The 112667-nt window shown below is 72.9% G+C and carries 108 protein-coding genes, 2 tRNA genes and 1 pseudogene (2 of these 111 running past the window's edge); 49 read left to right on the top strand and 62 right to left on the bottom strand.

Going from position 1 to position 112667, the window contains the following annotated elements:
* The 3 genes from ACIBR0_RS07450 to ACIBR0_RS07440 all read left to right on the top strand — a co-directional run.
* Window positions 1–1122, top strand: partial view of a 3-oxoacyl-ACP reductase gene (locus ACIBR0_RS07450; protein ID WP_396713180.1) — the 3' portion only. The gene continues 237 nt to the left of window position 1, outside the view; 1122 of the gene's 1359 nt are visible here — the last part of the coding sequence; the start codon falls outside the window, past its left edge; its stop codon occupies window positions 1120–1122.
* A 263-nt stretch (window positions 1123–1385) separates the two neighbouring features.
* A complete protein-coding gene (locus ACIBR0_RS07445; RefSeq protein WP_357030947.1) occupies window positions 1386–2213 on the top strand; it encodes a MaoC/PaaZ C-terminal domain-containing protein in 828 nt (275 codons plus the stop codon).
* A 74-nt stretch (window positions 2214–2287) separates the two neighbouring features.
* Window positions 2288–2905: a DedA family protein gene (locus ACIBR0_RS07440; RefSeq protein ID WP_396713178.1), complete on the top strand. Its 618-nt coding sequence runs from the start codon at window positions 2288–2290 to the stop codon at window positions 2903–2905.
* A gap of 47 nt (window positions 2906–2952) precedes the next feature.
* Here ACIBR0_RS07440 and ACIBR0_RS07435 read toward each other — a convergent pair whose 3' ends face one another.
* Window positions 2953–3591, bottom strand: coding sequence for a TetR/AcrR family transcriptional regulator (locus ACIBR0_RS07435; RefSeq protein WP_357030929.1), 639 nt, complete (start codon window positions 3589–3591; stop codon window positions 2953–2955).
* A 70-nt stretch (window positions 3592–3661) separates the two neighbouring features.
* Between ACIBR0_RS07435 and ACIBR0_RS07430 the strand changes: the two genes are divergently transcribed.
* The 4 genes from ACIBR0_RS07430 to ACIBR0_RS07415 all read left to right on the top strand — a co-directional run bounded on the left by ACIBR0_RS07430 (window position 3662) and on the right by ACIBR0_RS07415 (window position 8460).
* Window positions 3662–4114, top strand: coding sequence for an SCP2 sterol-binding domain-containing protein (locus tag ACIBR0_RS07430; RefSeq protein ID WP_396713176.1), 453 nt, complete (start codon window positions 3662–3664; stop codon window positions 4112–4114).
* Between the two features lies 1 nt (window position 4115).
* Window positions 4116–5330, top strand: a complete 1215-nt coding sequence (locus ACIBR0_RS07425) for an acyl-CoA dehydrogenase family protein (RefSeq protein WP_357030935.1) — start codon at window positions 4116–4118, stop codon at window positions 5328–5330.
* Between the two features lie 199 nt (window positions 5331–5529).
* Complete coding sequence (locus ACIBR0_RS07420; protein WP_357030938.1) at window positions 5530–7092, top strand: AMP-binding protein; 1563 nt, start codon at window positions 5530–5532, stop codon at window positions 7090–7092.
* 42 nt (window positions 7093–7134) lie between these two features.
* A complete protein-coding gene (locus ACIBR0_RS07415) occupies window positions 7135–8460 on the top strand; it encodes an MFS transporter (RefSeq protein ID WP_396713173.1) in 1326 nt (441 codons plus the stop codon).
* A 21-nt stretch (window positions 8461–8481) separates the two neighbouring features.
* Here ACIBR0_RS07415 and purD read toward each other — a convergent pair whose 3' ends face one another.
* The 4 genes and pseudogenes from purD to ACIBR0_RS07395 all read right to left on the bottom strand — a co-directional run bounded on the left by purD (window position 8482) and on the right by ACIBR0_RS07395 (window position 12256).
* Complete coding sequence (gene purD / locus ACIBR0_RS07410; protein ID WP_396713171.1) at window positions 8482–9732, bottom strand: phosphoribosylamine--glycine ligase; 1251 nt, start codon at window positions 9730–9732, stop codon at window positions 8482–8484.
* 100 nt (window positions 9733–9832) lie between these two features.
* Complete coding sequence (locus ACIBR0_RS07405) at window positions 9833–10558, bottom strand: hypothetical protein (RefSeq protein WP_396713279.1); 726 nt, start codon at window positions 10556–10558, stop codon at window positions 9833–9835.
* A 69-nt stretch (window positions 10559–10627) separates the two neighbouring features.
* Window positions 10628–10768, bottom strand: a pseudogene (locus tag ACIBR0_RS07400) (type IV toxin-antitoxin system AbiEi family antitoxin domain-containing protein); the annotation flags it as partial.
* Window positions 10769–10966: 198 nt separating this feature from the next.
* Entirely contained in the window at window positions 10967–12256 is a 1290-nt protein-coding gene (locus ACIBR0_RS07395; protein ID WP_357040463.1) for an adenylosuccinate synthase, read from the bottom strand.
* Window positions 12257–12378: 122 nt separating this feature from the next.
* Here ACIBR0_RS07395 and ACIBR0_RS07390 point away from each other — a divergent pair, with 122 nt between their 5' ends.
* Window positions 12379–13389 carry a hypothetical protein gene (locus ACIBR0_RS07390; RefSeq protein ID WP_396713169.1) on the top strand — a complete coding sequence of 337 codons (1011 nt, stop codon included), beginning with the start codon at window positions 12379–12381 and terminating at the stop codon, window positions 13387–13389.
* Between the two features lie 291 nt (window positions 13390–13680).
* Window positions 13681–15462 carry a chromosome partitioning protein gene (locus ACIBR0_RS07385; protein WP_396713278.1) on the top strand — a complete coding sequence of 594 codons (1782 nt, stop codon included), beginning with the start codon at window positions 13681–13683 and terminating at the stop codon, window positions 15460–15462.
* Between the two features lie 56 nt (window positions 15463–15518).
* On the opposite strand, the gene ACIBR0_RS07380 is transcribed toward ACIBR0_RS07385, so the two are convergent.
* The gene (locus ACIBR0_RS07380) at window positions 15519–15947 is read right to left on the bottom strand and encodes a DUF3151 domain-containing protein (RefSeq protein ID WP_357028934.1); all 429 of its coding nucleotides are present in this window, start codon (window positions 15945–15947) and stop codon (window positions 15519–15521) included.
* 262 nt (window positions 15948–16209) lie between these two features.
* Here ACIBR0_RS07380 and ACIBR0_RS07375 point away from each other — a divergent pair, with 262 nt between their 5' ends.
* Window positions 16210–17457, top strand: a complete 1248-nt coding sequence (locus tag ACIBR0_RS07375; protein WP_396713167.1) for an LOG family protein — start codon at window positions 16210–16212, stop codon at window positions 17455–17457.
* 61 nt (window positions 17458–17518) lie between these two features.
* Here ACIBR0_RS07375 and fbaA read toward each other — a convergent pair whose 3' ends face one another.
* Window positions 17519–18541 (bottom strand): class II fructose-bisphosphate aldolase, encoded by a 1023-nt coding sequence (fbaA, locus tag ACIBR0_RS07370; RefSeq protein WP_357028928.1) that lies wholly within the window; start codon window positions 18539–18541, stop codon window positions 17519–17521.
* Window positions 18542–18921: 380 nt separating this feature from the next.
* Here fbaA and ACIBR0_RS07365 point away from each other — a divergent pair, with 380 nt between their 5' ends.
* Complete coding sequence (locus ACIBR0_RS07365) at window positions 18922–19134, top strand: hypothetical protein (RefSeq protein WP_396713164.1); 213 nt, start codon at window positions 18922–18924, stop codon at window positions 19132–19134.
* Between the two features lie 10 nt (window positions 19135–19144).
* Here ACIBR0_RS07365 and ACIBR0_RS07360 read toward each other — a convergent pair whose 3' ends face one another.
* The gene (locus ACIBR0_RS07360; protein ID WP_396713162.1) at window positions 19145–20200 is read right to left on the bottom strand and encodes an LCP family protein; all 1056 of its coding nucleotides are present in this window, start codon (window positions 20198–20200) and stop codon (window positions 19145–19147) included.
* Complete coding sequence (locus ACIBR0_RS07355) at window positions 20197–20682, bottom strand: SigE family RNA polymerase sigma factor (RefSeq protein WP_396713161.1); 486 nt, start codon at window positions 20680–20682, stop codon at window positions 20197–20199. The genes ACIBR0_RS07360 and ACIBR0_RS07355 overlap by 4 nt, the downstream gene beginning before the upstream one ends.
* 236 nt (window positions 20683–20918) lie before the next feature.
* Here ACIBR0_RS07355 and ACIBR0_RS07350 point away from each other — a divergent pair, with 236 nt between their 5' ends.
* The 4 genes from ACIBR0_RS07350 to ACIBR0_RS07335 all read left to right on the top strand — a co-directional run bounded on the left by ACIBR0_RS07350 (window position 20919) and on the right by ACIBR0_RS07335 (window position 27379).
* Window positions 20919–22487, top strand: coding sequence for an LPXTG cell wall anchor domain-containing protein (locus ACIBR0_RS07350; RefSeq protein WP_396713159.1), 1569 nt, complete (start codon window positions 20919–20921; stop codon window positions 22485–22487).
* A 112-nt stretch (window positions 22488–22599) separates the two neighbouring features.
* The gene (locus tag ACIBR0_RS07345; protein WP_396713157.1) at window positions 22600–24045 is read left to right on the top strand and encodes a 3' terminal RNA ribose 2'-O-methyltransferase Hen1; all 1446 of its coding nucleotides are present in this window, start codon (window positions 22600–22602) and stop codon (window positions 24043–24045) included.
* Window positions 24042–26558 (top strand): polynucleotide kinase-phosphatase, encoded by a 2517-nt coding sequence (locus ACIBR0_RS07340; protein WP_396713155.1) that lies wholly within the window; start codon window positions 24042–24044, stop codon window positions 26556–26558. The genes ACIBR0_RS07345 and ACIBR0_RS07340 overlap by 4 nt, the downstream gene beginning before the upstream one ends.
* A 107-nt stretch (window positions 26559–26665) precedes the next feature.
* Window positions 26666–27379, top strand: a complete 714-nt coding sequence (locus ACIBR0_RS07335) for a VTT domain-containing protein (RefSeq protein ID WP_357028906.1) — start codon at window positions 26666–26668, stop codon at window positions 27377–27379.
* Between the two features lie 88 nt (window positions 27380–27467).
* Here ACIBR0_RS07335 and ACIBR0_RS07330 read toward each other — a convergent pair whose 3' ends face one another.
* The 15 genes from ACIBR0_RS07330 to ACIBR0_RS07260 all read right to left on the bottom strand — a co-directional run bounded on the left by ACIBR0_RS07330 (window position 27468) and on the right by ACIBR0_RS07260 (window position 39914).
* Entirely contained in the window at window positions 27468–27845 is a 378-nt protein-coding gene (locus ACIBR0_RS07330; RefSeq protein WP_357028903.1) for a metalloregulator ArsR/SmtB family transcription factor, read from the bottom strand.
* 57 nt (window positions 27846–27902) lie between these two features.
* The gene (pyrE, locus tag ACIBR0_RS07325; RefSeq protein ID WP_357028900.1) at window positions 27903–28442 is read right to left on the bottom strand and encodes an orotate phosphoribosyltransferase; all 540 of its coding nucleotides are present in this window, start codon (window positions 28440–28442) and stop codon (window positions 27903–27905) included.
* A gap of 167 nt (window positions 28443–28609) precedes the next feature.
* Entirely contained in the window at window positions 28610–29419 is an 810-nt protein-coding gene (locus tag ACIBR0_RS07320) for an SDR family NAD(P)-dependent oxidoreductase (protein ID WP_396713152.1), read from the bottom strand.
* Between the two features lie 9 nt (window positions 29420–29428).
* A complete protein-coding gene (locus ACIBR0_RS07315; RefSeq protein ID WP_396713151.1) occupies window positions 29429–30088 on the bottom strand; it encodes a hypothetical protein in 660 nt (219 codons plus the stop codon).
* A gap of 72 nt (window positions 30089–30160) precedes the next feature.
* Window positions 30161–30952, bottom strand: a complete 792-nt coding sequence (locus ACIBR0_RS07310) for a hypothetical protein (RefSeq protein WP_396713149.1) — start codon at window positions 30950–30952, stop codon at window positions 30161–30163.
* Between the two features lie 86 nt (window positions 30953–31038).
* Entirely contained in the window at window positions 31039–32604 is a 1566-nt protein-coding gene (locus tag ACIBR0_RS07305; protein WP_396713147.1) for a polyamine aminopropyltransferase, read from the bottom strand.
* The gene (locus ACIBR0_RS07300; protein WP_396713145.1) at window positions 32601–33401 is read right to left on the bottom strand and encodes a hypothetical protein; all 801 of its coding nucleotides are present in this window, start codon (window positions 33399–33401) and stop codon (window positions 32601–32603) included. The genes ACIBR0_RS07305 and ACIBR0_RS07300 overlap by 4 nt, the downstream gene beginning before the upstream one ends.
* A complete protein-coding gene (locus ACIBR0_RS07295; protein WP_396713143.1) occupies window positions 33401–33823 on the bottom strand; it encodes a DUF350 domain-containing protein in 423 nt (140 codons plus the stop codon). Before ACIBR0_RS07295 ends, ACIBR0_RS07300 begins: the two co-directional genes overlap by 1 nt.
* Before the next feature lie 42 nt (window positions 33824–33865).
* Entirely contained in the window at window positions 33866–34291 is a 426-nt protein-coding gene (locus tag ACIBR0_RS07290; protein ID WP_357028882.1) for a DUF4247 domain-containing protein, read from the bottom strand.
* Window positions 34288–34794: a DUF2617 family protein gene (locus tag ACIBR0_RS07285; protein WP_357028879.1), complete on the bottom strand. Its 507-nt coding sequence runs from the start codon at window positions 34792–34794 to the stop codon at window positions 34288–34290. The genes ACIBR0_RS07290 and ACIBR0_RS07285 overlap by 4 nt, the downstream gene beginning before the upstream one ends.
* Window positions 34795–35424 carry a DUF4178 domain-containing protein gene (locus ACIBR0_RS07280; protein ID WP_396713141.1) on the bottom strand — a complete coding sequence of 210 codons (630 nt, stop codon included), beginning with the start codon at window positions 35422–35424 and terminating at the stop codon, window positions 34795–34797.
* An 80-nt stretch (window positions 35425–35504) separates the two neighbouring features.
* On the bottom strand, window positions 35505–36377 hold the full coding sequence (locus ACIBR0_RS07275; RefSeq protein WP_396713139.1) for a hypothetical protein: 873 nt from the start codon (window positions 36375–36377) through the stop codon (window positions 35505–35507).
* Between the two features lie 68 nt (window positions 36378–36445).
* Complete coding sequence (locus ACIBR0_RS07270) at window positions 36446–36829, bottom strand: hypothetical protein (protein ID WP_396713137.1); 384 nt, start codon at window positions 36827–36829, stop codon at window positions 36446–36448.
* Window positions 36830–36966: 137 nt separating this feature from the next.
* Window positions 36967–39558 carry an ATP-dependent chaperone ClpB gene (gene clpB, locus ACIBR0_RS07265; protein WP_396713135.1) on the bottom strand — a complete coding sequence of 864 codons (2592 nt, stop codon included), beginning with the start codon at window positions 39556–39558 and terminating at the stop codon, window positions 36967–36969.
* 86 nt (window positions 39559–39644) lie between these two features.
* Window positions 39645–39914 carry a hypothetical protein gene (locus tag ACIBR0_RS07260; RefSeq protein ID WP_396713133.1) on the bottom strand — a complete coding sequence of 90 codons (270 nt, stop codon included), beginning with the start codon at window positions 39912–39914 and terminating at the stop codon, window positions 39645–39647.
* Window positions 39915–39993: 79 nt separating this feature from the next.
* On the opposite strand from ACIBR0_RS07260, the gene ACIBR0_RS07255 reads away from it, so the two are divergent.
* From ACIBR0_RS07255 to ACIBR0_RS07245, 3 genes are all read left to right on the top strand, one after another.
* Window positions 39994–40494, top strand: a complete 501-nt coding sequence (locus tag ACIBR0_RS07255; protein ID WP_396713132.1) for a cation:proton antiporter regulatory subunit — start codon at window positions 39994–39996, stop codon at window positions 40492–40494.
* A gap of 5 nt (window positions 40495–40499) precedes the next feature.
* Window positions 40500–41708, top strand: coding sequence for a cation:proton antiporter (locus ACIBR0_RS07250; RefSeq protein ID WP_396713130.1), 1209 nt, complete (start codon window positions 40500–40502; stop codon window positions 41706–41708).
* A 175-nt stretch (window positions 41709–41883) separates the two neighbouring features.
* Entirely contained in the window at window positions 41884–42315 is a 432-nt protein-coding gene (locus ACIBR0_RS07245) for a hypothetical protein (RefSeq protein WP_396713128.1), read from the top strand.
* A gap of 74 nt (window positions 42316–42389) precedes the next feature.
* Here the strand turns inward: ACIBR0_RS07245 and ACIBR0_RS07240 are convergent, their stop codons facing one another.
* The 5 genes from ACIBR0_RS07240 to dnaK form a co-directional block, all read right to left on the bottom strand.
* Window positions 42390–42584 carry a hypothetical protein gene (locus tag ACIBR0_RS07240; protein ID WP_357028851.1) on the bottom strand — a complete coding sequence of 65 codons (195 nt, stop codon included), beginning with the start codon at window positions 42582–42584 and terminating at the stop codon, window positions 42390–42392.
* 133 nt (window positions 42585–42717) lie between these two features.
* Window positions 42718–43158, bottom strand: a complete 441-nt coding sequence (locus tag ACIBR0_RS07235) for a heat shock protein transcriptional repressor HspR (protein WP_357028848.1) — start codon at window positions 43156–43158, stop codon at window positions 42718–42720.
* Window positions 43159–43205: 47 nt separating this feature from the next.
* Window positions 43206–44390, bottom strand: coding sequence for a molecular chaperone DnaJ (dnaJ, locus tag ACIBR0_RS07230; protein WP_357028846.1), 1185 nt, complete (start codon window positions 44388–44390; stop codon window positions 43206–43208).
* A 79-nt stretch (window positions 44391–44469) separates the two neighbouring features.
* A complete protein-coding gene (gene grpE, locus ACIBR0_RS07225) occupies window positions 44470–45219 on the bottom strand; it encodes a nucleotide exchange factor GrpE (protein ID WP_396713125.1) in 750 nt (249 codons plus the stop codon).
* A 47-nt stretch (window positions 45220–45266) separates the two neighbouring features.
* Entirely contained in the window at window positions 45267–47123 is a 1857-nt protein-coding gene (gene dnaK / locus ACIBR0_RS07220; RefSeq protein ID WP_357039753.1) for a molecular chaperone DnaK, read from the bottom strand.
* Between the two features lie 196 nt (window positions 47124–47319).
* On the opposite strand from dnaK, the gene ACIBR0_RS07215 reads away from it, so the two are divergent.
* Genes ACIBR0_RS07215 through ACIBR0_RS07205 form a run of 3 tightly spaced genes read left to right on the top strand, consistent with a single transcriptional unit; the run spans window position 47320 to window position 52125 of the window.
* A complete protein-coding gene (locus ACIBR0_RS07215; protein ID WP_396713123.1) occupies window positions 47320–49167 on the top strand; it encodes an ABC transporter in 1848 nt (615 codons plus the stop codon).
* A 17-nt stretch (window positions 49168–49184) separates the two neighbouring features.
* The gene (locus ACIBR0_RS07210; RefSeq protein WP_396713276.1) at window positions 49185–50849 is read left to right on the top strand and encodes a GTPase; all 1665 of its coding nucleotides are present in this window, start codon (window positions 49185–49187) and stop codon (window positions 50847–50849) included.
* Window positions 50850–50904: 55 nt separating this feature from the next.
* Window positions 50905–52125, top strand: a complete 1221-nt coding sequence (locus ACIBR0_RS07205) for a hypothetical protein (protein WP_396713121.1) — start codon at window positions 50905–50907, stop codon at window positions 52123–52125.
* Between the two features lie 68 nt (window positions 52126–52193).
* On the opposite strand, the gene ACIBR0_RS07200 is transcribed toward ACIBR0_RS07205, so the two are convergent.
* A complete protein-coding gene (locus ACIBR0_RS07200; protein WP_396713119.1) occupies window positions 52194–53102 on the bottom strand; it encodes a hypothetical protein in 909 nt (302 codons plus the stop codon).
* Window positions 53099–54160: an SPFH domain-containing protein gene (locus ACIBR0_RS07195; RefSeq protein WP_357036482.1), complete on the bottom strand. Its 1062-nt coding sequence runs from the start codon at window positions 54158–54160 to the stop codon at window positions 53099–53101. The genes ACIBR0_RS07200 and ACIBR0_RS07195 overlap by 4 nt, the downstream gene beginning before the upstream one ends.
* Before the next feature lie 73 nt (window positions 54161–54233).
* Between ACIBR0_RS07195 and ACIBR0_RS07190 the strand changes: the two genes are divergently transcribed.
* The gene (locus ACIBR0_RS07190; RefSeq protein WP_396713117.1) at window positions 54234–54920 is read left to right on the top strand and encodes an NUDIX domain-containing protein; all 687 of its coding nucleotides are present in this window, start codon (window positions 54234–54236) and stop codon (window positions 54918–54920) included.
* Between the two features lie 16 nt (window positions 54921–54936).
* On the opposite strand, the gene ACIBR0_RS07185 is transcribed toward ACIBR0_RS07190, so the two are convergent.
* Both ACIBR0_RS07185 and ACIBR0_RS07180 read right to left on the bottom strand, forming a co-directional pair.
* Window positions 54937–55440 (bottom strand): phosphatase PAP2 family protein, encoded by a 504-nt coding sequence (locus ACIBR0_RS07185; RefSeq protein WP_396713115.1) that lies wholly within the window; start codon window positions 55438–55440, stop codon window positions 54937–54939.
* A gap of 203 nt (window positions 55441–55643) precedes the next feature.
* A complete protein-coding gene (locus ACIBR0_RS07180; protein WP_396713113.1) occupies window positions 55644–56450 on the bottom strand; it encodes a hypothetical protein in 807 nt (268 codons plus the stop codon).
* A gap of 512 nt (window positions 56451–56962) precedes the next feature.
* Here ACIBR0_RS07180 and pdhA point away from each other — a divergent pair.
* The 6 genes from pdhA (at window position 56963) to ACIBR0_RS07150 (ending at window position 66142) form a co-directional block, all read left to right on the top strand.
* Window positions 56963–58138 (top strand): pyruvate dehydrogenase (acetyl-transferring) E1 component subunit alpha, encoded by a 1176-nt coding sequence (gene pdhA / locus ACIBR0_RS07175; protein WP_396713111.1) that lies wholly within the window; start codon window positions 56963–56965, stop codon window positions 58136–58138.
* Window positions 58138–59127 carry an alpha-ketoacid dehydrogenase subunit beta gene (locus tag ACIBR0_RS07170; protein ID WP_357038090.1) on the top strand — a complete coding sequence of 330 codons (990 nt, stop codon included), beginning with the start codon at window positions 58138–58140 and terminating at the stop codon, window positions 59125–59127. Before pdhA ends, ACIBR0_RS07170 begins: the two co-directional genes overlap by 1 nt.
* Window positions 59128–59132: 5 nt before the next feature.
* Complete coding sequence (locus ACIBR0_RS07165; protein ID WP_396713109.1) at window positions 59133–60620, top strand: dihydrolipoamide acetyltransferase family protein; 1488 nt, start codon at window positions 59133–59135, stop codon at window positions 60618–60620.
* A 238-nt stretch (window positions 60621–60858) separates the two neighbouring features.
* Window positions 60859–60996: a hypothetical protein gene (locus ACIBR0_RS07160; protein WP_357038084.1), complete on the top strand. Its 138-nt coding sequence runs from the start codon at window positions 60859–60861 to the stop codon at window positions 60994–60996.
* Between the two features lie 337 nt (window positions 60997–61333).
* Window positions 61334–64183: a hypothetical protein gene (locus tag ACIBR0_RS07155; protein WP_396713107.1), complete on the top strand. Its 2850-nt coding sequence runs from the start codon at window positions 61334–61336 to the stop codon at window positions 64181–64183.
* Window positions 64184–64309: 126 nt separating this feature from the next.
* On the top strand, window positions 64310–66142 hold the full coding sequence (locus ACIBR0_RS07150; protein ID WP_396713105.1) for an NHL domain-containing thioredoxin family protein: 1833 nt from the start codon (window positions 64310–64312) through the stop codon (window positions 66140–66142).
* Window positions 66143–66265: 123 nt separating this feature from the next.
* Here the strand turns inward: ACIBR0_RS07150 and ACIBR0_RS07145 are convergent, their stop codons facing one another.
* Genes ACIBR0_RS07145 through ACIBR0_RS07135 form a run of 3 tightly spaced genes read right to left on the bottom strand, consistent with a single transcriptional unit; the run spans window position 66266 to window position 68503 of the window.
* The gene (locus ACIBR0_RS07145; RefSeq protein ID WP_396713103.1) at window positions 66266–67015 is read right to left on the bottom strand and encodes a LamB/YcsF family protein; all 750 of its coding nucleotides are present in this window, start codon (window positions 67013–67015) and stop codon (window positions 66266–66268) included.
* Window positions 66999–67847: a biotin-dependent carboxyltransferase family protein gene (locus tag ACIBR0_RS07140; protein ID WP_396713101.1), complete on the bottom strand. Its 849-nt coding sequence runs from the start codon at window positions 67845–67847 to the stop codon at window positions 66999–67001. Before ACIBR0_RS07140 ends, ACIBR0_RS07145 begins: the two co-directional genes overlap by 17 nt.
* Window positions 67844–68503 (bottom strand): allophanate hydrolase subunit 1, encoded by a 660-nt coding sequence (locus ACIBR0_RS07135; RefSeq protein ID WP_396713099.1) that lies wholly within the window; start codon window positions 68501–68503, stop codon window positions 67844–67846. Before ACIBR0_RS07135 ends, ACIBR0_RS07140 begins: the two co-directional genes overlap by 4 nt.
* A 109-nt stretch (window positions 68504–68612) precedes the next feature.
* On the opposite strand from ACIBR0_RS07135, the gene ACIBR0_RS07130 reads away from it, so the two are divergent.
* Window positions 68613–69290 carry a hemolysin III family protein gene (locus ACIBR0_RS07130; protein ID WP_357033561.1) on the top strand — a complete coding sequence of 226 codons (678 nt, stop codon included), beginning with the start codon at window positions 68613–68615 and terminating at the stop codon, window positions 69288–69290.
* Between the two features lie 63 nt (window positions 69291–69353).
* Here the strand turns inward: ACIBR0_RS07130 and ACIBR0_RS07125 are convergent, their stop codons facing one another.
* A complete protein-coding gene (locus tag ACIBR0_RS07125) occupies window positions 69354–69647 on the bottom strand; it encodes a DUF6458 family protein (protein WP_396713097.1) in 294 nt (97 codons plus the stop codon).
* Between the two features lie 114 nt (window positions 69648–69761).
* Between ACIBR0_RS07125 and ACIBR0_RS07120 the strand changes: the two genes are divergently transcribed.
* Window positions 69762–70298, top strand: a complete 537-nt coding sequence (locus ACIBR0_RS07120) for a SixA phosphatase family protein (protein ID WP_396713095.1) — start codon at window positions 69762–69764, stop codon at window positions 70296–70298.
* Window positions 70299–70358: 60 nt separating this feature from the next.
* On the opposite strand, the gene ACIBR0_RS07115 is transcribed toward ACIBR0_RS07120, so the two are convergent.
* The 4 genes from ACIBR0_RS07115 to ACIBR0_RS07100 all read right to left on the bottom strand — a co-directional run bounded on the left by ACIBR0_RS07115 (window position 70359) and on the right by ACIBR0_RS07100 (window position 74673).
* The gene (locus ACIBR0_RS07115; RefSeq protein ID WP_013730795.1) at window positions 70359–70628 is read right to left on the bottom strand and encodes a DUF6458 family protein; all 270 of its coding nucleotides are present in this window, start codon (window positions 70626–70628) and stop codon (window positions 70359–70361) included.
* Between the two features lie 212 nt (window positions 70629–70840).
* Complete coding sequence (locus ACIBR0_RS07110) at window positions 70841–72697, bottom strand: acyl-CoA dehydrogenase (protein WP_396713094.1); 1857 nt, start codon at window positions 72695–72697, stop codon at window positions 70841–70843.
* A 115-nt stretch (window positions 72698–72812) separates the two neighbouring features.
* Window positions 72813–73940, bottom strand: a complete 1128-nt coding sequence (locus ACIBR0_RS07105; RefSeq protein WP_396713093.1) for a PP2C family protein-serine/threonine phosphatase — start codon at window positions 73938–73940, stop codon at window positions 72813–72815.
* Window positions 73941–74040: 100 nt separating this feature from the next.
* Window positions 74041–74673 (bottom strand): septal ring lytic transglycosylase RlpA family protein, encoded by a 633-nt coding sequence (locus ACIBR0_RS07100; protein WP_357033572.1) that lies wholly within the window; start codon window positions 74671–74673, stop codon window positions 74041–74043.
* Window positions 74674–74858: 185 nt separating this feature from the next.
* Here ACIBR0_RS07100 and ACIBR0_RS07095 point away from each other — a divergent pair, with 185 nt between their 5' ends.
* Complete coding sequence (locus ACIBR0_RS07095; RefSeq protein WP_396713092.1) at window positions 74859–75410, top strand: phosphoribosyltransferase; 552 nt, start codon at window positions 74859–74861, stop codon at window positions 75408–75410.
* 41 nt (window positions 75411–75451) lie between these two features.
* Here ACIBR0_RS07095 and ACIBR0_RS07090 read toward each other — a convergent pair whose 3' ends face one another.
* Entirely contained in the window at window positions 75452–75973 is a 522-nt protein-coding gene (locus ACIBR0_RS07090) for an alpha/beta hydrolase (RefSeq protein ID WP_396713091.1), read from the bottom strand.
* A 107-nt stretch (window positions 75974–76080) separates the two neighbouring features.
* On the opposite strand from ACIBR0_RS07090, the gene ACIBR0_RS07085 reads away from it, so the two are divergent.
* Window positions 76081–76512, top strand: a complete 432-nt coding sequence (locus tag ACIBR0_RS07085; protein WP_396713090.1) for an ASCH domain-containing protein — start codon at window positions 76081–76083, stop codon at window positions 76510–76512.
* Window positions 76513–76516: 4 nt separating this feature from the next.
* On the opposite strand, the gene ACIBR0_RS07080 is transcribed toward ACIBR0_RS07085, so the two are convergent.
* Entirely contained in the window at window positions 76517–77395 is an 879-nt protein-coding gene (locus ACIBR0_RS07080) for an LLM class flavin-dependent oxidoreductase (protein WP_396713089.1), read from the bottom strand.
* Window positions 77396–77448: 53 nt separating this feature from the next.
* Between ACIBR0_RS07080 and ACIBR0_RS07075 the strand changes: the two genes are divergently transcribed.
* A complete protein-coding gene (locus tag ACIBR0_RS07075; protein ID WP_396713088.1) occupies window positions 77449–77736 on the top strand; it encodes a DUF1905 domain-containing protein in 288 nt (95 codons plus the stop codon).
* 11 nt (window positions 77737–77747) lie between these two features.
* On the opposite strand, the gene ACIBR0_RS07070 is transcribed toward ACIBR0_RS07075, so the two are convergent.
* Window positions 77748–78824, bottom strand: a complete 1077-nt coding sequence (locus ACIBR0_RS07070) for a MerR family transcriptional regulator (protein WP_396713087.1) — start codon at window positions 78822–78824, stop codon at window positions 77748–77750.
* A 131-nt stretch (window positions 78825–78955) separates the two neighbouring features.
* Between ACIBR0_RS07070 and ACIBR0_RS07065 the strand changes: the two genes are divergently transcribed.
* The 4 genes from ACIBR0_RS07065 (at window position 78956) to ACIBR0_RS07050 (ending at window position 82558) form a co-directional block, all read left to right on the top strand.
* Window positions 78956–79459 (top strand): SigE family RNA polymerase sigma factor, encoded by a 504-nt coding sequence (locus ACIBR0_RS07065; RefSeq protein WP_396713086.1) that lies wholly within the window; start codon window positions 78956–78958, stop codon window positions 79457–79459.
* Window positions 79456–80817 carry a TolB family protein gene (locus ACIBR0_RS07060; protein WP_396713085.1) on the top strand — a complete coding sequence of 454 codons (1362 nt, stop codon included), beginning with the start codon at window positions 79456–79458 and terminating at the stop codon, window positions 80815–80817. The genes ACIBR0_RS07065 and ACIBR0_RS07060 overlap by 4 nt, the downstream gene beginning before the upstream one ends.
* Before the next feature lie 86 nt (window positions 80818–80903).
* Window positions 80904–82031, top strand: coding sequence for a hypothetical protein (locus tag ACIBR0_RS07055; RefSeq protein ID WP_396713084.1), 1128 nt, complete (start codon window positions 80904–80906; stop codon window positions 82029–82031).
* Window positions 82028–82558, top strand: coding sequence for a SigE family RNA polymerase sigma factor (locus ACIBR0_RS07050; protein WP_396713083.1), 531 nt, complete (start codon window positions 82028–82030; stop codon window positions 82556–82558). The genes ACIBR0_RS07055 and ACIBR0_RS07050 overlap by 4 nt, the downstream gene beginning before the upstream one ends.
* Window positions 82559–82760: 202 nt before the next feature.
* Here the strand turns inward: ACIBR0_RS07050 and ACIBR0_RS07045 are convergent.
* A tRNA-Gly gene (locus ACIBR0_RS07045) sits at window positions 82761–82834 on the bottom strand.
* 233 nt (window positions 82835–83067) lie between these two features.
* On the opposite strand from ACIBR0_RS07045, the gene ACIBR0_RS07040 reads away from it, so the two are divergent.
* Window positions 83068–84078, top strand: a complete 1011-nt coding sequence (locus ACIBR0_RS07040) for a zinc metalloprotease (protein ID WP_396713082.1) — start codon at window positions 83068–83070, stop codon at window positions 84076–84078.
* A gap of 75 nt (window positions 84079–84153) precedes the next feature.
* Here the strand turns inward: ACIBR0_RS07040 and ACIBR0_RS07035 are convergent, their stop codons facing one another.
* Window positions 84154–84675, bottom strand: coding sequence for a pyridoxamine 5'-phosphate oxidase family protein (locus ACIBR0_RS07035; protein WP_396713081.1), 522 nt, complete (start codon window positions 84673–84675; stop codon window positions 84154–84156).
* Between the two features lie 78 nt (window positions 84676–84753).
* On the opposite strand from ACIBR0_RS07035, the gene dcd reads away from it, so the two are divergent.
* On the top strand, window positions 84754–85332 hold the full coding sequence (dcd, locus tag ACIBR0_RS07030) for a dCTP deaminase (protein WP_357032494.1): 579 nt from the start codon (window positions 84754–84756) through the stop codon (window positions 85330–85332).
* Between the two features lie 106 nt (window positions 85333–85438).
* Here the strand turns inward: dcd and ACIBR0_RS07025 are convergent, their stop codons facing one another.
* The 5 genes from ACIBR0_RS07025 to ACIBR0_RS07005 form a co-directional block, all read right to left on the bottom strand.
* Complete coding sequence (locus tag ACIBR0_RS07025; protein ID WP_396713080.1) at window positions 85439–86452, bottom strand: NlpC/P60 family protein; 1014 nt, start codon at window positions 86450–86452, stop codon at window positions 85439–85441.
* A 171-nt stretch (window positions 86453–86623) separates the two neighbouring features.
* The gene (locus tag ACIBR0_RS07020) at window positions 86624–87625 is read right to left on the bottom strand and encodes a hemolysin family protein (protein ID WP_396713079.1); all 1002 of its coding nucleotides are present in this window, start codon (window positions 87623–87625) and stop codon (window positions 86624–86626) included.
* Entirely contained in the window at window positions 87618–88958 is a 1341-nt protein-coding gene (locus ACIBR0_RS07015) for a hemolysin family protein (RefSeq protein ID WP_396713274.1), read from the bottom strand. Before ACIBR0_RS07015 ends, ACIBR0_RS07020 begins: the two co-directional genes overlap by 8 nt.
* A gap of 205 nt (window positions 88959–89163) precedes the next feature.
* Complete coding sequence (locus ACIBR0_RS07010) at window positions 89164–91353, bottom strand: heterodisulfide reductase-related iron-sulfur binding cluster (RefSeq protein WP_396713078.1); 2190 nt, start codon at window positions 91351–91353, stop codon at window positions 89164–89166.
* A 346-nt stretch (window positions 91354–91699) separates the two neighbouring features.
* Window positions 91700–91963 carry a cell division protein CrgA gene (locus ACIBR0_RS07005; RefSeq protein WP_396713077.1) on the bottom strand — a complete coding sequence of 88 codons (264 nt, stop codon included), beginning with the start codon at window positions 91961–91963 and terminating at the stop codon, window positions 91700–91702.
* Window positions 91964–92191: 228 nt separating this feature from the next.
* Here ACIBR0_RS07005 and ACIBR0_RS07000 point away from each other — a divergent pair, with 228 nt between their 5' ends.
* From ACIBR0_RS07000 to ACIBR0_RS06985, 4 genes are read left to right on the top strand one after another with little or no spacing between them, the layout of a single operon-like run.
* Window positions 92192–92998, top strand: coding sequence for a DUF881 domain-containing protein (locus ACIBR0_RS07000; RefSeq protein WP_396713076.1), 807 nt, complete (start codon window positions 92192–92194; stop codon window positions 92996–92998).
* Complete coding sequence (locus ACIBR0_RS06995; protein WP_396713075.1) at window positions 92995–94782, top strand: class E sortase; 1788 nt, start codon at window positions 92995–92997, stop codon at window positions 94780–94782. Before ACIBR0_RS07000 ends, ACIBR0_RS06995 begins: the two co-directional genes overlap by 4 nt.
* Before the next feature lie 6 nt (window positions 94783–94788).
* Complete coding sequence (locus ACIBR0_RS06990; protein WP_396713074.1) at window positions 94789–95073, top strand: hypothetical protein; 285 nt, start codon at window positions 94789–94791, stop codon at window positions 95071–95073.
* Window positions 95074–95077: 4 nt separating this feature from the next.
* Entirely contained in the window at window positions 95078–95728 is a 651-nt protein-coding gene (locus ACIBR0_RS06985; RefSeq protein WP_396713073.1) for an aminodeoxychorismate/anthranilate synthase component II, read from the top strand.
* Between the two features lie 218 nt (window positions 95729–95946).
* Here the strand turns inward: ACIBR0_RS06985 and pknB are convergent, their stop codons facing one another.
* Genes pknB through ACIBR0_RS06950 form a run of 7 tightly spaced genes read right to left on the bottom strand, consistent with a single transcriptional unit; the run spans window position 95947 to window position 104894 of the window.
* Window positions 95947–97761, bottom strand: coding sequence for a Stk1 family PASTA domain-containing Ser/Thr kinase (pknB, locus tag ACIBR0_RS06980; protein WP_396713072.1), 1815 nt, complete (start codon window positions 97759–97761; stop codon window positions 95947–95949).
* Entirely contained in the window at window positions 97758–99161 is a 1404-nt protein-coding gene (locus tag ACIBR0_RS06975; protein WP_396713071.1) for a protein kinase, read from the bottom strand. Before ACIBR0_RS06975 ends, pknB begins: the two co-directional genes overlap by 4 nt.
* Window position 99162: 1 nt before the next feature.
* Window positions 99163–100668 carry a peptidoglycan D,D-transpeptidase FtsI family protein gene (locus ACIBR0_RS06970; RefSeq protein WP_396713070.1) on the bottom strand — a complete coding sequence of 502 codons (1506 nt, stop codon included), beginning with the start codon at window positions 100666–100668 and terminating at the stop codon, window positions 99163–99165.
* A complete protein-coding gene (locus ACIBR0_RS06965) occupies window positions 100665–102152 on the bottom strand; it encodes an FtsW/RodA/SpoVE family cell cycle protein (RefSeq protein ID WP_396713069.1) in 1488 nt (495 codons plus the stop codon). Before ACIBR0_RS06965 ends, ACIBR0_RS06970 begins: the two co-directional genes overlap by 4 nt.
* A gap of 28 nt (window positions 102153–102180) precedes the next feature.
* Window positions 102181–103623, bottom strand: coding sequence for a protein phosphatase 2C domain-containing protein (locus ACIBR0_RS06960; protein ID WP_396713068.1), 1443 nt, complete (start codon window positions 103621–103623; stop codon window positions 102181–102183).
* The gene (locus ACIBR0_RS06955) at window positions 103620–104105 is read right to left on the bottom strand and encodes an FHA domain-containing protein (protein ID WP_357034261.1); all 486 of its coding nucleotides are present in this window, start codon (window positions 104103–104105) and stop codon (window positions 103620–103622) included. The genes ACIBR0_RS06960 and ACIBR0_RS06955 overlap by 4 nt, the downstream gene beginning before the upstream one ends.
* 6 nt (window positions 104106–104111) lie before the next feature.
* The gene (locus tag ACIBR0_RS06950) at window positions 104112–104894 is read right to left on the bottom strand and encodes a DUF3662 and FHA domain-containing protein (RefSeq protein ID WP_120729181.1); all 783 of its coding nucleotides are present in this window, start codon (window positions 104892–104894) and stop codon (window positions 104112–104114) included.
* Window positions 104895–105102: 208 nt separating this feature from the next.
* Here ACIBR0_RS06950 and ACIBR0_RS06945 point away from each other — a divergent pair.
* The 3 genes from ACIBR0_RS06945 (at window position 105103) to ACIBR0_RS06935 (ending at window position 107170) form a co-directional block, all read left to right on the top strand.
* A tRNA-Leu gene (locus tag ACIBR0_RS06945) sits at window positions 105103–105188 on the top strand.
* Between the two features lie 108 nt (window positions 105189–105296).
* Window positions 105297–106370 (top strand): NAD-dependent epimerase/dehydratase family protein, encoded by a 1074-nt coding sequence (locus ACIBR0_RS06940; RefSeq protein WP_396713067.1) that lies wholly within the window; start codon window positions 105297–105299, stop codon window positions 106368–106370.
* A complete protein-coding gene (locus ACIBR0_RS06935; protein ID WP_396713272.1) occupies window positions 106367–107170 on the top strand; it encodes a WecB/TagA/CpsF family glycosyltransferase in 804 nt (267 codons plus the stop codon). The genes ACIBR0_RS06940 and ACIBR0_RS06935 overlap by 4 nt, the downstream gene beginning before the upstream one ends.
* Window positions 107171–107244: 74 nt before the next feature.
* Here ACIBR0_RS06935 and ACIBR0_RS06930 read toward each other — a convergent pair whose 3' ends face one another.
* Window positions 107245–108807 (bottom strand): S8 family peptidase, encoded by a 1563-nt coding sequence (locus ACIBR0_RS06930; RefSeq protein WP_396713066.1) that lies wholly within the window; start codon window positions 108805–108807, stop codon window positions 107245–107247.
* A 220-nt stretch (window positions 108808–109027) separates the two neighbouring features.
* Here ACIBR0_RS06930 and ACIBR0_RS06925 point away from each other — a divergent pair, with 220 nt between their 5' ends.
* The gene (locus tag ACIBR0_RS06925; RefSeq protein WP_396713065.1) at window positions 109028–109627 is read left to right on the top strand and encodes a hypothetical protein; all 600 of its coding nucleotides are present in this window, start codon (window positions 109028–109030) and stop codon (window positions 109625–109627) included.
* Here ACIBR0_RS06925 and ACIBR0_RS06920 read toward each other — a convergent pair.
* The 3 genes from ACIBR0_RS06920 to ACIBR0_RS06910 form a co-directional block, all read right to left on the bottom strand.
* Window positions 109592–110002: a hypothetical protein gene (locus ACIBR0_RS06920; RefSeq protein WP_357039488.1), complete on the bottom strand. Its 411-nt coding sequence runs from the start codon at window positions 110000–110002 to the stop codon at window positions 109592–109594. The genes ACIBR0_RS06925 and ACIBR0_RS06920 overlap by 36 nt on opposite strands.
* A 196-nt stretch (window positions 110003–110198) precedes the next feature.
* Window positions 110199–110420: a DUF397 domain-containing protein gene (locus tag ACIBR0_RS06915; protein WP_396713064.1), complete on the bottom strand. Its 222-nt coding sequence runs from the start codon at window positions 110418–110420 to the stop codon at window positions 110199–110201.
* Window positions 110396–111271: a helix-turn-helix domain-containing protein gene (locus ACIBR0_RS06910; RefSeq protein ID WP_396713063.1), complete on the bottom strand. Its 876-nt coding sequence runs from the start codon at window positions 111269–111271 to the stop codon at window positions 110396–110398. The genes ACIBR0_RS06915 and ACIBR0_RS06910 overlap by 25 nt, the downstream gene beginning before the upstream one ends.
* Window positions 111272–111895: 624 nt before the next feature.
* Here ACIBR0_RS06910 and ACIBR0_RS06905 point away from each other — a divergent pair.
* Both ACIBR0_RS06905 and ACIBR0_RS06900 read left to right on the top strand, forming a co-directional pair.
* A complete protein-coding gene (locus ACIBR0_RS06905) occupies window positions 111896–112183 on the top strand; it encodes a hypothetical protein (protein ID WP_396713062.1) in 288 nt (95 codons plus the stop codon).
* A gap of 98 nt (window positions 112184–112281) precedes the next feature.
* Window positions 112282–112667: the 5' portion of a hypothetical protein gene (locus ACIBR0_RS06900; protein WP_396713061.1), read on the top strand. The gene runs 52 nt beyond the window's last position; 386 of the gene's 438 nt are visible here — the first part of the coding sequence; it begins with the start codon at window positions 112282–112284; its stop codon lies beyond the right edge, outside the window.

Here is a 112667-nt window from a genome sequence, read left to right as displayed (position 1 = left end):
CGCTTCGGAGCCCTGGTGTACGACGCCACCGGCATCACCGACTCCGCACAGCTCCGCCAGCTGTACGACTTCTTCCACCCGCGCGCCCGTTCGGTGCTGCCCAGCGGCCGGGTCGTCGTGCTGGGCACCGCCCCCGCCGACTGCGGCTCCCCGCGGGAGGCGACCGCCCAGCGGGCCCTGGAGGGGCTGACCCGCAGCATCGGCAAGGAGTTCGGCCGGGGCGTCACGGCCCAGCTGGTCTACGTCACCCCGAACGGGGACGCGGGCACCCTCACCAGCGTGGAGGCCACCCTGCGCTTCCTGCTGTCCGGCCGCTCCGCGTACGTCTCGGGGCAGGTGGTCCGGGTCGGCACCGGCCGGGCGGAGCCGCCGGCCGACTGGGACCGCCCGCTGGACGGGCAGGTCGTGCTCGTCACCGGCGCGGCCCGCGGGATCGGCGCCGCCCTGGCCCGGGTGCTCGCCCGCGACGGCGCCCAGGTGATCGCGCTGGACGTGCCGAACGCCGGGGACGAGCTGGCCCGGGTGGTCAACGAGATCGGCGCCTCGGCCGTGCAGCTCGACCTGACCGCGCCGGACGCGCCGACCCGGCTCGCCGAGCACGTGGCGGCCCGGCACGGCCGCGTCGACGTGGTCGTGCACAACGCCGGCATCACCCGCGACAAGACGCTCGGCCGGATGGACGTCGACCGCTGGGACTCGGTGCTCGACATCAACCTCTCCAGCCAGGAGCGGATCAACGACGTGCTGCTGGAGCGGGACCTGATCCCGGCCGGCGGGCGGATCGTGTCGGTGTCCTCGATCGCCGGGATCGCCGGCAACCGGGGCCAGACCAACTACGCCACCAGCAAGGCGGGCGTGATCGGGCTGGTCGAGTCGCTCGCCCCGGTGCTGCGCGACCGGCAGATCAGCGTCAACGCGGTCGCCCCCGGCTTCATCGAGACCCGGCTGACCGCACGCGTGCCCCTGGCCCTGCGCGAGGCGGGCCGCCGGATGAACAGCATGTCCCAGGGCGGCCTGCCGGTGGACGTGGCGGAGGCGATCGGCTGGCTCTCCTGGCCGGCGTCCGGCGCGGTCAGCGGCAACGTCGTACGGGTCTGCGGCCAGAGCCTGCTGGGGGCGTGATGGCGGGCAGCAACGATCCGGCGAAGCGGCGGGCCGACGACCTCTCCGTACACGAGCTGATCGAGGGTCCGACCGAGATCATCTCGACCCACGACCTCGCCGCGTTCCGCCGTGCCCAGGCGGAGCACGACGCGGTCGGCGCGGCGGGTCACGACCTGAGCGTCGAGGCCACCCACGACCTCTCCGCGTACGACGAGGAGGCCACGCACGACCTGGCGGGCCGGCGCGGGCACGGGCTCCGGACCCGCCTCGACCTGCCCGGGATGCCGGCGTCCGGACCGCTGTACCGGCGCGCGCTGCTCGGCGCGGTGCCCGGCTTCGGGGGGCAGCGGGCAGCCGAGCCCCCCTCGGTGGAGCTGGCGACCTCCGGAGTCACCGTCGACCGGGCGCACCTGGCCGACTACGACCGGGTCTGCGGGTTCCGCCTCTCCGACCGGCTGCCGGCGACCTACCCACACATCATGGGCTTCCCGCTGTCGCTGCGGCTGATGACCGCACCGGAGTTCCCGATCGCCCTGACCGCCGTGGTGCACGTGGGCAACAGGATCACCGTGCACCGCCCGATCGGGGCCGACGAGACGATCGACTTCCGCACGTACGCGGAGAACCTGCGCCCGCACGACCGGGGCCGGCAGATCGACGTGGTGCTGGTCGGCTCGGTCGCCGGGGAGGAGGTGTGGCGCGGCGTGTCGACGTACCTCGGCAAGGAGCGCTCACCGGGCGGCGGCGAGCGGCGCGAGAAGAGTGACCGGCCCGCACCGCCGGCCGCCTCGGCCCGGTGGCGGGTCGAGCCCCGCGTCGGCACCGACTACGCCCGCGTCTCCGGCGACCACAACCCCATCCACACCTCCCGGCTGGGGGCCCGACTGCTCGGCTTCCCCCGACCCATCGCACACGGGATGTGGAGCAAGGCCCGCTGCCTGGCGGCGCTGGAGAACCGGCTGCCCGACGCGTACACGGTCGACGTGGCGTTCAAGTTGCCGGTGCCGCTGCCGAGCACGGTGGCGTTCAGCGCGACCCCCGCCTGGGACTTCGCCCTGCACGACTCCCGGGGCCGCCCGCACCTGTCCGGCACGGTGCGCGAGGTGTAAGGAAGGGCCCCCCGCTAACGCCTTTTGTCGAGGAAGGGCCCCTTCTTAACATCGCGGACCGGAGCATGAGGAGCATGGAGTCCACGCTCGACCTGCTCCGACAGACGGTCGCCTCACCGTGGGTGTACCTGCTGATCTTCGGGCTCACCGCGGTCGACGCGTTCTTCCCGATGGTGCCGGGCGAGGCGGCGGTGATCACGGCCTCCGTCCTCGCCACCGGCGGAAACCCCGACCTGGCGGTGGTGATCGCCGCCGCGGCGTTCGGCGCGCTCGCCGGGGACCACGTCTCGTACGCGATCGGTCGCGGCGGTGGCGCGCACCGGCTGGCCCGCCTGCCCGCGGAGAGCCGGCGGCGGGCCGGCTCGGAGTGGGCCCGCCGGGCGGTGGACCGGCGCGGCGGGCTGATCCTGACCACCGCCCGGTACGTCCCCGGCGGCCGGACGGCGGTCACCCTGACCATGGGCGCCGTTCGATATCCCCGGCGGGCCTTCCTGCTCTTCGACACGATCGCGGCCGTGAGCTGGGCGCTCTACTGCGGGCTGCTCGGGTACTTCGGGGGGCTGGCCTTCGAGCGTGACCCGCTGCGGGGCATCCTGGCCGGGGTGGGCCTGTCGGTGGCGTTCACGCTCCTGATCGAGGCGGCCCGCTGGCTGCGCGTCCGCGCGAAGCGCCGGGCCGCCGCCTCGCGTTAAGAGGGGACCCTTCCTCTACCGGAGGCGTTAACAGGGGGCCCTTCCTTTCACGCCGAGGGCGGGCGCCAGGTGGCGCCGTGCAGGAGCTGTCCGGCGCCGAGCCAGGCGGCGTTCATCATCCGGGTGGCCGTCTTCTCCGGGTCGGCCTCCGGGTGGTCGGCAAGCCAGTCGGCCAGCGACTCGGTCGCGCCCACCAACGCGTACGCGACGACCTCCAGGTCGGTCTCGCCCACCTCGCGCCCCTCGGCGCGCAGGGCGTGGTCGAGCATCCCGGCGACCACCTCGACGAGGCGGGCGCGCATCGTGGCGATCTCCCCGGCGAACGGCTGCTCGCCCCGGGCCTGCCGGTAGAGGACCGCCCAGCCGTCCCGGTGTGCCCCGACGACACCGAAGAACGCCCGCAGGCCACGCCAGAGGCGTTCGTCGGCGGGCAGCTCGGGGGCCGCCGCCCCGGCGATGGCCTGCATCATCCGGGTGCCCTCGCGGTGCAGGCACGCGACGAACAGCTCCTCCTTCGTGCCCAGGTACGCGTAGACCATCGGCTTGGAGATGCCGGCATCGTCGGCGATCTCGTCCATGCTGGCCGCGTGGTAGCCGCGTCGGGAGAAGACCTTGACCGCCGCGTCGAGCATCTGCTGCTCGCGGACGGCCCTCGGGAGGCGGCGGAAGGTGGGTGCGCTGGACACCCTTGCGAGCATACCTACTCGTGCGTAAGGTTACGCACGAGTAGCCAAATCCCCCGGAAGGTGCACCACCATGACTGACTTCGACCCGGCCAACTTCGCCAACGTCGGCCCCAAGGAGTTCGCGCAGCTGGTCAAGTCCACCCCCGACGACAAGATCGCCGAGGTGATGTCCGGTGAGCAGCGCGGCAAGATCCTCAGCGAGGTCTTCGGCCGGATGCCGCAGCTGTTCCGCGCCGACCGGGCCGGCTCGACCAACGCCGTCATTCACTGGAACATCACCGGTCGCCCCGACGGTGGCACCGACACCTACGAGGTCGTCATCGAGAACGGCGCCTGCACGGTGAACGAGGGCGCCACCCGCGACCCGAAGCTCAGCCTCACCATGGGCCCGGTCGAGTTCCTGAAGATCGTCTCCGGTGGCGCCAACCCGGTGATGATGTTCATGACCGGCAAGCTCAAGGCCAAGGGCGACCTGGGCCTGGCCGCCAACATCGCCAACCTGTTCGACATCCCCAAGGCCTGACATGGCCGAGTTCTCGCTCGACCTGAACGAGGAACAGCGGGATCTGCGCGACTGGGTGCACGGCTTCGCCGCCGAGGTCGTGCGCCCGGCCGCGGCCGAGTGGGACGCGCGGGAGGAGACTCCGTGGCCGGTGATCCAGGAGGCGGCCAAGGTCGGCCTCTACGGCTTCGAGTTCCTCGCCACCTGCTGGGCCGACCCCACCGGGCTCTCCCTGCCGATCGCCAGCGAGGAGCTCTTCTGGGGTGACGCGGGCATCGGCCTGTCCATCTTCGGCACCTCGCTCGCCGTCGCCGCCATCTACGGTGCGGGCACGCCGGACCAGATGGTCGAATGGGTGCCGCAGTGCTTCGGTGACGTCGACAAGCCCGCCGTCGCCGCCTTCTGCACCAGCGAACCCGAGGCCGGCTCCGACGTGGGCGCCATGCGCACCCGGGCCGTCCACGACGAGGCCACCGACGAGTGGGTGCTGAGCGGCCAGAAGGCGTACGCCACCAACGGCGGCATCGCCGGCGTGCACGTGGTCACCGCCTCCGTCGACCCGTCGCTGGGCTCACGCGGACAGGCGGCCTTCGTCGTACCGCCGGGGACCGCCGGGTTGACCGCGACCCGCAAGCTGCGCAAGCTCGGCCTACGCGCGTCGCACACCGCCGACGTGTTCCTCGACGACGTACGCGTACCCGGGCGCTGCCTGCTCGGCGGCAAGGAGGCACTGGACGAGCGACTGGCCCGGGCCCGCTCCGGGCAGCGCGCCTCCGGCCAGGCCGCGATGCGCACCTTCGAGCTGTCCCGCCCGACCGTCGGGGCGCAGGCACTCGGGGTGGCCCGGGCCGCCTACGAGTACGCCCTGGACTACGCGAAGGACCGCGTCCAGTTCGGACGGCCCATCATCGCCAACCAGGCGGTCGCCTTCGCGCTGGCCGACATGAAGACGGAGATCGACGCCGCACGGCTGCTGGTGTGGCGGGCCTCATGGATGGGCCGCAACAACCGGCCGTTCACCGCCGGCGAGGGCTCCATGTCGAAGCTGAAGGCCGGCGAGGTGGCGGTCTCCGTCACCGAGAAGGCCGTGCAGCTGCTCGGCGGAGCCGGCTTCCTCCGCGACCACCCGGTCGAGCGGTGGTACCGGGACGCGAAGATCTACACCATCTTCGAGGGCACCTCGGAGATCCAGCGCCTGGTCATCTCCCGCGCCATCTCGGGCGTCCAGATCCGCTGACGCGCCCGCCGGTCCTCCGGCGGGCGCGCCGGATCGCCTCTCTCATGGCGGCCGCGTTTCCCGTACGTGTCCGACAGGTGGACTCGGGCCGAACGGCTGCTGGGCGGCACGCCTCCGCGAGGTGCATGATCGAGAAGAAGTCTCACGAAGGGCCCCTCGATCGGCCCTCTCCGGTACCGCGCGGAAGGAGGCCCGCGACATGGACCTGCCGTTCGTCGTCGCCACCCTCACCCGGCGCGGCCTGCTCGCACCGGGCCGTCCCGTCCGCATCGCCTCCCAGCTCGGCGCGCTCCGCCGGTGGGGATGGAGCCTCGCGGGCGAGCTGCGGCAGGCCGCCGCCCGCGACCCCGACCGGGTGGCGATCGTCGACGAGCAGGGGCACGAGCTCACGTACGCCCAGCTGCTGGACCGGGCCGAACGGCTCGCCCGGTCACTGCGGACCGCGCTCGGTGTCCGGGTCGGCGACCGGATCGGTGTGCTCTGCCGCAACCACCACGGCCTGGTCGAGACGGTGGTCGCCGGTACCCTGCTCGGCGCGGACGCGGTGCTGGTCAACACCGGTCTGTCCGCCGCGCAACTGGCCACGGTGGCCGAGGAGCAGCGCCTCCGGGTGCTCGTGCACGACACCGAGTTCGCCGACCGGGTCACCGGCCTGCCCGCCGACCTGCACCGCCTCGACGAGCAGGCCCGCGAGGAGCTGGTCGCCGGAGCCCTGCCGGGCGAACTGCGCCCGCCGGAACGCGACGGCCGGATCATCGTGCTGACCTCCGGCACCACCGGCACACCCAAGGGCGCCCGCCGGCCCACCCCCAACGGGTTCGGCCCGCTGGTGTCCATCATCGACCGCATCCCCCTGCACGCCCGGGACCGGGTGATGATCGCCGCGCCGCTCTTCCACACCTGGGGCTACGCCGCTCTCCAGGTGTGCTTCGCGCTGCGCGCCACGATCGTGCTGCACCGCCGTTTCGACCCGGCCGCCACCGTCGCCGCCCTCGTGACGCAGGGCTGCGACGCGCTGTTCGCCGTACCCGTGATGCTGCAACGACTGCTGGAGGAGCCGGCACCCGACCCACGACCGCCGCTGAAGGTGGTCGCGGTGAGCGGCTCCGCGCTGCCCGGCGGCCTGGCACCGGCCTTCATGGACACGTACGGTGACGTGCTCTACAACCTGTACGGCTCCACGGAGGTCTCCTGGGCCTCCATCGCCTCCCCGGCCGACCTGCGGACCGCGCCCACCACCGCCGGCCGACCGCCGCACGGGACCCGCCTGGCGATCCTCGACGACGACGGCCGGCCGGTGGCCGCCGGGCGGGTCGGGCGGATCTTCGTCGGCAACGAGATGCTCTTCGAGGGCTACACCTCCGGCGACGGCCGGGAACGCCGCGACGGCCTGCTGGACACCGGCGACCTGGGCCGGATGAACCCGGACGGACTGCTCTTCGTCGACGGCCGCGCCGACGACATGATCGTCTCCGGTGGAGAGAACGTCTTCCCGTCCGAGGTGGAGAACCTGCTCGCCGGGCTGCCCCAGGTACGCGAGGCGGCCGTGATCGGTGTGCCGGACCCCGAGTACGGGCAGCGCCTGGCCGCCTTCCTCGCCCTGCGCCCCGGCGAGACCCTCGACGAGGAGGCGGTCCGCGAGTACGTCCGGCACTACCTGGCCCGGTTCTCCGTGCCCCGGGACGTCGTCTTCGTGAAGTACCTGCCCCGCAACGCCACCGGCAAGGTCCTCACCCGCGAGCTGCGCCGCTACTACGGCTGACCGGCACACGTCCCGACCGGACCACCTAAGCTGATCTTCGCCATGGTCGACACCGGACACCGCCGCCGTACCCCGTTGTTGTTGGTGGAGGCGGCGACGCTGCTCTCGGCCACCGGCAACGGCGTGGCCGTCGTGGCCCTGCCGTGGCTGGTGCTGGAGCGGACCGGCAGCGCCACCGCGGCGGGCGTCGTCGCGGCGGCCGGCGGGTTGCCGCTGCTGCTGTCCAGCCTCGTCTCCGGCACGGTGGTCGACCTGCTCGGCCGACGTCGGACGGCGATGGTCTCCGACGCCCTGTCGGCGGCCTCGGTCGCCGCGATCCCCCTGGTCGACGCCACGCTCGGGCTGAACCTCGGCTGGATCGTGGCGCTCGCCGTCCTCGGCGCGGTCTTCGACCCGGCCGGCCTGACCGCCCGCGAGACGCTGCTCCCCGCCGCCGCACACGCCGCCGGCTGGCGCATCGAACGCGCCAACGGGGTGCACGAGGCGATCTTCGGCCTCGCCTTCCTGATCGGGCCGGGCGTCGGCGGCCTGCTCATCGCCACCGTGGGGCCCGGTCCGACGTTCTGGGTCACCGCCGCCGGCTTCGCGGTCTCGGTACTGCTGATAGCGGCCGTCCGCCTACCCGGCGCCGGCCGACCGGAGCGCCCGCCGAGCGGCCTGTGGCGGGGCACGCTGGAAGGGCTGCGCTTCGTCTGGCGGGACCGACTGCTCCGCACGATCGCCCTGATCACGATGGTGCTGGTCGCGCTCTACCTGCCGGTCGAGGGAGTGCTGCTGCCCGCCTGGTTCGTCGCGCAGGGAGAGCCCGCCCGGCTCGGCGCCGTCCTGATGGCCATGAGCGCCGGTGCGGTGCTGGGCGCGCTCGGCTCGTCCGCCGCCGGCCGGCTGGTCCGCCGCCGCACCCTGATGGCGGTCGCCCTGGTGGTCACCGGCGTGGCGCTGCTCGGCCTGGCGTTCCTGCCGCCGTACCCGGTCCTGCTCGGCTTCGCCGTCCTGGTCGGGCTCGCGTACGGGCCGGTGAACCCGCTGTCCAACTACGCGATGCAGACCCGCACGCCGGAACACCTCCGTGGGCGGGTCGTCGGGGTGATGACGTCCTTCGCGTACGCCGCCGGCCCGGCGGGCTACCTGCTCGCCGGGCCGTTGGTCGAGGGGCTGGGCCTGCGGACGGCCTTCCTGGTGCTGGCCGGGGCGTTGCTGGTCGCCGCCGTGGTGGCCGCGCCGCTGCCCGTCCTGCGGGCCCTGGACGAGCCACCCCGGCACCCGCCCGCCCCGCCGGGCGGGACCTCGGGACGAACCGAAGGGCCGGTGCCGCTCGGTGAGCAGTGGGCGCCGTCTGCGCACCGGGACCCGCCGGGTCAGGGGTAGAGCGTCAGCCCGGGCGTGCGGTCAGCCCGGAATCGTGATCCGGTCGCCGATCGCGGCGGCGGCGATGTCGGTGCGGTGGTGGGAGCCGGCCAGCCCGATGCCGCGTACCACCTCGTAGGCGGCGTCCCGCGCGGCGGCCAGGTCCGCGCCGGTGGCCGTACCGCAGAGGACGCGGCCCCCGGCGGAGAGCAACGCGCCGTCGGCGGCCCGGCGGACGGTGCCCGCGTGGATGACGCCGGGAGCGTCCGCGCCGGTGATGACGTCGCCGGTACGCGGAGCCGCCGGGTAGCCCTCCGCGGCGACCACGACGGTGACGGCGGCGCCGTCCCGCCAGCGCAGCGGCGGGTGCTCGGCCAGCGTGCCGGTGGCCGCGGCGTGCAGCAGACCGGCCAGCGGTGTCTCCAGCAACGCCAGCACGACCTGCGTCTCCGGGTCGCCGAAGCGGGCGTTGAACTCGATCACGCGGGGGCCGGCGGCGGTGATCGCCAGACCGACGTAGAGCAGGCCGGCGAACGGGGTGCCCCGGCGGCGCATCTCGGCCAGGGTCGGGTGGACGACGTCACGCATGACCTCGTCGACGAGGCCGGGCGGCGCCCACGGCAGCGGCGCGTACGCCCCCATGCCGCCGGTGTTCGGGCCGCTGTCGCCGTCGCCGACCCGCTTGAAGTCCTGCGCGGGCAGCAGCGGCACCGCCGCCTCGCCGTCGGTGACCACGAAGAGCGACACCTCGGGGCCGGCCAGGTACTCCTCGACGACGACCCGGCCGCACTCCTGCGCGTGCTCCAACGCCGCCGCCCGGTCGTCGGTGACGACGACACCCTTTCCGGCGGCGAGGCCGTCGTTCTTCACCACGTACGGCGTGCCGAACTCGTCGAGCGCCCGTGCGGTGCTCTCCGGGGCGGTGCAGGTGTACGCCCGCGCGGTCGGCACACCGGCGGCCGTCATCACGTCCTTCGCGAACGTCTTCGACCCCTCGAGCCGGGCGGCCTCGGCGGACGGCCCGAACACCGGGACACCCTTGGCGCGTACCGCGTCGGCGGCCCCCGCCACGAGCGGCGCCTCCGGCCCGATCACGACCAGGTCGGCCTGGACGTCCACGGCCAGCGCGGCGACAGCCGAAGGATCGACCGCGTCGAGGGCCCGCACCTCGGCCACCGCGGCGATCCCGGGATTCCCCGGCGCCGCAACCACTGCGGTCACCGACGGATCGGCCGCAAGCCCGAGCGCGAGCGCATGCTCCCGCCCCCCACCACCCACAAGAAGTACCCGCACGCCGGCATCCTACCGACCCCCACCCCGACCCCACCCCCCTCCCTGTTGATCAAGGGATTTGCGCCAGGTGCGGGGCTGACTACTGACGCATACCCCTTGATCAACGCAAGTGTCGGGGTCGGTTGAGCGCCTGCCGGACCGTCCACGGGATGTAGTGCGGGTCGAGGGTGTCCTGCCAGGTGAAGCGGAGGACGGTCCAGCCGGCGTTGACCAGGCGGTTCTGTCTGCGGCGGTCGGCGTACGCCGCCTCCGGCGTGCCGTGCGGGCCGCGGCCGTCCGCTTCGGCGATGACACTGGGCGCACGCCAGCCCAGGTCGCCGATGCCGAGCAGGTAGCCGTCGTCGTCCCGCACCTCCAGTTGCAGCACGTCCGGCGGGACCCGGCCGTCCACGCAGCGCAGCCGGGTGCGGGTCTCCAGCGGGGACTGCGCACGCCCGTCCGCCTCGGCCAGGTAGCCACGCGCCGCCACCGCGCCCCGCCGTCCCCTGATCAGTGCGGGTATGGCCGCCAACTCCGTCACGGTGATCAACTCACGGTTGAGCGCCGAGTCCAGCAGCGAGACGGCCGGATAGCGATGAGCGCGCAGCATCAGGTCGGCCAGCGTTCGCAACGGCGTCGTCGCGGCGATCCCGGCGACCCGGCAGGTGTCGCCGACCGGCACGGTCAACTGATGGACGACGAGGTGCGGATCGGTCGAACGCTGCGCGCGGGGTGCGGCAACCGGCACCGAGATGTGGATCTCGGACGTCGGCGCCAGGCCCGCGAGGCCGTACAGCTCCGCGGCCGTCCCCAGAACGGCGAACGCATCCGCGCCCAGGCTGGTCACCGCTGCCCTGATCCGCGCACGCCTCAGGTCGGCCGCGCGCTCCTCGGACGGCCAGGGCCGGAAACAGCCACGCGCCAGCCGCACCCAGCGGCCGGCACGGCAGTGATGACGGATGTCGTCTCGCGTGAAGCCGACACGAAGTGCCTGCTCCGTCGTGACCATCCCGTCCTGTGCCGACGCGACGCGCCGAAGCAACTCGATCCGTTCCACTGCGCCACGATCGCCACCCCCGCGCCCACCTCGCAGCCCCTGTGGACAAACCTGTGGACAACCGGCTGTCGCCCCACTCGACCGCCGTGTTGATCAAGGGGTTTAGGTCAGGAACAGCTCCGATCCTTGACGCAAACCCCTTGATCAACGGGAAGCGGGCGGGGGGGGGGGGGGGGGGGGGGGGGGGGGTGGGGGGGGTTAGGGGAGGAGGGGGTGGCGGATTACGTTTTCTTCTCGGCCTGGGCCTACTCCTACGATGCTGATTCGGGTGCCGCAGAGTTCTTCCAGGCGGGCTATGTAGCGCCTTGCGTTCTCCGGGAGGTCGTCCTCGGTTCTCGCCTTGGAGATGTCCTCCCACCAGCCGTCCAGCTCTTCGTAGATCGGCGTGGCGTGGTGGAAGTCGGTCTGCGTCATCGGCATGTCGTCGACCCGCTCGCCGTTGATCTCGTACCCGACGCAGATCGGCACCTTCGCCAGACCGGTGAGCACGTCGAGCTTGGTGACCACCAGGTCGGTGACGCCGTTGAGGCGGCAGGCGTACCGGGCGACGACGGCGTCGAACCAGCCGCAGCGCCGCTCCCGGCCGGTGGTGGTGCCGTACTCGTGACCGATCTTGCGCAGGTGCTGCCCGTTGTCGTCGAACAGCTCCGTCGGGAACGGCCCGGAGCCGACCCGCGTGGTGTACGCCTTGCTCACCGCGATGACCTTGGTGATGGCGGTCGGCGGGATGCCCGCGCCCACACACGCCCCACCGGCGGTCGGGTTGGACGAGGTCACGAAGGGATACGTGCCGTGGTCCATGTCGAGCATGGTGGCCTGGGCGCCCTCCAGCAGCACGGTCTCGCCGCGGTCCAGTGCGTCCCAGAGCATGACCCGCGTCTCCGCGATGTACGGCCGGAGCCGTTCCGCGTACGCCAGGTACTCCTCGATCGTCGCGTCGACGTCGATCGCCTTGCGGTTGTAGATCTTGAACAGGAGCTGGTTCTTCTCGCGCAGCGCGAGCTCCAGCTTCTTGCGCAGGATGCCCGGGTCCAGCAGGTCCTGCAGGCGGATGCCCATGCGGGCGACCTTGTCGCCGTACGCGGGGCCGATGCCCCGGCCGGTGGTGCCGATCCGGGACGAGCCGAGGTAGCGCTCGACCACCCGGTCCAGCGCCCGGTGGTGCGGCATGATCAGGTGCGCGTCACCCGAGATCCGCAGCCGGGAGACGTCCACGCCCCGCTCGGCGAGACCGTCGATCTCGGTGAGCAGCACCTTCGGGTCCACGACCACGCCGTTGCCGATGACGATCATCGCGCTCGGCGAGAGGGCACCCGACGGCATCAGGTGCAGCGCGTACTTCTGGCCGTCCGGCGTGATCACCGTGTGGCCGGCGTTGTTCCCGCCCGAGTAGCGCACGACGTAGTCGACCCGCTCACCCAGCAGGTCGGTAACCTTGCCCTTGCCCTCGTCGCCCCACTGAGCGCCGAGGAGCACGATCGCTGGCATCTTTTCCGCCTCCAGAAGGCTCGGGTGCCAGGTGGCGACCGGTCGGCGAGCCCGGGGTGTCAGGCTAACAAGTAGTGAGGGCGGGGCCGGCAGCGGTCACGCGAGAAGTAGGAGGCTCCCTCGTGTTCGACGTGGTGCTGCTCACCCTGGGCTCGGAGCGGGACGCTCCCGGTGGGGGCTGCGGCAGCGGCGGTGCCTGCTGCGGAGGCGCCGACGACCGGGCCGGCGACGCCAGCGGCGCGAAGACGGAGGACCGCTGCGAGACCCCCCGCGTACCGGTGCTGGCCTGCGCGGACGCGCTCACCGCCCGGGGTGCGCGGGTCGAGACGGTGACCGCCCGCTCGGACGCGGAGATCGACGAGGTGCTGGCCCGACTGGACGGTCCGCCGCGCCCCGACGGCCTCACCTGGCCGGATCCGGACTCCAAGACCCGCCTGGTCGTCGCCACGGCCAGTGACGCCCAGTTGCGCGCCGTCGTGCGCCGGCTCGTCCGCCGGTACGCCCCGCCGCCCAGCCGCCGCCCGGACGACCTGGCCGGCAACCGGACGGTGCCGGACCTGCCGGCGATCGGCGTACTCCCGCTGGATCCGGCCCGGTCCACCACGCAGCGCGACCTGGCCGCGCAGCTCGGCCTGCCGCGCGACCCGGCGGCGGTGGCCACCGCCGTGCTGGACGGCACGGCCCGGCGGCTCGATCTGCTACGCAACGACGGCGGCTCGGTGACCCTGGACGGCGCGCTGCTCGGCGCGGCCGACGACGGCGGCCGGCCGCTGCACTGGCGCGGCCGGGTGGAGGTGGACGACGCCGTGCTCACCGACGGCCACGACCTCCTGGTGGCGTGCGCGATCGGCAACGCCGGCGGGTACGCACACCTCGACGACGTGGCGCTGCTCGGCACGCCGGACCCGACGGACGGGCTGGTCGACGTCGCCGTGGCCGTCCCCGTGACGACCCGTTCGAGGTGGGGCCGACGGCGGGTAGGCCTGGAGGTGCGCCGGGCCCGGGGCCGCGCGGTGTCCGTGCTGCCACGTGAGGGAAAGGTGCCGTTCCTGGACGACGGGGCGGAGGGCGAGCTGGGCCGCAAGCGGTCCTGGTGGACCGAGCCGGGCGCCTGGGCGGTCTGGACGGCCTGAGCCGGCGCCCTGTCGCGGCGTCGAACCCCGGCTCGGCCGGGGGCCTATCCTCGGCAGGAGGACTGGGGAGGATCCGTGGTGGACGAGAACGCCGACCGGACGCACGTGCCCGGCCAGCAGCCGGTGCCCGAGCGGGACATCGAACCACTCTGGCCGACGGAGCAGGCCGGCGCGCACCCCTGGGCGCCGGCGGCCGGACCACCGCCGGTCCCACCACAGCCCGGTCGACCGCCGTCCCCCGCCGATTACCCGTCGCTCGGCACCGGGGCGGCCGCACCCGGCGGGTGGGCGATGATCGGCCCGCCGGCCGGAACAAGCTGGTCGCCGACGCCGGAGGCGGGTCACGGCCACCCGCCGGCGCAGACCGGTCCCCAGTGGGGTGCCGGCAGCGGTTTCCCACCGGCCACCGGGACGTACGGAGCTCCCACGGTGCCGGCTCCCCGGTCGACCGCCCCGGTCGACCTCGACATGCCGTTCAGCCTCGACCAGCCGGCCGCGTCGGGCGCCGACCCGACCGCCGTCCACCATCCGGGCCCGCAGGCCGGTGATCCGCACAGCCCCCGCCACGCCGACGGGTCGTCCGCCTCGGGGGTCGGGCCCGTACACGAGGCCACCACGGCCGTGCCGGTGCACCAGACGGACGGCGACGGCATCCCCGACCCGCACGCCACGGTCGATCCCGCGACCGGAGAGCCGGTGGCCGGCGCCGACGCGCCGGGGGACCCGGTCGACGGTCCGCCGGCGCACGGGGGCCGGGTGCCGACGGAGTCGCCGTGGGCCCAACCGCCGCAGCGTCCCGCCACCGGCGAGCCGGCGCCGCCCTGGGCGACGTCGCAGGCCGGGGCGCTGCCGGTGGTGACGCCGCCGGCCGTCCCCGAGGCCGGGGGCGAGACGCCGACGCCGCACGCCACGGAGATCCCCCCGCCGCCGCAGGTCGCGCCGCAGCAGTACGAGCCGGTGGCGGTGACGCCGCCCGTCCCGGCGCCGCCGGGCCCCTTCCCGCCGCAGCCCGCCTGGTACCCGCCGCCGTGGCAGCAGGGGGCCGTCCCGCAGTCCGGCCCGGTCCCGCCGCAGTACCCGCCGATGGAGGGCGCGCCGCCCGTGCAGCCCCCGTACCCGGAACCGGCCTGGAGCCCGGAGGTCGGCGCGCCGCCCACCGCCGAGGACTTCGCGCGCCGCCGCCAGGTCCGGCCCGCCGACCCGGTCGCCACCATGGGCGTACGCGCCATGGTGAACAAGACCGGGCTGCTGCGTCTGGCGCCGGGCCGGCACGAGCAGGAACTCCGGCGGGACATCGAGATGGTGCGCCGCAACTTCGGCGGGCTGCGGCAGGTGACCGTGGTCAACCCGAAGGGCGGCGCCGGCAAGACCGTGGCGATCCTGCTGCTGGCCATGACGTTCGGCCAGAAGCGCGGCGGTTACGTGCTCGCCTGGGACAACAACGAGACCCAGGGCACCCTCGGCATGCGCGCCCAGCAGGACTTCCACTCCCGCACGGTGCGGGACATGCTGCGCGACCTCGGCCAGTTCCACGGCGCGCACGGGCGCGTCGGCGACCTGTCGCAGTACGTCCGCTCCCAGGGCGAGGGGATGTTCGACGTCCTCGCCTCCGACGAGTCGGCGACCGGTGGCGAGATGCTCACCGCCGCCGCGTTCGCGGAGATCCGCGAGGTGGTCAGCCGCTTCTACAAGCTGATCTTCGTGGACACCGGCAACAACGTCCGGGCGCAGAACTGGCAGGCCGCGATGGACGCCACCGACCAGTTGCTGGTGACCATGTCGGCCCGGAACGACTCGGCCGAGACGGCTGCCCGGATGCTCGACCACCTGGAGCAGAGCGGCCGGCAGCGGCTGGTCCGGCAGGCGGTCACCGTGGTCTCCATGCCGCCGTCGCGCAAGGAGATCGACCTTCCCGCGATCCAGGAGCACTTCGCGGCGCGGACCCGGGCGGTGCTGCTGGCGCCGTACGAGAGGCTCATCGACAGCGGCGAGCCGATTCGCTACGGGGCGCTCTCGTCGGCCACCCGGGACGCCTGGTTGAAGATCGCCGCCGCGGTGGCCGAGGGACTGTGAGGCGGTGACGGCGTGACGGCCGGCCCGGATCTGCCGGACCGGCCGTCACGACGGGGTCAGTTGCTGGCCAGGGCGTCGGCCGCCGCCGGGTCGCAGTCGCGGAGGAACTGGGCGCAGCGGGCCGCCTCGTCCGCCTCGCCGATCTCGTCGGCGGCCCGGGACAGCACGTAGAGGCAGCGCAGGAAGCCCCGGTTCGGCTCGTGCGACCACGGCACCGGGCCGTGCCCCTTCCAGCCGCTGCGACGCAGCTGGTCCAGGCCCCGGTGGTAGCCGGTGCGGGCGTACGCGTAGGCCGGAACGACCTGGCCCGCGGCGAACGCCCGGGCCGCCAGCGCGGCCCAGCCGGCGCTGTAGGTCGGATGGTGGGCCGCCACCTCGGCGAACGCCTCGTCGCTGCCGCTCTCCTCGGCGGCGGCCAGGGCGGCGTCCGCCTCGTCGTGCGCGGGCAGGAGGGTGGCCGGTGGCTCCGGCAACAGGTTCTGCATCGTCCCATTCAACCCGCTTCGCGGTGCGACACGCGAGGGGGTTGGCGGAGTCGCTTGGCTGAAAGGCTGAGGAACTGGTCACGCCTGCGGCCCATGCCGCCGCCACGTGATTTCCATTACAACTATGGGTCCGGAGCCTCCCCAGGACCCGGTCAAGCAGGAGCCCGGCGGCCTCGGCCGCCGGGCTCCTGTCTGTCTCCGGGTTCCACGGGCCGGGCGGGGGCAGGTTTGGCGGGTTGACCCGGCCGGGCAGGATGACCGCGTGCCCAGCCCACCACCCATCGACGTCATCGAGCCGCACGTCTGCACGGACGAGGTCGAGACGCGCGCCGACTTCGACCGGCGCCTCGCCACCGGCGACCTGGCCGGGCTGACCGTGCAGGGCCTCCGGCTCGACCTCGACCCGCCCGACCTCACCGGCGTCACGGTCACCGGGACGCTCTTCGTCGGGTGCCGGTTCGCCTCCCGGGACGTGGGGGCCGACCTGGTGCGGCGCGGCGCGAACGTGGTGCCGCCCTTCTCCGGGCTGCCGTACCCGACCCAGCCGTCCCACCTGTACACGCCCGAGGACCTCGCCGACGGGTTCGCCGGTGGGGGCTTCGCCGGCATGTACGACACCCGGGTCTACGAGCACTTCCGGGCGCACGGCGGGGCGCTGCCGGACGTCCGCGAGGCGCTCGGTCAACGGCTGCACGACCACGGCGTGGACAACGCCCTCGCCGACGCCACCCGCACCTGGCTGGCCACCCACGGTCCGCAGTCGGTGGTGGGCATCATGGGCGGGCACGCGGTGCCGCGGGGCAGCGCGCCGTACCGGATGGCCGCCGTGCTGGGCTGGGAACTGGCCCGGGCCGACCGGCTGGTGGTGACCGGTGGCGGGCCGGGGGTGATGGAGGCGGCGAACCTCGGCGCGTACCTGTCGCTGCGGCCGGCCGCGGACCTGACCGCCGCGATCGACCTGCTCGCCGAGGCACCGGACTTCACCGACCACGACCGTTACACCGCGGCGGCGCTGCGGGTACGGGAGGTCTACGGCCGCTCGGTGACGCCGCCGCCCAACGGCGGCGACCCGGCGTCCCGGCACCACGCCGACTCGGCCGCCCTCGCCACGGGCGGGCGGGACTGGGCGCACGCCGGCGGGTTGGCCATCCCCACCTGGTTGTACGGGCACGAGCCGGCGAACCTCTTCGCCGGCCGGATCGCCAAGTACTTCTCGAACGCCATCCGCGAGGACACCATCCTGCGGCTGGCCCGGGGCGGGATCGTCTTCGCCCCCGGCCGGGCCGGCACGGTGCAGGAGGTGTTCCAGGCGACCACGAAGACGTACTACGGCACCGACGGCGCCAGCGGGGCGTACGTCTTCCTGGACCGCGCGTACTGGACCCGGGAGTTGCCGGTGGAGGCGCTGCTGCGCCCGCTGCTGGCCGCGTCGCCGTTCGGCGACCTCTCCTCGACCGTGCACCTCACCGACGACGTCCGGGAGGCCGTCCGCGTCCTGACCGGGGTGTGAGAGGAACCGCGACGGCCGGCCCCCCGTGCGGGGAGCCGGCCGTCGGACCGTCAGGCGGTCGTCACTTCATGGTGGTGCCGGTGGAGCGCAGGTGCTCGCAGGCCTCGGCGACCCGCGCGGCCATGCCGGCCTCGGCGGCCTTGCCCCAGACGCGGGGGTCGTACATCTTCTTGTTGCCGACCTCGCCGTCGACCTTCAGCACGCCGTCGTAGTTGCGGAACATGTGGTCCGCCACCGGCCGGGTGAAGGTGTACTGGGTGTCGGTGTCGATGTTCATCTTCACCACGCCGTAGTCCAGTGCCTCGCGGATCTCCGACAGCAGCGAGCCGGAGCCGCCGTGGAAGACCAGGCTCAGCGGCTTGTCCTTGCCGTACTTGGCGCCCACCGCCTCCTGGATCTGGTTGAGGATCTCCGGGCGCAGCTTGACGTTGCCCGGCTTGTAGACGCCGTGCACGTTGCCGAAGGTCAGCGCCGCCATGTAGCGGCCCTTCTCGCCCAGGCCGAGGGCCTCGACCATGGCCAGGCCGTCCTCGACGGTGGTGTAGAGCTTGTCGTTGATGGCGTTCTCGACGCCGTCCTCCTCGCCACCGACGACGCCGACCTCGATCTCAAGGACGATCTTGGCCTCGGCGGCACGGTCGAGCAGCTCGGCCGCGATCTGCAGGTTCTCCGCCACCGGCACGGCCGAGCCGTCCCACATGTGCGACTGGAACAGCGGCTCCTGGCCGGCGGCCACCCGCTCCTTGGAGATCTGCAGGAGCGGCCGGACGAACTTGTCCAGCTTGTCCTTCGGGCAGTGGTCGGTGTGCAGCGCGATGTTGACCGGGTACTTCTTGGCCACCTCGTGCGCGTACGCGGCGAACGCCACCGCGCCGGTGACCATGTCCTTCACCGAGGGGCCGGACAGGTACTCGGCACCACCGGTGGAGACCTGGATGATGCCGTCGCTCTCCGCGTCAGCGAAGCCCTTCAGCGCGGCGTTGAGGGTCTGCGAGGACGTCACGTTGATCGCGGGGTACGCGTACCGGCCGGCCTTGGCGCGGTCCAGCATCTCCGCGTAGGCCTCGGGGGATGCGATGGGCATAGTCGAGTGCTCCTTACTTGCCGCTCTCGGCCGTCACCGGCCGCTGTTGTCCATGGGTGCGCCGGACCGCGCTGTCCACCGTCGGCAGTATCCCGTAGAAGGTGGCGCCGGGCACAACCACCCCGGCGGGCGTCCACCGGTCGGCCGCACCGACGCTCCGGACTGTCCGGTACGACGACGCTGATCAGCCAGGTCGCGACGGTCATCACGATGGCGCCCCACAGGGCGGCTCACCGCCCCATCCTGGCACCGGGGACGGCACCCGGAGGGGCAATTCGGTCGACTCGGCCACCGCGGGGGCGTGCGTGGTCGACCAGCGCTGCGGGAGCGCAGACCGTACGGTGGGTGGGAACCGTCCGCCGAGATCACGGGAGGGACCGATGGGTCAGCCCGACGAGGACTTCGCTCCCAGCCACCACCTCAGCCCCGAGGAGCGCGACATGGAGGCGGAGCCGGCCGACGCGGTCGAGCAGGCCGCCTCCATCGACCCCGGCGACGCCGACGCCGAGCCGCACCGCGGCCTGGAGGTCGGCGACTGGGACGCGATGGAACAGGCCCGGGTGGTCGCCGCCGACGAGGACGACTACCGCTGAGGCGGCCGACTCAGCGCAGGCGGGTGACCCGCGCAGGGTTGGCCGCGACCCAGCCGTCCAGCCGGTCCTCGCGCAGTGCCGCGAGGAACGGCGTGGCCGCCGGATCGAGGGTGAGGTAGCGGCCGGTCCCTCCGGCCGGGAGGTCGAGCCCGACCGGCTCGGTCGACTCCAGGGCGGGCACCACCCGCAGCAGGTCCGGGAGGCCGGCCCTCCCGGACCACGACACGGTCAGCTCCGGCCCGACCAGTCCGAGGAGGCGGGACATCCGGACCGGATCGGTCAGCACACCCTGCTCACCCGCCCGCCGGACCAGCCCGGCCGCGTACCGGTGGGCGTTGCGGTCCCGATTTAGGGCGTCGTCGGGCAGCCCGCGACGCTGCCGCAGCAGGTCCACGGACTCCGCGCCGTCCAGCCGGTGGCAGCCGGCGGGGAAGATCCGTCGGGTGTGGACCGACCGCACCCGTTCCGGCAGGCAGACCTCCACGCCGTCCACCGCGTCGGTCAGCTTCCGCAGCACCGGGTAGGTCAGGACCACGCCGGCGTCGATCCGTACGCCGGTCAGGTCGGCGACGGTCCGGCGGACCAGGTCGTACCCGTTCGCCAGGTCGGGCCGGCCGTCGCCGGCGCCGAATGCGAAGGCGGCGTTGAGCTTGTCGGTGCCGTGTCCCGGAATCGGCACCGCCAGGTCGCGGGGCAGCGAAATCAGGTACGGGCGGCTGCGGTCGGCCGGCACGTGCAGGAGAAGCACCGAGTCGGCCAGTGGCGGCCGGGAGCCGGACGCGGAGTCCACCCCGACCAGCAGCACGTTCAGCGTACCGACCGGTGCACCACTCGGGTCGGCCATCAGGGTGGTGCCGTCGTCGACCGCGGTCTGGCCGGACCGGAACTGCGGTGCGCCGACACCCAGCACACCGACCAGCGCGACCGCCGCCGCGCCGACCCGCAGCCGCTGGCGCCGGCGGCGACGACGGGCCGCCAGGCGGTCGATCGCCGCACGCACGGGGCCGGTCGGCGGGGTCAGGGGCTCGTGCCGCGCGAAGGCGGCACGCAGGTCGTCCTCGGTCATGGGCGGGCCTCCGCGTACTCGGTGCGCAAGGTGGTCAGGGCGCGGGAGATGCAGGAGCGGACGGTGCCGACGGCGCAGCCGAGGATCTCGGCGATCTCCGCGTCCGGCAGGTCCTCGTAGTAGCGCAGCACCAGGGTGGCGCGTTGCCGGCGAGGCAACCCGGCCAGCCAGGACCACACCTGGTCCCGGTCCACCGCGTGCTGAGCGTGGTCGGCCGGCGCCGCCACGGCCTCGTCCGGCGCACCGCGCAGCAGCACCCGCCGCACCCACGAGCCGCGCCGCCAGTCGACGAACTGGTTCGTCAACATGCGGCGGACGTACCGCTCGGGCGAGTCGGCCCGGGCCACCCGCCGCCAGTTGAGCTGGACGCGCACCATGGTCTCCTGCACCAGGTCCTGCGCCTGGTGTGGATCGCCGGTCAGCATCACCGCGTACCGCAGCAACGCGGCCAACCGAGCGTCGACGAACTCCTCGTACGTCACCGCACCTCCTGGGCTCCTGCCACCCATGACGGGTACGGGCGTCCGGATCGTTGCACTCCTGATCGAGATCGAAGATCCTGACCGAGCGCGACCGCACGGTCATGCCGTGTCGCCGCGGGTCAACCTTTCGGCTGGTCTTTTCCCCGGCGAGGCGGCGCGGGGCGGCGCGGAACCTTTGGTCTTTCTTAAGATCCGCTGGCCATCCCTGGCATCCCCCTACCGGAGGACCCCCCAACATGCTCACGCACTCCACCCGGCGTTGGCTCGCCGGGCTCGGCGTCGTAGGCGCGCTCGTCGCCGCCTCCGCCGGTCCCGCCGCCGCCGAGGAAAACGACGTCGAACTCGCCGTCTACCTCCGCGACGTGACCATCGCGGCCGATACGACGGGCAAGGTCGAGTACCCCACCGTGTACAGCTCCGGCCCGGTCGTCCTACAGGACCTGACCATCCGGTACGACTTCACCGCGCTCGCCGGCAAGGTGACGGTCAAGGAGGAGGACTCCTCCGAGTGCACCACCCCGGAGGAGAACGTCCTGCTCTGCACCCTGCCGTTCGAGGCGGGCATCGAGGACGAGTGGGGCCTGAACGGCCTCTTCCAGGTGGTCATCGCACCGACGGCGGACGCTGTGGACGGTGACGAGGGCGCGCTGAAGGTCAGCGCCAGCGCCAAGGGCTTCGACCCGGTCAGCTACGAGTCGCGGGTCCGCGTCGGCGAGGGCGTCGACCTGGCCGCGGGCCCGGAGACCGTCCGCTCCGCCGCCCCCGGTGCCACGTTCACCGCGCCTCTGGCCGTGCGGAACGTCGGTGAGACGACCGCCAAGGGCGCTGCGGTCGTCTTCTACAACGACCACGGCATCCGGGCGACCAAGAAGCACAGCAACTGCACCTACGTCGGCGACGAGCTGCGCACGTGCCGCTTCGACGAGGCCCTCGCCCCGGGTACCGGCGGCGCCGCGACGCTCGCGTACGCGCTGGGCAAGGACACCTTCGCGCCCGGCACCGAGTGGGGCGAGATCATCTGGATGACGCCGGCCGAGTTCGAGGACTTCCAGGCGTACCTGGACACGCTCGACATCACGATCGGCACGCCGGGCACCGGCGACGAGCTGAACCTGGCCGCCAGCGCCGCCAGCGCCCGGATCAGCGCCCAGGGGTCCCAGGCCGACACGCAGCCGGAGAACAACCACTCGCACCTCGAGGTCAAGGTCACCGGCAAGAACAGCACCGACCTGGAGGCGGTCGGCGCCAAGCTGGCCGGCGGCAAGGGTGCCGAGGTCGACGCGACGATCGGCTTCCGCAACAACGGTCCGGCCACGCTGGACGCCACCCGCAGCGGTTCCTCGGTCACCCACATGGTGGTGGAGGTGCCCAAGGGCACGACCGCGATCGCGGTTCCGGAGTCCTGCTTCCCCGTCAAGGGTGAGGAGTGGGGCGAGCCGGGCGAGCCGGGTGCCCGCCAGTACCGCTGCTACACCACCTCCTTCCTGAAGGCCGGTGACCAGGAGACCTTCGAGTTCGGCTTCCGGATCGACGAGGTCATCGCCAATTCGGCCGGCACCGTGAAGATCAACGTGCCGTGCCAGTGCGACGGCGGCTTCTACCAGGACCTGAAGCCGGCCAACGACATCGCCAAGATCCTGGTCAACGCGACCGGCAACGGCGACGGTGGTCAGGGTGGCGGCGGTTCGCTGCCCATCACCGGCGCCAACAGCGCCCTGGTCGCCGGCCTCGGTGCCGTCCTCCTCGCCGCCGGTGGCGCCGGCTTCGTGGTGGCCCGCCGCCGCCGGACCCGCTTCGTGGCCTGATCCACCCGCACCACCGGATGCCCCGCCGACCCCTCCGGTCGGCGGGGCATCGCCCTGTCCTGAGGCGAAAACGGGACGACACAAGATCGGAAGCGCTGGGACCATGGGCGGCGTGCTGCTCACCCTCACCACCACGTACCGACCGGCGACCGACCTCGGTCACCTGCTGGTCAAGCACCCCGACCGCGCGCACTCCTTCGACGTGCCGGTCGGCACCGCGCACGTGTTCTACCCCGAGGCGGACGAGCAGCGCTGCACCGCCGCCCTGCTGCTGGACGTGGACCCGCTGCGGCTGGCCGGCGCGCGGGGCCGGGGCCGCGGCCGGCAGCCGGCGACGGCTCCGGAGAACTTCACCCTCGGGCGGTACGTCAACGACCGGCCGTACGCGGCGTCCAGCCTGCTCTCCTCGGCCCTGTCCAAGGTGTACCGGTCGGCGCTGCGCGGGGAGTCCCGGGACCGTCCGGAGCTGGCCGCCACGCCGATCCCGCTGGAGGTACGCGTACCGGTGCTGCGGTGCCGGGGCGGTGCGGACGTCGCGGTCCGGCTGTTCACGCCCCTCGGCTGGACGGTGGTCGCCACCCCGCTCCCGCTCGACGAGCGGCACCCGGAGTGGGGCGACAGCCGGTACGTCGACCTGACGCTGACCGGCACCGTCCGCGTCGCCGAGGCCCTCAACCACCTGTACCTGCTGCTGCCGGTGCTGGACGACGCCAAGCACTACTGGGTGGCGCCGGACGAGGTGGACAAGCTGCTCCGGGCCGGTGCGGGCTGGCTCGCCGGCCACCCGGAGCGGGGCCTGATCAGCCGCCGGTACCTGGCGCACCGGCGTGCCCTCGCCGGGCAGGCGCTGGCCCGCCTGGCGGAGCAGCGGCTGGCCGACGAGCCGACCGCGGCCGAGCCGGACGTGGTGGACGACACGACGGGACCGGACGCCGTCCGGGTGCCGTCGCTCGCCGTACGCCGCCGGGAGGCGGTGCTCGCCGCGCTGGTGGAGGCCGGGGCGAGCCGGGTGCTGGACCTGGGCTGCGGTGGCGGTGCCCTGCTCACCGCGCTGGCCGGCGACCGCCGGTTCACCGAGGTCGTGGGGACGGACGTGTCCACCCACGCGCTGACGCTGGCGGCGCGACGGCTGCGCCTGGACCGGCTGCCGGAGCGGCAGCGGGACCGGATCCGGCTGTGGCAGTCCGCGCTGACCTACCGGGACGACCGGCTGCGCGGCTACGACGCGGCGGTGCTGATGGAGGTCGTCGAGCACGTCGACCCGCCTCGCCTGCCCGCCCTGGAGGACGCCGTCCTCGGTCACGCCCGGCCGGCGACGGTCGTGGTGACCACGCCGAACGTGGAGTACAACGTGCGCTACGAGGGGCTGCCCGCCGGGCGGTTCCGCCACGCGGACCACCGCTTCGAGTGGACCCGCGCCGAGTTCGCCGACTGGGTCGCCCGCGTCACCACGACGTACGGCTACACGGCCGTGATCCGTGGGGTCGGCGACGACGACCCCGAGGTCGGCGCACCGACCCAGCTGGCCGTGCTGACCCGGACGGAGGAGAGCCGATGACCACCCTCGACATCCCCGAGCTGGCCCTGGTGGCGTTGGTCGGCGTCTCCGGCTCCGGGAAGTCCACGTTCGCCGGCCGGCACTTCGCGCCGACCCAGGTGCTGTCCTCCGACGCCTTCCGCGCGATGGTGGCCGACGACGAGAACGACCAGTCCGCCTCCGCCGAGGCGTTCGACGTGCTGCACTACGTGGCCGGCAAGCGCCTGCGCGCCGGGCGGCTGACCGTCGTGGACGCGACGAACCTCCAGCCGCACGCCCGGGCCGGGCTGGTGCGGGTGGCCCGGGAGCACGACGTGCTGCCGGTCGCGATCGTGCTCGACGTGCCGGAGGCGCTGGCGTGGGAGCGGACCGAGGGGCGCGCCGACCGCATGTTCGGCCGTCCGGTGCTGGCCCGGATGCAGCGCGACCTGCGCCGGACGTACGGGCAGCTGGCCCGGGAGGGTTTCCGGAAGGTGCACGTGCTGCGCGGGGTCGACGAGATCGACGCCGCGGAGATCCGCTACGAGAAGCTGTTCAACGACCGGAAGGAGCTGACCGGGCCGTTCGACATCGTCGGTGACGTGCACGGCTGCCGCGCCGAGTTGGAGGCGCTGCTGATCCGTCTCGGCTGGGAGCCGCGCCGCGACGCGGAGGGCCGGCCGGTCGACGCGACGCACCCGTCGGGGCGTACCGCCGTGTTCGTCGGTGACCTGGTGGACCGCGGCCCGGACTCCCCCGGCGTGCTGCGCCTGGTGATGGGCATGGTCGCGGCCGGGCACGCGCTCTGCGTGCCCGGCAACCACGAGCAGAAGCTGCTGCGCAAGCTGCGCGGCCGGGACGTGCGGCTCACCCACGGCCTGGCCGAGACGATGGCCCAGCTGGCCGACGAGCCGGACGGCTTCGTCGCCGAGGTGGCGACGTTCGTCGACGGCCTGACCAGCCACTTCGTGTTGGACGGCGGCCGGCTCGTGGTCGCGCACGCCGGGCTGAAGGAGGCGTACCAGGGCCGCGCGTCCGGCCGGGTCCGCTCGTTCGCGCTGTACGGGGAGACCACCGGCGAGACCGACGAGTACGGGCTGCCGGTGCGCTACCCGTGGGCGCGGGAGTACCGGGGTTCGGCGATGGTGGTCTACGGGCACACGCCCACGCCGGAGCCGGAGTGGGTCAACAACACCATCTGCGTCGACACCGGCTGCGTCTTCGGTGGCCGGCTCACCGCGCTGCGGTACCCGGAGCGGGAGCTGGTGTCGGTGCCCGCCGAGCGTGAGTGGTACGCGCCGGCGCGTCCGCTGGCCGCCGCGCCGGCCCGCCCCGACGAGGTGCTGGAGCTCGCCGACGTGACCGGCCGGCGGCACGTCGAGCACCCGTACGGGTCACTGACCGTGCCGGCGGAGAACGCCGCCGCGGCGCTGGAGGTGATGAGCCGATTCGCCGTCGATCCGGCGCGGCTGGTGTGGCTGCCGCCGACGATGGCGCCGTGCTCCACCTCGACGGTGGACGGCTTCCTGGAGCACCCGGCGCAGGCGTTCGCCGACTACCGGGCGGCGGGAGTGGACCGGGTCGTCTGCGAGGAGAAGCACATGGGCTCCCGCGCCGTCGTGCTGGTCGCCCGCGATCCGGCCGGACCGTTTGGCGGCGGGGTGGTGCACACCCGCACCGGCCGGCCGTTCTTCGGCGAGCCACTGGACACCGCACTGCTCGACCGGGTACGGGCGGCGGTCGGCGCGGCCGGGCTGTGGGAGGAGCTGGACACCGACTGGCTGCTGCTCGACACCGAGCTGCTGCCCTGGTCGGCGAAGGCGGGCGGCCTGATCCGCGAGCAGTACGCGGGCGTCGGCGCCGCCGGTCGGGCCGCGCTGCCGGCGGCTCTGGCGGCATTGGACGCCGCCGTGGGCCGGGGCCTGGACCTGGGCGACCTGCGGGACTCCACGGCCCGCCGCCGGGACGAGATCGTCGCCTACACGGAGGCGTACCGGGCGTACGTGGGGCCGACCGAGGGGCTGCGCGGGGTGACTCTCGCGCCGTTCGCGGTGCTGGCCGGCGCGAAGGCGACCTACGCCGACCGGGACCACGGCTGGCACCTCGACCTGGCCGACCGGCTGTGCGTGGCGGCCCCGGAGTTCTTCACGCCGACCCGGCGACAGGTGGTCGACCTGTCCGAAGCGGCTGCCGAGGCGGAGGCCACCCGTTGGTGGCTGGCGCTCACCGCGGCCGGCGGGGAGGGGATGGTGGTCAAGCCGTACGCCGGGCCGGCCGCCCGGAGCGAGCGCGGTTCCCTGCTCCAGCCGGGGATCAAGTGCCGGGGACGGGAGTACCTGCGGATCATCTACGGGCCGGGTTACACCGAGCCGGAGCAGCTCGCCCTGCTCCGCCGCCGGTCCCTCGGACGCAAGCGGGGGATGGCGCTGCGCGAGCACGGCCTGGGGCTGGCGGCCCTGGACGCGCTGGTCGCCGGTGCACCACTGTGGCGCCGGCACGAGTTGGTCTTCGCGATCCTGGCGTGCGAGTCCGAGCCGGTCGACCCCCGCCTGTAGGTCGCGGGTCGGGTGGGGGCGGTGTGACGTCGAGCACCGGGGCCCGCGGGCGGCACCTAGACTACGGGGCGTTCCGTTCCTGACCGGCAGCTATCGGAGGTCACCTCGTGTCGACGCCCACCACCACGCTGGCCCTGGGGCCGGACTGGCTCGATCCAGAGGTGTTGATCTCCACCTTCGGGCTGCTCGGCATCCTGGTGATCGTGTTCGCCGAGTCCGGCCTGCTGATCGGGTTCTTCCTGCCGGGTGACTCGCTGCTCTTCACGGCGGGCCTGCTCACCGCCGACGGCAAGTACATCACCTACCCGCTGTGGCTGGTCTGCCTGCTCATCACCATCGCGGCGATCGCGGGAGACCAGGTCGGGTACGCGTTCGGCCGCAAAGTCGGCCCGGCGCTGTTCCGGCGGCCGAACTCGCGTCTGTTCAAGCAGGAGAACGTGCTGAAGGCGCACGACTTCTTCGAGAAGTACGGGGCGCGCTCCATCGTGCTGGCCCGCTTCGTGCCGATCGTGCGGACCTTCACGCCGATCGTGGCCGGGGTCAGCCGGATGAACTACCGCACGTTCGTCATCTACAACGTGATCGGCGGCGTCCTCTGGGGCACCGGCGTGACCGTGCTCGGCTATTTCCTCGGCCAGATCCCGTTCGTCAAGGCGAACATCGAGTTCATCCTCATCGCGATCGTCGGGATCTCGGTCATCCCGATCGCGGTCGAGCTGCTCCGGGCGTGGATGGCCGCACGACGCGGCACCACGCCGCAGGAGATGGCCGCCGCCGAGGAGGCGATCCGGGAGACCCGGGAGCACTACGGCAAGCACTGACCGCGCGACACGGGTGGCGCGGAATCAGCGGCCCGGCCGGCCGTCCGGTGCTCTCCCCACGGGGAGTGCACCGGACGATCGGTGAAGGTCAGCGCGCCTTCTTGGTGGCACGCTTGCGCGGCGGGGTGAGCAGATCGGCGATCGTGGCGATCGCCGACGGCACCAGCCGGTAGTACGCCCAGACACCGCGCTTCTCCCGCTCCAGCAAGCCGGCCTCGGTGAGGATACGCAGGTGGTGGCTGACCGTCGGCTGGGAGAGGCCGAGCGGCGCGGTCAGGTCACAGACACACGCCTCGCCCTCGGGGGCCGACTGGATCAGACTGAGCAGCCGCAGGCGAGCGGGATCCGCGAGGGCCTTGAGGACCCCCGCGAGACGCTCGGCATCGGCACGTTCGATCGGCTCGCCGGCAAGCGGCGAGATCTGAGGCATGGTCATATCAGCCAACGCAGTTCCCACGTATTCCATCCTTCCACCAGGAGCATCGATCCGCCTGCATATCAGCAGATCCGAATCGGTAAACTTTTACGCCACAAGGCCGAGGTCAGCCAACGTATAGGCCGCCCGATACGGCAGTCCGGCGGCTCGCACCGCGTCGCCGGCGCCTCGATCAACAATAACCGCCACACCCACCACGTCGGCCCCGGCCTCACGAAGCGCCTCGACCGCGGTCAACACACTTCCACCGGTGGTGGAGGTGTCCTCCACCGCCAGCACCCGCCGCCCGGCCACATCCGGGCCCTCGATCCGGCGTTGCAGGCCGTGCGCCTTGCCCGTCTTCCGGACCACGAAGGCGTCCAGCGGACGGTCCGTCCCGGACGCCGCGTGCAGCATCGAGACGGCCACCGGGTCGGCGCCCAGGGTCAGGCCACCCACCGCGTCGTAGGACCAGTCGGCGGTCAGGTCACGCATCACCCGACCCACCAACGGAGCCGCCCGGTGATGGAGCGTGACGCGCCGCAGATCGACGTACCAGTCCGCTTCGCGCCCCGAGGAGAGCACCACGCGTCCATGGACCACGGCCAGGTCGCTAATGAATTTACGCAGGTCGTCGTGGGCCCCCATGGCGATAGAGGGTACTGCTCCACCCTGGGAGCCGTGTGTGGGGCCCGACCGGATCACCCTACGGGCGATGAGATGGGTGGCGATGGACGGCTACGCTCAGCGACTGTTGGCCGGGCCGTTGAACCGGATTCGAGCAGGGGAACGGCGCGGCAGGCCGCGCCGACGGGTCAGCGCTCGTCCCGGCCGATCCGGCCCCGGGTGTCCCGGGACACCACCTCCAGCAGCCGCCGGGGCGCGTGCCGAAGCCCCGCGACGGCGAGCTTGTACTTCCACGCCGGCACGCTGACCAGCTTGCCTTTCCGCAGGTCACGAAGGGCTTCGTCGACCACGTCCTCGGCCCGCAGCCACATCCACTCCGGCGTCTTCGACATGTTGATGCCGGCCCGTGCGTGGAACTCGGTGCGCGTGTAGCCGGGACACAGCGCCATCACCCGTACGCCGAAGGGGCGTGCGGACTGGCCGACGGACTCGCTGAAGTTGGTGACCCACGCCTTGCTGGCGGAGTACGTCGATCCGGGCATGAGCGCCCCGAAACCCGCAACCGAAGAGACATTTATCACTGCCCCGTCACGCCGCTCAGTCATCGTACGCAGGGCCGCGAGGGTCAGGCGCATCACCGCGTGCACGTTCAGGCGCAGCAGCCGGGCCTCGTCCTCGACCGTCGACCTCAGGAACGGCTTGTTCAGGCTGATGCCCGCGTTGTTGACCAGCAGCCCGACCGGCGACCCCTCAACCAGCCGCCGCTCCACCGTCGCGCAGCCGTCGTCGGTGGACAGATCGGCGGGGAGGATCTCCACGTCGTGGCCGTGCCGGCCGGTCAGCTCGGTCGCCATGTCGGCCAGCCGGGAGGCGTCCCGGGCGACCAGCACCAGATGCCAGCCGTCGGCGGCCAGCCGTCGGGCGAACGCCGCGCCGATGCCGGCGGTCGCCCCGGTGATCAACGCCCGTCGCTCGGTGGTCGACTGGTCGAGCGTCACGGGCGGTCCTCACCTCGGCGGGTACGGGGACGCGGGCGTCCCGGGGGGCGGGTACGGATACGGCGCGGGACCGTACGGGTGGTGCGGGCCGGGCACCGCCGCCGGAGGCCGGCGGAACCACGCGTTCGCGGCCGGCAGCGCCAGCAGCGCGGCCACCACAAGGTAGCCGAGCACCTGGCCCACCGAAAGTGCCGCGCCCAACGGGATCCACCAGCCCGGGTACGCGTCTCCGACGAGGGCGAGCAGCTCGGCGGTGCCCCGCTCGCTCTCGCCCAGCCGCAGCGGTACGGCCCACTGGCCGGCCAGCGCGGCGAGGCCGCAACAGCCGAGGAACAGCCCGAGCCCGGAGACCACCCAGGTCCCCACCCGGGCGCCCGGACGGCCGGCACGCAGCCCCAGGGCAAGGGCGACGAGCAGCACCGCCGCCAGCACGCTCACCACCGCCGAGACCACACCGGACGCCCACAGCAGCGCCACCACCCCGTCGGTGTCCTCGGGGCGGGCGGACGTGCCGGCAGCGGCCCTCCGGAGGTCGTCGGCGGTGCCGCCGAGGGTGAGCAGGCCGGCGACGGCGTACGCGAGAGCGGCCAGTGCCATCACCACGAGCAGGGCGACGGCCAGGGTCACCACCGCCGGTCGGCGGGCCGGTGCCTGTTCGGGGTGTGACACGACGGGTCCCTCCGGTAGGCGTCGGGTTGCAACCTACTCGGAGGGACCGTCGTCGTCGTCGTTATCGGAGCGTCAACTCACCGGCGGCGGGGTCGGGCCGGGACGGTCCGACCCCGGCTGGGCGTCGCCACCCGGCTGCCCGGGGCCGCCCGACGTGGAGCCGCTGCCCGGCTGACCCGGCGCCGGCGGGTAACCCGGGGCCTGCGGGTAGCCCGGCTGGCCGGGCGTCTGCGGGTAACCGGGGTCGCCCGAGGTCTGCGGGTAGCCGGGGTAGGTGGCGCCGGGGACCGGCGGCTCCCACGCCTGCTGCGGCTTGCGGAAGAACTCGTTGGCCTTGGGCAGCGCCAGCAGGATCAGCGCCGCCAGCAGGGAGAGGATGCCGAGCACGGCCAGCAGCGTGGTGACCGGCTCGTACCAGGACGGCAGGGCCTCGTCGAGACGGCGGTTGATCTCGTCCTGGCTCGGCACGTTGCCGGTGTTCTGGCCGCCCAGCGAGTTGCCGACCGCGCTGCCCGCCAGGCCCACGCCGGTGCAGCAGACCGCGATGCCGCCGACCACCCAGGTGGTGATCCGGGCGGCGTTCTTGCCCCGCATGTTGAGCAGGGCCAGGACGACCAGGCCGACCGCGAAGAGCAGGCTGATGACGCCGCCGCCGATGCCCGCGATCGTGGCGACGCTCTCCGCGCCCTCCGCGTCGGTGCCGGCGAAGGCGTCCCGGTAGACGTCCTGGATCTTGCTCAGGGTGCTGAGCGCGACGATGAGGCTGAGCACCGAGAGGACGGCGTAGAAGATGAGCAGATAGCTGGAAATCGTGACGACAGCGGGGCGTACCCGAGCCGGCGCGTTGTGGTGGGGATCGACCACGATTCTCCTTCCCTAGATCGCGCCCACACCGTATCGACTCCGGGCGAACACGGCAGGACACGGCGAGCGGACCCGCCGGGGCGGCGTCAGTATCCGCGCCACTCCGCGCGCGCGTACTCCAGCACCCGGGGCCGCAGCAGCGTCGAGGCCGGCACGTCCACGCGGCGCCGGTCGGCGGGGAACGCGCCGGCTGCGGCCAGCGTGTCGGCGTCGAGGAAGCGCAGCGCGGGCGCGCCGGACGGCAGCGCCAGGGTGGGCGGGGTGGTACCGGCCGCGGCGAGCAGGAAGCCCCAGTCACCGAAGGAGGGCACGTCCACGTGGTACGGCGTGACGGCGAAGCCGGCCTCCCGCAGCGACGCCTCGATCGACCAGTACGACCGGGGCGCGAAGTACGGGGAGCCGGCCTGCACGACCAGCCGCCCGCCCTCGGCGAGGACGCCCTCGACCAGCGCGTAGAACTCGACGGTGTAGAGCTTGGCGGTGGCCGTCTCGTCCGGGTCCGGCAGGTCCACCACGACGGCGTCGAAGCGGTCCGTGGCGGTCCGCAGCCAGCCGAAGGCGTCGGCGTGCACCACCCGCACCCGGGGGTCGTCGAAGGCCCCGGCGTTGAGCCGCCGCAGCTGCGGCTCGGCACGGGCCAGCGCCACCACGGCCGGGTCGAGGTCCACCACGGTGATCCGCCGGACGTCGGGGTAGCGCAGCAGTTCCCGGACGGCGAGCCCGTCACCGGCGCCGAGCACCAGCACCTCGCCGCGCGGCCCGTTCAGCGCCGGATGCACCAGCGCCTCGTGGTAGCGGTACTCGTCGACCGAGGAGAACTGGAGGTCGCCGTTGAGGAACAACCGCAGGTCCGTGGTGCCGGTGCGGCCCGGCTCGGCGACCGACCGGGTCAGCACGATCTCCTGGTACCGGCTGCGTTCGGCGTGCACGACCGGGTCCCGGTAGAGCTGCTGCCGCGCGGTCACCTCGAAGTCCTGGGCGGTCAGCCACGCGTACCCCAGGCAGAGCGCCACCGCGATGGAGCCGGCGGTGAGCCCGACGCGCGCGCGTCGGCTCAGCTCGCGCCGGAAGACCGTGAAGACCAGGACGACCCCGGCGGCGGCGTTCACCGCGCCGACCACCAGTGCGCCCTTGAGCTGACCGAAGATCGGCAGCAGCAGGAAGGGAAAGGCCAGCCCACCCAGCAGCGCACCGACGTAGTCGGCGGCGAACAGGTCCGCCACGGCGCTGCCGGCGGCCTGCTCCCGGATCCGTTGCAGCAGCACCATCAGCAGCGGGATCTCCGCGCCGATGAGCAGGCCGAGCACGAACGCCGTCGCCACCAGCGCGGGCCCGTAGAGGTCCAGCCAGGCGAAGGCGGCGTAGAGACCGAGCACGGACAGGCCGCCGAGCAGGGCAAGCAGCAGCTCGACGGCCGCGAACGCGGCGGCGGCCCGGGACTGCAACGGCTTCGCGGCGAGTGCGCCGACGCCCATCGCGAAGACCATCACGCCGAGCACGATCGACGCCTGACCGACGGTGTCGCCGATCAGGTAGCTGCCGAGTGCGACCAGGGCGAGCTCGTAGACCAGCCCGCAGGCCGCGCACACGAAGACCGCGGCCAGCACGGCGGCGCGGGCCAGCCGCCACCGTGCCGGCGCGTCGACGGTCACGCCTTCTCCGGCGTACGTGTCGTGCTCTCCTGGCGTTGCGCCGGCACCGTGGCCGCCGCGCCGCGCTGCCGGCGGCGCTGCACCAGGCCGATGGTGACGAACAGGACGGTGATCAGCAGCAGTCCGGCGGCACCGACCAGCCAGCCCCAGCGGTCCCGCCACAGGTCCTCGCCCGGGTCGGCGAGCGGCGGCGGGCTGGCGGCAGCCGCCGTCGGGGTGGCGGCCGGCTCGACGACGCCCGCCTCGACGGCAAGCAGCGGCAGCGACACCGCGGCACGGGTGATCGCCCAGCCGGGATCGTCGATGAAGGCGCCCTCGGTGACTCCGAGCCGTTCCAGGCCGGCGCCGATACGCAGCAGCTCGATGGAGGAGAAGTCGGCGGAGCCGTCGACATCCACGTAGGCGTTGTCGTCGCTGTCGCTGCTGTTGGACGGGTAGTAGATCCGCGCGCTCACCCGTACCCAGCGCGGGCAGGCCGGGTTGTTCTCGACCGACACCCCGTCACCCAGGTTCGACCCGACGCTGACCGGGTCACCGTAGCCGAGGTAATCCTTCAGCTCCCAGCCGTAGCAGACGCCCTGGCTGGCGCTGGTGCGCGCCAGGATCGCCACGGTGTCGCCGCGCTCCTGCGCGGTCGGCGGCGGCACCCGGTCGGAATCGTCGTCGCCGAAGACGGCGCCCCAACTCGGGTAGACGATCGCCCCTCCGCAGCACAGGACCGTCAGGACGACGATCCAGATCAGCGCGGCCCGATTGGTCTTCGCCGGCTGCCCTCCGGGCTGCTTGCCGGTCGACATCAGCTGATCGCGGCAGCGATGACCGCGCCGGAGGCGAGGTGGACCACGGCGGAGACCCAGACCGCCGGGTGCGGCTCGGGGTCGACGAGGATCTCGCCGAGCTTGCCGGGGGTGGCGACGTCCAGCAGCAGAAACGCCGCCGCCATGACGACCAGGCCGAGGATCCCGTACGACGCCGCGCCGACCAGGCCGAGGACGAAGTCGTCCTCACTGGCGGCGATCGCGGCGACCACGATGACGCCGACGCCGGCCAGGTTCGAGGCGAGCAGCAGCGCGGCGTTGCGGTTGCGCTCGTTCCAGATCAGCTCGTGGAGCTTGCCGGGCGTGGCCACGTCCACCAGGACGTAGCCGATGCCCATGAGGACGATGCCGACCACCCCGTAGGCGAGGGTGACCAGCAGGTCGGTGACGAGGGTCTGCAAGGGGTGCTCCAGGGATGTGGTCGGTCTTCAGGGGTGTCGTAGCTACTTGCCGCTGCCGGGGCCGCCGCCCCGGACGGTGTTCCCCCGGCCCCAACCCCAGTGGTTGCCGACCGTGGAGTGGTAGCGCGGGTAGGCGGTGGTCAGTCCTTCCAGGAGGATCAGCGAACCGGCGGCGACCGGCAGGATCACCACCGAGTCGTCGTCGTACCGCAGGTAGACGCCACTGCCGTCGACGTACTGGTCGGCCGGCTTCCAGGCGTCGGTGATCTCCCTGGCCACCTGGCTCGGCCGGCGCGACGACGTGTAGGCCACCGCCTGGCTGCCGATGTCCCGGGCCGCCGCCCGGGTGTACCGGTCCTCGACGAAGCCGCGCGGCGAGAAGTTGCCGTAGAAGATGGCGAACGCGGCGACCAGCGCGCCGATGACCGCGAACACCACCCCCACCACGAACCAGCGTCGGTACGTCATCGAAGTGCCACCACCGTTTCGGTCAGGACGAGCTCGTTGGTCTGCGGGTACGCGTGCCAGGTACGCCAGCGGAGGGCGCCGTCGGGCGGGTCGGGGCGCACCGAGAGCGCGGTCACCGCGTCGACGTCGCCGGGAAAGACCCCGACCAGCGCGTACGGGTCATCGGCCAGGTCGGCGCGGAGCGCGGCCACCCGGTCCCGCAGCCCGTGGCCCGCGGGCCGCAGGACGGTGGCGGTGAACCGGTAGCCGGCGTGCTCGTCGTGCAGCGTCTCCGGGAGCGTGGGGTTGCGGCCGGGCAGGCAGGCCACCGTCTCGGTCAGCCTGCTGCCGGCCGCGCGCACCACGACCTGGTGCGAGGCGCCGAGCAGACGCAGCCGCAGCCGCACGGCGCCGGGCAGGTCGAGGTCGAGGACGTGCAGCGCGGGACGCTCGACGTCGTCGAGGGCGAGACTCAGCTCGGCGGCGCTGGTGTCGACGTACGGGGTGTGCAGGGTGACGAGCACTCAGCCCACCTCGGCCTGCGGGTAGATCATGACCTCGGCCCGGAGCAGCTTCTCGCCCCGCGCCACCTCCCAGCCCGCCTCGCCGTACGCCTCGAAGGACAGCCGGGCGCCGCCGGGCGCCTGGTAGTCGTGGTAGCGCATCGTGCCGCTCGGGTCGAGGCCGGTGGTGCCGGTCGACGTGTACCGGGCCTGGCCGGTCTCGTCCCAGTTGTAGCGGCGGCCGTCGAAGTCGATGGTGGGCGCGCCCGGGGTCACCGTCGCGCCCGGCTCGGCCGCCCAGAGCACCAGTTCCAGTTCCGGGTCCTCCTCGACGGACAGCCAACGGCGGACACCCCCGGTGTCGTCGAGGAGGTGCTCGGCCCAGCTCCACCCGCCCTCGACCAGGCGGATGGTGCCGCGCACCGCGTACGACACACCCCGGATCTCGACGATGTCGCCGGGCTTCAGTCGGCGCGGGTCGCCGCGCAGCGCGTCGGAGTCCCGGTCCCGCAAGGGGTCCCCCGGCCCCTTGGCGGCGGTCGCTCGGGACCGGGACCGGGACCGGCTCACGGCTACCACGGCGACCGCCACACCCGCCACCGCGACCAGGCAGCCCATCGCCGCCAACAGGTACGCCACCGACTCACTCACCGACAACCTCCCCAGGTACGTCGGCGGAGACGGTAACAACTACGCGCACCTCGGGAAATCGGCCGTCGAATGGTCATCGGTCAGCTACCCTGCGTCACCGGACCGGAGGGCTCCTCCCCGCCCGGCGTCCCGGCGGGCCGGCCACCGTCCGCGGGGGGCGGCCGGTGCGCGGCCGGATCGGGGCAGATCAGGAAGGCGGGTGCGGCCGATACGTAACCGGGCGGGACGGGGGCGTAGCCGGGCGGTATCGCCGGCGGGTGGTAGCCGTAGCCGGGCGGCGGGACCGGGGCGAAGGCGACCGCCGGGTTCGGTGCCGTGGTGACCGGAACGAACCAGCGGTGGGCGGGTGGCAGCGCCAGCAGGAGCACCACCGCGGCCGTGAGCATCAGCACGGTCAGGATCCCGAACCCGGCCAGGGGGAACAACACCTGGTCGAACGGGCTGGGGCTGTCGTAGAGCGTCTCGATGAAGCGGGACTCCTGCCAGAAATCGTCGCCCGGATCCGCCGGCGTGCCGCCCACCTCCGGATACGGCTCCTCCGCGAAGCCGGTGGCGAAGATCAGCGGTGCGACCGCCATCCCCGAGCAGCCCTGGGCCAGACAGATCAGCAGTTCGGCGCCGCCGGCCACGAAGACCATGATGCGAGCGATGTTGCCACCCCGGCGTACGGGCAGGGCCGTCGCGGCCATCCAGGCGGCGAGCAGCAGAGCCGGCAGGCCGAACAGCACCGACATCACGACGTTGCCGACGCGCTCCCCGCGGACCTCGTCCGGGTCGGCGTCGGGAACGGCGCGCGCTGCCTGGTCGATCTGCGCGTTCCAGTCGACCGCCTGGGCGACCAGCAGGGCCACGAGCCCGAGCAGGACGGCGACGACGGTGAGCTGCAACCAGAAGGCGATCGTGACGGTACGGGGTCGGGGTGGGCGTACCGGCGCGTCGGCAGGGGGCGTCATGCCGGCAAGCTACGGGTCGCAGGCACCGTCCGGCAGGCCCGGTCGGGCAGACCGCACGGACGAAAGGATCATGCCTCCGAGTGGCGGTCGGTGGCGTACTCGCGGAGTGTCGTGCGGCCCATGACGCAGCCGGTGAAGGTGCCGAACTCGGCCGTGTCCTCGCGCAGCGTCTCCCAGGCGCGGCGACCGGCGGCCGGGTCCAGGCGATCGAGCAGCGTGGCCGCGTACACCTTTCCCGCCGGGGTGCCCTCGTCGAGCACCCGGTCGATCCGCTCGCGCACCTCCTCGGGGTGGTCGGCGAGCGCCGCCTCCACCCGCCGGTACGCCTCGGTCACCGGCAGCAGCGTGCCGGCGATCCCCACCCCGCCGAACGCCAGCGTCTCCGCCCGCGCAAGCTCGTCGAGGTCCGCGTCCAACTGCCGGTCCTTCTTCTTCCCACCGATCCCGAACATGCCCTGTCTCCTTCCCCGTCACCCCGCCTCCCACCCTGTCGATCAAGAGGTTTGCGTCATCGCACGCGGTTTCCCTGACGCAAACCTCTTGATCAACGCGGGCTGGGCCGGGCCGGGGTTCGGGGCCGGGGGTCGGGTCAGGCGGGGCGGACGACCAGGGCGTCCTTGGAGTCGGCCAGGTCGACGTGGACGGTGTCGCCGTCGCGGATCGTGCCGGACAGGAGGGCCCTCGCGAGCTGGTCACCGATGGCGGACTGGACCAGGCGGCGCAGCGGTCGGGCACCGTAGATCGGGTCGTACCCGTGCTCGGCCAGCCAGGTGCGGGCGGAGTCGGTGATCTCCAGGCCCAGGCGCCGGTCGGCGAGCCGTCGGCGCAGGCGCTCCAGCTGGATGTCCACGATGGCCCGCAGGTCGTCACCGCGCAGTGCGGCGAAGACCACGATGTCGTCGAGGCGGTTGAGGAACTCCGGCTTGAAGTGCGACCGGACCACCGCCAGGACGCCCTCCCGGCGCTGTTCCTCGGCCAGCGTCAGGTCGCTGATCACCGACGACCCGAGGTTGGAGGTGAGGATCAGGATCGCGTTGCGGAAGTCGACCGTACGACCCTGACCGTCGGTGAGCCGGCCGTCGTCGAGCACCTGGAGCAGCACGTCGAAGACGTCCGGGTGGGCCTTCTCCACCTCGTCCAGCAGGATCACCGAGTACGGCCGGCGGCGCACCGCCTCGGTGAGCTGGCCGCCCTCCTCGTACCCGATGTACCCGGGCGGGGCACCGACCAGACGGGCAACGGAGTGCTTCTCGCCGTACTCGCTCATGTCGATGCGGACCATGGCCCGCTCGTCGTCGAAGAGGAACTCGGCGAGGGCCTTGGCCAGCTCGGTCTTGCCCACACCGGTCGGGCCGAGGAAGAGGAAGCTGCCGGTCGGACGGTCCGGGTCGGCGACGCCGGCCCGCGCCCGGCGGACCGCGTCGGAGACCGCGCCCACCGCCTCGGACTGGCCGACCACGCGGCCCCGCAGCGACTCCTCCATCCGGAGCAGCTTGGCGGTCTCGCCCTCCAGCAGCCGACCGGCGGGGATGCCGGTCCAGGAGGCGACGACGGCGGCGATGTCGTCCGCGCCGACCTCCTCCTTGAGCATCGCGCCGTCGGCCTGGAGCCGGGCCAGCTCCTCCTCCGCCGTCGCCAGGTCGCCCTTCAGGGCGGGGATGCGGCCGTACCGCAGCTCGGCGGCACGCTCCAGCTCGCCGTCGCGCTCGGCCCGCTCGGCCTCGCCGCCCAGGCGCTCCAGCTCCTCCTTGGCGGTGGAGAGCCTGGTGATGTGGCTCTTCTCCAGCTGCCAGCGCTCGGACAGCGCGGTGAGCTGCTCGCGCTTGTCGGCCAGTTCCTTGCGCAGCCGTTCGAGGCGCTCGGCGGAGGCGGCGTCCGGCTCCTTGGCCAGCGCCATCTCCTCGATCTCCAGCCGGCGCACCGCCCGCTCGATCTCGTCCACCTCGACCGGCCGAGAGTCGATCTCCATGCGGAGCCGGGACGCGGACTCGTCGACCAGGTCGATCGCCTTGTCCGGCAGGAACCGGTCGGTGATGTACCGGTCGGACAGGGAGGCGGCGGCGACCAGGGCGGCGTCGGTGATGCGGACGCCGTGGTGCACTTCGTAGCGCTCCTTGAGGCCCCGCAGGATGCCGATGGTGTCCTCGATGGTCGGCTCACCGACCAGCACCGGCTGGAAGCGCCGCTCCAGGGCCGGGTCCTTCTCGATGTGCTCGCGGTACTCGTCCAGCGTGGTCGCGCCGACCATCCGCAGCTCACCGCGGGCCAGCATCGGCTTCAACATGTTGCCGGCGTCCATCGAGCCCTCGCCCTTGCCTGCGCCGACCACGGTGTGCAGCTCGTCGAGGAAGGTGATGACCTGCCCGTCGGAGTTCTTGATCTCCTCCAGGACGGACTTCAGCCGCTCCTCGAACTGACCTCGGTACGACGCGCCCGCGACCATCGCGCCCAGGTCGAGCGAGACCAGCTTTTTGTCCCGGAGCGACTCGGGCACGTCGCCGGCCACGATCCGCTGGGCGAGGCCCTCGACGATGGCGGTCTTGCCGACGCCGGGCTCACCGATGAGCACCGGGTTGTTCTTCGTCCGCCGGGACAGCACCTGGATCACCCGGCGGATCTCCGAGTCCCGGCCGATGACCGGGTCGATCTTGCCGTCGCGCGCGCTGGCGGTCAGGTCGACGCCGTACTTCGAGAGGGCCTGGTAGGTCTGCTCCGGGTCGGCGGTGGTGACCCGGCGGTCGCCGCCCCGGACGGTCGGGAAGGCGGCGACCAGGTTCTCCTCGGTCGCGCCCGCGTTCTTCAGCGCGCCGGAGACCGCACCGCCCACCCGGGCCAGGCCGGCCAGCAGGTGCTCGGTGGAGGTGTACTCGTCACCCAGCGGCCGGGCGATCTGCTCGGCGGCGCCGATGGCGTTGACGAACTCGCGGGCGAGGGTGGGCTCGGCGATGCTGGAGCCCCGCGCGGCGGGCAGGGCGTCGACCGAGCGCTGGGCCACCCGGCGCAGGTCGGCGGGGTCGGCCCCGACGGCGCGCAGCAGGGCGGCGGCGGTCGATCCCTCGGTGTCCAGCAGTGCCAGCAGCAGGTGCCAGGGTTCCACGGTGGCGTGTCCGCGCTGGTTCGCCTGCGCGACGGCACCGGTGATGGTCTCGCGGCTCTTGGTGGTGAGGCGTTCCGTGTTCATGGGCTCCCCCGGAATCGGCGTGTCCACTCATGGGGACACCACCAGAGTTGAGCCTATTCCGCTCAACCTTGGCTATGTGAGCTGAGTCACTCCTCGCGTCGCCAGCGCCAGTCGAACTCGCCGGCCGCCGGCGGCGGACCGGGCAGCGGCGGGTCGGTCACGGCCAGGCCGGCCAGCAGCACCGCCAGGTGGCGGCGGCGCAACTCCCGGGTCCGCTCCGGATCCGGTACGCGCAGCGCGGCGCCGGTGACATCCGCGCCTTCTTCGCCGGCCTGGGCTGACTCGCGTGACCGCGCCGCCCCGGTGACGTTGCCGGGGCGGGCGCGTGCACTGTCGAGCTGAGTCGTCCACGACATCACGCTGCTCGCCGCCGACCGCGGGCGCCGACGGCGTCACCAAGATCTCCCGCGGCCGATCAGCGGTAGCCTTGTCGATGTGCGAGTACGTGTCGAACAGACTGCCCTACCGGGAATCGGCGTACGTCACGATCTGATGACGGAGTCAGGACGGCGGCTGGGGGTGGTCTCCCACCGCAACGGCCGTCGTGACCTGGTCCTCTACGACCCGGACGACCCCGACGCGGGGCAGCACGACATCCCGCTGACCGACGACGAGGCCGAGGCGCTGGCCGACATCCTCGGCGCGTCGCTGATGCTCGGCCAGCTCTCCGGGCTGCGGGAGCAGGCCGCGGGGCTGCTCACCGAGCAGGTCGCCATCCCGGCGGGCTCGAAGTACGTGGGCCGCAAGCTCGGTGACACCAAGGCGCGTACGCGCACGGGCGCCTCGATCGTGGCGGTCCTGCGCCACGGAGAGGTCATCGTCTCGCCCGATCCCTCCTTCCGCTTCGCGGCCGGTGACGTGGTGGTCGTCGTCGGGACCCGGCAGGGTCTCGACGGGGTGACCGCCATCCTCGCCGACAGTGACCCGGACGGCTGAGGCGGATGCACGAGACCACCACGCTGCTCATCGAGGTCGGCGCGCTGCTGTTCCTGCTCGGCCTGCTGGGCCGGCTCAGCCGCCGGATCGGCCTCTCGCCCATTCCGCTCTACCTGCTCGCCGGCCTGGCCTTCGGTCACGGCGGGCTGGTGGAGGTCAAGGCCAGCGAGGAGTTCTTCGCGATCGGCGCCGAGATCGGTGTGATCCTCCTGCTGGTCATGCTCGGCCTGGAGTACACGGCCGGCGAACTCGTCGGCAACCTCCGCGCCGCCGCGCCGGCCGGCCTGATCGACGGTGTGCTCAACGCCCTGCCCGGTGCCGCGTTCGCCCTGCTCCTCGGATGGGACTGGGTGGCCGCGCTGGTGCTGGCCGGCATCACCTGGGTCTCCTCCTCCGGCGTCATCGCCAAGGTGCTGGCCGACCTGGGCCGGCTCGGTAACCGGGAGACCCCGGTGGTGCTGTCGGTGCTGGTCATCGAGGACCTGGCGATGGCGCTCTACCTGCCCCTGCTGACCGCCGTGCTGGCCGGCAGCGGCTTGATCGGCGGCGGCATCACCCTCGCCGTCGCGGTCGCCACCGTGCTGATGGTGCTCGTGGTGGCGATCCGCTACGGCAACGTCATCTCCTCGGTGATGTCCGCCCGCGACCCGGAGGCCCTGCTCCTCGGGGTGCTCGGGCTGACCCTGCTGGTCGCGGGTGTGGCCGCGAAGCTCCAGGTCTCGGCGGCGGTCGGCGCGTTCCTGGTCGGCATCGCGCTGTCCGGGCCGGTGGCGCACCACGCCACGGAGTTGCTCACTCCGCTGCGGGACCTGTTCGCCGCCGTGTTCTTCCTCTTCTTCGGGCTGGTCACCGACCCGCGGGACATTCCGCCGGTGCTACTGCCGGCGCTCGCGCTGGCCCTGGTCACCATGGCCACGAAGACGCTCACCGGGTACCTGGCCGCCCGGCGGGTCGGCATCGCCGAGCCCGGCCGTTGGCGCGCCGGCCTCGCGCTCGTGCCGCGTGGGGAGTTCTCCATCGTCATCGCCGGGCTCGCGGTGACCGCCGGCAGCGTGGAGCCGCGCCTGGCCGCGCTCGCCACGGCGTACGTGCTGATCACGGTGGTGACCGGGCCGATGCTGGCCCGGGTGCCGGACCTGGCCTGGTTCAAGGGGTGGCTGCGGCGCCGGGCGCTGGCCGAGCGGGCCCGCCAGGCCGCGACCGCCACCGACTGATCGGCGGACCGGCGGCCGGGTCCACCGTACGGTGGGCCCGGCCGGGCCAACGGTTACCGAATTGCTTCCCCCGGGGGCTACCGCAGCTCACACCCCGCGCGTTACCGTGTCGCCCCAGCAGCCACGGTTCGCGGGGTGCCGGTGCCCCTGCTGGGCGAGAGCGGAAGGTTGGCCGGTGAGCGTGCAGGAGTCAGCGTTCCACGGCTTCGCCAACCCCGTCGACCCGTCTCCGGCGGAGTTGCGGGCCTGGGCGTACCAACCCGACTCGGTGCCACTGGCGTCCATGCCACCGGACTGGGACCTCCTCGTCTCCGGTGACCGCCTGGTGCTGACCCTCTTCGACCTGGCGATCGATCCCGCCTGCCCGGCCCGCCGGTTCGCGCTGCACTGCCTCTACATCTACGCCGCCGACGGCATCCGGACGAGCTTCCGCGCCCACCCCAAGCGGCGCTTCCGAAAGCTCGTCGAGCAGGCCGAGCGGGACGGCGACGACCTGATGCGGACCTGGGCCCACAACAGCCGGGTCCTGCTCGCCCGCCCCGACCTCTTCGTCTACCGGGACTGGTGCGAGGGCGGCCTGGTCCGCGAAAACCGCCGCCTGGCCTGAGCCCCCCGGATTGACGAACGGGCCGGGACCCCCCGTGGGTCCCGGCCCGTTCGTCGGTCGGCCGGTACTGCCGGTCAACCCTGCTTGCGGCGACTCTCGTCGCGGCCCTGGTCGACGCCGTGGTCGACCTGATCGGCGAAGCGTCCTTCGGTGATCTTGTCGCGGAAACGCCCCTTGGCGACCTTGTCGAACCGCTCCCGCGCGGTCTCGGCCACCTTCTCCAGGCGCTTCTCCGTCTGTTCGGCCGCCTTCTTCGCTGCTTCCGTCACGGGCTCCCCCTCGCCATGGCGGTAGGTCCGAATTGAGTCGTTCCGACCTCAATCAGGACCCTAACGGAACCGGCCCGGCCCGCGCCGGTGAACCGGCGAGCGGACCGGGCCGGCGAGGCCGCGGCGGACCGGGTCAGCGGCCGGGACCCCGGCGGGGGCGCCAGACCACCAGCGCGGTGGAGGTGCGGTTGGTGGGCACCAGGTCACTGCCCGGGAAGCGGGCCACCGCCTCCAGCTCGGCGATCCGGCGGTACGCGGCGTCCAGCTCCGCCTCCAGCCGGGCCACCCGCTGCTGCGCCTGCTCCAGCAGCCGCTCCAGACCGATGATCCGCTTGACGCCGGCGAGGTTGATGCCGTCGTCCTGACTGAGCCGCTGCACCTCGCGCAGCAGCACCACGTCGCGGACGCTGTACCGGCGTCCGCCACCGGCCGCCCGGCCGGCCTGCACCAGGCCAAGCCGGTCGTACTGGCGCAGTGTCTGCGGGTGCATCCCCGCCATCCGCGCCGCGACCGAAATCATCAGCACCTTGGCCTCGTAGGCCGGGTCACCCGTACCGACGAACTCGTCCGACATCCCCGCTCACCTCCGCGCCTCGCACCGGACCCCACCGAAAAACCGAATCAACTGGATCGACGCAGTCGCGCGTCGAGATGTTCCCGCGCCGCCGGTGGCGTCTGGTCGGCGAAGGTCTCCAGCGCCGCACGCGCCTCCGCCGACACCGTCGCCGGCACCACCACGTCGAGGGTGACCAGCAGGTCCCCCGCCTGACCATCCCGGCGCACCACACCCTTGCCGCGCGCCCGCAGGATCCGACCGCTCGGGGTGCCCGGCGGCACCCGGAGGGTCACCGCGCCGTCGAGGGTGGGCACCCGCAGGTCGGTGCCGAGCACCGCCTCGGCGAAGGTGATCGGCACGGTCAGGGTGAGGTCGTCGCCGGACCGCCCGAACAGCTCGTCGGGGCGTACCTTGACCTGCACGAACAGGTCACCCGCCGTACCGCCGCGCGCACCCGGCTCACCGCGCCCGGCCAGCCGGATCCGCTGGCCGTCGGCCACCCCGGCCGGGAAGCGCACGTTCAGGGTGCGGGTCTTGGTGACCCCGCCGGTGCCCTGGCACTCCGGGCACTTCTCCTCGACCACGGTGCCGACGCCCTGGCAGTTGCGGCAGGGCTCGGAGAAGCTGAACGACCCCTGGTTGCGGGTCGTCACCCCGGCACCGTGGCACACCGGGCAGGTGCGCGGTTGGGTGCCGGGCTTCGCCCCGTCGCCGTGGCAGGTGTCGCAGACGCCGGGCGCCCGCAGCGTCAGCGGGAGGGTCACCCCGCGTACGGCGTCGTGGAAGTCCAGCGCCACCTCGGTCTCGACGTCCCGGCCGCGGGCCGGTCCGCGCGGGGCGGCGGCGCCACCGGCTCCACCGCCCGAGAAGATCGAACTGAACAGGTCCTGGAAGCCCGCACCGCCGAACCGGCGATCACCGCCGGCCGCCGCACCGCCGAACAGGTCGGAGACGTCGAACGGCGCGCCGCCGGGCTGCCCGCCGGCACGGGCGTTGCGCCGGAACGCGCCGGAGCCGAAGAGCGAGCGCATCTCGTCGTACTCGCGGCGCTTGGTCTCGTCGCCGAGCACCGCGTACGCCTCGGAGACCGTCTTGAAGCGCTCCTCCGCCTTCGGGTCGCCGGGGTTGTGGTCCGGGTGCGACTCCCGCGCGACCTTCCGGTACGCCTTCTTGATCTCGTCCGCGGAAGCCGCCTTCGGCACGCCCAGAGCGGCGTAGTAGTCCTTCTCGATCCAGTCCTTGGAACTCACCGGTCCACCCCCTTCCCACCGTTGACCGGTCGTCCCGCCCGCCCGGTGGGAGCGGGCGGGACGGCCGGGTCGTTGCGCACTACTCGGGGTCGGCGACCGCGACCAGCGCCGGCCGCAGCAGCCGCTCGCCGATCTGGTAACCCCGCCGCATCACCTGCACGCAGGTGGGCTCGGTGACCTCGGCCGAGGTCTGGTGCGCCACCGCCTCGTGGCGGGTCGGGTCGAACGGGTCGCCCTGCTCGCCGAACGGGGTCAGCCCGAACTTGCCCAGCGCCGTGGTGAGCTGCTCGGCAACCGTGCCGAACGGACCGACCAGGTCGCCGTGCTCACGGGCCCGGTCCAGGTCGTCGAGGATCGGCAGCAGCGCGGCGAGCACCGCGCCGGTCGCCTGCTCGGTCACCAGTCCCCGGTCCCGGTCCACCCGCTTGCGGTAGTTGGCGTACTCCGCCGACACCCGCTGCACGTCCCGGGTCCGTTCGTCCAGCTCGGCGCGCAGGGCCTCCAGCTCGGCGCCGAGCGCCGGAGCGCCGGCGCCGACCGGCTCGGCCGGCGCGTCCACCACCGGTGGAGCGGCCGGCGTGACGCCCTCCACCGAGGTGGCCTCGACCTCGATCTCGTCGACCACGACCTCGGCGTCGGTGACCAGCCCCTCCGCCGGGGCGTCGGTCCCGGCGTCGGCGGCGGCCGTGTCCGAACCCTCGGTCTCGCGGACCTTGCGGTTGTTGCGGATGACGACCCGCGGCTCGTCGGACGACTGTCCGGCGGGCGCGGAGCCACCCGGCGCCGACCCGGTGGAACCCGGGTCGGCGGCTCGTGGCTTCTCCGTCATGCGGCTACCTCATCCCTCTGCGTCGAGTACGTGTGCGAGGCGGACCATCACTTCTTGTCCTCGTCCACGATCTCCGCGTCGACCACGTCGTCGGCACCGCCGGCCTGCGCGCCACCCGGGGCGCCACCGGCCGCGCCGGCACCCGGACCGGCCTCGCCCGGCTGCTCACCCGGCTGGTTGTAGAGCAGCGAACCGGCCTGCTGGGACACCTGGGCCAGCCGCTCGTGCGCCGACTTGATCTTCTCGATGTCCTGACCGCCGAGCGCGCCTCGCAGCTCGCCGAGGGCCTCGTTGATCTGGTCGCGGGACTCCGACGGCAGCTTGTCGCCGCTCTCCGCCAGGAACTTCTCGGTCTGCCACTGGAGCGCCTCGGCCAGGTTGCGGGTCTCCGCCTCCTCGCGACGACGCTTGTCGTCGTCGGCGTGCTCCTCGGCGTCCCGGCGCATGCGCTCGATGTCGTCCTTCGGCAGCGAGGAGCCGCCGGTGATCGTCATCTTCTGCTCCTTGCCGGTGCCGAGGTCCTTCGCGTGGACGTTCACGATGCCGTTGGCGTCGATGTCGAAGGTGACCTCGATCTGCGGCACGCCGCGCGGCGCCGGCGGCAGACCGGTCAGCTCGAAGGTGCCGAGCTTCTTGTTGTAGGCCGCGATCTCGCGCTCACCCTGGAACACCTGGATCAGCACCGACGGCTGGTTGTCGTCCGCCGTGGTGAAGACCTCGGAGCGCTTGGTCGGGATGGTGGTGTTGCGCTCGATCAGCTTGGTGAAGATGCCACCCTTGGTCTCGATGCCCAGGCTCAGCGGGGTCACGTCGAGCAGCAGGACGTCCTTGACCTCGCCCTTGAGCACGCCGGCCTGGAGGGCGGCGCCGACGGCGACGACCTCGTCCGGGTTGACGCCCTTGTTGGGGTCGCGACCGGTGAGCTGCTTGACCAGGTCGGTCACGGCCGGCATCCGGGTCGAGCCGCCGACGAGGATGACGTGGTCGACGTCGGAGACCTTGATCCCGGCGTCCTTCACGGCCTGCTCGAACGGGCCCTTGCAGCGGTCCAGCAGGTCCTGCGTCATCCGCTGGAACTCGGCGCGGCTGAGCGTCACGTCCAGGTGCAGCGGGCCGGCCGAACCGGCGGTGATGTACGGCAGGTTGATGTTGGTGGTGGTGGCGGCGGACAGCTCGATCTTGGCCTTCTCGGCCGCCTCGCGGAGCCGCTGGAGGGCCATCTTGTCCTGCGCGAGGTCGATGCCGTGCTCGCCGCGGAAGGTCTTCACCAGGTGGTCGATGATCCGCTGGTCCCAGTCGTCGCCACCGAGGTGGTTGTCACCGCTGGTCGACTTGACCTCGATGACGCCCTCGGCCAGCTCCAGCAGCGACACGTCGAAGGTGCCGCCGCCGAGGTCGAAGACCAGGACGGTCTGCTCCTTGGAGCCCTTGTCCAGCCCGTACGCCAGGGCGGCCGCGGTCGGCTCGTTGACGATCCGCAGCACGTTGAAGCCGGCGATCTCACCGGCCTCCTTGGTGGCCTGGCGCTGGCCGTCGTTGAAGTAGGCCGGGACGGTGATCACCGCGTCGGTGATCTGCTCGCCCAGGTACGCCTCGGCGTCCCGCTTGAGCTTCATCAGCGTGCGGGCCGAGATCTCCTGCGGGGTGTACTTCTTGCCGTCGATGTCGACGGACCAGTTGGTGCCGATCTCCCGCTTGACCGAGCGGATCGTCCGGTCCGGGTTGGTCACCGCCTGGCGCTTGGCGACCTCACCGACGAGCACCTCGCCGTTACGGGCGAACGCGACGATCGACGGGGTCGTCCGCGAGCCCTCCGCGTTGGCGATGACGGTGGGCTCACCGCCCTCCAGGACGCTGACGCAGGAGTTCGTCGTGCCGAGGTCGATACCGACCGCACGTGCCATCTTCGCTTCCTCGCTTCGTTACGTTGAGCAGGTGACGGGCACCGCCCGCAGCACACCCACCACAAGTTGAGTGAACTTGACTCAATAGTGCCACGCCCCCGCCGATCGTCAAGTCGAGGTTGAGCCGACCCGACGCAACCCACCCGTTATTACTGTCCGGTTGTCTTCCCTTGCATCGGTCGGGCACGCTTTAGCGGTGACGACGCACGGCGATCCCGCCACCCAGTCCGCCGCGCACGCCGTCGCCGCTCGCACCGGCTCCACGGACGCCGGGGAGGAGCCGCCCGCCACCACCGGGGACGACACCCTGCCCGCCGCGCTGACCGGCCTGCGGGCCGCGGTCGAGGCGGCGCGGTTCCCGCTCGCGCTGCCCTCCGCCGAGCCGGCCCGCCGGGCCGCCGGGAGCCTCACCGACCAGCTCGACGACTACCTGCTGCCCCGACTGCGCCGGCTCGACGCCCCGCTGCTCGTGGTCGTCGGCGGCTCCACCGGCGCGGGCAAGTCGACCCTGGTCAACAGCCTCGTGCAGGCCCGGGTGAGCGCCGCCGGGGTGCTGCGGCCCACCACCCGCTCCCCGGTGCTGGTCTGCAATCCGACAGACTCCGCCTGGTTCCGCCGGGGGGAACTGCTGCCCGGCCTGACCCGCACCACCGAGCCCAGCGAGGACCCGCGCACCCTGCAACTCGTCACCGCTCCCGCGCTCCCGGCCGGGCTGGCCTTCCTCGACGCGCCCGACATCGACTCGGTGGTCGACGCCAACCGGGCCCTCGCCGGCCAGCTCCTGGCCGCCGCCGACCTCTGGCTCTTCGTCACCACCGCCGCCCGGTACGCCGACGCCGTGCCGTGGGAACTGCTGCGCAGCGCGCGGGCCCGGGGCGCGGTGATCGCCATGGTCCTCGACCGGGTGCCCGCCGAGGCGGCCGACGAGATCGCCGCCCACCTGTCCGAGATGCTCGCCGACCAGGACCTCGGCGCGGCGCCGCTCTTCGTGCTCCCGGAGACCTGGGTCGACGGGCAGGGCCTGCTGCCGGCGCAGGTCACCGCGCCGCTCGCCGACTGGTTCGCCCGGCTGGCCGCCGACGCGGACGCCCGCGCCGCCGTGGTCCGGCAGACCCTCGACGGCGCCCTCGCCGCACTCCAGCCGGCCGTCACCGGGCTCGCCGACGCCGCCGACGAGCAGGTGGCCGCCGCCGACGCGTTCGACGAGCGGGTGCGGGCCGCGTACCGGGGGGCGCACCGGACGGTCGAGCAGGGGCTCTCCGACGGCCGGCTCCTCCGTGGCGAGGTGCTCGCCCGCTGGCAGGAGTTCGTCGGCACCGGCGAGTTGTTCCGGACGCTGGAGGCGCGCATCGGCCGCTTCCGGGACCGCGTGGTCGCCGCCGTGACCGGCCGGCCCGCCCCCGCCGCCGAGCTGCGCACGGCGATCGAGTCGCAGCTGGTGACCCTGCTGCGCGGGGTCTCCTCGGAGGCCGCGGAGAACGCGTACACCGGGTGGAAGGCGCACCCCGCGGGTGCGGCACTGCTCGACCCCGACCTCGCCCACCCCTCCGCCGACCTGCCCGAGCGGGCCGAGCGGCTGGTCCGCGACTGGCAGCGCGGAGTCCTGGAGCTGGTCTCGGTCGAGGGGGGCGACAAGCGTTTCGTGGCCCGCACCGCCGCGTACGCGGTGAACGCCACCGGGCTGGCCGTGATGGTGGCGGTGTTCGCGTCGACCGCCTTCATCCCGACCGGGCTGGAGGTCGCCACCGGAGCCGGCACGACGGTCGCCGCGCAGGCCGTGCTCCAGGCGATCTTCGGCGACCAGGCCGTGCGTACGCTGGCCAACAAGGCCCGGACCGATCTGCTCGCCCGCGTGCGGACGCTGCTGGACGACGAGGCCGCGCGCTACCTGGAACGGACGGAGGCCGCGCGACCGGCCGCGGACGCCGCCGGGTCCCTGCGCCGCGCCGTCGACCAGGTCGAGCTGGCCCGGCACCGCAGCGGCTTCGCCGAGGCCGCCACGGCGGCCCGGACACCGCCCGCCGACGAGGAAGGGCTCCAGTGAGCAACATCGTCGGACGCATGCGCGAGGCGTTCCGCGGCGAGCAGCGGGTGGACGCGGACGCGCTGGTCGAGCGCCTTCAGGCGGTACGCCGGTTCCTCACCCTCGTCGACGGGCACCTGCCGGACACGCCGCTGGTGCCGGCGCACACCCTCGTCGAACGGGCCGGCACCCGGCTCGCGCTCTCCCGCGACCACACCGTGGTGGCGCTCGCCGGCGCGACCGGCAGTGGCAAGTCCAGCCTGTTCAACGCCCTCGCCCGGATGGAGCTGTCCCCGGTCGGGGTGCGCCGCCCCACCACCGGCGTCACCCACGCCTGTGTCTGGGGGCCGCTCGACGGCGGCAACCGGCTGCTCGACTGGGTCGGCGTGCTGCCCCGCCACCGGTTCGTCCGGGAGAGCGCGCTGGACGGCGACGACGAGTCGGCGATGCACGGCCTGATCCTGCTCGACCTGCCCGACTTCGACTCGGTGCAGCGGTCCCACCGGCTGGAGGTGGACCGCCTCCTCGGGCTCGTCGACCTGGTGGTCTGGGTGGTCGACCCGCAGAAGTACGCGGACCGCGTGATCCACACCAGCTACCTGCGCGAGTTCCACCGGCACCGGGACGTGACGCTGGTCGTGCTCAACCAGGCCGACCGGCTGCCCCCGCCCGAGCTGCCCCGGGTGCTGGCCGACCTGCGCCGGCTGCTCGACGCCGACGGGCTGGACGGCGTACCGCTGCTGGCCACCACCGCCGTCGACCCGGACGGCATGACCGGGCTCCGGGAGGCGCTGGAGCGTACGGTCGCCGAACGGCAGGCCGCCCTGCGGCGCCTGGCGGGCGACGTCGACAGCGTGGTGGCGGGCCTCGGTGACCTGGTGGGCAGCGCCGAGCCACCCACCCGACCGGACGACGCCACCGTCGCCGGGCTGCACCGGGCGCTGTCCGGAGCGGCGGGCGTACCGGCGGTCGGCGACGCGGTCGAGCGCGCGTACCGGCACCGCGGCGGTGCCGCCACCGGCTGGCCGCTGGTGCGGGGCTGGCGCCGGCTCCGACCCGATCCCCTGCGCCGCCTGCACCTGCCGGGCCCTGCCGGCGACGCCGCCGATCCGGCGGAGAGCCTGGTCGCCGCGACCAGCGTGCCCGACCCGACCGCCGCGCAGCGCTCCGCGCTCGGGCTGGCCATCCGGGCGGTCGCCGACCGCGCCGGGGAGCCCCTGCCCGGGGCCTGGCCGGGCGCGGTCACCAGCGCCGCCCGCTCCCGCCTCGCCGGCCTGCCGGACGCGCTGGACCGCGCGATCGCCGGTACCGATCTGGGGATGGACCACCGGCCGGTCTGGTGGCGGCTCGTCGGCGCACTGCAGTGGCTGGTCACCCTCGCCGCGGTGGTCGGGCTCGGCTGGCTGGCCCTCGGGTACGCGCTGCGCGTCCTCGGGCTGCCCGACCTGGACAACCCGACCGTGGGCGTCGTGCCGCTGCCGACCCTGCTGCTGCTCGGCGGCCTGCTCGCCGGCCTGCTTGTGGCGGCGCTGACCCGGCCGGTCGTCCGCTGGGCGGCCCGCCGTGCCCGGCGGCGGGCGGAACGACGGCTCACCGCCGCGGTCGCCGACGTCGGCGAGGAGTACGTCCTGCGCCCGGTGCGGGAGGTGCTCGGCACCTACGCCGAGGCGCGGCTCGCCCTGCGGGACGCCGCACGCCGCTGACGCCGTACCGGGCGGCTGCGCTGTCCCGGGGGCGGCGGCGACGTAGGGTCGGTGGATGGGAACGCCTGAGACCCCGTACGACGCGGTGCTGCACGCCGCCCGGGACGTGGCCAAGCTCGACAACGCCCTGGACGCCGAGATGCTCGGCGCGGCGTTGCTCGGCAGCGTCTACGCCGTCGCCGAGACCGGGCGGGAGGTCGCCGTCCGGCAGTTCGTGGCGAACTTCCTCGCCGCCACCTCCCGCCGCCGCACCGCGTCGGCGACCACCATCCGCTCCGTCTTCGCCGCGCTGGTGCCCGACGCCGTGGGCGCCGACCGGGTCCGTCCCGGTGCCACCGCACCAGCCTGGTCGGGCCAGCTCGGGCGGGTCCGCCTGACCGGCTGCTGGGCCTACGGCGACGTGTACGGCGACCAGACCTCCTACCTGGCGACCTTCGCGTACGACGACGTGGCCGGAGGGCCGGAGCACGCGCTGGTCGCACTCGTCGACCACAACATCGGGATCACCAAGGACGTGTTCGTGGGCGGGCCCGCCGCCCGGGTGATCGACCAGGTGCGGCAGATGTGCTCGGAGGACGACCTGACCTGGTTCCGCGAGGAGGCGCCGGCCCGGATGCGCACCGAGGTGGGTCGCCACCTCGCCGTCACCGACGATCTCAGCGAGCTTCCCGGCGAGGGCTCGCTGGCCACCGACCGGGCGTTGGTCGGGGCCCGGCTGGCCCTGCTGCCACCCGGCCGCACCGAGGCCGTGCGGGCGTACGAGCCGCTCACCGCCGCCGAACGTACGGACCTGGTCCGGCGCTTCCTCGCCGCCCCGGAGGCGGCCCGCTTCGGCCTGGACACCATCGACGGCGCCGAACTGGCCTCGCTGCACTTCTGCATCAGCCTGCTGCTGGACCACGCGGCGACCTTCACCGACCCCGACCCGATGCGGTGGAGCCCCACCGTCTCCGGCCTGTTCCTGCTCGACTGGGTGCACCGGCGGGCCGTACTGGACATGGACGACGCCGCCCTGCTGCCCCGGGTGCTGCGGGGCTGGGCCGCGTACGCCTCCCGCAAGCGGGGCCTGTCCGAGCAGGCCGCCGCGCAGACCGACGCCGCGATCGAGGAGATGGTGCCGGAGTTCGCCCGCCTCTACACCACCGGTGAGCGGCGCAGCCCCGCCACCGCCGCCGTCGCCCAACTTATGGCCGACGGCGTCGACCCGGACGACCCGGCGGCGCTGGACGCGTGGATCGAGGCGAACCGGCACCGCCTCGCCGACGACGGGGCGTGACGCCCGCCGCGCCCGCGTGTTAAGAAGGGCCCCTTGCTCTACCGGAGGCGTTAAGCGGGGGCCCTTCCTTACGCCTCCACGAGGGTGAGGCGGCGCGGGGCGACGGAGACGGTGAGCCGTTGGCCCCAGGCCGGGGTGAGACGGTCGGACTCCAGGCCGTCGGCGAAGACCACCAGGCCGTCGGAATCGGCGGTGAGTTCCAGGTGGTCGTCCCGGTCCAGGCGGCCGGCGGTCAGCTCGACCCCGGTCACCGGGGAGGGCCACGCCTCCCGGACGAACCAGCACAGCGCCTCCTCCTCCGGGGCGGGCGGTCGCGGCGCGCCCGGACGGTCGCGTGCGATGGACGCGCACCAGCCGGTCGCCCCCGTACCGCTGCCGACGACCACCCCGGAGGAGGAGTGCCGTTCCCGCCGCGCCCGCCCCCCGACGGGCGCGGTGAGCTGGTAGCGGGCGGACTGGTGGGAGGAGTGCCCGACGTACACCTCGTTGAGGCCGACCAGCTCCTGGCCGTCGTCGAGCACGGCCCGGACCATCGTGCGGGCCCGGGTCGACGCCGCGCCCGCGACGACCGCCGGCAGCAGACCCGCGAGCGCCGGGGCGGCGAAGCGGACCAGCACGCCGGCGTTGCGTCCGGGCTCCGGGTCGACGCCGACGACCGGCTGGCCGGTCAGGTACTTCGCCACGTTCGCGACCAGGCCGTCCGGCCCGACAGCGACCACGACGTCCTCCGGTCCGAAGAGGAACCGGGGCAGGTCGGCCCGGTCGACCGCGCCGCGCCGCCAGTCGGCCGGGACGGCCCCGGCGACCGTGGTCAGCGCGGCGTGCAGGGCCTCGTGCCGGGCCACGACCTCGTCGAGGTCGCGTCCGCGCTCCCGCAGGTACCACGCGGCCGCCGCCCGGGTGCCGTGCCGGCCCAGCAGCTCGTCCAGCTCGCTGCGCCGGCTCACCACCACGACCCGCGGGGGCAGGGTGCTCATCGCGCCGGAACCAGCCGGGCGAGCAGGTCGCTCACCAGGTCGGGGGTGACGGTGACCTGGCCGATCTGCGGCAACTGCCCGGCCAGCTCCCGGACGGTGAGGGCGCGCAGCACCTCGGGCGGCAGCTCGGCGTACGCGGCCAGCTTCGCCGCCTCCGCCTCGGCCTCCGCGTGCCCGACCGTCCGTACCCGGTCGGCGGTCGCGCCGGCGAGGACACGTTCCTTCTCGGCCTCGGCGCCGGCCAGCACCCGGGCCCGTTCGGCGGCGGCGGCGTTGGCGACCTTCTCCCGTTCGGCCTTGCCCTGGGCGGTGGCGAGTTCGGCGGCGGCGTCCAGCTCCGCGCGGCGGCGGGAGTTCGCGCCGTGCTGCTCGACGAGTTGCTGCTCCCGCCGGGCCAGTTCGATCTTGTTCTGGAGTTCGTTCTCGGCGATGGACCGCTCCTGCTCGACGGCCTGGGCCCGGCGGGCGTACGTGGCGCGGTCGGCCTGGACCTGGACCGCCTCCCGGGTGGGCGTCTGCAGGGCACGCTCCAGCTCCGGCTCGGGGCGGACGGCGACGACCCGCGCGCTGACCACCGCGACCCCGATGTCGGCGAGCCGCGCCTCGGCGGCCAGGGCGGTGGAGACCGCCTCCCGGACCGGCGCGACGGTGGTCAGCGCCTCGGCGAGCGGCACCCGGGCGAGCAGGTCGAGCGCGGGTTGCTGGGCCAGCTCGGCGAGGAGGGTGGCGACCTGGTCGAGCGGGCGGGAGCGGGCCCTGCCGGTGCGCGGGTCGACGGAGAAGTCGAGGCGGGCGGCGGCCAGGGCCGGGTCGGCCACCCGGTAGGTGACCGTGGCCTGCACGGTGATGTCGGCGAAGTCGCCGGTGCGGGCGTGGAAGAGCAGCGGCAGTTCCCGGTCGTCCACCGGCACCTCGCTGAGGACGGCGTGCAGCGGCCGGTACCAGAAGGACTGGCCGGTCCCCTCCCGCCGTACCCGCCCGCCCACGTGCAACCGGACCCAGCTGGTCGGCGTCCCGCGCAGGTGGCGCAGGAAGAGTCGTCTGGTCACGTCAGCCATGTCGTTCCTCCCCTTTGTCGTCGGAGTGACGATAAACCCTCTGCTAGATTCTCGTCAAGGTGGTGATAAAGAGATGGCCGAGTACCCGCCCTTCGCGGTGACCGTCGACCTGGTGGTGCTCACCGTCCGGGCGTCGGATCTGAGCGTCCTGCTCGTACGGCGTGGCGTCCCCCCGCACGAGGGACGGTGGGCGTTGCCCGGCGGCTTCGTCGGCATCGACGAGGACCTGCCCGACGCCGCCGTCCGCGAGCTGACCGAGGAGACCGGGCTCGCCGAGCCGGCCGGTCACCTGGAGCAGCTCGGCACGTACGGCCGACCGGGCCGGGACCCACGCGGCCGAGTGGTGACCGTGGCCTGGCTGGCGCTGCTACCGGACCTGCGCGCCCCCGTCGCCGGCACCGACGCCGCGTCCGCGGACTGGCTGCCGGTCTCCCGGCTCACCCCCGGCCAGCTCGCCTTCGACCACGACGGGATCCTCGCGGACGGGGTGGAGCGGGCCCGCGCCAAGCTGGAGTACACGCCGCTTGCCGCCGCCTTCTGCCCGCCGGAGTTCACCGTGGCGCAGCTCCGGGCGGTCTACGAGACGGTCTGGGGCACACGACTCGACCCGCGCAACTTCCACCGCAAGGTGACCGGCACAGCCGGATTCGTCGAGCCGGTCGGGCGGTCCACCGAGGGCGATCGGGGACGACCCGCGCAGCTCTTCCGGCGCGGCCCGGCGCCCCTGCTGCACCCCCCGATGCTCCGCCCCGACCGCTGACGAGGCCGACCGACCGTCAGTGGAGGCCGACGAAGACCACCGCCGCCACCAGGGCACCGAGCGCGCCGCCGGCGAGGACCTGCGGCACGGTGTGGTCGCGCAGGCGTACGCGGGACCAGCCGACCAGGGCGAGCAGCGGCGCGGTCGCCGCCAGGAGCGGCCCGAACGTCACGACCAGGACCACCACCGATCCGGCGGCGACCGCGGTGTGGATCGACATCTTCCACCAGTGGCTCACCGCCACGGCGACGATCAGGCCGACCGCTCCGGCCGCCGCCAGCGCCAGCACCGGACGGGGTGCGTCGAGCGCCGCGAGCAGGGCCGTACCGGCGGCCACCGAGCAGAGGCCGACCAGCAGCGGAACCCGGCGCTGCTCGCGCAGGCCGACGTGGTGGTCGGTGAGGCGACCGCGTCGCACGCCGCCGAGGATGTACGCGAACGGGATCCCGCTGACGAAGAGCGTGGCGAGCAGCCCCCAGGCGAGGCCGTCCACGCTGCCCCGGGCGCTGTGCCACCCCACGGCGACCGTGAGGACCGAGACCAGGACGGCGGGCGCGGTCAGCTCGGTGACCAGACGGGCCAGCCGCAGGGCCGGCCCGGGTGGCGGTGCGGTCGCCGCGGGCGCCCGGTCACCCGGGCCCGTACCGTCCGCTCCGCTCAGCGCCCCACCCCTGCTCCGCCCCGGACCACCGTCCGGGGCCGCTCGTCACCGTCCACCCGCTCTCACCTCGGGTCGACCGCCACCGTACCGGCCGATGCCGACGCGGTCGGGCCGATCGACGTGGTGATCGGTGTGGGGGTCGGCTCGGGAGGCGTCCCGGTCACGGTCGGCGCCGCCGTCGGGGTCGGATGCGACGGTGGCGCGGTCGCGGTGGGACCGGCGGTCGGCGCCGGGTCCGACGGCGGCAGGGGGAGGGGGCTGGTCGGCGCCACCGACGCCGTCGGTCCGGCGGTCGGCGAGGGCGTCGGCGTGGGGCCCGCCGGGGGCGTGGGGGTCGGGGTCGGGGTCAGGACCGGGATCGGGATCGGTGACCGGGCCGGCGCCGGGGTGCGGCGCGGCGGGCCCGGCCGCTGCGGCGGCACGGGCCGGTCCGGCGGCGACGCGCTGCGGCCGGACTCCGGGGTCGGAGGAGCCGGCACCGCCCCGGCCGGCCTTCCGATCGAAGGTACGCCGGTGGGCCCGGTGCCCGCCGCGACGCCGACCGCCGGCGTGGCGCCGGTCGACGGAACCGACGCCGGTTGTCCGGTCACCGGAAGGGGAATCACCACCGGGCCGACGGAGGGTGTGGGAATGAACGGGGTGCTGCTGTCCGGCAGGGCGGTGCTGCCCACGGTCGCGGAGCCCGTGCTGATCGCGGCCAGGATCGGCATCGAGGCGGTGCCGGCGAGCAGGGCGACGGTGAAGAGGTAGCCCCGGGACGGTCCGCCGGCGCCCGACGCCCGGTGGGCTCCGATGACCCTGCGGTAGCCCGTCGGGGCCCCGTGCCGGCCGAGGAACGGCGATCCGGGGGCTTCCTCTGGCTCGGACACGGCATCCTCCTCGTGTGGTCCGTCCGGTGGTGGCACATGGATCGGCGAACCATCGGATCGGCGGGCGATCCCGCGCGATCAGCCTTGCCCAGTGACGCTGAGTAGGCCAACCCCGCACAGCGTGTCGACACGCGTATGTGGCCGAACGGCGACAAATCATCACCGGATCGGCCGCGCGTCACGAGAAGCGACAGCCGACGCTTCGTGTAACGAAGTGGGCGGGGGTCGAGGTGCGGGCCGGGCGCACTGTGGGCGGACTCACGTGTGATGCGAATATGGACCACGACGGCAACGCAGCCGCGGCCTCCGCGCACCCTTGCGGACGGCACGGCTGAGCGCCGGCGCTCCCGAACCGGGGTCGCTCCACGACCCCGGCTCACGTCGCGCGGCAACCCCCACCGGGGCTAGGCGCGACCGCCAGGAACCGGTCCGGCACCAGCCGGACAGGCGCACGAGTTGCGCGTTGCCGGGTGACCCCCCGGCGCCGACGCAGACATGACAGGGAGAGACGCATGGCAAAGGGCGACCCCGGGGTCACCAGCCGCGGACGGCGGGCCGCACCCCGGTCCCGGAAGGGCGCGACCGGCGACCCGCAGTTGGTGCAACTGCTCACCGCCGACGGTGAGCGGATCGAGAGCGCGACCGGCCCGGACGGGACCGAGTACCGCGTCGACTTCACGGACGAGGAGTACCGCGGGCTCTACCGCGACCTCGTGCTGGTCCGCAAGCTGGACGCGGAGGCTACCGCCCTCCAGCGCCAGGGCGAGCTGGGCCTCTGGGCCAGCCTGCTGGGCCAGGAGGCCGCACAGGTCGGCTCCGGGCGCGCGCTGCGTACGCAGGACATGGCGTTCCCGACCTACCGGGAGCACGGCGTCCTCTACTGCCGGGGCATCGACCCGATCATGCCCCTCGGCCTGTTCCGCGGCGTCGACCAGGGCGGCTGGGACCCGAACGAGTTCAAGTTCAACATGTACACGATCGTCATCGGGGCGCAGACCCTGCACGCGACCGGGTACGCCATGGGTGTCCACATGGACGGCAAGACCGGCACCGAGGACGGCGAGGCGGTCATCGCCTACTTCGGCGACGGCGCCACCAGCCAGGGCGACGTCAACGAGGCGTTCGTCTGGGCCAGCGTCTTCAACGCCCCGCTGGTCTTCTTCTGCCAGAACAACCAGTACGCCATCTCCGAGCCGCTGGAGCGGCAGACCCGTGTCCCGCTCTACCAGCGGGCGGGCGGCTTCGGCTTCCCCGGCGTACGGGTGGACGGCAACGACGTGCTCGCGACGTACGCGGTGACCCGGCACGCGCTGGACAACGCCCGGCTCGGCCAGGGCCCCAGCCTCATCGAGGCGTACACCTACCGGATGGGGGCGCACACCACCTCCGACGACCCGACCCGGTACCGGATCGCCAGCGAGGTCGAGGCCTGGCAGGCGAAGGACCCGATCGCCCGGATGAAGGCGTTCCTGACCAAGCAGGGGATCGCCGACGACGCGTTCTTCACCGAGGTCGACGAGCAGGCCCGCACCGAGTCGGTGCACCTGCGCGAGCGCGTGCTCGCCATGCCCGACCCGGAGCCGGTGTCGATGTTCGACCACGTCTACCCCAACGGGTCCCCCGAGCTCGACGAGCAGCGGGCGCAGTTCAGCACGTACATGGAGTCGTTCGAGGGGAGCGCCCACTGATGGCCACGGAGACGCTCACCCTCGGCAAGGCCCTCAACACCGGTCTGCGCCGCGCCCTGGAGAACGACCCGAAGGTCGTCATCATGGGCGAGGACGTCGGCAAGCTCGGCGGTGTCTTCCGGATCACCGACGGCCTCCAGAAGGACTTCGGCGACCAGCGGGTGATCGACACCCCGCTCGCCGAGTCCGGCATCATCGGCACCGCCGTCGGCCTCGCCATCCGTGGCTACCGCCCGGTCTGCGAGATCCAGTTCGACGGTTTCGTCTACCCCGCGTACGACCAGATCGTGTCGCAGGTGGCGAAGATGCACTACCGCTCGCAGGGCAAGGTCCGCATCCCCATGGTGATCCGGATCCCCTACGGCGGTGGCATCGGCGCGGTCGAGCACCATTCGGAGTCGCCCGAGGCGTACTTCGCGCACACCGCCGGCCTCAAGGTCGTGACCTGCGCCAACCCGCAGGACGCGTACGTGATGATCCAGCAGGCCATCGCCTCGGACGACCCGATCGTCTTCCTGGAGCCGAAGCGGCGCTACTGGGAGAAGGGTCCGGTCGACGTGGACGCCCCGCTGTCGGAGGCGTACCCGCTGCACTCCTCCCGGGTCGCCCGGGCCGGCACGGACGCGACCGTGCTGGCGTACGGCCCGATGGTGCGTACCGCCCTGGACGCGGCGACCGCCGCCGCCGAGGACGGCCGGGAGCTGGAGGTCATCGACCTGCGTACGCTCTCTCCGCTGGACCTGGCCGTCGCGTACGAGTCGGTGAAGCGCACCGGCCGCTGCGTGGTCGTGCACGAGGCGCCGGGCAACCTGGGCCTGGGCTCGGAGATCGCGGCCCGGATCACCGAGGAGTGCTTCTACTCCCTGGAGTCCCCGGTGCTGCGGGTGACCGGCTTCGACACCCCCTACCCGGCCAGCCGGGTGGAGGAGGAGTACCTGCCCGACCTCGACCGGGTGCTCGACGCCGTCGACCGCACCTTCGGATGGTGAGCGGCATGTCGCGGATCAAGGAGTTCAACCTCCCCGACCTGGGTGAGGGCCTGACCGAGGGCGAGATCCTCGCCTGGCTGGTCAAGGTGGGCGACACGATCGAGCTGAACCAGCCGATCGTCGAGGTGGAGACGGCGAAGGCGGCCGTCGAGATCCCGGCGAAGTGGGCCGGCCAGGTGCGGGCGATCTTCCACCCGGAGGGCACCACGGTCGAGGTCGGCACTCCGATCATCTCGATCGACACCGACCCGGGCGCCGGCCCGATCGAGGAGTCGACGACCGGCGCGCCGGCCGCCGACCTGCCCACGCCGTCGGCGGCCTCGCTGGCCGCGGTCGAGATCGCGCCCGAGGAGGGCATGGTGGAGCCGGGCCTGATCGGCGGTGCCGCTCCGGGTGGGCGGACCGCCGTGCTGGTCGGCTACGGCCCGCGCACCGCGGCGGCCAAGCGTCGCCCGCGCAAGGGTGGGGTGCCGGCCCAGGCCCCGACCACCCCGGCCACCCCGGCCGCCCCGACCGCCCCGGCCGCCCCGGCTCCGGTGGCTGCGGCCCCGACGCCGGTCGCGCCCGCCCCCGCGGCGACCGGCAACGGGCGGGCCACCGGGCTCGTGCTGGCCAAGCCGCCGGTCCGCAAGCTGGCCAAGGACCTCGGTGTCGACCTGACCACGCTGACCGGGTCGGGCCCGCTGGGCTCGATCACCCGGGAGGACGTACAGCAGGCGGCGAGTGGGACCCCGGCGGCGGCCGAGCCGCTGACGGTCACGGCGCCGGCCACGGCCGCGGCGAGCTTCGGCGCGGACCGCGAGCAGCGCATCCGGGTCAAGGGGGTACGCAAGCTCACCGCCGAGAACATGTCCCGCTCGGCGTTCACCGCCCCGCACGTGACGGAGTTCCTGACCGTCGACGTGACCCGGGCGATGAAGGCCCTGGACCGGCTGCGCGAGCGCCGGGAGTGGCGCGACGTCCGGGTGTCGCCGCTGCTGCTGGTCGCCAAGGCGGTCCTGCTGGCGGTCAAGCGCCACCCGATGGTCAACTCGACCTGGGCCGGCGAGGAGATCGTGGTCAAGGACTACGTGAACCTGGGCATCGCGGCGGCCACCGAGCGGGGGCTGATCGTGCCGAACATCAAGGACGCCGGCCGGCTCTCGCTGCGTGAGCTGGCGGACGCCATGACCGACCTGGTGCAGACGGCCAAGGCGGGGAAGACCTCGCCGGCGAACATGTCCGGTGGCACCCTGACGATCACCAACGTCGGGGTGTTCGGGGTCGACACCGGTACGCCGATCCTGCCTCCGGGTGAGTCGGCGATCCTCGCCTTCGGCGCGGTCCGCGAGATGCCGTGGGTGCACAAGGGCAAGGTCAGGCCGCGCCTGGTGACGACGCTCGGCCTGTCCTTCGACCACCGGATCATCGACGGCGAGTTGGGTTCGAAGTTCCTCCGCGACATCGGGGACTTCCTGGCCGACCCGGAGGCGGCGCTGCTCGCCTGGACCTGATCTCCTCCGCCCCGCCGCTTCCGGCGGGCGCCGGCCGACGGCCGGTGTGCCACGGGTTAACGCCCGGCACACCGGCCGTTGCCGTTGGGCAACGAAACATCGGCCCTGACCCGCGTCTGACCTTTGATTGTTCGGCAGGTGTCTCAGCTCACCTAATAATCGATGGAAGTTGGCGGTGGATTGCGCTTCAATGGAGTCACCAGGGGCTGACAACCGAATAGCCAGGAGGAGAGCCACCATGAGCATGATCGAGCGAATCCGTAACCGCCGCGACGCCAGCCGCCGCGCCCGCGCCATCGAGAGCGCGCTGCGCTCCGCGAACTCCCCGGCGGTCCGTGACGAGATCCTCGCCATCGCCCAGCGTCACATGCGCTGACGCTCCACGACATTCCTCGCCTCCTCACGATCGATGGCCCGCCCGGTCCGCCCGGGTGGGCCATCGGCGTTTCACACCCATTGACACCGGGATTCCCCCTCGCCGCAGCGCCCGGTACGGTGGGGCTCGGTCGTCGCCCGCCCGCCGGAGCGGGCATGTCGATCGAAGCTGTTCGACACCACACGGCAGCGGGGAGTCACGACCGGTGCTCCCACGAGCCCCGCTGGGGCTCACCGGATACCGTGCTGGGAGCCGGCACGGCCGGTGCCGACCGGCGACGCCGGCCGCGGCGCCGACAGGCGACCGGCGGCCGACAGGTGATGGAGGAGGCGCACGCATGACGTCCGAGGGCACGCACCACCCCGGCCAGGAGCCGGACGAGGTGTCGCCGGGCGCCGGCGGACCGGCGCCGTACGGCGACCGGCCGGCGCAGCAGGACAACGGGTACGGCGCCCCCGATCTCGGCTGGGCACCTCCGCCGCCGGCGCGCACCACCCCCGCCGCACCCGCCTGGGCGGCCCACGACAACCAGCCCGCCGCACCCACCTGGGGTGCCGCCCAGGTGCCGCAGCAGGCCGAGGCGAACGCGCCCGACCCGTGGAACCAGGGCAACGGCGGCCAGCCCTGGCCGGGCGCGGCCGAGCAGCCCGGCCGGCCGGCCGGCGAGCCCGACCAGCCCGCGTGGGCGCAGGCCGGGCCCGCCGTTCGCGGTGCGGCGCAGGTGCCGCAGGCCGCCGGCGCCTGGCCGGCCCAGGACTCCCCCGCCCAGCCCGGCTGGGCCAACGACCAGCAGGACCCGGCGCAGTCCGGCGGCTGGGCCGATGGTGCTCCCGCCCACGACCCGGCGCAGTCCGGCGGCTGGGCCAACGGCGCCCCCGGCCGGGACGACCGGCCACAGCAGCCGGACTGGGCCGCGCAGGAGGACCCGGCGCGCTCCGGCGGCTGGCAGCAGCAGAACTCCTGGCCCCCGCCCGAGCAGTCGTCGCCGGCCTGGGCGCAGTCCGAGCCGGCCGCCGCCCGTGGCGCGGCCCAGGTGCCGGCCGCGCCCCCGGCTCCGCCGAACTGGCCCAGCCAGGACGATGCCGGCCACTCCGGCGGCTGGACCACCGGTGCCGCGCAGGAGCCGGCGCAGTCCGGCGGCTGGGCCAACGGCGCCCCCGCCCAGAACCCGGCACAGTCCGAGGGCTGGGCCAACGATGCTCCCGCCCAGGACCCGGCGCAATCCGGCGGCTGGGCCGGCCCGCAGGACCAGGCGCAGGCCGGCGGCTGGTCGCCCCACCAGCAGGACCAGGGCCACTCCGGCGGCTGGGCCGCCAACCCCCACGACGACCGGCCGCAGCAGCCGGAGTGGGCCGCACAGGGCGACGGATCCGCCTGGAACGGCGGCGCGGAGCAGCCCGCCGCCGGTCGCGCCTCCGCGCCGGTCGAGCAGGCACAGGGCGAGTGGCCGGCCCGCGCCGCGGCCGGCACGGCATCGGTACCCTCGCCGCCTGACGACCGCGAAGGGCCCGGCTGGAGCCCCGCCGAGTCCACCGCGACCCCGCCGGGCCGGGCGACCGCGTCGATCCCGGGTGACGGCGGTCCGCCCGCGTGGGCCTCGGCCGGGAACCTGCCGCAGCGGAACAGCGCCGACCGCGAGTCCGTGCCGGACGTCCAACCGTGGGCGGCGAGCGAGGCGTGGGGCCACTCGGACCCGGCGGAGCAGGCCAACTCCCGGGCCGGCGACGACTGGGAGCAGCCTCGCGGCGAGGAGACGCCGATCTACCAGCCGCGCCCCGCGCCGGGAATCTCGCCGGCCAACGCGGTCCCGCTGCCCAGGCAGGAGCAGCGCGTGCCGGGCGCCAGCCTGGCCGCGTCCCCGCCCGCCGACTACGCCCCGCCCGCCCAGTACGCGCCGGTGTCCGGTCAGCCCGCCCACGTCGAGCCGTCCGGCCGCGAGGGTGGCGCGACTGCATACGAGCCGGAGCAGCACTGGGGGCTTGGCGCTCCCCGGCACGACGAGCCGCAGTCCCCGGCCGGTCCGCTGGTACCCGCACCGCGCACCTCTCCGGAGTCGGCCGGCCGGGCCTCCTTGCCGGCAGCCGGTGGCGAGGGCGGCAGCATCTCGGCGAGCGCCTCCGTGCCGCTGGCCAGCCGCGTCATGCCGCCGACCGACCAGGCCCTGCGACCGGGTGGCACGCCCGCGCCGCAGCCCCGGGTGTACGGCCGCCCGGCAAGGCCGGAACCGGCGGAGGAGCCGTCGCACGACGAGGGAACCCCTCCGCCGCCCCGCTTCGGCGCGGCCCCCGAGAACCGGTTCGACCAGGCCCCCGACAACCGCTTCGAGCAGGGTCCCGAGAACCGGTTCGAGCAGGGTCCTGACAACCGCTTCGACCAGGGCCCCGACCAGCGGTTCGGGCAGGGCCACGACAACCAGCTCGACCAGGGTCCGGACCAGCGGTTCGGGCACGGGCCGGAGAACCGGTCGGAGCAGGACCAGGACAACCGGGACCGCCCGGTGACCGCCGCCTTCGCGGCCGCGCCGGTCGCTCCCGCCTCCCCGGCGGCGCCTCCGGCGTTCCCGACCGGCATGCCGGCGTTCGTCGACGCCCCGGCCAGCGACCGGCCGGTCAACGGCGTACGGCCGCACAGTGGTGCGGAGCGTCCCGCCGAGCGCTTCGGCGCTCCGGCGAGCGGCGCAGCGAGCGTCAACGGCAGCGGCTTCGGTCCGGGCCCCGGGGACCCGGCGCGCGGCGGCGGTGCCTACCCGCCCGCGTTCCCCCCGCCGCCGCAGCCCTCCGAGCCGTCCTGGGACCAGGGCGCGTCGGAGCAGGACCAGGGGCGGTTCGACGCGTTCAAGCCGATCGCCGAACCGGCCGCCGACGCGCCCACCCCGAAGGTCCGTAACGGCCGGGTGCTGGCCGCGGTGCTGGTCGCCGCAGTGCTGATCCTGACCATCCCGCTGGGCCTGCTTCAGCTGCTCGGCAAGATCGGCGATGACGAGCCGGCACCGGCCTACGAGATCGGTAGCTGCGTCAAGCAGGCGGGCACCGGCCCCGCCGAGGTCGACTGCGCCGAGGAGGGCGCCTTCACTGTGGTGTCGAAGGTGGACACCAAGGAGAAGTGCGCCGACCCGGCGCAGCCGCACGTGGTGCTGCCCGGTGACGGCGCCAACCGGGTGCTGTGCCTGAAGCCGGCGGTCGGCTGAGCGTACGGACGACAGGGGCGGGGCCACGGGTGACCGTGGCCCCGTCGCCGTCTCCGGGTCGGATGTGATCGACCCCGCTCGGGGTACCGCCCGGCGGCGGCGTGCGGGTCCGGCAGACTGGGGCTCATGAGCGCACGAGTACGCGCGCCGGAGTTGCGCGGCCGAGGCTGGCTGAACACCGGTGGGCGAGAGCTGAAGCTGTCCGACCTGCGGGGCAAGATCGTCATCGCGGATTTCTGGACCTTCTGCTGCATCAACTGCCTGCACGTACTCGACGAGCTGCGCCCGCTCGAGGAGAAGTACGGCGACGTCCTCGTCGTGATCGGCGTGCACTCGCCGAAGTTCGAGCACGAGAAGGACGCGGACGCCCTGGCCGCCGCCGTCGAGCGGTACGGCGTGCACCACCCGGTCCTCGACGACCCCGAGCTGGGCATGTGGCAGCAGTACGCGGCCCGCGCCTGGCCGACCCTGTCGGTGATCGACCCCGAGGGCTACGTGGTGGCCACGATGGCCGGGGAGGGGCACGCCGAGGGGCTGGCCCGCCTGATCGACGACCTGGTCGTCACCCACGAGGCGAAGGGCACCCTGCACCGCGGCGAGGGCCCGTACGTCCCGCCGGCCGAGCCGGAGACCACGTTGCGGTTCCCCGGCAAGGCCGTGGTGCTCGACGGCGGGAACCTGCTGGTGTCGGACTCTGCCCGGCACTCCCTCGTGGAGCTCGCTCCGGACGGCGAGACGGTGATCCGGCGGATCGGCAGCGGCGACCGGGGCCGGGCGGACGGCCCCGCCGGGGCGGCCACCTTCTCCGAGCCGCAGGGGCTCTGCCTGCTCCCGGCGCACACGGCCGAGGTCGCCGGCTACGACCTGGTCGTCGCGGACACGGTCAACCACCTGCTGCGCGGCGTGCACCTGGCCACCGGTGAGGTGGTCACGGTCGCCGGTACCGGCCGGCAGTGGCGCTCCGCGGTCGACGACCACTCGCACGACGCGCTCTCGGTGGACCTGTCGTCGCCGTGGGACCTGGCCTGGTACGACGACAAGCTGGTCATCGCCATGGCCGGTATCCACCAGCTGTGGTGGTTCGACCCGATCAAGCGCACCACCGGCATGTACGCGGGCACCACCGTGGAGGCCCTGCGCGACGGGCTGCTGGCCGAGGCGTGGATGGCCCAGCCGTCCGGCCTGTCGGTCTCCGCGGACGGCACCCGCCTGTGGGTGGCCGACAGCGAGACCAGTGCGATCCGGTACGTCGAGAACGAGGTGCTGGGCACCGCCGTCGGGCAGGGGCTCTTCGACTTCGGGCACGTCGACGGTCCGGCCGGGCAGGCGCTGCTCCAGCACCCGCTCGGCGTGTGCGCGCTGCCGGACGGCTCGGTGCTGATCGCGGACACGTACAACGGCGCGGTCCGGCGCTTCGACCCGGAGACGAACAAGGTCTCCACGGTCGCGGACGGGCTCGCCGAGCCCAGTGATCTGGTGCTCACCCCGGCTGGTGAGGTGCTCGTCGTGGAGTCGGCGGCGCACCGCCTGACCCGACTCGCCCCGGGCGCGCTCACCGCCGCGGGGGCGAACACGGTGGACGGCCCCCGGCACCGCACCGAGCGCAAGCCGACCGACGTCGCGGCCGGGGAGATCACCCTCGACGTGATCTTCACGCCCGCACCGGGGCAGAAGCTCGACGAGACGTACGGGCCGTCCACCCGGCTGGTCGTCTCCGCCTCCCCGCCGGAGCTGCTGGTCGAGGGGGCGGGCACGGGGACGGAGCTGTCCCGGCGACTGGTGGTCAACGGTGACGTGGCGGAGGGTGTGCTCCAGGTGACCGCCCAGGCGGCGACCTGCGACGCCGACGTCGAGCACGCGGCCTGCCACCTCACCCGGCAGGACTGGGGCGTACCGGTCCGGGTGGTCCCCGACGCCGCGACCCGGCTACCGCTGGTGCTACGCGGCCTCGACGCCTGAGGGCGACGCCGGCCCCGACTCAGGATCGGCAGTTTCCCGGAAAGTGTCGCCTCCGCGCGCGCCGAGGCGACACTTTCCGGGAAACTGCGCGGATCTTGGGGTGAGTTCAGCGTGCCCGTCCTGTCACGCGAACGGAGTGAGCGTGACGCCGGCGTCGATGAGGGTGGCGCGGACCAGTTCGGCCGCGCGCACCGCGCCGGGGTTGTCGCCGTGCAGGCAGATCGACTCCACCGGGCAGGGGATCACGCTGCCGTCGACGGCCACCACGGTCCGCTCGGTGGCCATCCGGGCCGCCCGCTCGGCCACCTCCTCCGGGTCGGTGACCAGCGCGTTCGGCGCGGTCCGGGGCACCAGTCGGCCGTTGGGCAGGTAGCCCCGGTCGGCGAAGCCCTCGCCGACCACGCGCAGCCCGGCTCCCATGGCGAGCTGGGCGACCACCGAGCCGGGTGAGCAGAGCAACGGCAGCTGGTCGTCGTACTCCCTGAGGGCGGCGACCACGGCCGCCGCCTGGGACTCGTCGCAGGCGGCGGCGTGGTAGAGCGCCCCGTGCGGCTTCAGGTAGCGCACCCGGGTGCGGAACAGCCGGCAGAACGCGTCGAGGGCGCCGAGCTGGTAGGTGATCTCGTCGCGCAGCTCCGCGAAGGCGTACGCGATGTGTCGCCGGCCGAAACCGGCGAGGTCGCGGTAGCCCACCTGGGCGCCGACGGCGACCCCGCGTTCGGCGGCGGCCTCGCAGACCCGGCGCATGGTCGACGCGTCCCCGGCGTGGAAGCCGCATGCGACGTTGGCGGAGGTGACGAGGTCCAGCAGTGCCGTGTCGTCGCCGAGCCGCCAGATGCCGAATCCCTCGCCGAGGTCAGCGTTGAGGTCCATGAAATCTCACCGTAGTGCCTGGGCGCGCCTGTGCGAGCGGGGTCACGTCGTCCACCACTCCGATGACCGGGTACCCGCCGGTGGTCGGGTGGTCGGCGAGGAAGACCAGCGGTTGGCCGTCGGCCGGCACCTGCACCGCGCCGAGGACGATGCCCTCGCTGGGCAGTTCCCCGGCCACCGCGCGGGGCAGCGGTGCGCCGGTCAGTCGCGCGCCGACCCGGTTGCTCAACGGGCTCACCGCGTACGCGCTGCGGAGCAGCCGGTCCCGCGCGGCGGCGGTGAACCAGTCGTCGCGGGGACCGAGGCGTACGGTCAGCCGCACCTCGTCGGGGACCGGTGGCGCGACGGTGACGTCCACGGGGGCGGGCGGTCCGGCCGGTGCGCCGACGGGCAGCCGGTCGCCGTCGCGCAGCGGGGGCGGGCCGAGGCCGGAGAGGGTGTCGGTGGCCCGACTGCCGAGCACCGGCTCGACGGCGATCCCCCCGCCGACGGCGAGCCAGGTCCGCAGGCCCGCGCGGGGGGCGTCGACGCGGAGCACCGCCCCGGCCGAGACGGACAGCGGCCGGCCGGTGTCTCCGGGGCGTCCGCCGACCCGTACGGCGACGTCGGCACCGGTGAGCGCCACGGTGGCGGCCAGTCGGAACCGCAGCTCGCAGCCGGTGAGGGTGATCTCCAGGCCGGCGGCGGACTCGGGGTTGCCGACGAGCCGGTTGGCCAGCCGCAGCGCGTCCGGGTCGAGCGCACCCGATCGCGGTACGCCGAGGTGCGCCCAGCCGGGCCGACCCAGGTCCTGCACGGTGGTGAGCGCACCGGCGCGGAGCACCTCGATCACGGCTGTCGCGCCGGGACCAGCCGGACGCGGGTGCCGGGGGCGAGTCGGGCCGGCGGGTCGGCGTGCACGTCGAACAGGGTGAGCGTGGTCCGCCCGACGAGCAGCCAGCCGCCCGGGGACGCGGTCGGGTAGATGCCCGCGTACGGGCCGGCCAGGGCGACCGAGCCGGCCGGCACCCGGGGGCGCGGCGAGGGCAGCCGGGGCACCGACAGGTCGGCCGGGAGCCCGGTCAGGTACGCGAACCCGGGCGCGAAGCCGCAGAAGGCCACCCGGAACGCGGTGCCGGCCATCCGGTCGACGACCGCCGCCACGTCGACACCCCAGTGGTCGGCGACGGCGGGCAGGTCCTCCCCGTCGTACGTGACGGGGACGTCGACGCTTCCGGCGGCGGCCGTGGTGGTCAGGGGTTCCGGGGTCCAGCCGGCGACGACGGCGGCGGTGGCCACCGGGTCGGGTACGCCGTCCAGCAGGACGGTCGTCGCGGCCGGGACGATCTCCAGGGCGGCCAGGTCACCCCGGTCTCGGCGGCGCCACAGCTCGGCCCGCCACGCCTCGACCCGGGCGGCGACGTCCGGGGTGCCGGGCGGCGTACCGCCCGGCTCGGGTTCGGCGCAGTCGAGCAGCAGGGCGTGGGTGCCGACCGGTCGGATCCGCATCCCGCCATCCTCCCCGATCGATCCCCCGCACCTCGGGTCACCCGGCCCGACATGTCTCGTGACCGGCGGCACTACCAAGAAGTAACCTACGGTGTCGTAACCTGTGGGGGTGACCACCTCCGCACCGCTTCGCCTGAAGCCGGTCGACATCGGTAAGCCCCGGATGCGCGGCTGGCTGCACACGTACGCGTTCTTCGTCGCGCTGGTCTGCGGCATCGTGCTCTGCTCGATCGCCGCGTCCCGGCCCGGCTGGGCACCGCTGGTGAGCTGCCTGATCTACAGCCTGACCGTCTGCGGCCTCTTCGGCACCAGTGCGCTCTACCACCGCCGGGTGTGGTCCGAGCGCGGCTACCAGATCATGCGCCGGATGGACCATTCGATGATCTTCCTGTTCATCGCCGGCACGTACACGCCGTTCTGCGTGCTCCTGCTCGACCCCCGCGCGGCGACGATCATGCTCGCACTGGTGTGGGGTGGGGCGCTGGGCGGAGTGGCGCTCAAGATGGTCTGGCCGCACGCCCCACGCTGGGTGTCCGCCCCGCTCTACCTGGCCCTCGGCTGGGTGTCGGTGGCCATGCTGCCCGACATCCTGCACGAGGGTGGCGTGACCGCCCTGGTGCTGCTGGCCGTCGGCGGTGCGATCTACAGCGTCGGCGCGGTGTTCTACGCGCTCCGCCGGCCCAACCCGTGGCCCACCGTCTTCGGCCATCACGAGTTCTTCCACGCCTGCACGCTGGTGGCGGCGGTCTGCCACCACATCGCGATCTACTTCGCCCTCTTCGCCTGACGCCCGCACAGGAACCGGGGGCCCCGCGCCGTTGCGGAGCCCCCGGTGGCTGGAGATCAGGGGTCAGATGGTCCGGCCCGGCCGGCGCACCTCGCGGTACTCCTCGACGACCCGGTCGTCCTGCACCGGCACGACGGGGTCGGCGACGACGCGCTCCCGCCGGACGGTCGTGGGGGGCGCGACGGCGGTGCGACGACGCGAGTTCCAGAAGTAGAGGGTGGTCAGCAGCCCGGCCAGGCCGGCGAGCATCAGCACCCAGCCGACCACGGCGAGGTCGAGCCAACCCAGGTTCGCCTCCACGGCGAACGCGAAGATCGCACCCAGTGCGATCAGGAAGATACTGGCGCCAATGCCCATCTCGTCGCCTCCTCGGCTGTCACCTGGCGTATCCGTCCACCGCGGCCATCGATGAGGTTGCGGCTCCCTCGACTTACCCCGACGGTGAGATCCCCAATCGGGCAAGCTGGGGAGATGACGGACGCACACACCCGGGAACGGACGCTGGTGTTGTTGCGGCACGCCAAGGCCGAGCCGCCCGACGAGGGACCGGACGCCCAACGCCCGCTGGCCGCTCGGGGGCGCGCCGACGCGGCCGCCGCCGGCGCCTGGCTCGCCCGGCACGACCTGCTGCCCGACGTGGTCCTCTGCTCGACGTCGCGGCGCACCCGGGAGACGTGGCACGGGGTGGCGTTGGGCATGACCGGCACTCCCCCGGAGGGCGGTTCCGCCGGGCCGGCTCCGGCCGTCCGCTACGAGCCGGACGCGTACGAGGCACAGCCGGAGGATCTCCTGGCCCTGGTGCACCGGGTCGACCGGGCAGCCCGCACGGTACTGCTCATCGCCCACAACCCGGGCATCTCGCTCCTGTCGGCGCTACTCGACCCGGAGCGGGCGGACCGGGAGGGCCTGCGGAGCTGTGACGTGGTGGTGCACCGGACGGCCGCTGACTGGGCGCGGCTGGACCGGGGCCTCGCCGCCATCACCGCCCGGCACACGGCACGCGGCTGAGCCACCCGCCGGCGGGTGCGACAGGTGGCCCGGGTGGTGCGTGCGGTGGCGTCTCCCCGCTCAGGAGGGGGGCGCCGTCGGCGGCGGCGGGTCGGGCGGCGGCGGCATCATCGCGGTCGGGTGCGACAGCCGGTTCTCCTCCACGATGAGGGTTCGTGCCCGCTTGCGCCGGTCCTGCCAGAACCAGAGCGTGGTGAGCAGTACGCCCAGCCCGGCCAGGATGAACACCCAGCCGACCGCGCGTAGATCCACCCACCAGACGTTCGCCCGGATGGCGAAGGTGAGGATCGCGCCGATGGCGATCAGGAAGATCCCGCTACCAATGCCCATGTGCGCTGCACTCCCCCGTGCGGTGGCTCTGGGCGTTCTCTGACGTACCCCCGCGACGGTTACCCGCCACGCCGACGGGTTATCCGGTGTGCGCCGGTCAATCGCCGGCCGAACGGACGACGGCCGGCGAGCCGTAGCCCGCCGGCCGTCGTGACCAGCTCATCCCCGGGTCGTGCCCGGGCCCACCGCACCGCGCAGCGGTACGGGGTGACTCAGAAGGCCTCCTCCGGGAGGTCCATGACGTCGAGGTCGGCAGCCTCGATGATCCGGCGGTCGGAACCGAGGCGCGGCAGCACCTCGCGGGCGAAGAACCGGGCGGCGGCCACCTTGCCGGTGTAGAACGCCTGGTCGGCGCCGGACACCTCGCCGGCCAGCGCCTTGAGCGCCACGTCGGCCTGCTTCTGCAGCAGCCAGGCGACGACCAGGTCGCCGATGGCCAGCAGGAACCGCCGGCTGCTCAGGCCGACCTTGTAGAGCGCCCGGGTGTCGCCGCCCTGCGCCTCACCCAGCCAGCCGGTCATCACGCCGAGCATGGTCTGGATCTCGGCGAGCGCCTTGCCGAGCGCCTGCCGCTCCACCTTGAGTTGGCCGTTGCCGCCCTCGGTGGCGATGAACTCCTGGATCTCGCCGGCGATCGCCATCAGAGCCTTGCCGTTGTCCCGGACGATCTTCCGGAAGATCAGGTCGAGGCTCTGGATCGCCGTGGTGCCCTCGTACAGGGTGTCGATCTTGGCGTCCCGGACGTACTGCTCCAGGGGGTAGTCCTGGAGGAAGCCGGAACCGCCGAAGGTCTGGAGCGACTCGTGGCCGAGCAGCTCGTACGCCCGCTCGGAGCCGACGCCCTTGACGAGCGGGAGGAGCAGGTCGTTGACCCGCTTCGCCAGCTTGATGGCCTTCTCGTCGCCGGCCGCCTCGGCGATGGCGACCTTGTCCTGCCAGGAGGCGGTGTAGCAGACCAGGGCACGCAGGCCCTCGGCGTACGACTTCTGGAGCAGCAGGGACCGGCGGACGTCCGGGTGGTGGGTGATGGTCACCCGCGGCGCGGTCTTGTCGGCCATCTGGGTCAGGTCGGCGCCCTGCACCCGGTTCTTGGCGTACTCCAGGGCGTTCAGGTAACCGGTGGAGAGGGTCGCGATCGCCTTGGTGCCGACCATCATCCGGGCGTACTCGATGATCATGAACATCTGCCGGATGCCGTCGTGCTTCTCGCCCAGCAGCCAGCCCTTCGCCGGTACGCCGTGCTCGCCGAAGGTCACCTCGCAGGTGTTGGAGACCTTCAGGCCCATCTTGTGCTCGACGTTGGTGGCGAAGACGCCGTTGCGCTCGCCCAGCTCGCCGGTCTCCTCGTCGAAGTGGAACTTCGGCACGACGAAGAGCGACAGGCCCTTGGTGCCGGCACCGCCGACGCCCTCGACGCCGACCGGGCGGGCCAGCACGTAGTGGACGATGTTGTCACTCAGGTCGTGCTCACCGGAGGTGATGAAGCGCTTGACACCCTCGATGTGCCACGAGCCGTCCGGCTGCTGGATGGCGCGGGCACGGCCGGCGCCCACGTCCGAACCGGCGTCCGGCTCGGTGAGCACCATCGTGGAGCCCCACTGCTTCTCGACGAAGAGCTTGGCCCACTTCTTCTGCTGCTCGGTGCCCTCGACGTGGAGCACGTGCGCGAAGGACGGGCCGGAGGAGTACATCCAGATCGGGGCGTTGGCACCGAGAACCAGCTCGGCGATCGACCACCAGAGCGCGCGGGGGGCGTTGCTGCCCTCCAGAACCTCGGGCAGGTCCAGGCGCCAGAACTCGGAGTCCATGAACGCCTTGTAGGACTTCTTGAACGACTCCGGCAGCGGCGCGGTGTGCGTCGCCGGGTCGAAGACCGGCGGGTTGCGGTCGCTGTCCGTGTAGCTGGCCGCGAGGTCCTCGCGGGCCAGGCGGTCGACCTCGGAGAGGAAGCTGCGGGCGGTGTCGACGTCCAGCTCCGTGTATGGCGCCTGGCCGAACGTCCGGTCCGCCCCGAAGACCTCGAAGAGGTTGAACTCGAGGTCCCGAAGGTTGCTCTTGTAGTGGGTCATGCTCGCTGGCCCCGCTTCCGGACAGGTGTTACCGATCAGTAACTCCAGACTGTATTACTCGCGGGTAGCCACGACAAGCCGATCGTGAAAGTGACAGCTATTACACACCTGCGGTTCAGCTCTCGGCGGCGCCGACCTCCCAGCTCGGCACGGCGGCGGTCACGCCGGTACGCGAGCCCCGGTACTCCATGAGGACCAGCGCGATGTCGTCGTCGAGACCACCACGCACCCACTCGACCAGGGCGGTCTCCAGCGAGGCCAGCCCGTCGCCGACCGTGCCGTGACCGAGCAGCCGCCAGGCGCGGTCGGCGGTCGGGAAGAACTCGCCGTCCCGGCGTGCCTCGCCCAACCCGTCGGTGAAGAGCAGCAGCCGGTCACCGGGCTCCAGCCGCTCGACCCGGGGCCGGACCACCGGCATGAACCCGAGCGGCGGAGCGGGCGCCGGCGGCTCCAGCGGGATCACCGCGCCCCGGCGCAGCAGCAGCGGCGGCGGGTGCCCGCAGTTGACGATCGTGAGCGTGCCACCCCGCTCCTCGACCAGGGCGGCGGTGACGAAGTCCTCGTCGCCCACGCTGCGGGCCACCGCCCGGTCCAGGTCGGCCACGACGGCCCGCAGGTCGGCCCGCTCGTACGCCACGTGCCGGTACGAGCCCAGCACGATGCTCGCCAGCCGGACCGCGTCCAGGCCCTTGCCGCGGACGTCTCCGATGATCATGCGGACGCCGTACGGGGTGTCGACCGCCTCGTACAGGTCGCCGCCGATCTCGGCCGTGGCGGTGGACGAGATGTAGCGGGCGGCCACCGAGAGCGTGCCGACCTGGGGACCGAGCGGCCGGAGCACCGCCTGCTGGGCGACCGCGGCGAGCTTGGACAGCTCGGCGATCTGCTCGGCCTGCCGCTCCCGTACCGATGCTGTCGCCGCCGCGATCGCCGTGCCGAGCGCGATGCCGGCGACGGCGACGGCGGTGGAGAGCGAGACGGTCCGCTCGCCGAGGGCGAAGCTCGCCCCCAGCACGGTGGCGGCGGCACCGACGCCCAGCACCACCCGCCAGGACGCCAGCGCGGCGGCGAGGAAGGGCCCGGCCACCATCAGCGCGATGTAGTTCGCTCCGCGACCGTCGGCCAGCTCCACGGCGGACACGATTGCGAGCAGGACGAGGGCCGCGCCGAGACCGGCGCGGGATCCGGGGCTCAGTGGGCCGCGGCCCGACTGGAAGGCTTTCGTACGTACACCGGACAGCATGCCCGATGGACGTGAACTGGTGAATGAACCTGACCCGTCGTCCGAGAAGGTTCTGGCCGGCCGGTCCCCGCCGCGGGGCCGATCGCCGTCGCGCACCGGCTCAGCCGAGCACCTCGTACCGGACCTCGACGTGCCCGGCGTCGAGCGGGGCGATGGCGGCAAAGGCGGCGCGGGACAGGTCGATGCAGCGCCCCTCGATGAAGGGACCCCGATCGTTGATCCGGACCGTCACCGACTTGCCGGTCGACGGATTGGTGACCCGGACCTTCGTGTCGAACGGCAGGGTCTTGTGCGCGGCGGTCAGCGCCGAGGGGTCGAAGGTCTCGCCGTTGGCGGTCATCTGCCCCTCGGAGTAGAAGGACGCGCCGCAGGAGCCGCTGTCCACCACCGGGCGGGCGGTGCTGGTCTTCTTGGTCGCGGTCGGCGACGGCTTCGGCGCGGCGGTACGCGGCCTGCTCCGCGACGGCGCCTGCGTGCGGGTGGCCTTCGGGCTCGCACTCACGCTGGGCGCGGCACTGGGGCTGAGGCTCGGCGACGCCGACGGCGTGGTCGGCTCGGCCGACGGGGTGACCGGCGTGAGGTCGACCGCGGCCGGCCGCGCCGATCCCGAGGCCGAGGTCAGTTGGACGGCGCCGACGGTGCCACCGACGGCGAGCGCGACACCGATCGCCGCGGTGGCCGCGATGCCGGCCGGTGAGGAGATCATGCGGGTACGGGAGTGCCTGCCAGCCACCGGCCCGGTCCTTTCCTTAGCTGAACAAACCGGGTCGGACCGTAACGAGAGAAGCACTTCCGAAGTCAACGTGATCATGGTGGTATGCCCGCAATTGCGGTGGTACGTGTAGCCGATCATCCGATCCACGATGGGCCGGCCGGCCCGGGTCACCGGTGGGCGACCACCTCCCGCAGGATGGGCCCATGGCCGCTGAGCTGAGCGAACGTCTCCTCGAACTGGTCCGCTGGATCGACCCCGGTCCCGGGGCGACCCACCTGGTCAGCGACGTCTCCGGCTGGTGGCGCGACCCGGACGTGCTCGCCCGGCTCGGTCCCACCCTGGTCGCGCCGTTCCGGGCCGCCCGGCCGACCGTGGTGATCTCCCCGGCGGTCACCGGGTTCCTCGTCGGCCCGCTCGCCGCGACGGCCCTCGGCGTCGGGTTCGTGCCGGCACACAAGCCCGGCGACGGTCGGCTCCCCGCCGGGCCGCTGACCTGGGCGCAGAGCCCGGCGGACTTCCGGGGCCGACGGGTGGACCTCGCGGTCCGGGAGCGGAGCATCGACCCCGGAGACCGGGTGCTGGTGGTGGACGACTGGGTGGCCACCGGCGCCCAGGTGCGGGCGTTGTACGAGATCTGCGCGGCACGGGGCGCCGAGCCGGTCGGCACCGCCGCCGTGGTGGTGGGCTGCGCCCCGGAGACCGTCGCCGAGTTGCGCCTCCACGGGCTGGTCTCCGGCACCGCGCTGGAGGGCTGACCGGGCACGAGCGGGTGCTCGGGCGCCGCCCGCTACGCCGCTCAGCTCGTCTGAACGAACTCCTCGACGGCGCTGCACACGCGGCCGAGCGCGTCGGCGGACCGGGCCAGCGGGCCGGGCACCATGAGCGCGTGGTCGGCTTCCGGGATCTCCACGACGTTCGGCGTGAGCCGGCGGGCGACCGAGCCGTCCCAGGAGGGGTCGGCGGTCCCGCCGACCAGCAGGTACGGCGCGGTGGCCCGGCGCAGGCCGTCGACCACCTCGGGCACGCGCAGCAGCGGCGTGAGCCAGATCGCGGGTAGCTGGCGCTCGGCGGCGAGCGGCGTGGCGAAGGTGCCGAGGGACTTGCCGACCAGCAGGTCCGTCCGCCCGGTGAGGGTGGCGGCGACCTGCCCGGCCACCCAGGCGCGGGCCTGCGCCATCGCCAGGTCCTCGGGCACCTGCCACGAGATCGCGTGCAGGGCGAAGCCGGCCCGGCGCAGCGCCTCACCCGCGTAGACGAAGAGCGGGTAGCGGGTGTCGTAGCCCCGACCCGGGATCAGTATCGCCTGGCGGTCCGCCATGTTTCTTCTCCTCGTCCTCGTCGCAATCACGGTAGCGCCGCCCTCGCCCCTGGTGGGGGCGACAATGGAGACGACGCCGGACCAAACCGGGCGGTAGCCTCGGCAGGATGTGGCCTCGGATCGGCGGACTGCGCACACTCGATCTCGGTACGCCCGGTGAGATGCGGACGAACCTCAACACGCTCGTGCTCGCCGGCGTGAAGACCGCGACCGCCGGGCTGCTCACCGAGTACGCCGGGGAGAACGAGGACCTGGAGCACGTCGGCGAGCGGCTGGTTCTCGTCGACGATCACGACGCGCTGGTCGCCGTCGTCGAGGTGACCGGTGTCGAGGTGGTCCGCTTCGCCGACGTGTCCTGGGACTTCGCCCGCTCCGAGGGGGAGGGCGACCGCTCGATCGAGGAGTGGCGGGAGGGACACGCCCGTTTCTGGGCGCGGATGGGCACTCCCGTCACCGACGACACGGACGTCGTCTGCGTTCGCTTCCGGCTGGTCTCCGCCGGTGACGGCGGCATCCCCACCGGCGACCTCAGCACCTGAGCCGTCAACGGCGCAGCTCCGGCAGCAGGTTCGTGGCCACGTCCACCAGCACGGCCTCGTCACCGGCGTACCAACTGCTGGCCCGGGGCCAGTGGGTGACCACGTCGGTGAAGCCCAGGGCGGCGGCCCGCCGCACCTGGTCGGCGAAGAACTCCGCGCTGCGCAGCGAGAAGGCCGGCGCGGCGTCCAGCGACAGGTAGCGGTCCAGGGAGGCCGGATCCCGACCGGCCGCCGCGAGCGTCTTGTCCATCCGCCCGCCCAACTCCGCGACGCCGTCCCACCAGCTCTCCACGTCGTCGCCGCCGACTCCGGTGGTGACCCAGCCCTGGCCGAACCGGGTGACCAGCCGCATCGAGCGCGGCCCGTTGGCGGCCATCACGAACGGCACCCGGGGCGTCTGCACGCAACCCGGGTTGTTCCGTGCGTCCACCGCCGCGAACCAGTCGCCCCGCCAGGTCGTCCCGTCCTCCCGCAACACCAGGTCGAGCAGCTCGGTGAACTCGGCGAACCGGTCGACCCGCTCGCGCGGAGGCAGCTCCTCGCCGCCCAGCACCGCCGAGTCGAAGCCGATGCCGCCGGCGCCCAGGCCGAGCAGCACCCGCCCCTCCGAGACGTCGTCGAGCGTGGTCACCTGCCGAGCGAACGCGGCCGGGTGCCGGAAGTTCGGCGAGGCGACAAGCGTGCCGAGCCGGATCCCTCCGGTCACCGTGGCGGCGGCGGTGAGCGTGGCCATCGAGTCGAACCACGGGCCGTCGACCAGGTCCCGCCAGCCCAGGTGGTCGTACGTCCAGGCGTGGTCGAAACCCCACTCGTCCGCCTGCCGCCAACGCCGCTGCGACTCCGACCAGCGCTGGTCGGGCAGGATCACGATGCCAATCCGCATGATCGCAGCGTACGGGGAGGTGGGTCCGGTGCCGACGCTCCTATCCTGGATCGATGGACCTGGAGTTCACCGGCGAGCTGTGGTTCTGGAAGGGCCCGTCACCCTGGCACTTCGTCACGGTCCCGGAGCCGGAGTGCGCCGAGCTGGAGGCGACGTCGGCGTCGGTCAGCTACGGCTGGGGCATGATCCCGGTCACCGCCCGCATCGGCGGCACCGGTTGGCGGACGTCGCTCTGGCCCAAGGACGGTCGGTACGTCGTGCCGGTGAAGGCGGGCGTACGCCGGGCCGAGCGGCTCGACGTGGGCGACACGGTGACGGTTCGGCTGACCGTGGACCTCTGAGCGTCACCGGGTCAGACCTGCGGCGCGGCACCTGCGGCCACCACGTCGGCGACGACGCAGGCGACGTTGTCCGGCGCCCCCGCCGCGTACACGAGGTCCACCAGGCGCTGCACCGCCTCGTCGGGTCCGGCCGCCGCGCCGAGGGCGTCGTGCAGCGCCGGCCGGTCGAGAACGGCCGACAGCCCGTCCGAGCAGAGCAGGTACCGGTCACCGGCGACCGCGGTACGCAGCGCCAGGTCGGCCTCGACGTGCTTCCCGCCAGCACCTAGGGCACGCACCAGCAGGGCCCGCTGCGGGTGCGCGTCGGCCTCCTCGCGCCCGAGCCGGCCCTGGTCGACCAGCGACTGCACGTACGTGTGGTCCTGGGTCAGCTGGGACAGTTCGCCTCCCCGCAGCACGTACGCCCGGGTGTCGCCGACGTGCACCACGGCCAGCCGGGTGCCGGACCGGAGCAGCGCCGTCAGGGTCGTGACCGGCTGGTGGTCGCCAACCGCCGACCCGCGCACGATGCGGTCGGCGTCGGCAACCGCGTCGGCCAGCAGGCCGAGCAGGTCGGCCGCCGGCACGTCGGCAGATTCCAGCGGCCTGAGTACGTCGATCGCGGCCGCGCTGGCCGCCGCACCGCCGGGTCCCCGCATGCCGTCCGCGACGGCGAGCAGCCGTTCGCCGGCGTACGCGGCGTCCTCGTTGGTCTCCCGGACGGCGCCGGCCTCGCAGCGGACGGCGTACCGGAGTTCGATCTCGGACATGGTCGTGTCCCTTCCGGAGAGGAGGTCCACGAGGAGGGTGGCGAGGCGCCCGCGGGCCGCCGTGTCGGCGGCGACCCGCTGCCAGTACGCGTCGACCGCCCCGGCAGCCGCCTCGGCGTCGAGGCCGCACACCTGACGGATCTCGGCCAGCGGCATCCCGATGCGGCGCAGCGAAGCGATCAACCGAGCCCGCTCCAGCTGCCCGGGCTCGTAGAGCCGGTACCCGGACTCCGGGTCGACCGCGGCCGGCGGCAGGAGACCGATCTCGTCGTACAGGCGTAACGCCTTCGGCGTGAGGCGCGCTGCCCTGGCGAACGCCCCGATGGTCAGCAACCCCACGTCGCCATCCTCCCCGCACCGGCCACGGTGGCCGGCACGGACAAGGCTGCGGCTTACCCGAAGGTCAAGGTCAACCATGGGCCTCAACCATTGCGGCAACGGGAGGCGTCTTACCTGGCGAGGGGGTGGGCATGACCGAGTCGTTCCACGAGTTCGTGGTGCAGCGCTCACCGGCACTGTCCCGGAGGGCCTACCTGCTCACCGGCGACCATCAGCTCGCCGAGGACCTGTTGCAGACCTCGCTGGCCCGTACGTACCGGCACTGGCGGCGCATCCGCGACGGCGACCCCGAGGCGTACGTGCGGCGGGTGATGTACCACCAGCAGGTCTCCTGGTGGCGGCGCCGCCGGCTCGCCGAACGGCTGGACCCGGAGCCCACCGACCGGCCCGGCGACGACCACTCCGACACGACCGCCCTGCGGCTGACGCTGGCGGCCGCGCTACGCCAGCTCACCCCGCGCCAACGCGCCGTGGTCGTGCTGCGGTTCTACGAGGACCTGACCGAGACGCAGGTCGCCGAGGTGCTGGGCTGCTCCGTCGGCACGGTCAAGCGGCACGGCCACGACGCGGTACGTCGACTGCGCGCCATCGCCCCCGACCTGGTTGACGGCACGGCGGAGAGGATCCCGCGATGACCGCACGACTGCGCGAGTCTCTGCACAGCGCGGCGGCCGACGTCCCCGCGTACCCGGTCTACGAACGGGCGCTCGCCACCGCCCGCCACTCCCGCCGCCGTAACGCGTTCGCGGCCCTGGCGGCGCTGGTGCTGGTCGCGCTGGCCGGGGCGGTGCTGCCGCTGGCGCGTACCCCCGCCGCCGGCCTGGCGGCGGGCGCGGAGGCCACACTGCCCGACCGGGTCGGCGTGCCGCCCTTCGGCAGCCTGTACGTCACCGGCCGACCGCGTCTCGGCCCCGCCTCGGTGATCTTCACCGGTCAGGCCCCCGGTCTGACGCACGGCGACGAGGGCAGCGTCATCGCGGTCGTCGGCGCCGACGCCGACCGCTACCGGATCATCAAGGGCGAGATCGAGGCGCAGGCCGGCGAGGACACGGTGCTGTCCCCCGACGGTCGCCAGGTCGCCTTCAGGTCAGTCGGCTACTCGCGTCCCCGAGTGAAGGTTGTCGACCTGGTGACCGGGCACAGCCGTACCGTGGCCAGCGGGGTCTCCGGCACCGTCCTGGTCGAACCGGCGGGCTGGTCGCCGGACGCTCGGGCGCTGGTCGTCCGCGACACGGTTCCGGCCAACCAGGAGGGCAGCGCCTACCGGCAGGTGCTGAGCATCGTCTGGATGGACAGTGACCGCCGGACCCGGCTGGCCGACGAGGAGGAGCCCGGATCGCCCGTCGCCTTCGCCCCGGACGGTGCACGGCTGGCCTTCCAGACCGGACGGACGGTCTCCGTCGCCGACCTGGACGGCCGGCGGCTCTCCTCGTTCACCCTCGCGCCGGAGACGGAACTGGCCGGCAAGGGCGCCTGGAGCACCGACGGCCGGACGTTGACGGTCGCCCGACGGGACGGCGGCAGCTGGAGCCTGCGGCGGATCCACCCGGCCACGGGCCGGGACCTCGGCGCGATGGACACGCCGGCCGTCTCCGGTGTGACCGCGATCCGGCTCCTGGGGTGGGCGGTGGACGGCTCCGCCCGGGTCGTCGCCTACCTCCCGGAACCCCGCACGCCAACCGTGTTCGACGCGCCTCTCGACATGGATCAGCGACTGGCGTACGGCAACGTCGGCACCGTCCGGGTGCTGTCCCTCGGCCGGGGCGCGGACGCTCCCACCACCCTGCTCACCGCCCCGAGCGGCGTCGTGGCGATCGACGCCTCCGACGAGGTGATCCGCAGCGGTGGCACCCGCGCCGCGAGTCCGCCGGATGGGATGGGCCCCCGATTCTGGTTCTGGCCGGTCCTCCTCATCGCCGTTCTCGTGGCGGGCATCGCGGCGTACCGCGCTCGCACCCGACTGGCGCTCCGGCGAGATCGGACGCCTCGGTGATCGGTAATCGGTGATCGGTGGAACCTGTGCGCTCCCCGGGGTCTTTAGACAGGTGGGACATCGACCACGGGAGGTACGGGCACATCATGACTGAGCGGATTCGATCGCTGCTCGACGCGGCGGTCGCCGACACCCGACCACGGGTGGCCGACCCGGTGCCAGAGATCCTCCGACGCGGGCGGGCGAACCGCCGCCGACATCTGGCCACGGCGGGCGCGGCCGGCACCGTCGCGGTCGCCCTGCTCGCCACCGGCGCTCTGGTCGCCGCCAACCGGACGGGCACCGGTACACCCGCCGCGAACCCCTCGGCGAGCGCCGATGCCGCTCGGACTTCACCGCCGCTACCGAGCGAACGACCGACCAGAGATGTCGGAGCCCCACCGGAACCGCGCAAGGTGGCCGCGACGGTGACCGACTCGGAGGTACGGATCAACGGGCTGATTCTGAAGATCCGGAGCGGCTGGAGGGCGGTTCGGGGAGACAGCGGCAAGCCGGTGACCGACTGCGAGGTCACCCCCGGCTCGATCCTGGTCAACGCCAACTGGATTCCCGGCGGCACCTGCGACGCCCGCGCCCAGATCCAGGTCCGCCCCTGGCAGCCGAGGTCCTACCGCGGAGCCCCGACGAGGTTCAGCGAGGGCGTCAGCGAGGTCATCCTGCCCGGCGGGCAGCCGGCCTGGCTGACCGACAACGACGTCAACAACCTTCGCGTGTCCGAGCGGTCCACCTGGGCGGCCTTCAACGTCGACCTGCCCTGGGCCGGCGCAGGACTCGTCGTCGAGACTCCGGCAGCGGAACTGGACACTCTGCTCGGCTCGGTCAGCAGCGAGGCGGTGCCGTCGGGCCGGCTGGTCCTGCCCGATTCCGCCCCGACGGCAAGCCTCGCCGGGGCGAAGCAGGACCGGCTCGACTCCACCGACGCCTCTGCCGTGGCGAAGGTGCTCGACCGACTGCGCGGACTGGACCGGGCCGTGAACGACGGCGAACTGCCGTGCGCCTCGGCACAACAACTCTCCCCGCTCTGGAAGGCCGCCGGCAGGGACATGGCCACTCTGACCCTCACCTACCCGTCCGAAATGCCCCAGGCGGTGATCGCCATCAGCAGCACCGACGACTGCGCGTTCGCCACCTCCTCCATGGGCGGACGGGTCTGGCTGCCGGCCGGGTTCCTCGCCGAGGTCCGGGCCCTGCTCACCCCGGGAGCGGGGAAGTGAGCGCCCCCGCGGCCGGTCCGGCCGGTTTCGCTGAGTTCGTCAACGCCCGGTACGCCACCCTGGTCCGGCACGGCACCCTACTCACCGGGGACCACGGACACGGCGAAGACCTCGCCCAGGAGGCGCTGGTCAAGACGTACCGTGCCTGGCACCGGCTGCACCCGGACGGCGACGCCGACGCGTACACCCGACAGGTGATGGTGCGGGCGGCCTGGCGGGCCGGACGGCGCCTGTGGCGCCGGGAAATCCCCACCGCGGAGCTGCCGGACCGGCGGACGGCCGACCCCTACGAGCCGCGCGACACGGCTCGGCTGGTGCTCAGCGCGCTGCGGGGGCTGCCCGCCCGGCAGCGGGTGGTGCTGGTGCTGCGGTACTGGGCCGGGCTCAGCGAGCAGGAGATCGCCGGAATGCTGAACTGCTCGACGGGCACGGTGAAGAGCCGCGCCAGCCGGGCGATGAACGCCCTGCGTCGGGTCGACGGCCCGTTGGCCGAGGCGTTCCAGGAGTCCTCGGCGGGCTCGAACTGACGAGCCGCCGGCAATGACGGGGGCCCCAGCCAGGAGACCGATCCTGAGCTGGGGCCCCACTCCGGTCTTCGGGCGGCACGTGCGGTGTCGTACATCCAGCGCTCACCTGGCTGCACGGTGACCAGCGCGGCGGTGGCGCCCCTGGCCCGATCAACATCGAAGGCCCTGGCTCGGACTGTCGTCCTGGCCAGGGCCTTCACGCTGGAGCGGGTGACGGGAATCGAACCCGCACTGTCAGCTTGGGAAGCTGATGTTCTGCCATTGAACTACACCCGCAGGCGGCACCACTGTACCCGAGTCGCCACAGCCACGCACCCAGGCACCCCCGGAGCGTCACCCACGACCGCCCGCGCCCGTCCCGTCACCCCACGCCGACCAGGACAGGAAAAAGTTTCCTCCCGGCAACATATGACCGTTCTCAAATCTGTCGATGGGTTGTAACGTCTGCCACACGTTCTCAGCCCCGGTGCGACACACCCCCGGTCGCACCGTCAGAAAGAGGTGGGCCCATGGGACTCCGTCCCAACCTGCTGACCCGGCGCAACGCCGGCATCGCATCGACGTCCTTCGCCCTGCTGCTCGGTATCGCGACGGTCGGCGTCCTGCCGACGGCCACGACGCCGACCAGCGCCCCGCTCGCCGCGGCCTCGCCGGTCTCCGCCGAGGAGTGCTGGCAGGCAGCTGGCGCCTCGGCGAAGGTGAAGGTGCGGCCCGGAGGGGCCGTCAAGCACGACCCCAACGCCCTCACCCTCGCCCAGGTGCACCAGCGTGAGGCCGAGCTGGCCGACCTGGTCCAGGAGCAGGTGAAGCGGAAGGGCTTCAAGACGAACGCCGCAGCGGCGGCGTCGGTCACGATCCCCGTCGTGGTGCACGTGATCCAGCGGGACAGCACCCGGGCCGGCGGCAACATCCCCGACTCGATGGTCACCTCGCAGATCAACGTGCTGAACCAGTCGTTCAGCGGCGGCACCGGCGGCGCGGCCACGGCCTTCGCGTTCCAGCTGCAGTCGATCAACCGGGTCACCAACCCGGCGTGGTACCCGATCGTGCAGGGCTCGTCGGCCGAGCGGACGATGAAGTCCTCGCTGCGGGTCGGCGGCAAGTCCACGCTGAACATCTACCTCGGTGAGCTCAGCGACGACCTGCTCGGCTGGGCGACCTTCCCGACCCGCCGTCTCAGCAGCTCCGACGGTGTGGTCGTGCTGAGCGAGTCGCTTCCCGGTGGCACCGCCACCAACTACAACCTGGGCGACACGGGCACCCACGAGGTCGGCCACTGGCTGAACCTCTACCACACCTTCCAGAACGGCTGCTCGGGCTCCGGCGACAACGTCTCGGACACCCCGGCGGAGGCCTCCCCGGCCTTCCAGTGCCCGACCGGCCGGGACACCTGCAGCGCCCCGGGGCAGGACCCGATCACCAACTTCATGGACTACACGTACGACTCCTGCATGTACCAGTTCACGGCGGGCCAGGCCAGCCGCATGCTGACCGCCTGGAACACCTACCGCGCGGCGTGACCTGACGCTCGCGTCACCGCGTACGAAAGCCGGTGCCGGCTCCGCCCCACGGAGCCGGCACCGCTCTTTTCGTGGTCAGGCCGCCACGCGGTCGTGACGGGCGGGGCGTAACTCGGCGACGGCGGCCGGGTCGCCGCCGCTCGGATCGACCCAGAGCTGGACGGCGGGCCGACCGTGGCCCACGACGCTCCCGGGCTCCCGGCGGGTCAGCATCGCCACGTCGACGGTGAACTCGAAGAGCCGCCAGTCGACGTGCGGCGCGGCCCGGAAGCTGCGAGCCAGCCGGGCGACCCGGGCGGGGTCGGTCACCGGCCGGGCGCGCCCCGCCACGTAGGCCTCGTCGTCGCTCTCCTCCGCCGGGAAGGAGTGCAGCGCGTAGCGGCCGTCGCGTTCGAGGTCGCGGCGCTTGGGTGAGTCGATGACGAAGCAGAACAGACCCTCGTCGGTGACGATCGGGGAGACCGGGTGCACGCGGGGGCCGCCGTCGGCGCGGACCGTGGCGAGGTAGCCGAAGCCCGGCCCGTACTGCTGCAGAAGGAGGCGGATCCCGTCGGCGAGGCGGGGCTCGTCGGCGGCGAATTCGGACCAGGAAGCCATGTCGGCATTCTATCGAACAAACGTTCGAACGCGCACTCCGACACGCAGGTCGGTCGGCCCGCTCGCTATGGTGTTCCGATGCTGCTCTCCGACCGCGACCTGGTCACCGAGATCAAGGCGGGCGCGCTCGCGCTGGAGCCGTTCGAGCCTACGCTGGTGCAACCGTCCAGCATCGACGTACGCCTGGACAAGCTGTTCCGCGTCTTCAACAACCACCTCTACACGCACATCGACCCGGCGCAGCAGCAGGACGACCTGACGTCGATGGTCGAGGTGCCCGACGGCGAGCCGTTCGTGCTGCACCCGGGCGAGTTCGTGCTCGCCTCCACCCTCGAGGTGATCTCCCTGGGCGACCAGCTCGCCGGCCGCCTGGAGGGCAAGTCCAGCCTCGGCCGGCTCGGTCTGCTGACGCACTCCACCGCCGGGTTCATCGACCCCGGCTTCTCCGGTCACGTGACGCTGGAACTGTCCAACGTGGCCAACCTGCCGATCACCCTCTGGCCCGGCATGAAGATCGGCCAGCTCTGCATCTTCCGGCTGTCGTCGCCGGCCGAGCACCCCTACGGCTCGGCCGTCTACGGCTCGCGCTACCAGGGGCAGCGCGGCCCGACCCCGAGCCGCTCCTGGCAGCACTGGCGCACCTGGCCGACCCGCTGACGCGCCGCCGGCGACCGCCGGCTCCGCTCCCCGCTCCACCCTCTTCCGGCGTACGACGAAGGCCCCGGACGTCACCCGTCCGGGGCCCCTCGTCGTTCGTCGCCGGTCAGCCGGGTCGACGGAAACCGGCGAGCGGCATGTACTGGATGCTGGACACGTTGACCGGCTTGCCGGCCCGCGCCGCGTGCACCATCTGCCCGTTGCCCAGGTAGATCCCGACGTGGTGCAGGTCGCTGAAGAAGAACACCAGGTCACCCGGGCGCGCCTCGGACTTCGGGATGGCCCGGCCCTCGTTCCACTGGGCCCCGGTGAAGTGCGTCAGGTTGATCCCGGCCGCCTTGTACGCGTACTGGGTCAGGCCCGAGCAGTCGAACGAGTTCGGCCCGGTCGCACCCCAGACGTACGGGTCGCCGACCTGCGCGCAGGCGGTTTTGATGGCGATCCGCGCCGCCTCGCTGACCACACCGTTGATGGTCGGGCAGTTGGTCACCTTGACCGTGGTCTTCGGCAGCGACGCCTGGAGACGCTTGATCTCCGCGTCGATCTGCGTCTTCTTCGCCGCCAGGTCCCGCTCCTGCTTGGCCTGCGCGGCGATCAGCTCGTCCAGCTTCTTCTTCTGGTCGTCGTACTTCTGGCGGACCGCCAGCACGCCCGCCACCTCCCTGCGCTCCTGCGCGGCCAGCCGGTCCAGCATGAGCATCTGCTCACCGATGTCGCTCGGCCTGCCGTTGACCAGCAGCGCGCTGATGTCCTGCGACGGGCCGGTGATGTAGTAGCGGGAGACCATGTCGGCGACCCGGTTCAACGCCAGCTCGCTCTCCAGGGCCAGCGGCGTGATCTTCTTCTGCAGGTCGGCGGCCTTCTTGATGTTGACCTTCCGCTGCGCCCGCACCTTGTTGTACTGCTCGATCGTGGGCTCCAACTGCTCCCACTGCTTGTCGATCGCGGCCTCGATCTCGTCGACCGAGGGCTCCGCGTACGCGGGCGCGGCGAGCGCGCCGGCGCCCACCGCGACGGCGGCGACCAGGACGAGCAGACGGTGGAAGACCCGGCGCAGGCCATCCGGACGGGCTGACCGTCCCACGGCATGACGATGAGGGGGCATGGTTGCCACCGGCACCGACTCCTTTTGCAACCCGCCGCCGGGCGCCTCGCGACGGGGAAGAAGTGCGAGGCAGACGATCCACAGCGGCCGGTGCATCACATTAGGGAAGGTGGGCACGGGAATCAAGGCGACCAGTGGCCAGTTCATGTCTGCGCGATGGCACGCACACCATGCGTACGCGACGCCCTATCCGACGATAGCGGTCAATACATCGTCGAGGGTGACCACGCCGAGGGGACGGCGGCCGTCGCTCACCAGGACCATGTGCCGCCGCTCGCGGCGCATCGCCAGCAGCAGGTCCGCGAGCGTACGGTCCGGTGGCACCACCGCCAGCGGCCGGTAGACGTCGGCCGGCACCGGTGCCCGACGGCTCACGCCCGAGTACCCGAGCACGTCCTTGACGTGCACGAACCCGAGCACCCGCCGGGTGCTGCGCTGCACCACCGGGAAGCGGGACCGGCCGGTACTCGTGGCGAGCACCTCCAGCGAGGCCGGCGACACGTCCTCGGCAACCGTCGTCACGGTGGACCAGGGCTGCAGCGCGTCCGCGGCGGTCCGGCTGTGCAGGGCGAGCGCGCCGGTGATCCGGGCGTGCTCCTCGGCGTCGAGCAGCCCCTCCGTACGCGCCTGCGCGACCAGCCCGGCCAGTTCCTCGGCGGTGAAGACGGTCTTCACGGCTTCGGTGGCCTCGATCCGCCACAGCCGCAGCACGTGCCGCGCCGCCCATTTCATCGCGAGCAGCAGCGGCTTCGTCGCGAGGCAGAACGCCAGCATCGCCGGGCCCAGCCACAGCGCGGCCGGTTCCGGGCCGGCCAGGGTGATGTTCTTCGGCACCATCTCGCCGACCACGGTGTGCAGGAAGACCACCACGCCGAGGGCGAGCAGGAACGAGACCGGGTGCACGGCCGGCGCCGGCAGGTGCACCGCGTGGAACACCGGTTCCAGCAGGTGGGCCAGCGCCGGCTCGGCGATCGCGCCGAGGCCCAGCGAGCAGACGGTGATGCCCAGTTGCGCCCCGGCGATCATCAGGGGGATCTGGTTCATCGCCGACAGGGCCCAGCGGGCCCGCTTCGAGGTGGCGGCGAGCGGCTCGACCACCGTACGCCGGGACGCGATCAGCGCGAACTCGCTGCCGACGAAGAACGCGTTGCCCAGCAGCAGGACGCCGGTGACCAGCAGCTCAACCATCGGCCTCGGGCTCCACGGGGCGCAGGACGCGGACCTGCTCGATGCGGTGCCGCTCCACCTCGACGACGGTGAACTCGTAGCCGGACTCCTCGACCGTCTCACCGGCGACCGGGATGTGGCCCAGCCGCGCCATGAGGAACCCGGCCAACGTCTCGTACGGCCCCTCGGGCAGCCGGAAGCCGGTCTGCTCGACCAACTCGTCGTAGCGCAGCACCCCGTCCGCCAGGACGGTCCGTTCACCGCCCGGCACGGTCAGCTCGACCGCGTTCGCGTCCGGTACGGCGTCCGGGTCGAACTCGTCGGCAATCTCCCCCACCAGCTCCTCCACCAGGTCCTCGACGGTCACCACCCCGTCCGTGCCGCCGTACTCGTCGACGACGATGGCGAGGTCGGCGCCGGCGGCCCGCAGCGCGGCGAGCACCCCGTCCAGGTCCAGGCTCTCCGGCACGTACACCGGTTCGCGGGCCACCGAGGCGACCGTGGTGGACTCCCGCCGCGCCGGCGGCACCCCCAGCGCGTCGGGCACCCCCGCCACGCCGGTCACCAGGTCGAGGGTCTCCTCGTAGACGGGGAAGCGGGTCCGGCCGGTCCGCCGGGACTCCTCCAGCAGGTCGGCGACGCTGGCGGTGGCCCGCAGGGCCACCACGTCGACCCGGGGCGTCATCGCCTCCGCGGCGCGCTTCTCGCCGAAGCGGATGGTGCGGCGCAGCAGCATCGCGGTGTCCGGCGGCAACGCTCCGGCCCGCGCCGAGATGGCCGCCAGCAGGCCCAGCTCCTCCGGAGACCGGGCACTGGCCAGCTCCTCCTGCGGTTCCACGCCCAGAGCCCGCACCAGCCGGTTCGCCGAACCGTTCAGCCCCCGGATCAGCCAGCCGAAGCTCCGGGAGAAGGCGCGCATCGGGCCGGCCGTGGCGAGCGCGGCCGGCATCGGCCGGGCCAGGGCGGCGTTCTTCGGCACCAGTTCCCCGAAGAGCATGGACAGCAGGGTGGCCAGCGCCAGTGCGAGGAAGGGCGTGAACCGCTCGGTGGCGTCGCCGGCGACCGGGCGTAGCACGGGGCTGAAGAGCCGGGCCAGTGCCGGCTCGGCGAGGTACCCGGTGAGCAGGGCGGTGAGCGTGATGCCGAGCTGCGCCCCGGAGAGCTGGAAGGAGAGTTCCCGCAGCGCCCGGCGGACGGCGACCGCCCGGGAGTCGCCGGCCTCGGACCGCCGGTCGATCTCCACGCGGTCGACGGTCACCAGGGCGAACTCGGCCGCGACGAAGAACGCGTTGCCGCCGGTCAGCAGCACGAAGCCGACCAGGGGAAGCAGCGTGGTCAGGAGCAGGCCGTCGATGTCGCCTCACCTCGGCGAGATTCTCGCACGCGCGGGCACGACGGACACGACCGTCGATGGCTGGCCGCTCTGTCCGCCGCTCGGTGGAGCGGCCCGGTCACCGTCGGGTCCACGGCCGTGACCGTGACGACCGCCGCCTCGTGAGGACGACGACGGCGGCGGCACCGCGAGGTGCCGCCGCCGTCGGTGTCTTCCGGCGTACGCGTCAGCCGGCGACCGGCTCCTTGTCGCCCTGCACCTGGTCGGGCTTCACCGAGCGGAGCAGCACACTGGCCACGTCGACGACCTCGACCTGCTCGCCGGCGCCCTTGCCGTTCACGCCGTCGTTGAGCATCGTCGAGCAGAACGGGCAGCCGACGGCGACCGTCTTCGCGCCGGTGGACATGGCCTCCTCGACCCGGTCGACGTTGATCCGCTTGCCGATCTTCTCCTCCATCCACATGCGGGCGCCGCCGGCGCCGCAGCAGAAGGAGCGCTCGCTGTTGCGCGGCATCTCGGTCAGCTCGCCCTCGATGGCGCTGCCCAGCACCTCGCGCGGCGGAGCGAACACCCGGTTGTGCCGGCCCAGGTAGCAGGGGTCGTGGTACGTGACGCCGCCGTCGACCGGCTGCACCGGGGTCAGCTTGCCGGTGCTGACCAGGTGGGCCAGCAGCTGGGTGTGGTGCACGACCTCGAACTCGCCGCCGAGCTGGCCGTACTCGTTGCCCAGCGTGTTGAAGCAGTGCGGGCAGGTCGCGACGATCTTCCGCTTGCTCTTCTCCCGGCCCTCGAACGCCTCGTTGAGGGTCTCGACGTTCTGCTGCGCGAGCATCTGGAAGACGAACTCGTTGCCGATCCGGCGGGCCGGGTCGCCGGAGCAGGTCTCGCCCTCGCCGAGGATGGCGAAGGAGACGCCCGCCTCGTTGAGCAGCGTGGCGACCGCCCGGGTGGTCTTCTTGGCCCGGTCCTCGAAGGCGCCGGCGCAGCCGACCCAGAAGAGGTACTCGAAGTCGTCGACCTCGCCGACCCGCGGCACCTCGAAGTCGAGGCCCTTGGTCCAGTCCTCGCGGGTGTTCTGCGGGGCACCCCACGGGTTGCCCTTGTTCTCCAGGTTGCGCAGCATCACGCCGGCCTCGGACGGGAAGCTCGACTCGATGAGCACCTGGTAGCGGCGCATGTCGACGATGTGGTCGACGTGCTCGATGTCGACCGGGCACTGCTCGACGCAGGCGCCGCAGGTGGTGCAGGACCAGAGCACGTCCGGGTCGATGACGCCGCCCTCCTCGGCACCACCGATGAGCGGCCGGTTCGCCTCGGCGAGCGCGAGCACGTCCATGTGGGCGAGCTGCGCGGCGGTCGCCTTCTCCTCGCCGGTCAGGTCCTTGCCACCACCGGCCAGCAGGTACGGGGCCTTGGCGTACGCGTGGTCGCGGAGGCTCAGCACGAGCAGCTTCGGCGACAGCGGCTTGCCGGTGTTCCAGGCCGGGCACTGCGACTGGCAGCGACCGCACTCGGTGCAGGTGCTGAAGTCCAGCAGACCCTTCCAGGTGAACTGCTCGACCTGCGCGACGCCGAACTGGTCCTTCTCGGGGTCGGCCTCCTCGAAGTCGAGGGGCTTGCCGTCGCTCGTCATCGGCCGCAGCGCTCCGAGACCGGAGCCGGCCTCACCGGGGTCGCGCTTGAAGAAGATGTTGAAGAAGGCCAGGAAGCGGTGCCAGGCGACGCCCATGGTCACGTTGAGCCCGATCACGATGAGCCAGGTCATCGAAATCATGATCTTGATGAGGGCGGCGATGCTGACGCCGGCCTCCCAGTCGGGCAGTACCGCGCCGACCGCGTGGCTGAGCGGAGTGGCCCAGGTCGGGTACTCGAAGTGGTCGGTGGCGACCTTGAAGCCCCGGATGACGAAGCCCATGATCAGCACGGCGAGCACGACGGCCTCGACGAAGTAGCCCTGCCACATCGTGGAGCCGGTGAACCGCGACTTCCCGCCCGGACGGGTGGGCCGGTTGCGGATCCGGATCGCGATCAGCACCAGGATGGCGACGATGCCCAGGATGCCGATCCACTCGGTGGCCAGGCCGTAGAGCGCCCATCCACCGACCAGCGGCAGGCCGGCGGTCGCGGAGACGACCTCGAAGTACGCCTCCAGGACCAGCAACGACAGCACGATGAAGCCGACCATCACGAACCAGTGCGCCGCACCCACCACGCTCCAGCGGAGCATTCGGGTGTGGCCGGCCGTCTCGGCCAGCATGGTCGTGGTCCGCGTGCCCTTGTCGGTGAACCGCGACGGGTCGGGCTGACCCAGCCGGATCACGGCCACCATCTTCATGACCGCCCGTACGGCGAGCCACACCGCCACGGCGGTGATGGCGGCCGCGACGATCGTGGTGACGATCTGGACGCTGCCCATCGAGTCGGCCCTCCCCGGTCTGCTGCTGTCGAGCGGCTCGGCGACCGGAGCCGGGTCAGGGCCGGATCGGCGAACAGCCGCTTCCGCACCCTCGACCGGACCGGTCGACGACCTCGCTCCGCTCGGTCATGCAGTGCAGCCTACGCGCAAGGTTACCCAGCAGTAACGTGAGTCTTCTCGCACTCGGCCACGCCGCCCTGCGCACACCATAGGGTGCCCCGCCCGGACCTGCCGGACAGGGGCGTGGCGCAGTGACGAGGATCCTTCGGCCGACCGGCCAACTGGCCGTACGGCGGCGGGGCGACCCGCGGCGCGGGCGCCGGGCAGGGCCCGACGCCCGGAGGACTCAGCGCCAGCGGGAGAGCAGGATCAGGGAGGCGACCATGGCGCCGAAGCCGACCGCGAGGTTCCAGTACTGCCACGACGCGACCGGGTACTCCTGCCCGGAGAGGTAGTAGACCACCAACCAGCCGATGCCGAAGACGATGAGAGCGACGGCCGAGATCGGCAGCCACACCGGGCTAGGCTTGCGCGTCGACGCCGTCGCCGTCGGACGGACGTCCGTCGGCGGGGTGTACACCTTCTTCTTGCGGATCTGAGACTTGGGCACGACGCTCTCCAGAGGGGGTGACGACCTCGTCCGGCCTGACAACCGGGCGCGAGGGCGACGGTCCATGGCCAATAATGTTCGACAGCTAGCGTAGTCCGGATGACCCGTCCAGGCCACGAATGGGGTCAGGCCGGTGCGCGGAGTGACCGAAAGTGGCGGGATCGGACGGATCGCCGCACCGACCCGCGCCCTGACGGGCGGGCATCAGACGACGGGAAGGAACGCTCCGTGGAGTACACATCCGGCGCGGCCTCCTGGCAGAAGGCGCTCCGGCGGGCGATCGCCGCGCTGCTCCGCCGCCCCCGGCAGCGGCGACCCGGGTGGTCGATCGGCGTTCCGCTGATCGCCGCCGCGGCCGGCCTGCTCTTCACCACGACCGCCACCACCGCCGGCGGCACCGCGCTCCGTGAGGACCGGCGACCCCAGCTCAACCAACTCATCGAGGACCGCCGCGCCGACGTGGCGTCGAACGAGGAGCGGGCCGCGGCACTGCGCCGGGAGATCGAGAGCCGCACCACCTCGCTCGCCGAGTCCGACGGGCCGATCCGCGACCAGCAGACCCGCGCCGCGGCGAACCGTCAGGCGGCCGGCTTCACCGGCCTCAGCGGCCCTGGCGTGACGGTCGAACTCGACGACGCGCCCCGACGCAGCGACGGGACCCTCCCCGTGGGGGCCACCAACGACGACCTGGTGGTCCACCAGGGCGACGTGCAGGCGGTCGTCAACGCGCTGTGGGCCGGCGGCGCGGAGGCCATGTCAATCATGAACGTCCGCGTGCTCGCCACCAGCGCGGTACGCTGCGTGGGTAACACTCTGCTGCTGCACGGCCGGGTGTACTCCCCACCGTTCAAGATCGTAGCAATCGGCGATCCCGCTGCTCTTCAGCAGGCCCTCGCCGACTCCAAGGGAGTCCGGGAGTTCAGGGACTTGGTCGACGACTACAAGCTCGGTTACAAGGAGTACGCCTCCTCGACGGTCGACGTGCCGGCATTCGAGGACTCGACGACACTGCGGTCGGCGACGGTGCCGCGGTGAGCAGGCCGCCGGACGAGCGGCGCGACGGTCGCCACCGCGACGCGGGCGACGACCCGACCGCGTTCCTGCCCAAGGTCGACCGGCCGGACCCGACGACTGGCCGCCCCGAGTCCGCGCCGAGCCGCCCGGCACCGTCCGGGAACTGGCCCGACCCCGTCCTGCCCCCACGGCCCTCCGCCCCTGCTCCGGCCCGTCCCGCCGCAGCGTCCCCGCCGCGCGCTCCGTCCGGTCCGGTGGCTCCGGGCACCGCCGCAGCCTCCCCCTTGCGCGCTCCGTCCGGTCCGGCGGCCCCGGGCACCGCAGCGGCCTCCGCCAGCGGCCCGGCCCGGCCCGGCAGTCCGCCGCAGGCCACCGGTCGCCCCACCAACCAGAACTGGTTCCCCACGTCGGCGGCGGCCGGCCGACCTCCGGCCGAGGCGGCCCCGCAGAGCCCCGCCGGCCCGTCCGCCGTCCGACCGCCCGCAGCCGCCGACCCCGGCCGGTCGGCCGGTTCGGGCCCGGCGAGCCCACCCCCGTGGCCGGGCGCCGGTACGGTCCGGCCCGCCGCACCCGCCCCGACCGACGCCCGACCGGGCCAGGCCCCGCGACCGGCCACCCCGACCCAGGCCACCCCGACCCAGGCCACCCCGACCCAGGCCACGCCGCAGGCCGGGACCGCCCGGCCGGCCCAGGACAGCCGGTACGCGGGTGGGCCCGCCGGGCGTCCACCCGCCGACGCCGGCGGGAACCGGCCCGGCCAGGGCGACGCGCCGACGGCGTACATCCCGAAGGTGGGCGTGTCGGACGGCGCCGGCACCCGTCCGACCAGCCCGGCCTCGCCCGGTGGCCCCGACCGCCCCGCCGACCCGGGCGCCACCGCCGTGATCCCGGCGGTGCCCGGGCGTAGGACGAGCGGGGCACCCAAGCCGCCGCCGGTGGACTCCACCGCGCTGATGGGTGCCGTACCGCGCCCGCCGAAGACGGACGAACCGGACGGTGACGGCGCCGACCCGCCCGCGGAGCCGCCCCGGCCGCGCCGTGGCGAGCGGGTCGTTCAGCTGCGCCCGCACCAGACCGGTGAGGGCTACAAGAGCGTCTACTCGGAGCTGACCCGTCCCTCGCTGGCGTCCCGGCTGCGCACGGGCATCCGGGTCAGCGGCGAGGTGCTGATCACCTTCGGCCTGGTGGTGCTCCTCTTCGCCGGATACGAGGTGTGGGGCAAGTCGGCCATCGTCGACGCCCACCAGAACGACCTGAGCCAGCAGCTCGCGCAGGCGTGGGGCCCGACCGGCGACCCGACCGTCGCCCCGAGCGCCTCCACGTCCGCGTCCGTCAAGCCGAAGCCGCCCGTCCAGGGCAAGCCGATCGCCGGCCTCTACATCCCGAAGCTCGACAAGAACTGGGTGGTGGTCGAGGGCGTCACCCAGAAGGACATCCGGTACGCGCCGGGGCACTACCCGTCGAGCGCCATGCCCGGCGGCGTGGGCAACTTCTCCGTCGCCGGCCACCGCAACCGGGCCACCTTCTGGCGGTTGGACGAGCTGAACGAGGGCGACGCCATCGTTGTCGAGGGCAAGACCGAGTGGTACGTCTACCGGGTGACGCGCAACCACATCGTCAAGCCGACCCAGGTCGAGGTGGTGGCGCCCGTCCCGGGCGAGCCCGGGGTGAAGCCGAGGAAGCGGATGCTCACCCTGACCACCTGCAACCCGAAGTTCGACAACTACGAACGCCTCATCATCCACGCCGAGCTGGACCGGGCACAGCCGAAGTCCGCGGGCCGGCCGGCGGAGCTGGGGAACTGAGGGACCATGTACGCCTGGATCTGGCGCAAGCTCCCGTTCGGGCTGCCCGGCAAGCTGGCCGGCAGCCTGCTGCTGGCCACCGCGGCGGTTGCCCTGCTCTGGTACGTGGTGTTCCCGTGGGCGGAGCCCCTCCTGCCCTTCGACGACGTGCAGGTCACCCAGGACTCCGGCGTCCCCGGGGATCCCGGTGGGGACACGGTGCCCGGCGGCGACGACGCACCGACCGGCGACGAGTACGACCTGCCGTACGACACCGACCAGAACAACACACCGCCCCCCTCGGACAGGTGACACCGTGCGCGTCCTGGTGATCGACAACTACGACTCGTTCGTCTTCAACCTCGTCCAGTACCTCGGTCAGCTCGGCGTGGACTGCGAGGTGCGGCGCAACGACGAGATCGACGTCGCGGACGTGGGAAAGACGGGCGCGTCCGGCATCCTGCTCTCACCCGGCCCGGGCAGCCCCGATCGCGCGGGCATCTGCCTGGACGTCATCCGGCAGTACGCCGGCGAGCTGCCGATCTTCGGCGTCTGCCTCGGGCACCAGGCGATCGGTGAGGCGTTCGGCGCCACCGTGACCCGCGCCCCGGAGTTGCTGCACGGCAAGACCTCCGAGGTCCGCCACCACAACACCGGCGTCCTCGCCGGCCTGCCGGACCCGTTCACCGCGACCCGCTACCACTCGCTCGCCGTCCTGCCGGAGACGCTGCCGGACGAGCTGGAGGTGACCGGCTGGACCGGTTCCGGGATCGTGATGGCGATGCGCCACCGGACGCTGCCGATCGAGGGCGTCCAGTTCCACCCGGAGTCGGTGCTCACCGAGGGCGGCCACCTGATGCTGGCCAACTGGCTCGCCGCCTGCGGCTACCGCGAGGCCCTGGAGCGCGCCCCGGAGCTGGCCGCCGAGGTCGACGCCCGCCGCCGCGCCGCCTTCACCACCACCTGACCCACCCCGCCCCGCTTTCCCGCCCTGTTTCCCCGCCCCGCTCCCCGGCCCCGCTCCGCTCCGCGGTTGATCATGAAGTTAGCGGGGACATAACGGGCATTCTTGCCCGCTAACTTCATGATCACCGCACGGTGGGCGGTGGGCGGCGGGCGGCGGCGGGTGGGCGCGGCGGCGTCACCCCCGGCGGTCAAGGCCGCCGGGGGTGGTGGGGAGTCGGGTTACTCGCCGGGGAGGCGGGCGGGTGGGGGTGTCGTCGGGAAGGGGAGGCCGCCTCCGCCGCCGGTGCCGGGGGTGGTGGGCGTGACGCTCGGGGTGATGCTCGGGTCGGGGGTCGGGGTGGTCGGCGTGGGCTCGACCTCCTCGGCCACGGTCACCACGATGGTCACCCTCTTTCCCTTCGCCAGCGTCTTGCCCGGCCCCGGGTTCTGACTGGTGACCTTGCCGGCCTCGTCGGCCGGCACCTCCGCGCCCTCGTCGACCTCCACGTCGTAGCCGTTTGCCTTCAGGTTGGCCTCGGCCTGTTCGCGGGTCTGGCCGACGACGTTCGGCACCTTGCCGACGTTGCCCTTCGAGACCTCCAGCGTGACCTCGCTGTTCTCCGCAACGGCGGTGCCCGCTTCGGGCGTCACCCTGGTGACGGTGCCCTCCGGCTTGTCGCTGTCGACCACCTTGCGAACCGGCACCAGCTTGAGCTCCTTCAGGCGATCGGCGGCGCTGTCGTAGGTGCTGCCGACGAGCCGGGGAACCTCAACCTCCGGCTTGCCGCCGCAGAGCTGCACGGTCACCTGCTGAGTGGCCTCGACCCGTGCATTGGGACTGGGGCTCTGGTTGACGACCGTACCCTCCCGGCAGGTGCTGTTGAACACCTGCTCACCCCGACCGGGTTTCAGACCCGCCTGCTGAATGCGGTCGAACGCCTGCTGCTCGGTGAGGCCGGTTACCGGGGGCACAACGATCTGCTGGTCGCGGTTGCTGTAGAGCAGCGCACCCACCAGGGCGATCACCGCGAGCACACCGACCGCGGCGAAGGTGGCGATCAGCCACGACGAGGCCTTGCGCTGGCGCGGGTCGCCGACCCGGGCGGGAATCTGCCGGGTCTGGGTCGCACCCGCCGCCGGGTAGCCCGCGGCGGACGGGGCCATCTGCGTCGTCTCGTCCTCGCGGAGGACCGGAGTGGCCAGCACCGGCCGGCCGGCGGCGGCGCGGAGCAGGTCGGCCCGCATCTCGCCGGCGCTTTGGTAGCGGTTGAGCGGGTTCTTCGACAGCGCCTTCAGGACGATCGCGTCGACCGCCGGGTTGACGTCCGGGTTGATGTCGCTGGGCGTCGGCGGAGCCTCCCGCACGTGCTGGTACGCGACGCTGACCGGGCTGTCGCCGACGAAGGGCGGGTGCCCGCAGAGCAGCTCGAAGAGAACGCAGCCGGCGGCGTACACGTCGGAGCGGGCGTCGACCGCCTCACCCCGCGCCTGCTCGGGCGACAGGTACTGCGCGGTGCCGATCACGGCGCTGGTCTGCGTCATCGTGGTGGCGCCGCTGGCCAGGGCCCGGGCGATGCCGAAGTCCATGACCTTGACCTGACCGGTCTGGGTGAGCATCACGTTGCCGGGCTTGATGTCCCGGTGGATGATGCCGTGCCGGTGACTGAACTCCAGCGCCGCGCTGATGTCGGCGCAGATCTCCAGCGCCCGGCGGGGCTGGAGCCGCCCCTCCGCGCCGAGCACCTCCTTGAGGGTCCGCCCGTTGACGAACTCCATGACAATGAACGGCAGCGTCTCGCCGGTGGGAGCGGTCTCCTCGCCGGTGTCGTAGACGGCGACGATCGCCGGGTGGTTGAGCGACGCGGCGTTCTGCGCCTCCCGGCGGAACCGCATCTGGAAGGTCGCGTCCCGGGCGAGGTCCGTCCGGAGCATCTTGATCGCGACGTCCCGACCGAGCCGGAGATCGCGACCGCGGTGCACCTCGGCCATGCCGCCGTAGCCGAGGAGCTCGCCGACCTGGTACCTGCCACCGAGCAGGCGGGCCTGCGCTGTCATCGCGTCTGTCGTCCTTCGCTTGTCGTCGTCTCGTCGCTGCCCGACCGGGGCCGTTCCTGTCGACGGTACGACGTTCCAGCCGGATCGTCGTGCCCGGCGGGCCGCAGCACGCCGGACGGCACCGTCCGCGAGCCGGGCGCACCGGGTTCACCGGATGCACCGTTCTCCCGCAGGGAGTAGGAAATCACGCCGGAGCAGACGAGGACCAGTACGGCCAGGAGGATGGCGACGAACACCATTCCGGGACGGGACCGACGGGGCTGCGGCGGTGGGGCGGGCGGGACCGGCTGGCGGGCGTACCCGGCCTGTCGCTCCTGCTGAACGGGGGCCGGCGGCACCGGGGCGGCACCTCGCGGCCAGCCCTGCTGCACTGCCGGCGGGCGCGGCGCCGACGGCGTTGCGGCGGTGGCACGTGCCGAGACCGGCGGGCGGGGCGGCTGCGAGGTCGCGGCCGGCGGCCGGTGCGCGACCGGAGGACGCGACGTCGAGGGCGGCGGTACCTGGGCGCGGCCGGGCGGCGCGGCCGGCGAAGCCGGAGCCGGCGAGACCGGACCCGCATGGCCGGTGGCCCGGGACTGCTGGGAGAGCTGCACCTTGAGCTGCCGGGCCACCCCGGCCAGCGCGGCGGCACTCGGCCACCGGGCCGCCGGGTCCTTCGCCAGGGCGCGCTCGACCACTGCGCAGACCTGCGGCGGGATGTCGTGCGGCAGCGGCCGGGGGGACTCCCGGACGTGCCGCATCGCGATCTCCAGGGGGTTGTCGCCCTCGAAGGGCCGGCGACCAGCGAGGCACTGGTACGCGACCACGCCGAGCGCGTAGACGTCCGAGGCGGGGGTGGCGACCTGGCCGGTGGCCTGCTCCGGGGAGATGTACGAGGCGGTGCCGAGCACCGAACCGGCGGCGGTGAGCTGCGCCACCAGGTCGGACCGGGCGATGCCAAAGTCGGTGAGCACCAACGTGCCGTTCGGCCGGACGAGCAGGTTGCCGGGCTTCACGTCCCGGTGCACGATGCCCTTCACATGGGCCGCGTGCAGGGCGTCGGCGGCCTGGGCGACCAGCGCCATCGTGCGGGCCGGGGTGAGCCGGCCGACCCGGCTGAGGGTGGCCGACAGGGCGTCGCCCTCGACGTACTCCATCACCAGGAAGGCGATCTGCTGGTCGCTGCCGAAGTCGTAGATGTCGACCACGCCGGGGTGGTTGATGGTCGCCATCGTCCGCGCCTCGCCACGGAACCGCTCGGCGAAGTCGGGGTCGTCGAGCAGCGCGGGGAGCAGGCTCTTGACCGCGACCGTACGCCCCAGCACCTGGTCGGTGCCGCGCCAGACGTCGCCCATGCCCCCGCTGGCGATCCGCTCGTCGAGGCGGTAGCGGTTGCCGAGCTGCACCCCCGGGCTGAGCATGTCAGCGGCCCCCGGGATCGTTGATCGCGGCCCGCATGATCTGGCCGGCGATCCGGGCCGCCTCGGCGCTGCCGCCGCTGCCGGCCTCCTCCAGCACCACGCAGACCGCGGAGACCGGGTTGCCCTGCTTGTCGAGGGCGAAGCCGATGAACCAGCCGTGGTCGGGGCGGTTCGGCGCGGACTGGGCGGTGCCGGTCTTGCCTCCGACGGTGTAGCCGCTGATCCGGGCGTTCCGGCCGGTGCCGTTCTCGACCACGCTGACCATCATGTCGCGCAGGTCGTTGGCGACCTGGCCGCTGACCGGCTGGCGCAGCTCGCGGGGCTGGGCGGTGTAGTAGTCGGTGGTCCGGTCCGGGCCGAGCACCTGGCGGACGAGGTACGGCCGCATCTGCCTGCCGTCGTTGCCGACCGTGGCGGCGATCAGGGCGCCCTGGAGCGGGGTCATCCGGACGTTGTTCTGGCCGATCGAGGACTGGGCCAGCGCCGCCGGGTCGGTGCTTCCGTCCGGGTTCTGCATGTCGCCGGTCCGGCTGGCCGCCACACCCAGGCCGCCTTCGCCGAGCCGGCCGACGGTCAGGTCCTCGTCCTCGAACCCGAACTGGCGGGCCTTCTCCTTGACCGTGTCGGCACCGAGCCGGACGCCGAGCTGCGCGAAACCGGTGTTGCACGACTGGGTGACCGCTGTCAGCAGGGTGACCTGCGGCTGCGGGCAGATCGTCCGGACGGCGTTGCGGATCGGCTGGCCGGACGTGGGCGGCGTGTACTCGGGGCCGGCCGGGATCTGCGTGTTCTGCCCGATCCCGTTCTCCAGGGCGGCGGCGGCCACCACGATCTTGAAGGTGGAGCCGGGAGGAAGCACCTCGCCGACCGCGCGGTTCTTCAGGGGGCCGTCCGGGTCCTGTTCCAGCTTGTTGTACGCCGCGGTGGCCGTGTCGCTGTCGTGGCTGGCCAGCGGGTTCGGGTCGAAGCTCGGCATGGAGACCAGCGCCTGCACCGCACCGGTACGCGGGTCGATGGCGATGGCCGCGCCCTTGCTGACGTCCTGACGGTTGTTGCGGAGCTGCTCGTACGCGACGTTCTGCGCCTGCTTCGAGACGGTGAGCAGGACGTTGGCGCCACCGGTCTGGTCCCCGGTGAACATGTCCTTCACCCGGTTGGCGATCAGCCTGTCGCTGGTGCCGGCAAGGAAGTCGTTCTCGGACTTCTCGATGCCGGTCTCGGCCAGGTTGACGGGCTTGTACCCGAGGATGTGGGCGTACTCCGGCCCCTTCGGGTACGTGCGCTGGTACGTCAGCTCGCCACTGGTTTCCCGGCTGACCGCGAACGCGGTGCCCCCGGCCTCGATGTTTCCGCGCTTGCGCTTGTACTCGTCGACCTGGACGCGGCCGTTGTAGTCGCTGGTGCGGTACTCGTCGGCCTTGTAGGCCTGGATCCAGTTCAGGTTGGCGAACAGCAGCCCGAACAGGACCATCACAACGACACCGACGCGGCGCAGAGGTGCGTTCACGGCTTGATCACCTCCGTGGGGGCACCGTGAAGCTGCTCCGGCGGGCCGCCGGAGGGTCGGGCAGCCGTGCCGCCGCCACCCACCGGGCGCCGCGCGCCGTCCGAGACCCGGAGCAGGACCGCGATGAGCAGCCAGTTCGCCATGAGCGACGAGCCACCGGCGGAGAGGAACGGAGTGGTCTGACCGGTGAGCGGGATCAGCTTGCTGATCCCGCCGACGATCACGAAGACCTGGAGGCCGAGGGTGAAGGCCAGGCCGCCGGCGAGGAGCTTGCCGAACGAGTCCCGTACGGCCAGCGCGGCGCGCAGGCCGCGCTCGACGATGAGCAGGTAGATCACCAGCAGGGCGGAGAGACCGAACAGGCCGATCTCCTCACCGATGCCGGCGAAGATGAAGTCGTTCTGCACCTCGGGCAGCTTGCCCGGTTGGCCACCGCCCGGGCCGGCGCCGAAGAGGCCGCCGGTGCCGAGCGCGAGCAGCCCCTGCACCAACTGGTAGCCGTCCTCGTACGGATCGGCGAAGGGGTCCAGCCAGATCTGCGCCCGCAGGTAGAAGTTCGCGAACGGCCCACCGACGCTCTCACCCAGGACGTACGCCAGGTAGGCGCCGCCGAAGAAGAGCACCAGACCGATGAGCAGCCAGCTGACGCGTTCGGTGGCGATGTAGAGCGTCACCACGAACATGCCGAAGTAGAGCAGCGAGGTGCCCAGGTCCTTCTCGAAGACGAGGACCAGGAGGCTGATGATCCAGACCACCAGGACCGGCCCGAGGTCCCGTCCGCGCGGAAAGTCGATGCCGAGGATCCGGCGACTGGCCAGCGACAGCACCTCGCGCTTGCGCACCAGGTAGTACGCGAAGAACGCCAGCAGCGCCAGCTTGGCGAACTCACCGGGCTGGATCGAGAAGCCACCCACCCGTACCCAGAGCTTCGCGCCGTTGATCTCGGAGATGCTCGCCGGCAGCACCGCCGGGAGCATCACCAGCACGATGCCGGCCAGGCCCAGGGTGTACGCGTACCGGGAGATCGAGCGGTGGTCCCGGACCAGGGCGAGCAGGCCCGCGGCGAGGATCACCGACGCGAGCGTCCAGGCGAGCTGGCGGCCACCGGTGCCCGCGAAGATCGCCAGGTCCTCGCGTTCGGCGGGCGCGGCGTCGGCCAGGTCGAGCCGGCGCAGGAAGCCCACGCCCAGGCCGTTGAGCAGCGCGACGGCCGGCAGCAGTGCCGGGTCGGCGAACGGCGCCAGGAAGCGGATCACCATGTGCAGCCCGAAGAACACCGCGGTGAGCGCGGCGGCCGGGATCCAGAAGTCCGGGGTGACCGTGTCGAGCACGTTCGCCTCGACCATCGCCCCGTACGCGGCCACCAGCACCATCGCCAGCAGCAGCAGCGACAGCTCGGCGTTGCGCCGGGACCGGGCCAGGCGTGCGCCGGGCTGCTCGCCCGCGGTGGCGGGCGAGGTTGCCGGAGTTGCCGCTGCGGTCACGGATCGTCCTGAGGGTTCGAGCCGGCGCTCACTCGGGCGACCGGCAGGCCGCCGGATCGAGCGACGGGGTGACGGTGTCGGAGGGCTCGGCGTCGGGCGAGGTGGTCGGCGCGACCGGCGTACCGGCGGGGACCGTGGCGCTCGGCGCTCCCGCCGTGGTGGCCGGGGTCGGTGACACCGGACGGCCGGACGGCGCCGGAGCGGGCGTCGTCACCGCGACCGCGCTCGGGGTCGGGATCGGCGGGCAGACCGGCTTGAGGTTCGGGTTCTTCGGGTCGTCGCTGGTCAGCTCGGCCAGGCGACGGGCCGCGTCGGGCTCGCTCTTGGCCGGTATGCCCTGCTTGACCTGCTCCTGCGCGGCCAGGGTGAGGTCGTCCAGCTCGGCCGGGCTGACGGAGTGCTCCGTGGAGAGGTCCATCCCGGCGATCTGGCCCTGGATGCCCTTGAACACGGCGACGTGACCGTCCTCGGTGGCGCCCACGTAGTACTGGCGCTGGGTGTAGCTCCAGCCACCGAAGACCGCACCGCCGAGAAGGACCAGCAGCGCCAGGGTCATCGCCGCGGCCCGGATCGGGCGGTGCCGCCGGTGCTCGGGCTCGTCGTCCGCGCCCGCGGCGGGCTCCTCCGGAGCGGCCGGACGCGGCGCGGAGAGCGCGGACGCCCGGGCGGCCGGGGTGGAGACGTCGGCGGAGGTCGCCATGCCCCGGTCGCGGGCGGCGGCGCCGCCGACGATCGGGGTCGCCTCGACGATGTCCTGGTCGGTCGCGTCGGCGATGATCACGGTGATGTTGTCCGGGCCACCGCCGCGCAGGGCGAGCTGCACCAGCCGCTCGACGCACCGCTGGGGATCGGTGTACTCGCGCAACGTGTCGCCGATGGTGTCGGCGCTGACCACGCCGGAGAGGCCGTCGCTGCAGATCAGGTACCGGTCGCCCCGGAGCACCTGACGGACGGAGTACTCCGCCTCGATGTCGCGGCCGTCGAGCGCGCGGGTCAGCAGCGACCGCTGCGGGTGGCTGCTCGCCTCCTCGGCGCTGATCCGGCCCTCGTCGACGAGCATCTGGACGTACGTGTCGTCCTTGGTGATCTGCGCGAACTCACCGTTGCGCAGGAGATAGGCCCGCGAGTCGCCGATGTGGACCATGCCCAGTTTGCTGCCGGAGAAGAGGATCGCGGTCAGCGTGGTCCCCATCCCCTCCAGCTCTGGGTTGGCGTCCACCGTCTCGCGGAGCTGCTGGGTGGCGGCGCTCACGGCCGAACGCAGCGCGTCGACGAGGGCGTCCCCCGGGACGTCCTCGTCGAGCGGCGCCATGGCACCGATGACGATGTTGCTCGCGACGTCACCGGCGGCCATGCCGCCCATGCCGTCGGCGACGGCAAGCAGCCGCGGTCCGGCGTAGACGGAATCCTGGTTGCCGTCTCGGATCAGACCGCGGTCGCTGTGGGCCGCGTAGCGCAGGGTCAGAGTCATGGCCGTAATTCGAGAGAAGTGCGGCCGATCCGGATCGGCACGCCGAGGGGGACGGGGGTTGGTCCGGTGACCTTAGCGCGATCCAGGTACGTGCCGTTAGTCGAGCCGAGGTCCTCGACGAACCACTGCCCGTCGCGCGGCACGAGCCGGGCGTGTCGCGCCGAGGCGTAGTCGTCGGTGATGACGAGGGTGGAGTCCTCGGCCCGACCGATCGTGATCTGCGCTTCACCGAGAGTGATTCGCGTGCCGGCCAGTTGACCCGCCGTGACCACCAGTTGGTGGGCCGCCCTGCCCCGCTTGCCCTTGGCCTGCTTCGCCGGCTGCCCGAGGGACGCTCCGACCGCCCGGGGGGCGGCCACCAGCCGACCCGACCGGGCGCCCGCGAAGAGATCCCGCCGGATCACGCCGACCACCGTGAACACGAAGATCCACAGCAGGATGAGGAACCCGAACCGGGCGACGGTGATGACGAGTTCCGGCAAGGCGGATCAGCCGTCCACGCGGAACGTCAGCGTCGTGGTGCCGAGCTGGACCATGTCGCCCGGGTTGAGGGCGACCGCCGACACCCGCTGGCCGTTGACCATCGTGCCGTTGGTGGAGCCGAGGTCGGTCAGCACGACCTGACCGCCGTCGAAGTCCAGCCGGGCGTGCCGGCGGGAGATGCCGACGTCGGGCAGACGCAGGTTGGCCTGGTCGCCACGGCCGATCACCGTCGAGCCCATCTGCAGCGGGTACGTGCGCCCGTCGCCGGAGACGAGCCGCACGTTGCGGCCGCCGCCGTGGCCCGGGGGCGGGCCGTAGCCGCCACCCTGGTCGTACGCGGGGTACGCGGGCGGGCCGGCGTCGTAGCCGGGCGCGGGGGCGACCTCGCCACCCGTGTAGACCTCGGCGGTGACCCGGAACATGCCCGTGTCCAGTCCCTCGCCGCGTTCGATCTCGACGATCACGTCGCCGTAGACGGTCCACGCCTGCTCGCCGATGAACTCCGCCTGCGACTGGGCCAGTTCCTGGGCCAGCGCGGCGGCGTACGGCGCCAGCCGACTGTGGTCGTACGGCGAGAGATCGATCACGTAGCGGTTGGGCACCAACGTGCGCCCACCGGCCAGGATCGCCTTGTGCGCCTCGGCCTCCCGCTGCATGGCGTTGAGGATCTCCACGGGGTGGACCACCCCTTTGAAGACCTTGGCGAAGGCCCCCTCGACCAGGCCTTCCAGACGCTTCTCGAAGCGTTGCAGCACGCTCACCGGCTCCTCCTCGGGTCCCGAGGACATGATGGTATCCGGCCGGCGCGCGCGCAGCTCACACGCCGCTCGGCCGTGGGGGCGGCGGCCCCTTCTCGGGGGCCTAAAATCCCGTGCTACTCTTTCGTCCGCCACGAACGGTAACCGTCTGTGGCAACGGCCGGGAGCCTGGGTAGGATGGCCGGGCCCGCTGGGAACGGCGGGACCGACACCGACTACAGTGTTCGAGGTCAGCCACGGGGATGTGGCGGAATGGCAGACGCGCACGGTTCAGGTCCGTGTGCCCGAAAGGGCGTGGGGGTTCAACTCCCCCCATCCCCACCATGCGACGAGGGCTCCGCAGCTTGCGGGGCCCTTGCTCCATTCCGGGGCGTGCCGTTCGTCACGCTATGCTCCGATGGTTTCTGCCTCCGACGGACCAGGAGTGGCGTTGTGAGTGTCGCGTTCGTGACCGGGTCGGGCGGGCTGATCGGCTCCGAGGCGGTCCGGCACTTCGCCGGCCTCGGTCTCGATGTCGTCGGCATCGACAACGACATGCGGCAGGAGTTCTTCGGCGCGGAGGCGTCGACCGCCTGGAACGTCCGCCGGCTGACCGACGATCTGGGTGGCGCGTACGCGCACCACAGCATCGACATCCGGGACCGGGACGCGCTGGCGAAGCTCTTCGTCCGGTACGGCTCCGATGTCGCCGTGGTGATCCACACCGCCGCCCAACCGTCGCACGACTGGGCCGTCCGGGACCCGTTCACCGACTTCGACGTGAACGCCGGTGGCACCCTCAACGTGCTCCAGAACGTGCGGCAGCACTGCCCCGAGGCACCGGTGATCCACTGCTCCACCAACAAGGTCTACGGCGACCGGCCGAACAGCCTGCCCCTGGTGGAGCGGGAGACCCGCTGGGAGATCGAGCCCGGCCACCCGTACGAGCAGGGCATCCGCGAGGACATGTCGATCGACGCCTGCCTGCACTCCGTGTTCGGCGCCTCGAAGGTGGCGGCGGACATCATGGTGCAGGAGTACGGCCGCTACTTCGACATGCGGACCGCCTGCTTCCGGGGCGGGACGCTGACCGGTCCCGCGCACTCCGCCACCGAGCTGCACGGCTTCCTCGGCTACCTGATGCGGGCCAACATGGAGCGCCGGACGTACAAGATCTTCGGCTACCAGGGCAAGCAGGTCCGGGACGCCATCCACAGTTCGGACGTGGTGTCCGCGTTCGAGGCGTTCTTCCGCAACCCGCGCTCGGCCGCGGTCTACAACCTCGGTGGCGGCCGGCACTCCAACACCTCCATGCGCGAGGCGTTCGCCCTGGCCGAACAGATCACCGGCCAGGAGATGATCTCGGAGTACGTCGAGGCGAACCGGATCGGCGACCACAAGTGGTGGATCGGGTCCAACGAGGCGTTCCAGGCCGACTACCCGGACTGGAAACAGGTGTACGACGTACCGATGATCATGCGTGAGATCTACGAGGCCAACGTCGACAAGTGGGTACCCGAGCCGTGAACCGGGGCAAGAAGAACGTCCTCGGCGTCCTGGTCGACGCCACCGACTACGCCGACGCCACCGAGCGGGTGGTGACGGCGGCCCACGACCGGCGCCCGCTGGCGCTGACCGCGCTCGCCGTGCACGGCGTGATGACCGGTGTCCTCGACCCGGCCCACAACGCCCGGCTGAACTCCTTCGACGTGGTCACCCCGGACGGCCAGCCGGTGCGCTGGGCGCTCAACCTGCTGCACGGCGCGGGGCTGACCGACCGGGTCTACGGCCCCGAGCTGACCCTGCGCGTGCTGTCCCGCTTCGCCGACGAGGGACTGCCCATCTACCTGTACGGCTCGACCGAGGAGACCCTCGGGCGGCTGATCCCCGCGCTGGAGCGGATGTTCCCGGCCCTCAAGATCGCCGGGGTGGAGCCGTCGAAGTTCCGGGCCGTGCAGCCGGGCGAGGACCGGGAGATCGCCGACCGGATCCGGTCCAGCGGCGCACGGCTCCTCCTGGTCGGGCTCGGCTGCCCCCGCCAGGAGGTCTTCGCGTACGCCATGCGGCCCCTGCTGGACATGCCGCTGATGGCCGTCGGGGCCGCCTTCGACTACCACGCCGGGCTGCTGCGCCAGCCCCCGGCGTGGATGCAGCGCGCGGGCCTGGAGTGGTTCTGGCGTCTCGGCCTGGAGCCCAAGCGGCTCTGGCGGCGCTACGTGATCCTCAACCCGGCCTACCTGGCCCGCCTGGCGGCGCAGAAGTCGGGCCTGTGGAAGGCACACCCGCCGGCCCCGGCCACGGAACGCCTCGACAGTTTCGCGGTCTGACCCACCCGACCCGCACGGCGCGAGGCCCCTTCCGGATCGGATCCGGGAGGGGCCTCGGCCGTGGGAACAAGGCTCTAGACGTTCAACGTCCAGGTGTTGATGTAGCCGGTGTCGTAGCGGTAGACGTCCCGGACCTGGAGGCGCCAGGTGCCGTCGGCCGCCTCACCGGACAGGTTCACCGTGTAGGTGGCGTTGACGTTGTCGGCGCTGTCCGAGCTGCTGCTGTTCTTCAGCCGGTACGCCGACCCGTCCGGCGCGATCAGGTCGATGACCAGGTCACCCCGCCAGGTGTGCACGATACTCACCGCCACCGTCGAGGTCGCCAGGGCGGCCCGGCCGCAACCGGAGATGGTGATCGAGCTGCTCACCGCGGAGCCGGCGTCCGGGATCGCGACGTCCGTGCCGTTGGTGCCGGTGCAGCCGGGGGGCGGCGGAGGCGGCGGCGGGGTGGTGCCGCCGTCACCGACGTAGAGCAGCTTGTTCGGCGAGCCGGTGCCGGGGCTGGTCACCACGTTGCTGGTGGCGCTGTTGACCAGGGCGTCGCGGACCTGCTGCGGGGTGTACGACGGGTTGGCCGAGAGCACCAGCGCCGCGCCGCCGGCCACGTGCGGGGAGGCCATCGACGTGCCGCTGATGGTGTTCGTCGCGGTGTCGCTGTTGTACCAGGCCGACGTGATCGACGAGCCGGGCGCGAAGATGTCCAGGCAGGTCCCGTAGTTGGAGTACGACGCCCGCGCGTCGGTGCTTGTCGTCGCGCCGACGGTGATCGCCGAGGCGGTACGGGCCGGCGAGGAGTTGCACGCGTTGGCGTTGCTGTTGCCGGCCGCCAGCGCGTAGGTCACTCCGGAGCTGATCGAGTTGGCCACCGCGGTGTCGAGGGCGCTGCTGGCCCCGCCACCGAGGCTCATGTTGGCCACGGCCGGCTTGACCGCGTTGGCGGTCACCCAGTCGACGCCGGCGATCACCCCGGCGTTGGTGCCGCTGCCCGAGCAGTTGAGCACCTTGACCGCCACCAGCCGGGTGCCCTTGGCCACCCCGTACGCGGAGCCGCCCACGGTGCCGGCGACGTGCGTGCCGTGGCCGTTGCAGTCGGTGTTGTTGCTGTCGACGGTGTTGGTGCCCCAGGTGGCGCGACCGCCGAAGTCCGAGTGCGACGTCCGGATGCCGGTGTCGAGGATGTACGACGTCACGTTGGTCGCCGTGTTCGGGTACGTGTACGAGCTGTTCAGCGGCAGCGCCCGCTGGTCGATCCGGTCGAGTCCCCAGGACGGGGGGTTCGTCTGGGTGCCGGCGATCGACACGGTGTGGTTCTGCTCGACGTACGCCACCGCGGGGTCGGCCGCCATCCGGGCCGCCGCCCTGGCGCTCATCCGCATCTCGGCACCCCGTACGGCGGTGCTGTACGTCCGGACCGTCGTGCCGCCGTGGCGGCTCGCGAGCCGGTTCACCGACGACCCGACGGTGGTCCGGCTGACCGCGCTGTCCTTGAAGACGACGATGTAGCTGTCCGCGACGGCGGTCGCACCACCGGCGGCGCGGACGGTGCCGACGGGCTCGGCGGCCATGGCCGGCGTGGCCGTGGCGACCATGGCCAGCGCGGCCACCCCGACGAGAACGGACCTGCGTGGAAGACCCATCTCCCTACCTCCCTCCGATCGGACGCCGACCGTCCACCCGGTCGTGACGGGCGGATCGATGAGTACCGATCGAGCTGAGGGTAGAGCGCGGCGGAGCCGAAGATATACATGCCGATTTGCCCATAGCACCGGTGGGATGCCCCCTACGGGGACCGGCTACGGGACCAACGGGGGCCCGGCCCGGATTCGCGGAGCCGCCGAACGGGAAAAGCTGTCCCGCATGGAGAGTCATCTCGCCGTCCTGCTGCCCCTCGCCGCCGTCTGGCTCACCGCCGGTGCGCTGGCCGACGGGCTGCCCCGGCTGGATCGGGCCCGCACGCTGCGCCGGCGTACCGGACAGGTCCTCGCCCTGACCGTGGCCGCCCTCGGCCTCACCGCCGCGGTCGGAGTCGCCGGGCTCTCCGCCGACGGCGGGACGGCGGCGGACCGCGCCGCCGCCGGCCTCGCCCTCGCCGTGGTCCCGGCGGGTGCCGCCGCGGTCTGCGCCGTACGACGCATGAGACGCCTGTGGGCCGGTGCCTGCGCCTTCACCACCGCGCCCGACACACCGGCCCCGCACGGCCTGCGGGCCGCCGCGGCGCACCCGCTGATCGGGCTACCCGTGCAGGTGACCGGCCTGGCGATCCTGCCGGCGGTGGTGGCGACCGCGATGCCGGAGCTGGTGACCCGGACCGGCGCGGGCGGACCGGCGATCACCGTCGGCGTCCTGGGCGTCGCGGCCATCGGGGTCCGCCACGCGCTCCGGCACAGCCGCCTCGCGGAGCGGGCGATGCCGGAGCGGGCGTCAGCGCGAACGGCCGCCCGGCCCCTGCACGTATAGCAGCTCCAGGATCGCCCGGGTCGCCTCGAACCAGCGGTCCAGCCAACCGGGCGGCGGCACGCTGCCCTTCGGCGGCAGCTCCAGCAGCAGGCCGCGCAGCAGCGGGTGGTCGGCCAGCGAGCCGGCCGGCTCCATCGACCAGGCACCGGTCGGGAACGACGGCTCGGTGAGCGGGTTCGGGTCCAGCGACGGCAGCGTGAGTGGCGGGCTCGCCTGCTCCGTCGCGGCGGGGCCGTCCTCCCGGCCACCGACCTCGGTGTCGGTCGACACCACCTCGGTCAACACCGTGTCCCGGCGCGCGCCGCGGTACTTGCCGCCGAACCGTTCCGGCTTGCCCGGTCCATTGGTGAGGTTCTCTGACCCGATCGTCGTCATCGTCCCGCCTGCCTCGTTCGGTTGCCGATCCGCGGTTTGTCGACCAGCGCCGTTCTTCAGAGGTACAACGAGACGGGAGCGTTGTGGCGACGGGAATCCCGGCCGATCCCTGGCCACCCGGCCCCCGAGCCGGACGCGGACACGACGGCATCCCCGTACGGCCCGGGGCCGTACGGGGACACTCGCTGCCCGGGTATCAGGCCCGGCTGAGGCCGCCGTCCCTGGCGCCGGCGACGAAGGCACGCCAGTCACCCGGGCTGAACACCAGGGCGGGACCCGTCTTGTCCTTCGAGTCCCGGACCCCGACGGCCCCGGTCACGTACGCCACCTCCACGCAGTTGTCGCAGTTCGGCCCGCTCTTCGAGCTCTTGAACCAGGCTGCCTGCGTCAGGTTCACCGAGAACCTCTTGGTCGCCATTTCCACAACGGCTCCTCTGCCAGTTTCGCGATGTGTGCGACGGACTCCTCCGGACGGATGGCCGCGGCACGGATGTGATCGAAGATGAAGCTGTACTTCTGCAGTTCGTCGCTCTTCTCCAGGAAAAGCCCACCCGTGGCGTTCTCCGCGTACACGACGTCCGGATCACCGGGCTCGGGGAAGCTGAGGATCGTGAAGGTCCCGTCCATACCGGCGTGCGCTCCCACCTCGAAGGGCAGGATCTGGAGCGTCACGTTCGGCAGCTCGGCCACCTCCACCAGCCGTCGGAGCTGGTCACGCATGACCGTGTCCCCGCCCACCGGCCGGCTCACCACCGCCTCATCGAGCACCACCCACAGATCGACCGGATCATCCTGCGTCAACAACGACTGACGGCCCAGTCGGACACGCACCCGTTGTCGTACTTGTTCGGCCGTGAAGTCGGGACGCGCGGCGCGGATCATGGCGCCGGCGTACTCCTCGGTCTCCAGCAGGCCGGGAACCACCTGCTGCTCGTACGCGCGGATCGAGCTGGCCGCCGCCTCCAGCCCGACGTACGCGCCGACCAGCACCGTGCTGTACGGATGCCACCAGCCCTTCTGCCGGGCCTCGCGGGCGATCTGCACCAGCTCGTCGCTCTCGGCGCCCACCACCCCGTAGATCCGGAGCATGTCCCGCACGTCCCGCGGGGTGGCCGAGGTGTGCCCGGTCTCGATCCGCGAAATCTTGGAGGCCGAGCACTCCAACTGCTCGGCCACGGCTTCGATGGTGATTCCCGCCGCCTCCCGCTGACGACGCAGTTCGGCGCCGAGCCGACGTCGCCGGATGGTCGGGCTCCGCCGCTCACTCACGGCTGGCCCCGCCGTCCGTTCCGGACCACTGGCTGCTGGCCGTCACCCGCCACCTCCGCCTTGGACGCGCCGCTGTCGTCCACCCGCCGGGTCCCGGCGCGGGGCGGGGCGGGCGTTCGCGGCGGGGAGTGGTACGGGTCGTCGACCGGCCGCGACGGGCGAAACCGGATCTCAGTGTGCCGTCCAAATGCGAACGTCTTCAAGCGTCGCTTCGCGCGTGGCGCTCACGTATCGGCAAAAGTCGACGTGCAACTTGCATCCCGCACGACGCTGATGCACTCTGTGCGTATGACACGGGTCACTGACCGTCTCCGTCCGCTTCCCCGCCGTGGTGATGCCGCGGCGATCCGGACGCGGGCCGGCGAGGACTCGTCGCCAGCGACAACCAGACCTGCACCGGGGAGATGACCCCGCCGCTGCACGCCTGATGGCTGCGGCGGCGGGAGCGGCACCCGGAGCAGCCGGGTGTTGGTCGGGTGGCGACCCGCCACCAGCGGGAAGCCACCCGACCACCACCGCACGCACGCCGGTTCCACGAGGCACGACCCCGTTGCCGGGCCAGGAGAAACGTCCCCCACCCAGCCCTGCCGGCCCGCCCGCCGGCCAACCATCCCAGGAGCCCATGTGCTTCCCCGCTCCGGTGACGTACTGCACGTGACTCGCGCGGCGAGTGTCCAGTTCATCCGACCCATCACCTTCCGGGTGATCCGGGTCCTCGACTGGCCGACCTACGACGGTTGGTTCTGGCTCGACGGCTACGAGTTGAACGCATCGGGGGACGCGGTCAACCGTCGGTCGATCTTCGTACAGCGGCAGGGGCTCGAGGTGCTCCAGACCGCACCGCAGCCGCGTCAGCACGCGGTCCGCGCACCACGCCGGCCCGTCGTCCGCACTCCCGTCCGGGTGGGCTGACCTCCGCGATCGGCCGCCGGGGGGCGTGCCGCGGCCATAGAATCGGTACGCCCACCCCGGCACGTTCCACCCCGCGCCTCCAGGACCCTGAACCTGGGATGGCCATGGTCAATCACACCGCCGCCCGGCGGCCCCACCTCTGGAACATCGCCTACGCCTTCGGACTCCTGGCGCTCCTCGGCGTCGCGACCGCACTCGTGGTCGTGGTCCGGGAACCCGCCCTCTCGTCCGCCCAGCTGACCGCGCCGGTGCCCGCACCGGAGATCACCGTGGTCGACGAGGACCCTCCGGACGACGTCGGAGCCGACCCCTTCGGGGAGCCCTTCGCCCTGGAGGAACCGGACGGTTTCGGAGGCGCCGTCCCCGGTACCGCAGACCCCGCCACGGAGCCGTCCTCCGGGCCGCACGACGTCGCACACGGCGCACCGCCGTCGGCGGAGGACGTCCGAAGGTCACTGTTCTGGTCGGGCGTGTTCGGGCTGGC

This window comes from Micromonospora sp. NPDC049497, from assembly GCF_044465805.1.
In the GTDB taxonomy this organism is placed as follows: Bacteria; Actinomycetota; Actinomycetes; order Mycobacteriales; family Micromonosporaceae; genus Micromonospora.
This window is presented reverse-complemented; position numbering and strand designations above follow the sequence as displayed.

Coding starts and splice junctions, on each gene's coding strand:
- ACIBR0_RS07445 (WP_357030947.1), top strand. CDS start 1,386: ATGCCGGCGTCCGGACCGCTGTACCGGCGCGCGCTGCTCGGCGCGGTG.
- ACIBR0_RS07440 (WP_396713178.1), top strand. CDS start 2,288: ATGGAGTCCACGCTCGACCTGCTCCGACAGACGGTCGCCTCACCGTGG.
- ACIBR0_RS07430 (WP_396713176.1), top strand. CDS start 3,662: ATGACTGACTTCGACCCGGCCAACTTCGCCAACGTCGGCCCCAAGGAG.
- ACIBR0_RS07425 (WP_357030935.1), top strand. CDS start 4,116: ATGGCCGAGTTCTCGCTCGACCTGAACGAGGAACAGCGGGATCTGCGC.
- ACIBR0_RS07420 (WP_357030938.1), top strand. CDS start 5,530: ATGGACCTGCCGTTCGTCGTCGCCACCCTCACCCGGCGCGGCCTGCTC.
- ACIBR0_RS07415 (WP_396713173.1), top strand. CDS start 7,135: ATGGTCGACACCGGACACCGCCGCCGTACCCCGTTGTTGTTGGTGGAG.
- ACIBR0_RS07395 (WP_357040463.1), bottom strand. CDS start 12,256: ATGCCAGCGATCGTGCTCCTCGGCGCTCAGTGGGGCGACGAGGGCAAG.
- ACIBR0_RS07385 (WP_396713278.1), top strand. CDS start 13,681: ATGATCGGCCCGCCGGCCGGAACAAGCTGGTCGCCGACGCCGGAGGCG.
- ACIBR0_RS07380 (WP_357028934.1), bottom strand. CDS start 15,947: ATGCAGAACCTGTTGCCGGAGCCACCGGCCACCCTCCTGCCCGCGCAC.
- fbaA (WP_357028928.1), bottom strand. CDS start 18,541: ATGCCCATCGCATCCCCCGAGGCCTACGCGGAGATGCTGGACCGCGCC.
- ACIBR0_RS07365 (WP_396713164.1), top strand. CDS start 18,922: ATGGGTCAGCCCGACGAGGACTTCGCTCCCAGCCACCACCTCAGCCCC.
- ACIBR0_RS07360 (WP_396713162.1), bottom strand. CDS start 20,200: ATGACCGAGGACGACCTGCGTGCCGCCTTCGCGCGGCACGAGCCCCTG.
- ACIBR0_RS07350 (WP_396713159.1), top strand. CDS start 20,919: ATGCTCACGCACTCCACCCGGCGTTGGCTCGCCGGGCTCGGCGTCGTA.
- ACIBR0_RS07340 (WP_396713155.1), top strand. CDS start 24,042: ATGACCACCCTCGACATCCCCGAGCTGGCCCTGGTGGCGTTGGTCGGC.
- ACIBR0_RS07330 (WP_357028903.1), bottom strand. CDS start 27,845: ATGGAATACGTGGGAACTGCGTTGGCTGATATGACCATGCCTCAGATC.
- pyrE (WP_357028900.1), bottom strand. CDS start 28,442: ATGGGGGCCCACGACGACCTGCGTAAATTCATTAGCGACCTGGCCGTG.
- ACIBR0_RS07300 (WP_396713145.1), bottom strand. CDS start 33,401: ATGTCGACCGGCAAGCAGCCCGGAGGGCAGCCGGCGAAGACCAATCGG.
- ACIBR0_RS07290 (WP_357028882.1), bottom strand. CDS start 34,291: ATGACGTACCGACGCTGGTTCGTGGTGGGGGTGGTGTTCGCGGTCATC.
- ACIBR0_RS07275 (WP_396713139.1), bottom strand. CDS start 36,377: ATGACGCCCCCTGCCGACGCGCCGGTACGCCCACCCCGACCCCGTACC.
- ACIBR0_RS07270 (WP_396713137.1), bottom strand. CDS start 36,829: ATGTTCGGGATCGGTGGGAAGAAGAAGGACCGGCAGTTGGACGCGGAC.
- clpB (WP_396713135.1), bottom strand. CDS start 39,558: ATGAACACGGAACGCCTCACCACCAAGAGCCGCGAGACCATCACCGGT.
- ACIBR0_RS07260 (WP_396713133.1), bottom strand. CDS start 39,914: ATGTCGTGGACGACTCAGCTCGACAGTGCACGCGCCCGCCCCGGCAAC.
- ACIBR0_RS07250 (WP_396713130.1), top strand. CDS start 40,500: ATGCACGAGACCACCACGCTGCTCATCGAGGTCGGCGCGCTGCTGTTC.
- ACIBR0_RS07235 (WP_357028848.1), bottom strand. CDS start 43,158: ATGTCGGACGAGTTCGTCGGTACGGGTGACCCGGCCTACGAGGCCAAG.
- grpE (WP_396713125.1), bottom strand. CDS start 45,219: ATGACGGAGAAGCCACGAGCCGCCGACCCGGGTTCCACCGGGTCGGCG.
- dnaK (WP_357039753.1), bottom strand. CDS start 47,123: ATGGCACGTGCGGTCGGTATCGACCTCGGCACGACGAACTCCTGCGTC.
- ACIBR0_RS07210 (WP_396713276.1), top strand. CDS start 49,185: ATGCGCGAGGCGTTCCGCGGCGAGCAGCGGGTGGACGCGGACGCGCTG.
- ACIBR0_RS07205 (WP_396713121.1), top strand. CDS start 50,905: ATGGGAACGCCTGAGACCCCGTACGACGCGGTGCTGCACGCCGCCCGG.
- ACIBR0_RS07200 (WP_396713119.1), bottom strand. CDS start 53,102: ATGAGCACCCTGCCCCCGCGGGTCGTGGTGGTGAGCCGGCGCAGCGAG.
- ACIBR0_RS07195 (WP_357036482.1), bottom strand. CDS start 54,160: ATGGCTGACGTGACCAGACGACTCTTCCTGCGCCACCTGCGCGGGACG.
- ACIBR0_RS07190 (WP_396713117.1), top strand. CDS start 54,234: ATGGCCGAGTACCCGCCCTTCGCGGTGACCGTCGACCTGGTGGTGCTC.
- pdhA (WP_396713111.1), top strand. CDS start 56,963: ATGGCAAAGGGCGACCCCGGGGTCACCAGCCGCGGACGGCGGGCCGCA.
- ACIBR0_RS07170 (WP_357038090.1), top strand. CDS start 58,138: ATGGCCACGGAGACGCTCACCCTCGGCAAGGCCCTCAACACCGGTCTG.
- ACIBR0_RS07165 (WP_396713109.1), top strand. CDS start 59,133: ATGTCGCGGATCAAGGAGTTCAACCTCCCCGACCTGGGTGAGGGCCTG.
- ACIBR0_RS07160 (WP_357038084.1), top strand. CDS start 60,859: ATGAGCATGATCGAGCGAATCCGTAACCGCCGCGACGCCAGCCGCCGC.
- ACIBR0_RS07155 (WP_396713107.1), top strand. CDS start 61,334: ATGACGTCCGAGGGCACGCACCACCCCGGCCAGGAGCCGGACGAGGTG.
- ACIBR0_RS07150 (WP_396713105.1), top strand. CDS start 64,310: ATGAGCGCACGAGTACGCGCGCCGGAGTTGCGCGGCCGAGGCTGGCTG.
- ACIBR0_RS07145 (WP_396713103.1), bottom strand. CDS start 67,015: ATGGACCTCAACGCTGACCTCGGCGAGGGATTCGGCATCTGGCGGCTC.
- ACIBR0_RS07135 (WP_396713099.1), bottom strand. CDS start 68,503: ATGCGGATCCGACCGGTCGGCACCCACGCCCTGCTGCTCGACTGCGCC.
- ACIBR0_RS07125 (WP_396713097.1), bottom strand. CDS start 69,647: ATGGGCATTGGCGCCAGTATCTTCCTGATCGCACTGGGTGCGATCTTC.
- ACIBR0_RS07120 (WP_396713095.1), top strand. CDS start 69,762: ATGACGGACGCACACACCCGGGAACGGACGCTGGTGTTGTTGCGGCAC.
- ACIBR0_RS07115 (WP_013730795.1), bottom strand. CDS start 70,628: ATGGGCATTGGTAGCGGGATCTTCCTGATCGCCATCGGCGCGATCCTC.
- ACIBR0_RS07110 (WP_396713094.1), bottom strand. CDS start 72,697: ATGACCCACTACAAGAGCAACCTTCGGGACCTCGAGTTCAACCTCTTC.
- ACIBR0_RS07105 (WP_396713093.1), bottom strand. CDS start 73,940: ATGCTGTCCGGTGTACGTACGAAAGCCTTCCAGTCGGGCCGCGGCCCA.
- ACIBR0_RS07095 (WP_396713092.1), top strand. CDS start 74,859: ATGGCCGCTGAGCTGAGCGAACGTCTCCTCGAACTGGTCCGCTGGATC.
- ACIBR0_RS07090 (WP_396713091.1), bottom strand. CDS start 75,973: ATGGCGGACCGCCAGGCGATACTGATCCCGGGTCGGGGCTACGACACC.
- ACIBR0_RS07085 (WP_396713090.1), top strand. CDS start 76,081: ATGTGGCCTCGGATCGGCGGACTGCGCACACTCGATCTCGGTACGCCC.
- ACIBR0_RS07080 (WP_396713089.1), bottom strand. CDS start 77,395: ATGCGGATTGGCATCGTGATCCTGCCCGACCAGCGCTGGTCGGAGTCG.
- ACIBR0_RS07075 (WP_396713088.1), top strand. CDS start 77,449: ATGGACCTGGAGTTCACCGGCGAGCTGTGGTTCTGGAAGGGCCCGTCA.
- ACIBR0_RS07065 (WP_396713086.1), top strand. CDS start 78,956: ATGACCGAGTCGTTCCACGAGTTCGTGGTGCAGCGCTCACCGGCACTG.
- ACIBR0_RS07060 (WP_396713085.1), top strand. CDS start 79,456: ATGACCGCACGACTGCGCGAGTCTCTGCACAGCGCGGCGGCCGACGTC.
- ACIBR0_RS07055 (WP_396713084.1), top strand. CDS start 80,904: ATGACTGAGCGGATTCGATCGCTGCTCGACGCGGCGGTCGCCGACACC.
- ACIBR0_RS07040 (WP_396713082.1), top strand. CDS start 83,068: ATGGGACTCCGTCCCAACCTGCTGACCCGGCGCAACGCCGGCATCGCA.
- ACIBR0_RS07035 (WP_396713081.1), bottom strand. CDS start 84,675: ATGGCTTCCTGGTCCGAATTCGCCGCCGACGAGCCCCGCCTCGCCGAC.
- dcd (WP_357032494.1), top strand. CDS start 84,754: ATGCTGCTCTCCGACCGCGACCTGGTCACCGAGATCAAGGCGGGCGCG.
- ACIBR0_RS07020 (WP_396713079.1), bottom strand. CDS start 87,625: ATGGTTGAGCTGCTGGTCACCGGCGTCCTGCTGCTGGGCAACGCGTTC.
- ACIBR0_RS07010 (WP_396713078.1), bottom strand. CDS start 91,353: ATGGGCAGCGTCCAGATCGTCACCACGATCGTCGCGGCCGCCATCACC.
- ACIBR0_RS06990 (WP_396713074.1), top strand. CDS start 94,789: ATGTACGCCTGGATCTGGCGCAAGCTCCCGTTCGGGCTGCCCGGCAAG.
- pknB (WP_396713072.1), bottom strand. CDS start 97,761: ATGACAGCGCAGGCCCGCCTGCTCGGTGGCAGGTACCAGGTCGGCGAG.
- ACIBR0_RS06975 (WP_396713071.1), bottom strand. CDS start 99,161: ATGCTCAGCCCGGGGGTGCAGCTCGGCAACCGCTACCGCCTCGACGAG.
- ACIBR0_RS06960 (WP_396713068.1), bottom strand. CDS start 103,623: ATGACTCTGACCCTGCGCTACGCGGCCCACAGCGACCGCGGTCTGATC.
- ACIBR0_RS06950 (WP_120729181.1), bottom strand. CDS start 104,894: ATGTCCTCGGGACCCGAGGAGGAGCCGGTGAGCGTGCTGCAACGCTTC.
- ACIBR0_RS06930 (WP_396713066.1), bottom strand. CDS start 108,807: ATGGGTCTTCCACGCAGGTCCGTTCTCGTCGGGGTGGCCGCGCTGGCC.
- ACIBR0_RS06925 (WP_396713065.1), top strand. CDS start 109,028: ATGGAGAGTCATCTCGCCGTCCTGCTGCCCCTCGCCGCCGTCTGGCTC.
- ACIBR0_RS06920 (WP_357039488.1), bottom strand. CDS start 110,002: ATGACGACGATCGGGTCAGAGAACCTCACCAATGGACCGGGCAAGCCG.
- ACIBR0_RS06915 (WP_396713064.1), bottom strand. CDS start 110,420: ATGGCGACCAAGAGGTTCTCGGTGAACCTGACGCAGGCAGCCTGGTTC.